Origin of the sequence: Hirschia maritima DSM 19733 (assembly GCF_000378345.1) — a bacterium.
Lineage (GTDB): Bacteria > Pseudomonadota > Alphaproteobacteria > Caulobacterales > Hyphomonadaceae > Hirschia > Hirschia maritima.
Genome location: NZ_KB899545.1, coordinates 1 through 115343, shown reverse-complemented (window position 1 = coordinate 115343; position 115343 = coordinate 1). Strand labels below are relative to the sequence as shown.

The following is a 115343-nucleotide window of genomic DNA, read 5'->3' as shown; positions in this document are numbered from 1 at the left end:
CCTCAAGGAATGATTGATGATCAAAAGGAACACACATTTCCTTTGCCATTTCAGCATTTTCTTCAATTTCAGAAAACTCATCGCCATCCATAAATTCAGAAACCGCAGCTTCATCCATCGCCGTGCGATCTGCACCGCCCACTTCCAGCGCTTCATCAGCAGTGCGTTTCTTGAAACGAAGGAACTCACCCTTTGTAAGGTCCGCCATTCCGCGGAAACGTTCACCTGATCCCTGAGGCCAGTACAATGGCGCACAATCAAGCGCTAGCTTATCTTGAATTTCATCAAGCAATTCAAATGGATCAACAGCTTCGCGGTCCAGTTTGTTGATAAAAGTCACAATAGGTATATCGCGCAGACGACAAACTTCGAACAACTTCAAAGTTTGCGGCTCAATACCCTTAGCTGCATCTAGCACCATCACAGCAGCATCCGCTGCTGTTAGTGTACGATAAGTGTCTTCAGAGAAATCTTCGTGCCCTGGCGTATCAAGCAAGTTGAAAACTAGGTTTTCATATTCGAATGTCATGACAGACGAAGCAACAGAGATACCACGATCTTGTTCAATCTTCATCCAGTCAGAAGTGGTCCGGCGACGCTCACCACGTGCAGCCACTTGCCCAGCCAAACGGATAGCCCCACCTGTAAGAAGCAAGTTCTCTGTCAACGTGGTTTTACCCGCATCTGGGTGAGAAATGATGGCAAAGGTTCTACGACGAGCGGCTTCTTGAGTGGGCGTAAGCGCCATTGGGCATGATCCTGCAAGTTTTAAAAACAAACAGCATCCCATAAAGCAATCCGCCGCAATCGACTAGATTGAAGCGGTTAAATTCCTAATTTTTAGATTTTGCACGACCGCAATCAATCTAAGCTGCACATGCCCAAACAGAATTGTTCACCAAAGCAGGTGATAATGGTTGTCGTTTTTGCAATTGAAATAGGTTAGCAATCACGGGAAGTTGCACTTCTGCCAACCGGATCTGAACTTGCTGAGCAGCCTGTGCATTTGGTGGTTTCACAAACAATGCCGCATTCGCATCAGTATATTCTGAAATCAATGCACCCAATGCCTGCAATGCACCTGGCATTGGTTTTTTGTCGTCTGGACAATGAAAAAATAGAGCCTGCCCCAAGCTTACAGCATGTGCTGTACTCAATTGCTGAAACGGAATTTCAGTTAGCTGATTTGCAGTCTCACGAAGTGTTGTCCGTGGATCTCCAATATCAATCACCTGTGAATTCATCAAAAACAACATCGGGTGTCTCATTCCTTCTAGTCTATGAGAAACTTATACATGAGTATCGTAAATATATTGTTGGAGAACGCGGCAAATTTAAGTCAAATTTGTTAGATTATATATGGGTCACGCAAAAGGGTCATTGAGGACAATCGGTTGCACCTTTTCTTCCAGAAAATGGCGCCCCTCTTTGTCTTCAATTTCTATGATCCAAATGTCTGCATCATAGGATATTCTTTTTTTCAAATATTCACTGGCTTCTTGCTCAGTCATGATGTGATTTTCAGGTCGAATATATTGAAATACAATTTCATCATCTGGGCTGAATGCTCGCCCGATAAGGGAAACATCCCCATTGGGTCGGCGGGTCTTTATAAGTACATCTCCACGCGTTTCATCACCAATTCTCTCAACAGTTGAGTAAGCGCCCGACAAATTCACCCTACGCACGAGAGCATCTACCCAGAGTTTTGTTACAATGCAGAAAGACATGTAATTTCTTCTTTTCTTTTATTGTTTTGTTGATAATTAGAACGCAGCGGAAAAACAAACCTATGTATTCGCGCAGTTGGGGAATTTGGATTTTTTGGTAATGTTGGCATTTGCACCTACTATACTTTGGCAATCTGGCACTTCTGGCAATATTCAGCTATCGCCAGAAAACATTACAAATGTTTTACTTGGTGAATTCCAAAATCAATCCTTTTCGATGCCACAAACACCTCCCACAACAGACCTAAGTATTTTATGGGTTCTTGTTACGGTATTATTGGTTTCGGGCCTATTCTTTTTCTTTAGAGAGTTAATCGCCTCAGCAAAAGAAAAACACTTTAAGTTATCAAATGATGATAAAGCGTTCTTAGCATCTATAGATAACCCTAAAACCTCTGCTCATTCACACCAAGCAGCTTAAAGAGACAAAGTCTCCGCCATAATTAGCTCTTAATTTGGCCCTTTCTTCTCCCGAAAAAATTCATTGATAGTCAATCTCTATTGCGTATAGAACAAGCTATGTTGCGCAATAAACTTCAGTTTCTCTCCCCTCTGGCCGTGTCTATAGGATTAGCTCTTACAGCTTCTTCAGCAGCTGCGCAGGTGGCCGACGCAAACACTGCCTTTATGGAGCGCGCTTCGCTTCGATCTGCTGATGAAAAATGCAAACTATTGTCCGATAAAGAGCGATTGGCTCTGGAAATGGGATATTGGCAAGCCCGCACTGCACTTCTTCGAGGCGGATTCTCGATTGATGAAGTTGAAGCCTTACATGACGAATCTCATTCCTACGCAAATTCAAAGGAATGTGATGACGAACGCCTAACCACCGCCAATGAACGTCTGAAAGATGCATTTTTAGCGTTTTCGCGGACGCCTTTCTATGAATTTCGAGGCGGAATAAGACTATGGACCGCCACAAGAACTCTAACGGATGTATGGGCCGCTTATCAGGAAGACCCCGAAACATCTGTTAGGTTTGGTCTTATTCATGTTCCACGCGCAAGAGATCCGCTTGGGTTTGCAGTTCCCGGACAAAAAAGGCCGCCAGCAAAATTGTCGACTGTAAAGAGACTTTTGATAAATCAACAACCTCCTTCGATGGCTCGTTTAATCGTGCGAGACAATGAGAAATCACCAACCCCGTGGATTGGTGGTTTGTTTGGCTCTTCTAAAGGATTATCGCCACCACCAAGGTCAATGTCTAAAAAGCTCTTGGCATCTGGACGAGAGATCGTAGACGCCCCGCCCTATGAAGACGGAAATAAAACCCAAGGGGCTCTTTTCTTGTTTGACGATCGCGCCATGAATGCCGTCAATCTGCTTGATCCACGCGAAACGATAATCGTTGAATTCATTCCCTCTGATCGAGACAAGAGTTCCAAAATCGTTAGAGCAACGTTTGAAGTTGGAGATTTTCGAGCTGCCGCAGCTTTTAGCGCAATAGCAAGAGACACAGTAAAAACAAATTAGCCTTCAAAGCTTAAATGTAGTGTTGACGGTTATCTTTCCAAATTCGTCTTCTACCATTGTGTATGATCGTATTCTGGCAATCCCAAGTCCTCACGAACGCCATCATCATGTTTCAGCATATGCATAACGGCTTCTTTTTCAGGGAGATCAGTGCGCAACCAAGAATAGCTAATGCTTCCACCGCAGACATATAGTGAATTTGGCTGCTCAAACCGGTCAGCCATTGCTTTCATCAACCGGTAAAACTCTCGTGGAGTTATCCCTTCTCCAATGATAGCGCTTTGATCTTTTAGAAGAATCAAAAGTCGAAAATCATCTTTCGGCTCGAAGGCAATTTCATATGAATCTTCATCTTCTCTACGGGACGTTGTCGTCAACTGACTATCAATGATTTCGAACATCTCATTAAAATCAAAATTTACATTTCCAGTCACATGGTTTTCTTTGTCCCAAGCTCCAACCGAGAAATGATCTCGTTCATCAAACAGGCTTGTTAGGTAATCACGGTCTGGCTGAGAAATTTCCGACATTGAGCTTTATTTGTCACCCAAACTTTTAAATAAAACCATGCTGCCAATGATGACGAGCATTCAAACAGAATGATGCCCTATTCTTGCGAATGTTTACCTTCTTCAGGGAAGAATACTGAAATAACACTTCCCTCACCAGCTTCAGAATCGAGTTGCATGTGCCCGCCATGAAGTTTTGCAAATGCGTTTGCAACCGAAAGGCCTAATCCTGTTCCCACCTTGTTAGCTTTATTTGCTGCCTCAGTTTGTACAAATGGTTTGAGAATATCTTCGAACACTTCAGGATCTATTCCTGCCCCAGTGTCTTTCACACTCAACCAAGCACCGCTTTCTTCATCTTCACGAACTGTAATCGCAATCGAACCGCCATGAGGCGTAAACTTAATAGCATTGGAAACTAGGTTTTGAGCTATCTGGCGTACAGCCCTCGGGTCCGCAAATGCCTCAACATCTTTGCTCTTACTTGAAACACTTAATTTCACTTCGGATCGTCTTGCTTGGTCGGACAGAAAACGCACCATGTCCCACATTATTTCCGTGAGTGAGACCTTTTCCGGTCGAATTTCGTAATTCCCAGATTCGATTTTTGTCAGGTCAAGCACATCATCAACAGTCAATTGAAGGGACTTACCCCCTTCATGAATCATCTGTGCATACTCTTTGTACTTTTCTGGAAGTTCACCATACAGCTCTTCCTTCATCACCTCTGAAAACCCTAAAATCGCATTCAAAGGCGTACGCAGTTCATGACTGGTCTTTGCATAATAAAGTGCGCGTTGATCCAACGTTCTTTCTAGATCTGCGTTTTTGTCCTGCTCTTGACTAAATTCTTTTCGGGCGTGTGCTAGTCTCTGCGAAGATGTTTCCAGCCGATTGACCAGAATTTCTTTTTGCTTTGATAAACGCGATATCTGATGAGAAGCCTGCTCCCGCACTCTCGCCAATGTTCCTGCAGAATTGTCAGCCAGTTGGATTTTACGCACCAATGACGCCATATATATCAATGAAACCAAAGCAAACATAGCCGGCGCAGGATTTAACAATTTGGGCTCTATGGGTAGAAATCCCATCCTCGACAACAATGCAGCAAGACAAAACCCCAAAACTGAGAACGCGCTAGCCTCAATCGCCTGTCTCTTTCTTCCAAGCGACAGCGCTGTCACGACCGGAATAAAGAACGCTACTGAAACAGCCGACACAGCTCCACCAGTTGCAGTGGCACCAATCATCACCACAACTATCCAGACGGCCATTTCCAATTCATGTGATGTTTCACCTTGCAATTTCGACGTCATAATCTGAGCAATTGCAGGCAAAGATACGATCGCGCACACAAAAGTGCTCACCAATAAGCTAGTACCGCTAATCCATAAAACCAGAAGAATAACAAGACACAACAGAATCCAAGTCGCGCGTTGCTCAGTCACTTCCGAAGGTGTCAAGACAGTGTTAACTGCATTATGTTGGATTATTTTAATCATCGTAACTAGCCTTAAACGATTATGCAGATAGAGTAAATTTGTTGCGTTAAAATATGATGATTTAAAATTGAATCATCGAAGCAGTATCACCCCACTGCTTCATCTAAATTGAAACCGAGAGGATCCCCACTCATGCGTCTTACCCGTTGGTTCCAATGCCTTACCATCGCTACTCTTTCCGCAGGGATTGCTGGTGCTCAAACTGTGCAAACCACGAAAGTTAGCCAGCCGGGCAACAATGTACAACCTACTTACGCCAGTACACAATCTGCAAGATCAGGACCATCAGCATTGGTGACATCTGCTGCAGCAACTTATGCAACCTACCAAGGTGATGTCTCTCAAGTAAGAAACAGAGCATTCTCTTCTCAAGGTGAAATCGAACAACGCCTTAATGAATTAGGTGGACACAACGCGACCAAGCTTACATCGGGATGGATGTCTTATTCGGCTCTTGTGGCCGCCCAAAACCGTGAGTTTGCAAACTCTGTTCGTGAAATTGAATCTTATTACGGTCGCGAACGGTTTCTAAATGGGCTTCGTAAATCCCCCGGTTACGCAACAACACTAAAAGGTGGTGACAAAGCACTTCAATCTGCTCTAGCTGCTGCGGAAGCTGATGCTAGATACATTTCAAGTGCGGCTTCTTTTATGGAATCACAAGAAGCACACCTGCAAAATCAATCTTGGGTTAAAGAACGCATCCGTGACGGTGCCCAGCGCGCCACCAAGCTAAAGTCCATGACATATTCAGGTCGTCCGGTTTCTTCGACTGCACGTAACATGTTCAACTCTTCAAACATCGGAAGCATCCTTGCACAAGCAGGACAATCCAATGCATGGGAACGCGCCAGAAGCATTGCAACCAACGCACCAATGTCAGCTTTTTCTTCTCTGACTCAGCGTCGTTATTCAGTGAACCCAGCACGCACAGAGACAGCTAATCACATGGCTTCACTTGCCGCTTATGAAATCATCGGTGCTTCAAACACATCTGACATCGGTTTTGTGAAAGCTATGAATGATCGACGCGCGAAAGATTGTTTTGAATTTGCTCAACAACAACTCAATCAATGTGTGGGAACCCAATCAGACCATTACGGCCTTCAGGCTTGTATGCGCAAGCACGCTGTTTCTGACATTGGTGAATGTGTTGGAGACGTTGCCCAATAAGCAATGAAACCGATTAATCGCATTAAATAGACGATTTAATTGTAGAAAATTCAAAGGCCCGCTTGCAAGTTACGCTCGCGGGCCTTTTATATGCCTCATGACAAATGCTACCCCTCTTGAAGAAGCCGCAAACGAATTGCGTGAAGATTTTGAATTCCTAACTGATTGGGAAGACAGATACGCCCACATCATAGACCTTGGAAAATCATTAGAGCCGCTCAGCGATGCCGAAATGAACGATACCAACAAGGTATTAGGTTGCGCCAGTCAGGTCTGGCTTGTCACAGAAAACAAGGAGAATGGAACTCTACATTTCAGGGGTACATCAGATGCAATTCTTGTCTCGGGCCTGATCGCCCTGCTTCTGAATATCTATTCGGGCAATACACCAAAAGACATCTTAGCGTTCGACGCCCAAGCCTTTTTCTCCAGCATTGGCGTTGATGAAGCCCTATCCCCCCAACGCTCCAACGGCTTCAAATCCATGCTCAACCGTATACGTTCGGATGCTGAAGCTGTCTAAGATTCTCGTTAAGAGATTGAGAGGCAATTTATTTCTAACCCAAAGCAGACATTCAGCTTAGGGGCGCTGTCTGTTTTTTAGTTCAGTAAATTGCGCCTGAGAAACAATACTCATGGCTCGATCCGACATAGGTCTTATGTTCTTTCTGGCAGGTAAATCTTTGGGGGTTTTTACGTTTTTAGCTAACCCCACCCAGCTCAACAGACAAATAAAATACCAACCAAGATCAATTTGTTCAGGGTATAATCCATGTTTCGCTGAGCTTGGAAACGCATGGTGATTACCATGCCAACTTTCGCCCATTGTTGGAATAGCCAACAGTGGAACATTATGTGCCTGGATTACTGCGCCATCAACTTCCCAATCACTCGGACCTCGCGTATGAGCAAAATATGATATAGCCCAATGCATTGTCGTACATGCCGCAACTCGAACAAAAACGCCCCATACTAACCAAGGCATGCCACCCGTAATGTAAAGTATTCCGGCTATTGGCAATTGTTGCAACATCCACGTTCTATCCAAAAAATTATAAAACCTGTCGTCTGAAATACCTTTTCCTGCATCAAACTTAGGTGGATTTTCTAAAACCAGTTTTCCATGGAGATAGAGTAAGCCATCTTTTAGAAAACTATGTTCATGACGGAGGAAAGAATGACAATCTGGTTGCCTTTGCGCCCAATCTCGGCTGTCATGAAGTTTGATAGTCCAAATAGGCCCCCCCATCCCGACAATCGTTCCGATGTAAACGAGAACCCGTTCTAGCCATTTGGGACAATCAAAGCTCTTATGAATAAGTCTTCTGTGAAAACCTACTGAGTGACCAGCGCACAAGGTGATCGACGTTAAAATCAAAAACATGAAAAGAGCCGATGCATTGAAGTGAATTGGAGCGAGAATTATTGCTCCCATGAATATCACTGTGTTCCAAATTGAACGCGGAGCATCCCAAACCACTTTTCCTGCAACTGGATCCGCAGTTTCCAAATTTGAAAGAGAATTTACCTTAAAAGCGCCTTGGGCTGCGTCTTGGACAGACTTTGACATTACATTACTTCTCTCAGGAAAACGGAATTAACAAAGTAATCTGCGCTCTGCTGAACTGCATATTCCTGCATAGGCGCAAAATACCAAGCTGGATCAAGTAAGCGGTCATAGGATATACTTAATGAGATTTTTGTTTGACCATTTTCTAATGGCTCAAACCCAATATCCGTTCCTTTTACTTTCAAATATTTCGACAAATAGCTTGTATTTTTTACGACTGAAGTTTTGACATGCTGACTTCCAACTTCATCAATTTTTAAGTGAAATTCCCCCTCATGAATGTTTGTGAAAAACCACTTTTTGTAGATGAATTTTAGCTTATGAATGTCCCCATCTTGAAGTGATCCAGCTTCAGTTTCTATTGGTAGTGGAAAAATAGAAAGAAACCATTGGCGTTTTTTTGGTAATTCTATTGGCTTGGCCAGATTGGATTTGAGTGTGCCTATGTCCATGTCAACAATAATTTCATGCTGAATGTAACTTTGTCGTTCAAAAGTGGTTGAGGGAGATAACCCTTCAATCGCAAGAACAGCAACGCAGATTGGAATTATGCTGGATTTGAGGGTTGTATTTCGGGATTTTCTTCTGTCCAACCAATCAGCAAATTCTTCACATAAATATCCTAGAGTCACAAAAACATAATAAATAGGGACGAAAAACAGGACACATATAAAACCTTCAAAAAGGAATGCTGAGGTCCCGAGGAAGATAATAGTTGCTATTTTTATGTGGTATAAAAAGCGGCCAAAATTACTATGACCTTCAGGGCTTGGAACAAACTGAAAAATCAAAATTGAAACCAAAAACGGGACAGCAACATACAAAAGCGCGGAGTTTCCAAAACTAGAATCAAGTAAAATTCTGATACCAATACTGCATGCTCCCATGAGGAATAGCACGTAGACCCATTTAGGTGGCTTTAAAGTAAACAACTGCTTCCCCCTCCAAACTCCAATAAGCTTTGCATCTTCCTTATATGTGTTGCAATTGTCTATATGGCCGCATTGCCTCAAGGGCCATTAATAGCCTCTCTTTACCTCCGTCCACCAGCCAACTCCATTTCATATGCTCTCGCTAAATTATCCAAAGCATTCGCTAGGGTTTTTCCGGCGTTGCGTGTGGGAAGGTCGAATTTCAATTCGATCCGGCTCAATGAATAGTGCGCCAGACAGGCTGCATCAATTAAGGCGAGCTCCTCTTTGAGGAGACAAGTTTGTAGTTGCTTAAGCCGCATCTTGGCCTGCATTCCCCTTCCATGCACACCAACTTGATGTACTCCCTTCCTGTGCGATTGCACCTGCGCAACACGATCCCAATTCATAACCTGCCCTGCTACGCTCATGCTTATTTCTACATCGGTTATATAATTTTGTGCGGCATTTATCATTCTTGCATCCAGCGGTCCTTTACCATTCACCGCTTGCGAAACGAGATATCCAAATCCGGATTTCCCAGAAGGAACATGGGAAAAACTGTTTATGTTCTCTTTGGCTTCATTAGCGATATTCACATCTGCAAAACCAGCGTCATTCCATTGATAGCTTGCCTCTTGCCTTCCCTCTAATAAAAGTCCGGCTTGTAGTATTTGCTCAAATTCATCCTCGCTGACACCAAACAAAATTTTCCATCGCCCGCTTTGATTGGAGCGCAAGCACCAATCTGCGCTCTTCTGATCGCCCTGCCGCATTAAATATACATTGGGTCTTTGCATTGCCCGCCTTATACGACGCAATCTTGGTCCGGAAATTCTCACGCTGACCAACCAATCAATGCGGCATCATTGGTGTGGGCGCAGCTCTCGCAGCATTTTCCAAAGCTTCCAGCATTTCATCAAACTTTGGGTCATCCCTCTTATCTTCAATCAAATGACAAGCGTGCGCAACGGTCGATCTATCTCGCAAAAACACATTCGCTACACGTGCTAAGCTCAGACCAAATGATACATGCGTTAAGTACATTGCCACTTGCCGGGCCAATGCGACTGTTTGTAATCCACGTGTATTTCCGAATAGTTCTTCCTGGCTCACGTCAAATACATACCCTGATAAAGACCCCGCTAAACGCGCTCTTGCAAAATCTTCTGACTGTCTAATGAATTGCATTCCAACCTCACTTTATACTTTGATAAAAGCATAATGCCCTAACCTCATCACTGTAGGATTATATTCCTTTTCAAAATGCTTTCAATCCTAATTGTGATCATTTTCTTAGCCAAATCTCATAAAAACGGCACAAAAAAAGCGATGCATAACATCGCTTTTAAAGAAATAATTCCCATTGTGTAGGATAACTAGGCGGCTCTGCCGATAGTCCTATTCATAGCATATCTAGGCGCTTCAGCTTCCAGCATTGAATGATCAATCATTCTATCGTGGCAGATTAGCTGCGTGACTTCTCCCGATCTATCCATAACCGGAAGGCGCAACCAAAAGTGAATTGTATTCTGATCCAATTCATCTGTTCCTGAAACCGGTTGTCCCGATGCGAAAGCAGTTTTAATTGCTCGAACGCCACTTTGAGAATTGGCCAGTTTAGGAAATTGAACCAATCGATGCCCTTTAGTCTCTCGACCGAGCATTTTTCTGATTTCAGATCCGGAAAGTCTAAAGAACAAGTCAGAATCAATTTTTTCTAGAACAGATATATAAGCCAACTCAGAAATAAATTGAGCTGGCTTCATTGCATCACGTGAAGCAATTTTACCATCGCTAGAATTAGCGACCCATTCATTGAGAAGCGTCATTTGCCCCGCAAGGTCAATATGCGTATCGCCCGTTATCATAAGTGCCCCATGCCCTGTTGATTCGGAATATTTATCTATATTCATCGAATATTCAGGTTTTGGCAAGTGTTAGATCCAGTAAAGATGAATCTGTTCTAGTATTAATGATTCTATATTTTGTTTCGGATCCGAATTGATCTAATTAACTTATTGTTTACTTCTTGTTTACTTTTTGGCTTGGCCTAGCCCCATACGCTTAGCCAAATCAGATCTTTGCTTTGCATAATTGGGAGCAACCATAGGATAGTCAGCGGCCAATCCCCACTTCTCACGGTACTCATCGGGAGACATGTTATAACGCGTGCGTAAATGACGTTTCAGGGACTTGAACTTCTTTCCGTCTTCAAGACAGATCAAATAATCATCATTAAGAGATTTTCGTACAGAAACAGCAGGTTTCTGATCAGCTTTCACTTCTTTGGGTGAGCGACTGTTTAGATCGTTCACTACATTGTATGTGTTTTCAATCAAGCCTGGAAGGTCGGCGACCGGTACTGGATTATTTCCAACATAGGCTGAAACTATTTCTGAAACTACACCAATAAGTGCACCTTCATTTTCAGCTGCGATCAAGATTTCATCGCTATCTTTAGTCATTTTGTACTCTTTACGTTAAGCTTGATAATTTGAAACAAGCAAATTCTACATGTCAGCGCTAATGTAAAGAGTAAGAACTGCTAAAATAATTAGTGATACTTCATTTATATCAAGAAATTAATTTAACAGCTCATCAAATAAAGACAAAACTATATTGCAGATATAATTGAAACGACAATAACTAACCCAAGAACAAGGGCAGCCCACACAGCCATTGAACCACTTGGACCACCTTTACTTAGGATGCCCTCAGGACTGAATGCATGCGTCAAATAGGTGTGCACTCGCCCACCTAACTGCTTCCAACCATTGGCCATTGCAGGCCCTGCACGGCCCCACACATCTCCCGCCCAAGTCGCAACTCCAAAGCCTAATCGACGATATGTCCAATCGAAGTCCAACACGACACCAGGTTTCTCAGCTGGATAAAGTCCAAATCGCTTCATCAACACGAATGCCAACATCGCCAACACAAGCAATTGGAATTGTGTAATCACGTGATCCCACGTCCACAAATAATGGTCGAGATAATAAAGGGCTTCTGTTTGATATGGGAGGTTCGAATAAAGCCATCTAGCGCCACCAAGGCCCGGGAAACCAACTGCAATACAAATAAAGGCTGAGAATCCCATTGCGACCAACATATTGAATGGTGCTTCTTTGGGGCGCTTACCCGAATCATGTCCGAAGAAAGCAAAGTATGGAATCTTGATTCCCGAATGCTCCAACACCCCAGCGGATGCAAACAGCAGCATGCACCATACAATCACAAACCCTTCATGCCCCACAGAAGACATGGTCATGGATTTTGCTACGAAACCGGAGAATAGTGGAAATGCCGAAATCGAAGCAGCCCCGACGAGACAAAATAGAGCCGTTAACGGCATGGTTCGCCACAGACCGCCAAGTTCAGAGGCTTGTGTCGTACCTGTTCGATGCATGACCGCCCCCATACTCATGAACAGCAAGCCTTTATACATGATGTGCGCAAAAGCATGTGCCGCAGCCCCATTGAGTGCGTAGCGACCATACTCCGTATCAAGATTTGCAACACCAATCGCACAAATCATGAAACCAACTTGGTTGTTCAGTGAATACGCCAGCACTTTGCGTAGGTCGTTTTCGACGACAGCAAAGAAAACAGGGAAGATTGTCATCACCGCCCCGATGTAAATCAGGATGTGTTCGCCCGGGAACATCCGAGCAAACATGTAGACCGCCAACTTTGTTGTGAATGCAGACAATACCACAGCACCAGTGGGCGTTGCTTTTGGATATGCATCCTGCAACCAATTGTGCAGGAATGGAAACGCCGCCTTGATACCAAAACCAAGGAAGATCAACCAAGCTCCCTCTTCTTCAAGCGAAATAGCCCGCAGAGACAGATCTCCGTGGTTTCCAAGGAAATACACAGCACCAAATAGAAGCAATACACCAGACAATATCTGGATTGCTATATAACGCATACCGGCTTTGTAAGCAGCCTTCGTTCCTGTTTGCCAAATCAGGAAGACGGAAGAAACCGCCGTCAGCTCCCAGAAGAAGAAGACAGTCATCAAATCACCACACAAAGACGCGGCGATCGCTGCCCCTGCATAGATTAATGCGCATGCATCTTGGAGCGGGTCTTTATTGTGTAATGAATAGATAGAATTGATTGTGGCTGCGATCAAAAATGCCAAAGCAAAAATGAATGACAATGAATCAACGCGATAAGTTATCGCTGTCAGATCCATGACACGCATAACACCGTGGTCAACACCAAACTCAGACAATGACACCAGCATGATTAGACCAACAATTGGTCCACCAATTGTGATTATTGCGCGCAACACTGGCACTCGAAGAAAGTATGCCAATACCCCTGCAAAGATAACTGCAAAACCTGGATTTACTTCCGTTAGAAACTCAAAGGACATTATTTGCCCTCCTTACCTGCATCAACCGAAGTCTCATCTGCATCCAGACCTTCAAGGTCACCATAATAGTTTTCATCTTTGCGAAGTAACTTCGCCAATGGCCAACCACACAACACCACAAAACCAAAAGCAAAGAACCCATACAGCCCATAAAACATGGGCATATCTGAAAACTTAATCGGCTTATATGCATGTTTCATATGCTTTGCAGCCAACACAAAATCTGCAGCAAACAATCCAATAGCAACCAGGATCAAGCCAACCAAGAACAACATTGGAGTTGCTTTGGCTTCGGTCCAACCAAACAGTAGTTTGGCAAGCGGCGTCGCGTCATCAGAACTTTTATTCTGGTTCATATCATTGCTCATGGACGGCTCCCAAATACTGGAAGAAGGAAGTCATAAAGAGTATTTATTCCGAAAAACATCACTACACACAAAACAGCTGTTATTGCAGGAGGAATAACTGCCAATGGCGGTGTCCCGCCTTCCCTTTTGTAAGCTGCTGGTTCTGGAGCCCCTTTAGGCGGCATCAACGCTAAAATTGCGATAGGAATGAGATAGATTACATTCAGGATCGAAGACGCTATCAGTGTCCACGCGACATATACTTTGTCCGCTTCCAAAGATCCAACAATCAACTGGTATTTCGCCCAGCTTCCTCCCATTGGAGGTACACCAATAATCGACAACGCCCCTACAAGGAAACACGTGAACACGATTGGCATTTTTCGGCCCAATCCACGCATCTCCGATATATTGCCTTTGCCAGTCGCAACATAGATAGCGCCCGCACACATAAACAAGGTGATTTTACCGACAGCGTGCATCGCAATCTGCAACCCTCCTCCCATCATAGCGGCACCCGAAGCAAGCATTGCTCCAACTGTCACATAGGAAAGTTGTGATACTGTAGAATATGCAAGACGCGCTTTTAGATTGTCTTTTGTCAACGCAATCAAAGACGAAACAATGATTGTAAAACATGCGACCACCAGCACAATTTCTTGACCAGGCAAACTACTCAAATAATCCGCACCAAAGATATATGTAGCAATTTTTAAGACCGCGAATACACCCGTTTTCACAACTGCCACGGCGTGAAGTAAAGCCGATACAGGGGTTGGCGCAACCATCGCATTTGGAAGCCAGAAATGGAAAGGCATAATCGCAGCCTTACCTATTCCAAACACAAACAAGAGCAGCAAAACAGAACCAACAAACAAAGACGCATGGCCGTTTAGAATACCGCCTTCAATGAAATCTGTTGTTGCGTTCGCAGCAATAAACCCGTCAGGCGTCATTCCTGTGACAACATAAGTTCCGATTATTCCAACTAGGAACAACCCCACCGATGTTCCTACCAATGTCTTCATATAGATGCGACCACCACGCAAAGCGTTTTCATCGCCCTTGTGTGTCACCAACGGGTAAGTGGAGAATGTCAGCACTTCATAAAATACAAAAAGCGTGAACAAATTGGCTGAAAATGCTGCGCCCATTGCGCCGAACAATGCGATACCAAAGCACATATAGAAACGCGTTTGATGTTGCTCTTTATTTCCGCGCATATAGCCAATGGAGTAAAGCGAATTTACGCCCCAAAGGCCGGATGCAATACATCCAAACAGAGCACCTAAAGGTTCAACTTTAAACGCTATTTCAAAGCCCGGCATTGCCTCAGCAACATTCCAGACCAAGACTTGTCCATCATTGACGCGCATAGCGATTGAAAGGGCTACAATGAACAAGCTAATCGCGCTCAGCATTGTAACAGTTTCGCGCGCGTCTGGTGCACTTCTAAAAGCCCAAACAGCAATAGAACAGAATAATGGTATTCCAAGTGCTAGTTGAATCAGGAGTTCGTTATTCATTGCACACCTCCTGCACTAGCACCTAGCACGGCTTCCGCACCTGCTTCGGCTAATCCCAACGGTAAGCTTGAGTCGAAGAAGAAATAAATGTTGAGGCCAGCAAGAACCCAAAGCGCGAATAAAATCACCATTGGTGCTTCTTTGATTTCAGGCGCTCCTTCATCCGGCTTCATCAAGTAAGCTGCCTGCAATAATCGGCCGACATAGAAAAATGCCAATATTGAAGACGTTGCAATAACGACAGCCGCCCACCACCAACCATTGATGACAACCGCATCATACAAACGCAGTTTAGATAGGAAACCGACAGTCAATGGAGTTCCCATCAATGAGAATGCAGCAACAGTAAAACCAGCTATCGTCAAAGGAGCCGTTTTGGCCGCGCCTTTGAAATCACAAACTCTCCAGACATTGGAATGCAATGCGACCGCTCCAACGGCCATGAACAATGCACCTTTCATCAAGGCGTGATTGGCAAGATGGAACATCCCCGCTGATAATCCCGCAACGGTTCCAACAGACAAGCCAAGCAACATATAGCCAACTTGCGCCACCGAAGAGTATGCCAAAACTCTTCTAACATCGAGCTGGAAGATTGCTTGGAATGAGCAAAACAGAATTGCCAAACACGCAGCAGGTGCAAGCACATAATTCATCGCTGCAACGACGAAGTCCCAGTTGGGGTCGTAGACTGTAAATATGAATCTAGCCAATGCATAAAAGGCAGCCTTAGTCGCTGTTGCAGACAAGAATACAGTTACAAAGCTAGGCGCATATGCATAGGCATTCGGCAACCATTGATGCAGCGGGAACATGGCTGCTTTGAGCCCAAGCCCAACAACGATAAAGCCAAATCCTGCTTGAACAACACGCGAGTCATCAAGTCCATTTAGCCGCTCTGCAATGTCCGCCATGTTCAGCGTACCAGTTGCCGCATAAAGGAAACCAACACCAATTACGAAGAAGCTCGCTCCAATTGTTCCCATGATGAGATAATTGAAGGCAGCAGTAAGTGCACGTCGATCACGCGTCGCGCCCAAGCCCACCAAAACATATGTCGCGATAGAAGAAATCTCTAAAAACACAAACAGGTTAAACGCATCGCCTGTCAGCGCCATTCCCATTAAACCTGCCAGACAAATCTGGAACGCTGTATAGAAAAGGGGTTGTTTTTCTGTCCTGATTTCGCGGGCTACAGCTGGCTGAGCAAACAAAGCCGACATCAGCGCCATAAAGGAAATTAGTATAACAATTAGAACATTCAGGCCATCGGCGCGGAATTCAATTCCAAGCGGCGGAGCCCATCCACCCATGTGGTAGGATATTACACCTTCCCTAGCTACATCGGACGCCAACACCAAAGACATCCACACTGTAAATGCAGAAGTGAGCAAAGCCATGCCCCAAGCAAAACGTCCATTTGGTGCAAACACAGATGCGGTCGACATCATGAATGGCGCAAGTACAAGCAGCACTGGCGCGTGAACAGCTAGCGCTTCGGGCGCTAGATGAAGGTCTGCAAACATATTCATGCTTTTTCACCTTCCATTTCACCAGCTGCAATATCTGCAGCGTTCACATCATCCATCTCAATGGTTCCATATGCTTCGCGGATGCGCACAACCAAAGCCAAACCAACAGATAATGTCGCAACACCAACAACGATTGCAGTCAGCATCAATACGTGAGGCAATGGGTTGGAGTAGATGACTTCAACTGCGCCATGCGCTGCGTCTGCTCCATGTGACGCTGTATCATGGGATAATTCTTTAGCGGAATGAGCAACATCCTGAACAGTTTCATCACCGTGATGAGTTAACTCAACTGCTGGCTCCACGACATCCGCCAGAACAGCTTCTTCACCAAGTGCATCCCCAATGTGAGAGGCATCGGCATGGCCTTCTGAAGGTTCGATGTGGTAACCGTTTTCATGAACCTCGCCATGAGATGCTACTGCTGCTTCAGGCCCATGCGCAGTTGCATGATCTCCATGTGTTGTTTCATCACCATGTTCATCGCCGTGATGACCTCCGCCGACAAAAATTGGAGCAGTTCCTCCAGCAACTTTACCAAGTGTGACGTAAAGTACGATGACTGAAGTTTGAAAGATCGAAAGACCAACAAGGCGTTTGATGAGGTTTTGGCTCTCAAACAAAATATAGAGCCCTCCCATCATCAACAAAATGATGATCCAATAATTATAATGGTCCAGTACGAATTGCATGTTTTACCAGTCCTCGTCCCGAATCTCAGGCACGCGGCCTGCAAATGCATAAAATGCTGTAATCATCACACACGCCACAGCGACAACAACGCCGACCTCAACTCCGATAATTCCAGTAATCTGTGGCCAATTATGATGACCGTGGTGCGCCCCCTCAACAGGTGGACCAAATATGTAGTCATAATCGAGGAAATCCCCTCCATTAATCATACAAATAATACCGGTCATACCGTAAATCGCGACACCAATAGCAGCACCAGCCCTCGCCCACACGGGTGGGAATGCTGTCATGGCTGCTTTTAACCCAAAAATCAGCGCATAAAGCATGACAGCCACCGCAAAGATCACCCCGGCCTGGAAACCACCTCCAGGTGAATACTCTCCGTGGAAATGCACATAAAAAGCAAAAATAGCGATCAGTGGAATAAGGAATTTAGAGACGACACGAAGAATTAAGTGGCTATCATCACTAAAGTTTTCATCCTGCTCTTCATCTTTACCGCGCCAATCAGAGGCAGCGCGAGCACGTTCACCAAATCCGATGAGCAATATCACTGCAACCCCTGCCGCAAATACCACTACAGTTTCACCAAAAGTATCAAAACCACGGTATGATGCGAGAACCGCAGTTACAATGTTTGGTGTTCCAACATCGGAAGGTGTAGCCTCGATATAGGCCTTTCCAACATGGGCATTGGCAGGTGCTTCAGCCGAACCAAACACCGGTAAATCAACCGACGCATAAACCAGAGCAGCTCCAGTCGCTAACACAACGGCGAGCGGTGCCCAACGTTTTTTAATCGGTTTTGAAGGCTTAGCTGTACGTACCGTTAGCAGCATAGCCGCAAGGAAAAGCGTTGTTGAAATTCCTGCTCCTACAGCTGCTTCCGTAAAGGACACATCAACGGCATCCATTGCTTGAAACCAAGCTGCTGACACGAGTGAATAAACACCCCCCAGCATCACGATGGCAAACAGACTACGCAATCGTATAATGGCGATTGTAATAACGCCAAGCATTGCCATCAGAACAATATTCGCAATGAGAACAGAAGGACTAAAATGAGCTTCCATCGGATTATTCCCTATCCTCTTGTGCTCTTAAGGCCTCTTGGCCTTCAATTTTGATTTTCTGCCCCGTCCATTTACCGAGGAAAGGCTCTAACCCGGCTTTCATTGCACCGTTCGCAGCAGCGTTTGAAGCTGTTGGGCTTGTGAACATAAAGAATATCCAAATGCAAAGCAGTTTGAAGGATACTAACGACCAGCCACCAATCAACATCAATCCGAACAAGACGAGTGTTGCCCCAAGTGTGTCGGTCACAGATGCTGAATGCATACGCGTGTAGAAATCTGGAAAACGAAGCACACCTATTGAACCAGCTGCAGAAAATACAGCTCCGGTCAGCGCTAATGCAGATCCTACAAATACACGTGCCGCTTCCAAGTTTTCGGGCGAGAATAAAGATGTATCAGCCATGTCCCTATTCCTCTCCTTGAGCGGAATTTTTTGAAGCAACCAATGGCACACCAAATGACCGATATCTGAAGAATTTAAGGATTGCGATAGTCCCAACGAAATTTATCATTGCATACAACAATGCAATATCCAGAAAATCTGGACGCCCAGTCACGAACCCTAAAAAACCAAGTAGAAGAACTGTTTTGGTTCCAAATGAATTGACCGCCAGGACACGGTCATAAAGCGTTGGCCCCATAATGGCGCGCGCTAGAAGAAGCGCCATCGCTGCAATAACAGCAAGGGTAGCAGCTACAAGCATGTTCTATCTCTTTCCGTCTATTGCTTTTGCGGTTCTCTGATCCATCTCATCGAACGAACCAGGGGCAACGTCTTTCGCGTAGAGCCCATGTACGATGAGCTCGTCACCTTCCATATCAATTGTCACCGTTCCGGGAGTGAGGGTTATGGAATTTGCAAAAGTTACTTTTGCTAAATCAGATTTACATGTGGTCTTTACACGCGTCATTGCAGGTTCAATGTCAGGGGTTGCTTTCAGAGCAGCCCGAACAACAACCATATTTGCCTTGATGACTTCTCCACCTAGCCAAAACCAATAACCGATAGCACGCGGCATTCGCATATAGGGCGACGCTTCAACATCGAGAATTTTCAATCGATGGCAAAACCATAGAACGAAGATAATAGATCCAATTCCCATATGCAGAATTGGAAACTCCAAATGGCCGGAAAGTCCAAACCAAAAGAGTGAAACCCCGAGGGTTAAGCCCAGAAAATACGCCATCAGACCCGTTTTTTTATCTAGGGGATGCAGTTAGATTCCATGAAAGAATCTACAGCCCCATACTTTAGTATTATGAATTAGTTACCCAGAATAAGGTAATTTGACCAGTCCTGATTGCTCAAAACCTGCTAGAGGTGCAATTACCGACCGAAAACAAGACGTCCAGCGCGGGCCGCTTGACCAAAATGCTCAGCGCCATGTTCTAGGTCTAGAGTATTTTCATCTAGCATTTCTGGTGAAAAGGCTGAACTCAACGACCAGTTCCAATATCTCAAAACAGTTTGAGCCTTCGCTACTGCGAGAATTTCGTATGTTTCTAAGACATACTCAAAGTGCTCAACAGGTGCGTCTTTACGGCTGATCGGACGTCCAAGAGCAGCCCATAGAGCCTTAAAATATTGACGCTTTAACCCGACTGCCTTTGCCAGCACCGCTATACCTTCACCGCTAGGGTCAGCAAAGATCTTTTGACCTGTTAGAGGTTTTATTCCGCACAAATAAGAGATTTCATCTATGGCCTCTGGGCTGTGGCCATTCTTAAGCATTTGCGCAATAGCGTCTTCAAGATTTTCATATTGACTACGTTCGATTGCTGATCGATTTCTCTGCCGTCGCTCAATTACCTGGAGAGCTTTGCGAACGATAGGATCTTTCCAATCTTCTTTTGCAGCTTCAGAGAATATATCTGAGCACATATCAATCAAAACTTCGCGTTCTGCAGAAAACCTCTGCAGAATCATTCGCCGTGTTTGTTTATCAGACCACCAAAACAGCACCAGCGCGTGTGCTGGTCTCAATTCTTGACGTCGTAACAATAGAGTACTCAATCGTTCGATGTTGCGACTAAGAGTTACCAAGCGATCAATAGCTAATTCAGAGATTACAGCACGATCATTCATTAACAAACGTGCAATTGCTTCTGTGTCACGACTTTGAGAAATAGCGTCACTCAAACACGAACCAACATCTTTACGCCCAGCGATAGCTTTACGGTGATGAGCGGCTCCGGACACAACTATTGTCACGAGGTCAGATTGATCAAACGCCTCTGAATTTTCAAGCAATTCACTTGAAACAGAAGCAACGTCCTGCCCCAAAAACCTAAGAACGCGTGTCGGAGCTTGAGACATATTCATCAATCGCTTCGCACAAACTGCCCGCTCTTTCTCGTTGGCGTCGATAAGCATTTCCAACAAAAGATCACCTGCAATTGCTCTATCTTGAGCACTGGATGCAGAATCCGGAAGTGCAACAACATCCGTCAGCCGACGCAACAACATGCGTCGAGATTTGTAATCCTCTTGGGGTTCTACTTCGTGGTTTAGGCCATCGGCCATAGCATGCCTCGCGATTCTTGATCGCGATATTGTACTTCAATCCGTTAATCAAAAGTCATCAATTTAAAGAAAATCAAAGTTTTTGCCTTCGAACATACAGCCTGTAACGACGCTAATTAAAAGTACGGCGGCGTTTTTTGCCTGGATGAATAAACATCAATAGCCCTGCCGCCGTTGTCATTGCAATCATCAGATAAAACTGACTGGCACCATCTGTTTCCTCTCCTCCGATAGCCAGAGGGATCTCTTGACCAAGAAATGATGTAGCGTACGCACCAACCAATACACCCGCAATAACAAAGGTAAGAAACGCACCAAAGCGCCGCGTAAAAGGCAAAAACAGCATCAATGCTGCAAATGCTTCAAGCATTCCATAGACATAACGTCCTGTTGGCTCAAACAAAGCAAGACCAGTCGTGTCAGCCAAAATTGAGAAGACCACGTTCGCTTTTTCAGGATCTCCAAACAATTTTGCATCCGCGGAGAACGCGAGCACAATGATAAGGCCAATAGCCAACAACCATCCCAGAAATGATCTCACACCGCGCATTGCATTTAACCTCTTCAGCCACTCGTTTTGAGGTAATACCCTCCAGACCATAACACAATGAAAATGTGATAGCGGTGTGACGAATATTGTTGAAAATGGGAGTATCTAGAATATTTCTTTCAAAAACAATATGGTCAATAAAATCAATTCTAAATTACATTTTCCATATCTTTTTAAAAACAAAGCTGACTTTGCCTGCCGCACTCCCTCTTGTTCAATGCTCAATTAATAGGTCTATATTGAAAGTTCTTATGCTTTTTGGTTAGTAATTGCCAATCCATCTACATCGCCCCTACGTCACATTAATTTAAAACGTCACTTGAATATCCCCTAGATAATGTCGTAGTGCTGACTGTACAGTTGGAACATTTTACAACCACAAGTATGCACATTTTCGGGAGTGACTTTTAAATGGAACTACAATTCTCTGAACTCCATGAAAAAGTTGGGCAAGAAATTGGAACGTCCAATTGGCTTGAAATCACCCAAGATAGAATCAATAGATTCGCAGATGCCACGGGGGACCACCAGTGGATCCACGTCGATGTAGAACGTGCAAATCGTGAAATAGGTGGAACAATAGCCCACGGATATCTCATCCTTTCCCTGCTTCCCGTTTTTTTTAATGAATGCCTGACCATCAATGGAATGTCTCGCATTGTAAATTTCGGAAGCGACAGGGTAAGGCTAAAAAACCCGGTCAAGGTAGGAGCACGCATCAGGCTGGTTCAATTTTGTGAATCCGTTAAAAGTAGTGCTGGCGGTAAGATTGTGAAGATCAAAAACACAATAGAAATTGAAGGTGAAAAGCGCCCCGCCCTCATCGCTGAAACCTTACAAATAGTGTATGGTGATGAATTAGTCGGAAAAGAAAACACAGCCGCAGTATAAGGCCAGTAAAATGACAAACGACAATTCTCAGGAAGAAAATAAAATCAAAAACGCACTGACGCCCGAACAATACAAAATTGCTCGGGAAGAAGGCACAGAACGCGCATTCACAAGCCCTCTAAATAATGAAAAACGTAATGGTGAATACCATTGCGTAGTCTGTGATACGGTTTTGTGGTCATCAACACACAAATATGATTCAGGGTCTGGTTGGCCAAGCTTCTACCAACCTGCATTCGATGATGTGATCAGTACAGAACAAGATTTTAAACTAGCTATGCCACGTGTCGAAGTAAAATGCGCAAAGTGTGGTTCCCACATGGGTCATGTTTTTGAGGATGGCCCGCCACCTACAGGCCTAAGATATTGCATCAACGGAAGTGTCTTGAAGTTTGTTCCAGAAGAATAGCTAGAATTTCATACTTCAATTCAATCATCGTATACATCAATCTATAAAAATGCACCAATATCAGCGCGCAATATGAGGAGCATAAATATCTATTTGATAGATGTGAAATTTGCCTCTTTACTTATCACGTAATTGTTTCAATCTTTCCGTTAATCAATAAATCTCAGGGGAAGACTTCATGATACGGACACTTCTGGCCGCAACATCAATATTTGCGTTGGCCAACTGCGCTAACTTAAACTCGTCAGTGCCAACAGAGGCTGAAACGAAACCTCAAGAGGCAATGACTGACACATCCAGCCCAAAGAGAACCATGGTAGACACCTCAAACTGGCCCACGCCACCTATCGCAAACCGCATTGACAAAATTACCGAACAAGTAGGCCGCACGCGCACAGACCCGTACGCTTGGATACGCGACGATAACTGGCAAGAAGTCATGCAAAAACCAGAGGTTTTACAGCAAGACATTCGCGATTATCTAGAAGCGGAAAATGCATTTACCAGAACAGTACTAGAAGAGCCAACTACTGACCTACAAAAAGAGATTTTTGAAGAGATGAAGGGCCGTATCAAAGAAGATGATTCTTCTGTGCCGATGATTGATGGCGAATGGGCTTATTACCGCAAGTTCCGCGAAGGTGGAGAATACCCAGTCTATGCGCGAAAGCCCGCCCAAACTGCTTTCGACAAAGACAGCGATGCAGAAGAAATCATCCTGTTGGATGGTGACGCGATGGGCGACGGTCTGGAATATTTTGACTTTGGACAAGTCTCACACAGCCCAGATCATTCAAAAATTGCTTATACCGTTGATGACAAAGGGTCTGAATTCTACACACTGCGGGTCAAGGACCTGAAGACAGGCGAAGAACTTGAAACCGTTATTGAGAACACATACGGCTCATTCACCTGGGCAGCAGATTCTAATTCTCTCTATTACGTTACTCGAAATGAGAACAACCGCCCTGAAAAAGTTCTCTACCGGGAACTGGGTTCAAGCGAAGATCAGCTTGTCTTCCACGAGAAAGATTCTGGTTATTTCCTTGGTGTTCAGCGCAGTCAGTCAGACAAGTTTATCTTCGTTCGTACGGGAAATCACACGACAAGCGAATATCATTATATCGAGACTGACAGTGATGACCCAACAACACTCCACACAATTGCCCCTCGCGAACAAGACGTGGAATATGAAATCACCGATTTTGATGGAAAATTTTTCATCAAAACAAATGCCGATGGTGCAGTTGATTTCAAAATCATGTCCGCCCCGTACGCCTCAACAAGCCGCGAAGAATGGGTAGACGTTGTTCCACACGAACCGGGCACTTTAATCAATAGTGTAAGCGCGTTGAAAGACTGGCTGGTGGTTGAAGAACGAAAGAATGCACTACCTCGTCTATCAATCACTTCCCGTCAAACAGGCGAAACGCATGAAGTGGCATTTGATGAACAGGCCTATGACATCTCGGCCAGCACAGGATATGAGTATGACACAGACACTATCCGTCTCTATTATGCTTCTCCAACAACGCCTGATCAAACACATGATTACAACCTGACCACTCGCGAAAAAACACTACTTAAAACGCGTGAGATTCCATCAGGACATAATCCTGCAGATTACATTGTTGATCGAGTGATGGCTCCAGGCCACGACGGCGTTGAAATCCCTGTGACTGTCCTACGCCATAAAGATACGCCTATGGATGGATCCGCACCAACCCTACTTTATGGATATGGGTCGTATGGGATTACCATTCCAGCAGATTTCCGTTCAGGTCGGTTGTCTCTTGTCGACCGAGGCTTTGTATATGCGATTGCGCATATTCGAGGGTCACAAGCAAAAGGGTATCAATGGTATCTGGATGGAAAACTCGAAAAGAAAACCAACACTTTTAAGGACTACATTTCAGCAGGAAAATACCTGATCGACCAAGAGTACACATCTGAAGGTCAAATTGTAGGAATGGGTGGATCAGCTGGTGGATTGCTCATGGGTGCAGTTTCCAACATGGATCCTGACATCTTTGCTGGAATAGTCGCTGCCGTTCCGTTTGTAGACGTAATAAACACTATGTCAGATACAGAACTTCCATTGACACCTCCTGAGTGGCCAGAATGGGGAAACCCACTCAAAAGTGCTGAGGACTATGACACAATTCTCGCCTATTCTCCATATGACAATATTGCTGACAAGCCCTACCCACCAATGCTAATTACTGGCGGACTAACTGACCCGCGCGTAACATACTGGGAGCCGGCTAAATGGGCGGCAATATTGCGTCACGAAGCTTCTGAAGCAGGCCCATATTTCCTACGTATTAATATGGGAGCTGGACACGGAGGTGCTTCAGGTCGCTTTGAAGGATTGAAAGAAACTGCAATCGAATATGCATTCGCATTAGCGACAGTCGGTAAAACAGACGTTTTAGATCTGACGACTGACTAAAATCGACTAAAGAACCACTACTACTTAGAGCTTCCAATTTAAGCAGTAGTGATTTGATTTATATCAGCAAATCATGGCTGGTATCGTTAGTAGCGGTATCAGCCTTTTTTGTATCTGGCGTTATCAAACCAATTTCTAGAACAGTTGATCTCATAGACACGTTCAGCCGAACCAACTTTGTTTGCTCGTTGCCGTTGCCGTTGCCGTTGCCGAACGGCGATCCTTTCAGAAGCCAAACCAAGTCAAGCACAAAAAAAGCCGGCAAGTACACAACTCACCGGCTCATTCTTGTTTTAAGCTGTTCTAAACGACTTAAGCGTCGTCGTTAGAACTTTCTTCTTCGTTAGAAGCTTCTTCAGTTGAAGGCGCTTCTAGCTTGTTGCCATCAGCATCTTCACCAAGTTTAGCAGCAGCTTCAACAATTCTTGCATCAATTGTGGTACATTCTTCAGCAGGCTCGCCACCAAGAACTTTCGTTAGCTCACATGCCTTCTTGATGTTTTTCAATTCTTCAAGAGCAACACGAAGATCAAACTCTGCTAGAGCGCGCTTTGTTTCATCTTCAGAATTCATGAATGATAACCAACCGCTACCACCACGGTCACCAAGTTTCGCAGCTTCACGGAAAGCTTGACGCGCACCAGAACGGTCCTCAGCTTTGTGTTTGATCTGACCGATCAACACCCATCCAAATCCAGGCTCCTTCATTCCACCTTTATCGAGTGCAATGCGAAGGTTTTCTTCTGCTTCTTTGTGCTTACCCATCTCAAAGTAAGAACGACCAAGACGCTCATATGACTTACCACTATTAGTCATTCTAGCAAGCTTTTGAATAACAGGAATCGCGCGTTCATATTCACGAGAAACTTGGTACAAGTTCGCAAGCGTATCCAGCTTCTCAGCTGTTTCTTTGATACGCCCTGCATTCATCTCTTTTTCCATCACCTTCGCAGCTTCATAAGGTGAGTTAAATGCATTGTAGAAGTTCACAACACGCATAACTTCGCTTTCCTTATCAAGGAAGCCAGCAAGGTACATTGCTTTAACAACTTCAAATGCTTTGTGGTCATTCTCATCTTCATAGTAGAGAGAAGACATCACTTCGTAGTATTTTTTATCCGCAGGAAAACGCGGAATAACAGTATCCATCAAGAAACTAGCAAGTTTAGATTTTTGGCCAGTTTCATTGTAAAGATATACCGCAAAATCAATCGCCTGCTTAGACGGATTTTTATCCTTCTGAAGCATCAACTCAAGATACTTAATTGCTTTGTTGTTATCACCCAATTGCTGATACAACGTCGCCATTTGCATGTATTGCTGACCGGTAGGTACAGCGCCAGATGCGATCCATTCTTCCAGTTTGGCAGCAGCATTTCTGTTGTCATCAGTTTGGAGATATAGCTGAGCAATGTTGTAGAGTGTCTCAGTCCTGTCTTTTCCAGCAAAAGTAGGAAGAGCTTCTTCAAGATCAACAATCGCAGCTTTATAATCACCAGCTTTTACGTTTATACCAGCCGATAGTCGAATAACAGCTGCACGTTCATAGCAGTTCAGCTCCATTCCTTTAAGCTTACTGATCAATTGACGCGCTTGCTCCAATTGACCCTCGGCCAAATAGGCATTCTCGGCATCAAGATAAGTTTGACCAGCTTTCGCAGTAAACTGAACTTCCTCACACGTCGCTGCTTGAGCTAACGCAGAAGGAGCTGTGAAAGCCATAGCCAACGCCACAGCGGCTCCGCATGTCAGGTTTTTCAAACGCATCGTTTTCCTCCAAACGATGGATGTAACATTCTACATCCTATAACTTTTACTCAAAGCGCCCTATTTCGATACCTTGCCGAATGAACGCGCCGTGGCTTGTTTCTCTCAAACAACATACCGACGCTGAACCAGCGCTGTTAAGTTGCTTATTTTACCAGTGATTGATTTCAACTGATATTCAGTTCTATGTGATCGCTTAGTCCTCACTATTTGAAGGGGATACCATCCATAAAACCACTTGTACTTTTAAGATAAGACAGATTCTTGACCAGAATATGCCGAACCCTTGCGTGAAAATTTGTAATATAAACTCTCACTCAATCTAAAATTTAGCGATGTGCGCAAACCTCGTTAGAACTTTGCGCACATCAATTAAATTACTCTTCCATACGAAGTTCGAAAGGATATACCACGCCTCTACGGCCAACGGCTTTACCTTTGACGATCTTAGGTGCGAACTCAGTCGCGGCCACAGCTCTAGTTGCAGCTCTTTCATATTGAGCTACATTACATGTGGCTTCCACATTGTATGGTTTACCTTGCGGATCCACATCTAGTGACACCTCACACTCAGCAGACTTACCAACACGTTGCATCGCGCGAATTAGCGCACTTGTGTTAGGTGGACGTACTGGCTGAGCATCACGGTCACTTACAGAAACAGCACCAATATTGATACCTGTCACACGCTCAAACTTAATTTCAGTTGGAGCAGACCCTTGGATGTTTGCTTTCGGCAAATCAATGTTTTGCTTAGTTGCAGCCATCTTAGGCGGCGGAGGTGGTTTGTTCGCTTTGTTCAGCTTTTTAGGAGCCTTACGACTTGAGCGAACTTCATCAACAGTTGCTTTTTCTGCAAAAATGTTACGCAAGCTACGTTGGTCAGCTTTTACACACTTCCCTGTTGCCGGGCTCATAACTGCTCCCGGTGGACAGATTTCCTTGATTCGGATCAGGTTTTCCATCAGCATAAATAATGCCACTGAAAGAACTGCCGCAGCAGGAATACCAACACCAAATCTGACGATTGGATTAGAAAACATCTTATCCTCTCCTTTCTTATTCGGTTTCAGTTGAAATGTTGATGCTCTTCACACCAGCATTGACCATAATGCCTTGCAATTCAAGCAAAACACCTGTGGTGCTCTGACCATCAACTTGGATCATCGCCTCACCGACCGGGTTATCCTCAACCATTTCTTGCATGGTAGCATAAACTTCCCGCATTTTCACGGCTTTTCTGTTGATCCAGATCTCATCTTCAGAGGTCAATGCAACCATGATTGGATCTTTAATGGGAACAACCTTTTCAAGATCAACTTTTTCAACGGTCGCACCAGGTGTTTTCACAAATGTTGCAGTTACGATAAAGAAGATCAAAAGGATGAACACAACATCCAACATTGGCGTCAAGTCAACTTCTGCATCTTCTTCTGGCGCTATACGACTTTCTCTAGACATTAGATACTCCTCCTATTCCTGCACCGAACCAACAAACGCAACGTTGGCGATGTTTGCGAGTCTCGCTTCATCAACAACTTTTAGCGCGTATAGGTTCTTAGCCTCAGGGTGCACTTGAACAACAACACTGATATCAGGGAATTCAGCCTTTTTACGTTCAATGTTCGCCCGTACGGCGGAGATGTCTGTAATACGACCATCTACCTGAATGAAATTACTTTCATCTACATAGATGCTTACGGCCTTCGCTTTTGGCGGAGGTGGTCCATCACTTGGAGGTGGTGGGGTTAAGTCCATCCCTCTTTCGTTCAAGAATGTCGACGTCACAATGAAGAAGATGAGTAGAATAAACACAACGTCCAACATTGGTGTCATGTCGACTTCAGCCTCATCAATAGGCTTTTTACGTCTACGCATCTTTGTGAATCTCCATCTGGTCCTCGACCTTAGCAACTTCACGGCGGACCTTTTGGTCAAGACCCATAGTGAAGAGCAAGCCGGAGATTGAAATCACCATACCAGCCATAGTTGGAATTGTCGCACGCGACACACCAGCTGACATAGCACGAGCATCAGATGAACCAGTGATCGCCATCAAATCAAAAACATTGACCATACCAGTCACTGTTCCCAATAGACCAAGCATAGGAGCTAGTGCCACGACTGCTTTAAGCAGAATAACATTAGCTTGTGCTTGTTGGCGAACCTCAGAAACAATCTTGTCTCTTACCCAGTGCGCATATTTAGAAGTGTGATCCTTACGGTCGTCCCATTTATCAAGCGCGCTTGCTACAACGTCTTTATGTGAAAGACGGAAATAGAAGAAACGTTCAAGGATGAGGGCCCACATTACGAAAGCCGCCGCCATGATTATGAAAAGAACCGGTCCACCTCTGTCCAAGAAGCCGTTCAGGCTATCCGGAAAAAATGGCATTTTTGCCTCCCTTTTCTACAAAAGGGGTAGAACCCGGGGTTAGTCCCCGGGGACCGCCCTTAACTATGCGCCTTTTTGCTCGGCACGCTCTGCAACCATTCCAGCAGCTTGCTCTTCGAGCACTTGCTGAACACTTCTTGCCTTTGCAGACACGAATGCGTGAAGCAGAATTAGAGGGATAGCAGCTACAAGACCTTCAACTGTCGTCACAAGTGCTTGAGAGATACCGTCAGCCATTGTTTTCGGGTCACCAGTACCAACCAGAGTAATCTGAGTAAATGTACGGATCATACCAACAACTGTACCCAAAAGACCCATCATCGGAGACACAGCAGCAAGAACTTTAATCAAGTTCACCAAGCTGTCGATCTTAGGTGTTTCTTTAAGGATAGCTTCGTCAAGACGTAGCTCAAGAGCTTCAACATCATCATTGCGAGCATCTTCATAAGCTTGGAAGATACGAGCCAATGGGTTTGAAGAACCAGCTTGTTTTGTTTGAGCTGTTTTCTTAACTGCGGCACCAATCATTGTAAGTGTAACTAGCTTGTAGATACCAATGACCAAACCAACAGCAAGAAGGCTAAGAACAACGTACCCAGGAAGACCACCCTGCTTAATACGGTCGCCTAGTTTTGGCATGTTAGCCAATAGACCAAGCAAGTCACCTTGTGATGGGTCAACTGGAGCAGAAAGAACTGCACCTTCAGCACCTTTACGAAGACCTTGAGCACCTGACATTAGAGCGCCAGCTGGTTGAGTAGCGAAAGCAATGAACTTACCGCCATCTAGGTCTAGGAATTTTGGTGAAGCTTCATCAGTGAATGCTGTGAAAGGACCAACACGGAAAACATCGATTGCTTCGTTGTTGTTTTCATTAGCAACTACTGCTTTGAAAGACTTTACTTCCCCTTGACCAACGATTTCTTGAAGCATTGCGCGCCATAGAAGATCTAGTTGTTGACGAGTTGGAAGTGTACGAGCCTGAGAGATTTGTGATAGTGCATCAGCACGACCAGTGTACTCTTGAGAGATGATTGAACGACGCAATAGCGGGTCGATTTCACCAGCAGCTGTACGGAATTGACCAAGAAGCTCAGAGAAGTCCCCTGCTTTTTCTTGTAGTTCACCTTGAAGACCTACAAGAACTTCTTCGTTAGCAGCAAATTGATTTGCTAAAGCTTGTCCAGCAGCTTCTTCAGCACGAACTTCAGAGCGAGCCGCAGCCAATTGAGAAGCTTGTTGGTCACGCGCACTCTTGAATTCATTTAGACGACGAGTGTTTTCAGCGTTCAACTCAGTTGAGTCTTTTCTGATCGCAGCAACAACATCGCTCAATGTTTGAGCAGCAGCTACACCAGTAGTCGAAGTCATAAGAACAGCCGCAGCGGCCATTGCTTTGATTGAAAAATTAATCGGTTTCATATCAGTAATTCTCACTTTCGACGTTACTGAGCAGACAATTTGACGACCGGAGCCATCATGATTGACGGTGTTGCAACTTTGTCAGCGATGCGAATTCCTTTAAGGATTTCAGACTTATAGCTTGCAGGTAGATCTACCCACTGCTTTGAATCGCGATCCCAACGGCCTAACTGCTTACGGTCTTTAGTAACGTAAACAAGTGCAACACGTCCGTAACGGAAAACATCCACAGTTTTAACAGAACCATCTGCTAGAGTGATGTCGTCCTGATATGTCGCGATCGTGCGGCCATATTCCATTTCGCTTTGGAAAGCTTGAATAATTAGACGGTAGCGCTCTGCTGGTGATACATCACCGCGGCTCATAACTTCGTCTAGTTTTTCATAACGGTCAGCACGAACATCGATTTTACCGTCATCTGTAGGGTCTTTGAATGGAAGGTCAGCAGCATAGAAAGTTTTGATCGCTGCGATCATGTCCATCATCATCGGCACCATTTGTGCCTTGATCTCTTCAACACGGCCCAATTGCTCTTGCAAACTAGCTAGTTCGTTTTCTTGAGACGCAACAACGCGCTCTTGCTGACGTGTATAAAGTGCAGCAGCGTCTTTTTGTTGTAAAAGCGTACGGAACTCACGAACCATGTCAGAACGCTCATCATCCAATTGATTGATGCGTTCTTGTGTTTGCTCTGCTTTACGTGTCGCTTGCTCACCAACGCGAATAGCGCCAGCCAAATCTGCTTGTGCAAAAGCCGGTACGGCAACAGACGTCATTACAGACGCTAGGAATGCTGCTTTCACCGGTTTAATAAACCGTTTCATGTCTTGCCTCTCAACTCCCCGACCCGGCTCTGCGTTATGCTCACCGTTCGAAAACTTAACTCTATTTCATTGGGTCGCTCAGTACTTCCCAACATCGTTGAACGCGAATGCCTGCTGTGTGCAAACCGCTCAAAGAATTTCAACAATAGTTTCCGATGATATCAAATGAATTGACACCTGAACCATCGCAACCGGAGCACATCATAATTTTCGTGCGCTCTTCTAGTTCTCCCTCTACAATTATCCCTAAGGACAACTGCATACCGAATTCGTCCATATGCGACAATATTCGCCGCAAGGCAACTGAACGCTAACAACAAGTAAACAATCCAATCAACATATCTTTCACATGCTTAACTGCTATTTTACCACAAAAAGAAATTAGTAGTGTCGTTTTGCGTACATTTAGACACCATATTGCTTATCAAACTTATCTATTTGAAAGGTGTCTTTGCATTTTTATGAAAATTTTCCTGTTAAAAAAATTACAGTATTTTTCATCTGGACAAAAGTAGCGCGAGTAAACTTTATAAAAATATGATTCTCGAGATTAGATATACAGGCTTTTGATTGGATGGTTAGATTGTAGATTCAATCTACTCAATATGTCTATTTACCCTCATTGAACATCAAGTTAAAAAACGAACTCAGTTGAGACTAACTAGAACAATATACTTCAATCTTACATATTGTTAATTAATTATACTCCGCATACGGACATTTATAGAAATACTTTTCCAACTACACACCGCATACTGAAGATTACATTATCTTGCCTTACCGTGCCACTAAACCACCATAAACACTAATGCAAATTTAGGCATGCCTGCTTTTCTCACTCACACATCCGTTCGCTCCACAATATGCCGGAATTAGCGTCATTTTGCGGCATACATGAGTTATCAAATGAGATGGAGTTATAACTTTAATGCCATTGGAAAATTGCGCAAATCATAGAATTACGTTCGCAATTCCAACTCCACATCCGAAAATGGGAGTGTTGAATATTTTTCGGCAAACAATCGATGCTCGATAGCTTCAATCATTTCAATATATTTTTATGAAATTTCCCTGGCTGGGGCACCAGGATTCGAACCTGGGAATGCCGCTACCAAAAAGCGGTGCCTTACCACTTGGCGATGCCCCAACGAGGGAGCGATGTAGGTAACGAACCTTAATATGGATTGCAATAGTTTTTTTGCAGAAAAACAAAAAAATCTTACTCCTTGAGATTATCAGTCTTCTCTAGAAAGACACCTCGCTTTGAAACAAACCGGTAAAACCACCTGAATTCATACAAAACCTCTGTCAAAATGCAGTTTACTCCTGTGACGCTGCAAGAAAACTAAGTTGCCCTCTTTCAATTTTGTCGAGTCGGGCCTATATTTATCGATTATCGCTATATTTGATCTTTTTGAGCATTTTTGCACTTAGATAACATGGGTCAGCTTGGTTTAGTTTAGAACTGGATACTTATGAAAACTCTTCTTTTATCATTCGCAGGTGGGCTCCTGGCATTAATCCTGTTTTTTGTGATCGTACCCATCGCCCTTCTAAGTATTATAAGTGGTGGCTCATCGAATGAAGGTCCATCAGGCCCAATCGTCTTACAAATCGACATGCGATATGAATACCCAGATCAAAAACCAACAGATGGTCTGGCATCACTGTTCGACCAGACAAGCTTCACAGACATTATAACAAAGCTTGATCGTGCTGCTTATGACGATGATGTTAAGGGTGTGATGTTGCGCGCAAGCGAAATGGGATTTGGTTCAGCTCGAGCAGAAGAGATTCGTTCTGCAATTATGAAGCTACAAGACAATGGAAAATTTATCATTGCCCATTCTCAAGGCTTTTTCGTTGGCGGACCTTCAGCTTATCGAGCAATCTCAGCTAGTGATGAAATATGGCTGCAAGCAGGATCCGATTTATCGGTGCCAGGCTTTTCGCTGGAAACTCTTTTCCTAAAAGGCCTATTTGATAAATTGGGTGTAACCGCAGAAATCGAAGCATTCCACGAATATAAAAATGCTCCCAACGTCTATAAAGAAACTGACTTTACTGAATCTCACGCCAAAGCGATGCGCGAACTTGCCGAAGGGCTTTGGAGTATAAGTCTAGTAGATATAGCCACTGACAGAGCAGACAAACTGGCCGACGACGCTGTTTTACGTCAAATTTTGGAAAACAGCCCCTATTCTGCTGAGAAAGCTTTGGAATTAGGTCTAATTGATAAATTAGGCTGGCCAGAAGATGCAGCACGCCATGCTACTGCGCTCGGTGATGATGCAGAGCTCATAGACATATCCTCTTATTCTCCAGCGCCTCTTGGAAACAACGCTCCACAAATAGCACTGATTGGTGGTGAAGGCCCAATTATGCCAGGCTCATCGGGTGGAGATGTGTTCAATCCAAACGCTGAAACTCTAATTGCCTCTGACACAGTTGCTGCACAAATTTACGATGCAGGCGAAAATGATGACATTGAAGCCATTGTATTCCGTGTAGACAGCCCAGGAGGTTCACCTTCTGCTTCCGATCAAATATGGAACGCTATAAAACACGTGCAAACAACGTACGATAAACCAGTCGTTGTCTCTATGGGGTCAGTTGCTGCATCCGGTGGATACTACATCGCAATGGCCGCAGATGAGATTTATGCAAGCCGCGCAACAATTACCGGATCTATTGGTGTCTTTGGAGGAAAGTTCGCTGTTGCTGATGGTATGAGAAAAATCGGCGTAAACCCATCTAGAATTGATGTCGGTGGTCCCCACGCTTCCGTATACACCTCAACAGAAACACTGACAGACGAACAACGAACTGTAATGAGAGAAAGCCTTGCTCGTACTTATGACCGCTTCACATACCTTGCAGCTGAAGACAGAGGTATGACTCAATCAGAATTACATGAAGTTGCCAAAGGACGTGTCTGGACTGGAGTTGATGCGCAGAAACATGGCCTAGTGGATGAACTTGGCGGGTTAATGGCTGCTGTAGAAGGTGCAAAAGCCTTGGCCGACATTGATGCAGACACACAAGTTTCACTTGTTTCTATGGTACCTCAACAATCACCAGCAGAAGCAATTGGAAGTATGCTGGGTGCCTCCGCTCAGAGCATGCACACTATCAATCAATTCTCTAAAGTGATTGGAGATGAACGCGTCAACGCTATGCTTCTTCAAATGCAAGCAATGGAAGCGAGTCCAAACCAAATGGCTCTCCCCCCTATAAAAGAATACTGATAAAAGCCCTGCAACACTTTGCACCTTTGAAGCCGATACCGATGTTAGCGTATCGGCTTCATTGTATCCACGAAAAAGCAAATACATCTCATTTCCTCAGAATATAACTTTGACTATCGCTAAGTTTATTTTATGTGAGCGAGATAAAGGGTGCAGAATCCTATGAAATTACTATAATTACGTTCAACACAATCAATGGAAGAGGCTTAAAATGGCAGATATCCGTAAAGTGACAGATTCGTTTGCTGTAGCTCCACAAATCGACGTTGATGATTTCGCCTCGATTAAAGAAGAAGGCTTCACAAACATTGTAAATAATCGTCCAGACGATGAAACTTTTGGTCAAATGCCAAGCGCAACAGCTAAAGTAAAGTCTGGTGAATTTGGAATGGAGTACACGGCTATTCCAATTTCAGGTCCAAATGATTTCATGAAGTCCATGAAAGCCTTGAACGACGCAATTGCTTCTGCGGAAGGTCCGGTCCTTGCATATTGCCGATCAGGAACTCGTTCGATCTCGTTATGGTCATTGGCACAAGTTAAATCAGGAGCAGAAACTCCTGAATCTGCAATGGAAAAAGCTCAGGCTGCAGGATATGATTTATCTCACATGGAACCAATGATGAGACAGTTAGCGGGCTCAAAATAACGAGATAAATGTGGTGACATATAAGTTTCACTTGGCTTGATCAGAATTCTGCCTCATTCCCAAGTTCAACAGTATACGGCATTCTTGCGTGACATTCGCCAGAAAATGGGTGAAAACACGCAAACTGCCTTGATACGGTAATAATATTGGTTGGTTGCGTATGAAGAAAACTATTTGGACATCGGACTTTATCGTAGAAGGTCCCAATTCAGTCCTCGTCAAAAAAACTGGGCACAGAATCCGTCTAGACCTTCATCTGCTCCATGATATCTTTACGTGGTTCACATTCTTCTTTTTTGCGCAAGCTTGGCGAATTCAACGTGCCCTTTCTGGACACAAGCGCCCCAAAATAGCGTTCGCACCTGATCAACCACGTCCATGGTATTTGATATGGCCTGTCCTGCATGTTGCAGGGGCTCGTATCGTAAAAAACACAGAAGAGGCAGACATTGTCATGCAATTTGACGATTCTACTGAATCTTCTACACCCACCGCTCTCAATCACACTGAGGATGCAAAGACTGTCAATTTTGAATGCACAGATATCTCCAAATCAAGAGTAGCAGAAGCTTTCGAAAAAGCTGCCGGATACGGACTAGGTGTAGATCCTGAGACCTACACAGGCATGATTGTCGACAAATCCGAAATCAATGCCGCTCATGATGGACGCATCATTGCTGGACCACTCCCTAGAGAAGAAGGTCGCGCTTACCAAAAACTAGTCGACAATGAAATTCCTGGCGGATTGGTCGAGGACTTAAGAACTTGCACAGTTGGTGGTGAACCGGCGGTTGTATTCATAAAACGACGCCCTATTTCCAAGCGTTTTCTCAATGAAAACACCGAAGTATTCATAAAAAATGCTCAAGAAGTGTTCTCATCAGATGAACTTGATGTGATCCGGGCATTTACAAAGGAAATCAATCTTGACTGGGGCGGTGTAGATGTGTTGCGTGATGCAAAGGATGGTCGCATTTACATCGTTGATGCGAACAAGACCGACATGGGCCCGCCAGTTGCTTTGCCATTAGGCCAGAAGCTACGCGCGACCCGACGTCTTGCTCGTGCATTTGCCGAACAATTTGCGCCATAAAGGATATCCTTAACGATTTAGGGTATCTAGAGAGACAGATTTAGACGGTGGATAAGACACATGGCCAGTATACCTTTCGTAAGCGAAATTGAATTCGACTATGAGGAAGTGGCGCACGTTTCTCCATTAATACAACGCGTTATAGCCAATAATCCGGGCGCTTTTACATACACAGGTACAGGCGTTTACATTATTGGTGATAAAGAATGCGCGATTCTAGACCCCGGCCCGCTCACAGAAACGCACTTTGATGCACTTAAAAAAGTTCTTGAAGGCCGAACTCTCAAATATGTGTTTGTCACTCACTCTCACATGGACCACTCCCCTTTAGCACACCCTTTGGCTGAATGGGCCGGATGTGAAGTCTATGCAGGTGGACCAGCGATCCCAACCGAATCAGATGTCCGCCTAGAAGCCGGAGATGATTTGTCTTTCCAGCCTCATCACACAATCGTTGATGGTCAGACATTTTCAGGTGATGGCTGGACCATTGAAGCGGTGGCAACTCCTGGACACACAAGCAATCATTTCTGTTTTGTATTAAAAGAAGAAAATGCCCTCTTTTCTGGCGACCATATTATGGGCTGGTCTACAACGGTAATTTCCCCGCCAGATGGCAATATGGGTGATTACTTCAACAGTCTCGAAAAAATTCGCGCGCGGGACTACTCAACAATTTGGCCAACGCATGGCCCCCCTGTCACAGATACAAAGCCATTTGTGGAAGCTTATATTTCACACCGCCGCAAACGTGAAGAAGCAATCATAGCGCGCCTTGATGCCGGTGACACCACAATCCCTCAAATGGTCAAAACAATCTATAAAGATGTAGACAAACGCCTTCATCCTGCTGCTTGCCATTCAGTTCTAGCACATATGATCCATCTCGTGGAAACAGAGCGAGCTATTGCTTCTTCGCAAGTACATAATCTTAAAACAGAGTATCGCTCGGCAAGCGTTTCAGTTTAAGCATTCTTCATAAAACAAAAAAGGCTGCCTCCGTTATTTTGGAAGCAGCCTTTTTCTTTTCTCGATGAATTTTCCGCTACGCTGCGGATTTCATTTTCAGATTTAGATCATCAACAAATCTTTTGAGACGGCTAGCGTTTGCTCCCATGTCAGATAACCCAACGCGGCTAACAGACCTTGCATTAATGCGCGAGCCAACATCACCTTGTTTTTCAACACGGATGACAATGTCATCTACAAAGCCATACCATGGTGAAGTGAAAGTCGCGTGAATCAATCCTGTCGCGTTATCAATTGACTGAACTTCCCATCCGCTTTTACCGGCAACCTCAACGACAGCTTCAATTGCAACTTCAGGACTTACATCAAATAATTGTGGTTTTAAATTATACTCGCCATATGCTTCAGCTTGCAGTTCACTAACCTTTTTCCCAACAGAATTTGGCCAGCGTCCTGCTGCTCTTTCAGACACAACAGGCTCGTCCACAACGGGATTCCAACCATTTTCAGCGCGTTCATCAAGCAAAGCTTGAGGAAATTGAATTGGTCTTTCCCAATCGGTTTGAACATCATGAATAGGTGGAAGGCCTGTTACCTGCTCACCTATGCCTTTTAGATGCCCCAGCATAAATACTGGAACAAGTAGAGCGATTACGACCAGAATGGCTCCACGTCGCGGCGCTTTTAAAAGCTGAATAATTAGCGCAACAACACCAATTACAATCCCGATCAACAAAAGAACCGGTCCCCATTGAAATGACATCTTCAATAGGCCCGTTCCAATAGACCAGAACTTATACTTCACCCCTATTGCAGCAATGACAAACCAAACCGGACAGAAAATTGCAGCTCCGATTGCGATTTTCATTGATAGAGATTGTAGCTTGCTCAGCGGTTCGCGCGGCGGCGGCGGAGGGTTTGAACCCAACACCGTTACTTTCTCTTGCGCAGATGCATTCCCATCCGCTTGCGATGGTGTTTCAGACATTTACCCCTCCTAGATTCCATTTTAAGGGCTTTCTATCACTAGAAAGCCCTAATGGCGACTATCCCGCGTCAGGCAGTTCAAAGTCTTTAAATGTCTCGCGTAGAGCAAGTTTATTGATTTTGCCTGTAGCCCCTAAAGGAATGTCATCGACAAAAGCAATATCATCAGGTGTCCACCATTTAGCGATCTTGCCTTCAAAGAAAGTATAGATCTCTTCTTTCGAGACTTCCTCAGCTTTCTTCACAATGAGTAATGGGCGTTCATCCCATTTCGGGTGGGCAATACCAATAGCAGCTGCCATAGCCACTTTCGGGTGTGAAGCCGCAATATTCTCTAGTTCGATTGATGAAATCCACTCTCCACCCGATTTGATCACATCCTTAGAACGGTCAGTGATGTGCATTTGCCCATACTCATCAATGTTTCCAACATCACCAGTATCGAAGAAATCACGGTCATCAAGAATATCTTTGTCAATTTTGACATAAGCCTTCGCGACGGCGGGCCCTCTTACCATAAGATGTCCAGTCGACTTTCCATCGCGAGGAAGGCTTTTTCCATCAGGCCCAACAACATCTAATTCAACTCCAAAAGGAGGACGTCCCTGCTTCAATTTATGGAACATCTTCTCTTCATCGGGTAACCCTTGCAATGGAACAGGTAGTTTCGAAACAGATCCAAGCGGGCTGGTTTCAGTCATTCCCCAAGCCGGGAAGACTTCAACGTCATAATCTTCTTCAAATGCTCGAAGTAACCCTTCAGGTGTGGCCGCTCCACCAATAGCTACTGCATTTAGGTGTGGTAGCTTTTTATCTTCTTTACGGAGATATTCCAATAACATCTGCCACACAGTTGGTACCGCAGCAGAGACAGTCACTTTTTCTGAATCCAACAACTCGTAGATGGCTTCCCCATCCATGCGCGCACCCGGCATCACTAATTTCGCTCCACTGGCAGGGCCAGAGAATGCTAGCCCCCACGCATTGGCGTGGAACATCGGCACGACTGGAAGCACAACGTCTTTATCACTAATTCCAAGCGCACCAGACTGCATTGAAAGTAGAGTCATCAAGAAGTTTGAACGGTGAGAGTATAATACGCCTTTAGGGTTTCCAGTGGTTCCTGAAGTGTAACACAATCCACAAGCCGTGTTTTCCTCAAAGTCCCCCCATTTTACGCTCTGTCCACTACATCCGGAAATGAAGCTTTCGTATGATTTGAGGTTAGGAATCTTTGTGTCTGCAGGAATGACACTGTCATCACCGTAAACGACAAACAGTTTCACATTGGGCAAATGCGGCGCAATGCCTTCAATGATAGGCATAAAGGTGGTGTCGAAGAAGATCGCACGGTCTTCCCCATGATTGGCAATCCAAGCTATCTGCTCAGGGAAAAGACGTGGGTTCAAAGTATGCAAAACCATACCCAATCCCATTGCACCATACCAAGTTTCGATGTGCATCTCGCTGTTCCAAGCGAGCGTTCCGACTACTTCGCCTGGTTTAATGCCGTTTGCCAACAAAGCTTCAGATACGCGACGCGAATCTGCGTGAACTTCTGCGTAGGTTTTGCGAACAATTGGTCCAGCAACTGAGCGCGTTACAATTTCTTGATAAGGGTAAACTGCCAGTGCGTGATCTAGGACTTTGTCAATTGTCATCGACCAATCCTGCATCAACCCTTTAGGTAAATCCTGCATGGTGTATTTCCTCTCCCAATAGAGTATTACATTTTTTTATTTTTTGTATTAAACGACATAAATTCAGGGAAAAAAAGTCGGTACGTTACGTCAACTTCAAGAAATAAAGGCAATAATATGCGTCTTCTTCCACTGCTCTTGGGAGCAACTGCCATATTCGCAGCTTCTTGCTCGAATTCTGTTGACGAAAACCTCAACAATAACAGTACTGAAGATAATAATTCACAAACTTCTACCGTTTCGCAAAACTCGCTACAAAACAAATTTAATTGTATCCGAGAAAATGGTGGGCTAGCTGCTGCGCACCGAGGAGGCCCTCGTCGAGGGTATCCAGAAAACGCATTGGAAACTCTACAAGCCTCATACGACAATGGTGCACGCGTTTTTGAAATCGACGTGGCCGAGTCAAAAGACGGTGTATTGTTTCTTTTGCACGACACGAGTTTAGATCGCACAACTGAAGCAGAAGGCGTCGCGCGCGAATTGGATTGGAAGGAATTGAAGAAGGTCCGTCTAAAAGCAAACGGAGAAATCACCAGCTTCACCATCCCTTCCCTTAAAGACACTCTAAAATGGGCAAAAGCAAACAACGCCATTCTCGAATTGGATAAAAAACGTTCCAGCAAGTTCGAAGCGATTATATCTGAAATTCGCAAGGCAGATGCCGAAGACAATGTCGTACTGATCACTTACACGTATGATCAGGCTGCTGAAGTTGCTCGCCTAGCCCCCGACATGATGATGACGGCCTCCGTCTCCGACCCTTCTGATGTTAAAACACTAGAAGGAAAAGGTGTGAAACGGGCCAATTTAATCGCGTGGACGGGTACTGACACGTTAAATCCCGGATTGTGGTCAGATCTCAATGAGCTAGGTATTGAAGTTGCATTTGGAACTTTAGGTCGCCGCGGCCAACGTTTCGACGATACTTTTTGGGAAGACAGAGATGGTTCGGAATATGACGAGCTTATAGAAAATGGTGTGACTTTAATTGCGACCGATTATTCAGATCGGGTTAGTAAGCACTTAAAAGTTGATGACATCGCAATTGAGAAATGCAACCTTTAACAACATGTTACACTATTCTACGACCGGCACAAAGAAATCCAACACAGGCATAGTATTCCTTCACGGAGGCGGCTTCAGTGGCTGGATGTGGGAAAACGTTATCGGGCATTTGTCCGATTATTACTGTTTGGCTGTCACGCTTCCTGGGCATGGGCTCAGCGCTGATCAAAAGTGGGTATCGTTAGACGATACCGCCGCCCAAGTATGTGAAATCATCGACAATGAATTAGAGGGAATGGATGTACACATTGTTGGCCTTTCCCTTGGCGGCCACGTTGCGCTTCATTTATTGTCCAACCGTCCCGATCTCGCCAAAACAGCGACACTAAGCTGCGTGATGTATGATCCATTGCCAAATCCTGACATGTATAAATACCTCACGCGTTTCATTTTGAAATTCAGAAAATTTCCGATTTTCCAGAGATTTATTGCTTACAAATTTGGGATGGTTGGGGAGAAAGTCCGCCGATACCTTCAAGAAGCTCGTAAGGTTGATAAAGAATCTATCAAAGCATCTACAGCTGAACTCGCTGAATTGAAATTGCCGGACAACTTGAATTCGGTATCTAGCCAGATCCTCTTAATCGCTGGAGAAACCGAGCGATCATTTACTCTGGATGCGCTTCCCAAATACAAATCTCTGTTTACTAAAGCACGAACGGCGCTTGTTCCGGGCTATGGATATGGTTGGTCGGGCAAACGCCCTGGCCTATTCGCTAAAGCAATTCGTGCACAAATCAGCAACCAACCTCTTCCCGAAGAAATGAAAGAACAGGTTTAACCCCCCGTCGACACTGGAGTTAATGCAATGGAAATTCTCAAGTTTGATTCAGATGTTTCAGCTGATGAAAGATTGAGAGTAGCATTAGCTCAAATCTCACCTGTCTTTCTCAATCGAGAAGCGACAATTGCCAAAGTCGTTGAAACAATATCTGCAGCTGCCGATAAGGGAAGTGATCTCTGTGTATTCGGCGAAGCACTTATACCCGGTTACCCATTTTGGGTGGAAAACACCGAAGGTGCCAAATTTGAGAGCCCTGTTCAACAAGAATGGTATGCAGAATACCTTGAACAAGGTGTAGATATAGAACGTGGTGATTTAGATCCAATTTGTAAAATCGCCAAGGAGCATTCTATCGCTGTATATGTCGGCATTATGGAACGTCCAATGGATCGCGGCGGTCACACATTATATGCCAGCATCGTTTACATCGACAAACACGGTCAGATAGGCTCTGTGCACCGCAAACTCCAACCGACATATGAAGAACGCCTTGTATGGGGTATGGGAGATGGTCACGGCCTTCGAACACATCCGCTAGGAAAGTTCACTGCTGGAGGCCTAAACTGTTGGGAAAACTGGCTCCCTCTTGCGCGCGCTTCCCTCTATGGCCAAGGAGAAGACTTACACGTGGCGATATGGCCCGGCGGAATTCACAACACAGAAAAACTCACGCCAGTCTTGGCCTTAGAAGGCCGATCTTATGTTCTCTCTGTCAGCGGAATTATAAAACCTGAAGAAATCGATGTTGAGTTGCCAGATGTTGAAAAGCTCAATGCTATTGAAAAACCGTTTCTCGCAAATGGAGGCACGTGCATTGCCTCCCCAAACGGGGAATGGCTCGTGGAACCCATAACTAATAAAGAGTGCCTAATTATTGCTGACCTTGATCATTCCAACGTTAGAAAAGCCAGACACTCACTCGATGTTGCGGGACATTACTCCAGACCAGATGTTTTAGAGCTCAATGTAAATCGTAAGCGTCTTTCCACCGTGAACATCAAAGAAGAATAGGATTTTTAAGGGTATAATCGCCCTGTTTGCCAACCACCTCCGTCTGCACGCTCAAATACCAATCTATCGTGCAGACGGAATGGCCTGTCTCGCCAAAACTCAATGTGTTCAGGTGCTATTCGGTATCCCGTCCAGTGCGGCGGTCTAGGTGTTTTTCCGATGGCATACTTGGCTGCATATTTTGCAATATTTTTTTCCAACTCAAAACGTCCATCCATGCGGGATGATTGATCAGAGGCCCATGCACCTATCTGACTGTCTTTCGCGCGGGAAGCAAAATATGCGTCGGCTTCAGCATCAGTCACTTGCGTGACGCTACCTCGCACACGCACCTGTCTTCGGAGTGACTTCCAGTGAAAACATATTGCAGCTTTCATATTGCTTGCTACCTGAGTTCCTTTTGCGCTGGTAGCATTCGTGTAGAAAACAAAGCCCTCTTCATCAAAGTCTTTAAGCAATACCATCCGAACGTCAGGCAATCCGTCTTCGTCAACTGTCGCTAATGACATAGCATTAGGATCGTTGATTTCTTTTTCTTTGGCGTCAGCTAGCCACTTAGCAAACATCTCGAATGGCTCTTCGGTCGCAAACCAATGCGCATCGTCCTCAAGCGGCTTTCCAGCGGCTTTCGCCTTTGCATAGACTTCTGCGTACTCCTCGTCCTGATAATCTGGACTTGGTGGGATGAGCTTAGATTTATCTGACATATGCATTCTCCATCAATGTTCATTTGGTGTGATTTTGAACAGATGGCAAGTTATCGTAACGACGCATTCCCGTTCTTTATATAGAATTTCCTCTGCGGGCATTGCGGTTTTCTACGGCCAATGATTAAATGATATATCTTTTAAACTTCGAGTGATAGCATGCAAAAAATCAATACATCCCGGAAAGCGTTTTTAGCTTTGCTTCCATTTATGGCTATAACTGGACTGGTTGCTTGCACAAATTCGAAAACCGATCCGCAAATAATCGATGGAATCCTAGTCAAAAATGTAACGGCTATTGATGTCAAAAATGGTTCACGTCCCAATGTCGACATTGCGATAAACGACGGCAAGATAACGCTTGTAAACGAAGCAAACAAAACGCCCACCACATACAGCCAGACAATTGATGGATCGGGAAAATTCATGATCCCCGGTCTGTGGGACGCACATGTGCACCTCACCTACATTCCTGAGCTGGATCACAACACCTTTTACCCACTATCATTAGCCTATGGTGTAACATCTCTAAGAGATACAGGCGGGCACATTGATAAACTAACTGAGGCGCGCAAGGCAGCTCAATCTGCAACAGCTCCTAGTCTCTATATATCAGGCCCGCTGATTGATGGCGCAAATAGAATTTACGATGGCAGCACCCCTCAAAGGCCAGATTTATCTGTTGGCGCAGGAAGCATTGAAGAAGCAGAACGCATAGTAGACGAGCTAGCCTCACAAAATGTGGACTTTCTAAAAGCATATGAGATGCTCAAGCCTGAAGTTTTTAAAGCAGTAACAACTCGTGCTGAAAAGCACGGGTTAAAGGTAGCAGCGCACACTCCGCTAAGCATGACCACTTATGAAGCGATCACTGCTGGTGCAAACGACATGCAGCATTTTCGAAATATTGAATTCGACTGCGCAAGCAACGCAGCTCAAATTCATAAAACCAAATTGAACCTTCTGGACGATAATGATGCCCCCACTCCTGGACATTTGAGAACCTTAATCCACAACAAGATGAGATCGGAAGCACTAGCTCATCAAGATGAAAGCGCGTGTGCAAACGTTATAAGCGCTTTGGCAGATGCTGAAGTTTTTCAAACTCCAACACTGGGCATTAGTCGATTTCTCACCCGCAAACTTTTTGCTGATCCAGAATATAGAGCATCATTTTCTCTACTTCCACTTTCAATTGGAGAAGCATGGAAACAACGCTCAGCCCAATATGTAAATGTCAGAGCATCTCCAACGGCACAGAAGTTTGACCAATGGATTATGGAGACTATCCCGAAGATGCACAAAGCAGGCGTCCCCCTAATGGCCGGCACTGATGCCCCAATTGGTTTCCTAACGCCGGGAGCAAGTTTGCATGAGGAACTTAAAGAATTTGTGGCAGCAGGCCTTTCACCTCTCGAAGCGATTGGCACAGCGACCTATACGCCAGCAAAATTCATGAAGTTAGAAAAAGAAGTCGGCCTAATTGAAGAAGGCATGCGGGCTGATCTCGTTTTGCTTTCTCAAAACCCATTGGAAAACATAGACAATATCGCGTCCATAGATGCTGTTATCATAAAAGGTAATTTGTTAGATCGGGCGGTGTTGGATGAAAAGCTAAACGCCCCTTCTCAATTTGAGTAAAGCAAACTTAATTTGGCGTGGACCACAGGATTGCCGACTGGCTTATGCGACCTAAGATAAAAGCTGCTACAGACAGATCAACTATTCTATAGATATTCCACCCAGCACTAGAAACACATGAATTTCTATCATAGCGTTTGTAGAAGCTTTGTTCTTTCGAGGAGAGAAAAATGTCTGACGCTAAGAAGCCATCTGCATATCGAGCTTTCATTTCTTATTCTCAAAAAGATAAAACGTTTGCAAAACGCCTGCATAAGGCATTGGAAAACTTCAAACTTCCCAATGGCAATAAGTTTGGACGAGTGTTTCGTGATGACGATGAGCTTGGTGGTGCCGCTAGCCTGAGTGATGCACTCGAAGGAGCTATCAACTCGAGTGAGGACCTTATAGTTATTGCCAGCCCCAATGCTGTTCAATCCAAATGGGTAAATCAGGAAGTCATTCAGTATAAGAAACTGGCAGATCCCAAGAAACAAGTTTTTGCCGTTATCATCGATGGCACCCCGCACGCAGCTGTGCCCGAAGAGGAATGCTTGGTTCCAGCATTGAAGTATTCCGTTACCCCTGAGGGAGAAGTCACCCAAATACCAGATGAACCACTGGCACCAGATGCAAGAAAGGATTCATTTCCCAAGCTAGTCACGCGTATCGTTGCAGGTATTGAAAATGTTCCTTTTGATACACTTTGGCAGCGTCAAAAGCGCCAAAGACGAAACCGTATTCTTGCTTCATGTGCTGTCATTGCCGCTATTTCTCTTCCAATTCTTGGGTGGGGAATTTTTACAAATATGGAATTAGGAAAAACGAACTCGCAATTGGCAAGACTTGATCCTGAAACTCAACAATCAAACTTTTTAGACGGTTATTATGCCAAACTGCTAGCGGACCAGAAGGAATACAATACACCAGATGAATTTTTGTTGAAACGCGAAGACTATGACAATGCTATTAGTATTTTGGCTTCCCCCGATCTCAATGATGATGGCTTTTTAGATTTCTTCATCAAGCTAGAACACATAGAATATTGTGGTTCAGCGGGATGCCGCCATGACCTTGTTCTTGCAAAGCCTGATGGGTACGAAAAAATCTACAGCTCGGTCGGCGGTGACTTGCAAATCCTAAACACTCGGCAAAACAAAATGCGTGATTTCGCGGTAGGGTTTGGAAGCTTGCACGATGGCACATCTGTCTACGACATGTTTCGATTTAGAGATGATGGATATCGCCACAAAGCAACTGCTGTCTGCTCGGGTGCAATAACCTATTGCGGTCTAAACTCCATATTCACCAAAGAACCAGAGGGGGAGGTCTTAGATATGGTTTTCTATACGGATAGTCCGCACTTCAATGTCTTTGTTGGACGCGAAGAAATAGATTCTGGCGGACAAGTGTACACAAGCATCGACGGGGCCAAAAACTCTTCAGACAGTGACATCACTACGGACACGTATGATTCTGTCATTGGAACAGATGCAACTGGACAGTTCAGCCTCGTACATATTTGGAAAGGAACATATGGTGTTAGGCGCAATTCAAAAATAGAAGCTCCCAACATTCAATAACCGCAAGAAGATTGCAAAAGCTGTGAGAATTCGCATCACAACAGCAAGAAAAGCTTCCAATTTCCTTCAAAATGCGCTTTGAACTTGTTCTATGTCACATAATTCATTCGGTCATCTTTTTCGCGTCACCACTTGGGGTGAAAGTCACGGTCCTGCTCTTGGATGTGTTGTTGATGGTTGCCCTGCGGGCATTCCTATCACAGCCGATGAGATCCAACATTGGCTCGACTTACGTAAGCCTGGCACGAGTAAATTAGTAACGCAGCGCAAAGAGCCTGATGCTGTCAAAATTTTGTCCGGCGTGTTTGAAGATGATAGAACTAATGGTCCAATCACGACAGGTACCCCTATTTCATTGATGATCGAAAACACCGATCAACGCTCAAAAGATTATGGCGATATTAGAGATAAATATCGTCCTGGGCATGCTGATTATGCATATGATGCCAAATATGGAATTCGAGATTATCGCGGTGGTGGAAGATCTTCTGCTCGCGAGACAGCAGCACGTGTAGCTGCTGGTGCTATCGCACGCAAAGTGTTGGGAGATAGCGTCCAAATCCGAGGTGCTCTAGTGCAGATCGGTGACAAGAAAATCGATCGCTCCAATTGGGATTGGAACGAAACATCTAAAAATCCACTATGGTGTCCGAATGCAGACACTGCAGCAGAGTGGTCTGAATACCTTGATGGAATAAGAAAAGCCGGCTCTTCCGTCGGTGCAGTTATTGAGGTCGTGGCCTCTGGTGTTCCAGCTGGTTGGGGAGCCCCTATTTATTCAAAACTCGATTCAGATCTACTCATGGCAATGGGAACAATCAACGCCGTCAAAGGTGTGGAAATTGGAGCAGGATTTGATTCTGCTGCCCTCACCGGCGAAACCAATGCAGACCAAATGCGTATGGGTGAAGATGGTCCTGAATTTCTAACCAACAATAATGGTGGTGTTCTGGGCGGCATTTCTACTGGCCAAGATGTTGTTGTGCGAATGGCACTAAAACCCACATCTTCAATTCTGACTGAACGCAAATCAATCGATAAGAACGGAAATGAAGTGGATATCCGCACCAAGGGACGCCACGACCCATGTGTCGCCATTCGAGGTGTGCCTGTTGCTGAAGCTATGATGGCATGCGTTTTGGCTGATCACAAATTACGGCACCGGGGGCAGATGGGCGGTATGTAATATGGAGATGCGGGAGTTTTCGACAGCTTATCGAGCTGACCTGATGTGGCCCTATATTGGTATTCCTCTTATTTTAGGAGGAATTCTAGGCTTAGCAGGTGTCTATCTTGATAGACTGATATTCACACTCTCTTCTTCAATATTCACCGGATTTGCCATTTGGCATTGGCCATTTCTAAACTCACGACGTATTGTCCTGAGACTTACAGATGAAGGCACTGATATTGACGGTATTGGGCATTTGCCATGGGACACGATCAACACCGTGGAATTGATTGAGAAACGTCGAAAAAACCAGACACCTTCTGCCCGCGCTACTCTTCGGATCAATCTAAACTCGCCATTGGTTGAATGCGCCAAACCATTTGCACCAATGTTCCGTCCCAAATGGCAACGTAAACTTGCTAAACAAGTAAAGCCCGATACGCTCCATATCGAAGCTGGATGGCTATTAGACGAACAAATCGAAATAGCGAATGCTTTTGCTTGGTTTATCAAAAACAAGAAATAACGATCAATAACACCCGCGTTTCATCTCTCGTTCATCTGGCATGAACGAAAGTCAAATTGCTGGAAGATGGGGACAATGCAGGCTTCCTTCTTTTATTGCATAACCGAATCCATTTTCAGTAGTTTGCAGTAAAGGAAGGAGAAATTTTCCGCGTTAAGGCGAGATTTCATGTATTTGCAACTCTATTGCACTGTGTAATTTGAGTTGCACTAAGTAAACTACTTAGCTGCACATTAGAAAAAAACCACCCTTCATTGAAGTGCTAACGAATACTGCTTATAGATTAACACAGTTTTTAATAAATTAGATGACGTGCCTGCGTTTTTGGTGTCTAAAGTAATCAACCAAGTTGATGCGATGAAAACACATATTGTCACAATCAACGATAACTATTGCTGGAAAATACCGGCTGACAATCTATAAGCCCGTCCCCCCAACCCAGGGCTTATAGGCCCGGAGTGCTACATTGACGCAAGTTGATGTGGCACTACGGTGCCGCTACACTTTACCAACACGAACTGCAGATCTATTTAAGGTGTCCATCCCTGCTTAATTGGCTTAGCATGGATTAAATATTCGCGGTTGCCATCCCCTCCCTTTATCGGACTAGGGCAAGACTTCTCCACTCGCCATCCAGCACCTTCCAACCATTCATCAAATTTGTCTCGGGCCTTAGCAATGGCTCCTTGATTGGATACGATTCCGCCTTTGCCAATATTGTCTTTTCCGACCTCAAACTGGGGCTTAAAAAGCACAATCAGATCCGCTCGATCTGCTGCAAGTTTCAGAGCAGGTTTAAGCAGCTTACTCAAGCTAATAAAGCTGACATCGCAAACGATAACATCCGGAGACGTATGAATTAGACGGGCATCAAGCTTGCGCGCATCTACGCCTTCATAAGACACGATGCGGTCTTCTTTGTGCAGGCTCTGGTGCAATTGATCTCGTCCTACATCAACAGCAAAAATCTTATTTGCCCCCGCGCGCAACGCAACATCTGTAAAACCACCAGTAGACGCCCCGACATCCAACACTGTTTTACCTTCAAATGCGACGTTAAACACCTTTATAGCATGCGCTAACTTCATGCCGCCGCGCGACACATATGGGTGCTCTTTTTCGGCAAGAATATCTTGAGCTGAAGATACTTTTGTTGAGGCCTTTTTGCAGACCTCTCCATCAACAGTCACTTTACCCGCTTTAATTGCTGCCTGCCCCTGCGCGCGCGTATCCATCAACCCACGCGCGACTAAGGCTAAATCCAGCCTTTGCAATTCCACCTCAACTTGATCAGCAGCGTTCTTTTTTGTCATTGTTTTTCTACTTTTCAAAAATCACAGCAAAATTGTTTGCAGGCATGTCATGAACTCTAAGGAGTCTCAGGCCGTTTTCTTCAGCAACTGGAACAACATCCTGTTCCAGGTCCCTTACACCCCAGCTTTCGTTTCGACTTTTAAGGCTTTCATCAAACGCTATATTGGATTCTGAAACGTGCGCCCCATCTCGTCTGAATGGTCCGTATAAAAACAACTTCCCCCCCTCAGTCAAATACCGACTAGCTCCCGCCATTAGCCCTTGTGCAACCTTCCAAGGCGATATGTGAATGACGTTACAGCATAATATTCCATCGACTTGCCCATTGACTCCCCAGTCAGTTTTCGATGCGTCAATAGAATGAAAACCTTCAAATTGATCTTCTAGCTTTTCATGCTTTATCCAAGCGAGTGTGCTGACTTTAGCATCTTCGGATACATCGCTGCCAATCCACCTCATATTAGGGAAATTGCCTAGAATATGGACGCAATGCTGACCTGAACCGGAACCGATTTCGAGCACTCTTGCATTTGCGGACATTTCGCTAGAAAACACGTCTCGAACAATGTCCCGATTGCGCTCAGTTGAAGGCGAGTACAACCTACCATCTGAACCAACGTCGCGTATGAAGGGACTGGAATCTTTTTCGTTTTTGATCATTCTTATCCTTCCCAACGATGCAGGTGAAATTCTGGTATGACTTCCAAGATCCAAATTGTAAATGCAACAGAAGCACACTTGCAGGGCATTCTTGATATATTCAATTACGCCGTCAAAGAAACATTCGCCGTGTGGACCGAACGAGAAGACACCATGAATGATAGACGCGCATGGATGCACAATCTCCACGCCAATAATTATGCATGCATAGTTGCATTAGATATACAAAATAAAGTGCTGGGGTATGGAGCGTACGGTCCTTTTCGCAATAAATCAGGTTACGATATTAGCGTTGAACACTCAGTTTATGTGTCGCCAACTGCACAGGGCCAAGGTATCGGCAATGTGATTATGAAAGAACTCATCCAGCGAGCCATAAATGATTCTAGATTAGAACGTATGATTGCCGCCATAGATGCAGGTAATCCAGCATCTATAAAACTCCATGAAAAATTTGGTTTTGAAACTCAAGGTCTGCTGAAGGGAGTCGCAAAAAAATGGAATGAAGATCGAGACCTACAGCTCATGATCAAGGATATCAAAAGTCGATCAAACTAGGCTTTAGAAGCACCGCCCATAACCAATTTCAGTTTTGCAGTATCACCACGCCCTAGCGCTGAGATTGCTTGCGTTGCTATTGCATTAGCCGATAGATTAGCTTCCTCATACATAGCCTCTGGTTTTCCTTGGTCTTGAAAAACATCTGGCAATGTCATTGGACGAATTCGCAGTCCACTGTCCAAAGCACCGCATTTAGCAAGATGCTCTAACACAAAAGAACCAAACCCACCGCGTGCGCCCTCTTCCACGGTAATCAGCACTTCATGCTCTTTGGCCAAGCGCTCAATCAAATCCGCATCCAATGGTTTTGCAAACCGAGCGTCAGCAACCGTTGTAGACAAGCCTTGAGCACCCAACATGTCAGCTGCTTGCATACACTCCGGTAAACGTGCACCAAGACATAAAATAGCTACAGTTGTACCTTCTTTGACGATCCGTCCTTTACCAATTTCCAGTGGCTCTGCACGATCCCATAGATCTATACCCACACCCTCACCGCGTGGGAATCGGAACGCACTTGGACGATCATCAATCACATGCGCTGTAGCCACCATGCGCTGAAGTTCAGCTTCATCAGAGGCTGCCATAAGCACAAAATCAGGCAATGCACCGAGGTATCCAATATCAAATGAGCCCGCATGCGTGGCACCATCAGCACCCACCAATCCTGCTCGGTCAATTGCAAATCGCACTGGTAATTTCTGAATGGCTACATCGTGCACAACACTGTCATAGGCGCGTTGTAGGAATGTGGAATAAATCGCACAAAATGGCTTCATACCATCTGCTGCCATACCTGCAGCAAATGTTACGCCGTGCTGTTCCGCGATGCCAACATCAAACATTCGCTCTGGAAATGCATCGCCAAACTTATCCATGCCCGTCCCTGATGGCATGGCTGCAGTAATTCCTACAATGCGATCATCGTCTTTTGCCAAACGTATAAGCTCATTTGCAAACACATTTGTATAACTTGGCGCATTTGGTTTTGACTTAGCTTGCTCACCTGTAATCACGTTGAAACGCGACACACCGTGATATTTGTCAGCTGAATTTTCGGCAGGTTCAAACCCTTTGCCTTTTTCGGTCACAACATGAACCAACACAGGCCCATTCTGCATATCGCGTACATTTTCCAACACTGGGATCAGTGTGTCTAAATCATGTCCATCAATCGGACCGACATAATAAAAACCAAGCGCATCAAACATGGCTCCACCTAGCGCAAAATCACGCGCATAGTGCTCAGCCTTTTTTGCTGGTTTTTCTAGTCCAACCGTTTTCGCAACCATCTTCCCAGCTTTACGAAGCTGGCGATAGCCTTTGGATGAAACAGTCTTGGATAAATAATGGCTCAATGCCCCTACAGGTGGCGCAATCGACATGTCGTTATCATTCAAAATAACAATCATGCGCTTGTGAAGCCCCCCCATATGGTTCATGGCCTCATACGCCATGCCCGCCGTCATCGAACCATCACCGATCACACAGACAACATTACGGTCTTCATCTTTCAGGTCGCGCGCAGTGGCAAATCCAGCACCTGCTGAAATAGAAGTCCCTGCATGGGCTGCACCGAACGGGTCGTACTCACTCTCAGATCGCTTCGTAAACCCGGATAAACCTCCACCTTGACGCAATGTAGGCATTTCATCGCGGCGGCCTGTCAATATTTTGTGCGGATAGCATTGATGCCCGACATCCCAAACGAGCTTGTCATTGGGCGTATCAAACACATTATGAATTGCGACTGTTAATTCAACAACACCGAGCGCTGAGCCTAAATGCCCACCCGTTTTTGAAACGACATCAATAGTTTCTGTACGGAGATCACCCGCAATTTTTTGTAAGTCTTCAATGGACTTATCTTTAAGGTCTGCTGGTGACGTAATCGCATCCAGATGTGTTGTTTTCTTATTCATTATTTAATTACAGACTATACAAAGTTGTCGTCTTAATGACGACGATCTAACACAAAATCCACTGTTTGTATTAAAGTACTGGCCCGACTTCCAAATACTGACAAGTGTTGTTTTGCTTGATCGGCTAGCATTTCTACACGCGAAATCGCACTCTCTTCACCCAAAAGTGAGACGAAATTTTGTTTACCCGCGTCTTTGTCTTTAGAAACAGCCTTACCTACGACAGCCTCTTCTCCCTGCACATCCAATAAATCATCTTTGATCTGGTATGCCAGTCCCAAATCAGTCGTAAAGCCAGCAAGAGCCTGATGCTCATTTTCACTTGCTCCACCAATAATAGCGCCAAATTCTGCGGCACACGAAATCAAAGCACCTGTCTTCATTCGTTGCATACGTGCTAAAATATTCAATGCGTCATCTTCGTCGAAGGATGGAGCCATATCTATCATTTGTCCGCCCACCATTCCGCGAGCACCAGACGATAAAGCTAATATCTCTATCAATTTACAACGCACATTTGCATCGCCATGTGTTTCAGTATTGGCAAGAATTTCAAATGCGAGCGTTTGTAGCGCATCCCCTGCTAACACCGCAGTTGCTTCATCAAAAGCTTTGTGAACTGTCGGCTGACCACGGCGCAAATCATCATCATCCATGCTCGGTAAATCATCATGCACGAGAGAATAAGCATGCACTGCTTCTAGCGCACTCGCTGCACGCAAAAGCGATTTTTCGGGTGCATCAAACATCCGACCAACTTCAATCACAATAAATGGACGCAAACGTTTTCCGCCTGCCAATGCACCATGTCGCATTGCTCGCATCAATTGGGCCTCAGGCCCCACAGCTGGCGCGATCATTTTATCCAAGGCGACAGTGACCTTGTCTGCACATTCAGCAAGTTTTAGCTCAAAGCTAATGTCTGATTCGGAATTTTCGCTCATGAAACTTCGCTTGGCTCAATTCCTGCCGCAGATGCGCCATCTGAACCAACAACGATTTTCTCTACCTTTGTTTCCGCTGCTTTTAGCTTTTTCTCGCAGTGCGCTTTCAATGCTTCACCACGCTCATAGATCAATATGGAGTCTTCCAGTGCAACATCACCACTTTCCAGTTTTTGAACAATACGCTCTAGCTCAGCTAGTGCATCTTCAAAGTTCATTTTTGGAATATCTTTATTCGATGAAGCCGCTGCCATTATGGTCCTCCAGAAACAATACTGTTTTGAACATACGATTCAGCTCGTTATCAAACAAGCGTTGAATCTGTTTATTTAACTATGTTTTTCATAAATTCGGAAAGACCAGTAGCTATCACCACCATCATAGGTGCATTTCCAGCCTTTACGTTTTAATTCAGGGCGCATCATCCGATTAAACCAACCATGGGCAGCCAACACAGAATCATGTCCACTTTCGGCCTGAGCGATCAACACATCCGAGGCCTCATCGGCGCGAATACGCGCTTCTTTTTGACTTTCCTGACCTCCGGAAAAACCAAAACACCATGAAACTCTAGAAATTACATTCCAGCGTTTAGGTAAAAACCGCCAAAAATCTGGCCAATTTGGTGGTGGAAGTGGTGCCTCAATGAAAATTGCATTTTGCCGTACTTCACGCCCCTGCGAAATCGCTTGAGCAGTTTGTATGGCTCTTGGGCGAATGCTTGTATTGATGAATGGTGCTGAACCCGTCTCTTCCAACAATCGTTTTGATGGCCCTTGGCCATTGTCTTTCAAAGATGCCTCCTCATAGGAAGCCCACCATGCAAGGTATTGAGTCGCCGTAAGGCGTGGCCCTAGTTCTCGATCTTTATCAGGACGCCCATGACGACCAATAATGATTCTGCCTACCTTGGACACTTGTGTATTAGCGCGAGAAACTGGCGGAATTGTTGTTTCGCTATGATCAGTTTTTTGCGACACGAAAAATACAATCCCTCAAAAAAAGCTGGTTGCGACAACTCTGAATTACCACAATACCTTGAGGGTTTACTCATCTCTTCTGAAGTGAGCAAGTCCGTCTTTCAAATGAGACCGATAATATTCATGTTAAAACACAAAAATTCGCACATTTAAAAGATTTATATCCGTGAGCGGATGATTTTAAAGCTACTTTTTGAAGGCTTGAATTATGCCCTGCCTACGGCCAGCCATAGTTTGTTCTACGGATAATATCACGTCCAAACGACGACGTAATTTTCCAGCAAAATTCGATACTGGCCCCAAAGGTGCGGCTTCAATATGATTCCAAATCTCGCCACCCAACCCACGCACAGCTCCTGTTAACCCAGTCGCAGACAACACGCCCTGGCTCACAGGTCTTTGATAACTTGCATAATATTTTTTATAATGTTCTGCACCAATCCCAAGATCGGCTGTCTTCACGCCTGCTTTACTTGCCTCTTCGAGCAATCTTGTTTGAAGCAACATCCCCGGAGAATACGAGTGGTACTCAATGTTGTAACCGGATACCCACCCATGGAGAAGATCTCCTGACCTCACTCCAAACTCAGCGGCCATCAAATTTCCATCACAGCGAAGTGTCGTGAGAACACCTGCAAAATTTTCACTCTGAGCAGAAAAACATTTTTTCAGCATATCGCGCGACCATTGGGGGCCCAGGACATCATGCAGACCTGTCCTTACAAACTGCTCTCGCTTCCAATCAATAAGTGTATTCAACGCTTCTTCAGAAGGCTCGTGAAATTGAATTTCAAGTTTTCCGGCTTCTTTTTCAGCCTGTCTCCACAGTCGGCGAGACTTTTTAAAATGCTTTGGAAATTCTGAACGACGAGATTCTAAGTAGTCGGCATACCCAATAGATAAATCCGCAACAAATGCTCGCGTCTTGTTTCTGACACTCATGCCAAAGCTGAGCAACTCCGGATCAACTTTAGCGATATCAATCTCTTCATCAGTGTTGGCATCAATTGCATCACCGGTAATTGGAAAACCTGAAAAGCTATAAACTGAAACTTTTGCATAGGAGAGCATATCACTCGCGATATGTGCAAACCCCTGTTTCAATATTGGACCGTTATAATCGGTGAACGGTGCCCCAATTGGTCTAGCCAACCGTAACCCAACACCAGATGATTGGAATGGGAAAACACCAACTAAACCAGCTTTATCATCTTCTGCGAGAATGACACTGATATCGTTTCGCGCCTGCCCAACGATTTGACAATAATCTGGCTGAAAATAAGGACTTACATATCGTCCATCAACAGAAATGAGATCACGCCAAGATGCTATTTCACCTTCACTTAAATTCTCAGGACTTACAATTTTATACTTCATCGAAAAGACCATTGAAAAGCAAATTGATACACATTCGGCGCGACTAACTCATTCTTATGCGAATTTCACACCAAAACTCTAAATCAATTTTGCTTTTTACAACCCTTTCCATACTCGAGAGGTCGGGCATTTCGATTCCGGTGCTTTTTTACATCCTGACAGAGTGAAGAAAACAGTTTCCCCTCGTCCCATCAAATGATCCATTGGCACAAATCCGACAGTCTCTGGCGTACTTCCCACGCGAAAGCGACGCCCCCCCCATCCTGTTGGATCATTATTGTATAATTCCAGATGCCCTCTTGGCGCTCGAGAATCTTCTGAATTGTCACGATTGTCACCCATCATGAAAACATGATCTTCAGGCACAACAAATACCGGCGTGTCATCATAAGATTGAGCACCCGCAAATTTATGCGTGAGATATGTTACGCCATTTGGTAATGTCTCACGATACTCCGTTGCATTTTCAGGAACCGCTCGGCCATGAGGCGTGTAACGGAAACGACGAACGACCTCGCGTTCAACAGGCTCCCCATTCAAATGCAAATGGCCATCTACCATTTGCACGCGATCACCCGGCAATCCGATCAATCGCTTAATCATCACCTTATTGTCGTTGGGATGCCTAAATACGACAACATCCCCTCTCTCTGGTGTGGAAGCCATCATGCGCTGATCAGGTTTAGACTTATCTTCCTTTGTAAACCATGTTCCAATGCCAAAAGCTGGGGAATATCGACTATACCCATAAGCGTATTTGGAAACAGCCACACGATCTCCAACCTGCAGATTAGGGACCATGCTTTCAGAAGGAATAGAACGAAGCTCAAACACAAATGAAGTCAGCAATAGCCAAATAGGCAAAAAGATGGCGACAGTCATACCAGTTTCTTTGGCTTCATGGATCCACCAATCAAGACCTGTCAGTTTTTCTTCTGAATCTTTATCATCAACGCGTCCGCTCTCATTGCCAGTTTCAAGTGTCATTTCAAACTTTCCGCGTTATTAAATTGCTTCATTCACACCAAATCACAAAATGACTTGATCTGTCGTCATCGCCGTTTTTGCTTCAACGGACAACACTATTTATGCGGAAAAATGGTATTGAAATGGCGCAATCACGCAAAAAAGTAGAATTTTTGCTGAAAAAGCAGCAGTTTCATATCATTCTCTCATGAGCAATCAAAATTAGGTGATTGCTTCATAGATCCAAACACCATCCTTCAATTCTCGAGAAATACGACCACGAGCATAAAGATAATTGAGATGAGCAACTGCTTCCCCGGTTGCTGTAAAGTAATCTCCTTGACCAATTTTGCGGAAGAACAAAGTACCAAAAACATCCACTGCGCTTGCTGGTTCTTTTAAACGTTGCCACAACCGCTCCAACTGCCTTTGATGCCCATCTATCAAGCCCTTCAATCTTGGATGCGCTCCTTTGAAAGGTTTGTTGTGCGCGGGCAAAACCAGCACATCTTTAGGTACTTCCTCCATCAACTTGGCACAACTGTCCAACCAGTCAGACAATGGGTCTGCTTCAGGCTCAGTCGGATAGACAGACACATTTGAAGATATTCGCGGAAGAAGTTGATCACCGGAGATCAACACATTTCGTTCTTCACAATACAGACAAGCGTGTTCGGGGCTGTGCCCTGTCCCGACGATGACACGCCACTCCCTGCCACCAATTTCCAATCGGTCATTATCTTGCAATCGACGAAATGATTCAGGCATTGCCCAAACCATCTTTCCAAAAAAACCAAATCTATTGCGATAATGATCTAGCATTTCCGAAGTCCAACCAGACTTGGCGAAAAAATCTACGCCTTCTGGCGGTGCCGGTTTTCCTGTGTCCCCGATAAGCATGCGACACATAATGTACTCGCTGCGCGTCATCCACAGGTCGCAATCATACTTGCGAGTAATCCAACCTGCTAAACCAATATGATCGGGATGAAGATGCGTTCCAATAACCTTGGTTATCGGTTTTCCTTTGAGATGATTCTCAAACACAGTTTCCCAATATGAACGTGTTTCGTCCATATTCATCGCTGTATCGACCAACGCCCAACCGTCTTCTTCTTCGATCAGCCAAAGATTAATCCAATCCAATCCTTTAATCGGAAGAGGCATGGCCACCCACAAAATCCCTGGAGCAACTTCTATGACTTCCCCTGGTTCAGGCTTTTCTTCAAACGGATATTCTAACTTAATACGGCCTGTTTTACCGAAAAATTCCTGTTTACGAGCTTCATCAGCTGCTTGATCAACATCACTCGCCGGCTCATCTTGCTTTGTCTTTTTCATGTCCGGTGTTCCCTCAAGGCCTATTCGCTTTTTTATCAAATCTAATAGAGTAAAAACGCTTTTGGAAATGGTGCCGCAAAATAAATCAACGTCACCTTTAAGTACTAAACCCCCGTCATGTCGGACAGAACACGCGAAAACAGTTCAATAAAACTCTGACCAATCAGCGGAGAATAAGTCACACTGTCATTGCCGACAGGTTTGTTCGAGTTAATACCCGTAACGACTATGCCGTCCATGGTTTTTGTTAACCAAGGCCCACCTGATGAGCCTTCTGTTAGTCTATTTTCGGTTTCCAAAACACCAAGCCCTGCCGACTTCACATTTCCAGTAGAAGCATAAAGATCATTCCCATCGAATGCGAATCCCACCGTAGGTTTTTGAGGGTAGCCCAAACTAAAGGTTGCAGACGGTTTATCCGGATTGGAAATACGCACACCTAATACCCCTGTTTGAGAAGCAATTGGTCTGTCCAAAACGATGAATGCAAAATCATACGGGCTGGTTGAAACGCCTTCTTGAGGTTCTACCCATTGTTCCAAAACATAGCCGCGGACACCAACCCATTGCTCACCTTTAATTCCTGCGCGATAACCAGGTTCAAATATTGTCCAATCAGCGAGTTCGTTTTTATTTCTCGAATACACGCAATGACCTGCCGTTGCGACTACTCGTTCGGAAACAACCCAGGCCGTACATTGACGAACAACTCCCTGAATACTGTAGCTTAGCCGTCCAATAGCCGTAAAAGGATACTGAGACTGATTTCCAATGACCTCGGTTACCTCTCCAGTCCAATCAACTTCATTTAGACGCTTTTCAACATGAGGAGCCGGCACACCGTGTATTTCAGGCCGTCCGAAAAATCGCTGACTATTTGGCGGTGAAGCCAACATAATTTGGCCAGACACTGAAAAAGCATCAAGTTCCTGATCCAATGCCTGAACGTCGTCAGCTAATTCCCGTGTTGAGACAGATGGACCATATTTCTTGTCAGGCATTTGAGAAGGAAGCGGCGCCTGCCCAACAATATCTTCAGCAGACCTGCTGTATCCTGCAGGCGACACCATTTCAAAAACAACAGCGTCAAAATTTGATGCATCTTCCATCTAAACAACATTCCACTCAGAGCTTAGCATTTCACGAGTTTCCATAACGATTCTCCAGACGAGCTATCGCTAGACAACCAACTCCATTCCAATTTCATGAATACATCATTAGAATCATCTTGTTGGATTGAGATTTTTGCTTGGCCAGCCGCCAATTTTCCTGCTTTATCTAACGCATGATACAGCATGCAGTCATCTGAAACTAACACTTGCCCAAATTCTATATTTGGTCCGCTGTAAATTGCGGAACATATTTCGAGGTTCGGACTAAAACTCATAATTGTTTTTTCGGCAGCATGGCCTGAACTATTCTCAATTAGTTCAAAAACACATCCCGATAATACCAACTTCATGCTGCAAAACCTCTTTTTTCAGCAAAATAACCATCAGAAATATACAAAATCATCCTGAACAAGGACATAACGCCTCTTCCTGTTTTGCACCTGATGGGCCATAACCTCTCCCAGAATTTAAAAGAATATGCCCCAAGAAAGTGTCTTCTCCATGGTCGACAAGTCAAAATTACCTTCGCGTCACGTTACAATTGGCCCAAAGAAAGCGCCTCAACGCTCATACTATTACGCTATGGGCCTCGGGACTAAGGAAATTGAACAACCATTTGTTGGTGTTGCTGCTGCATGGAATGAGGCTGCCCCTTGTAACATCGCCCTTCTACGCCAAGCACACGCTGTGTCTGAAGGTGTGAAGAAAGCAAATGGAACTCCCCGTGAATTTTGTACCATCACAGTAACTGACGGTATCGCAATGGGTACCGAAGGCATGCGCTCTTCGCTTGTATCCCGCGACACAATCGCTGACTCTGTTGAGCTGACAATGCGCGGACATTTCTACGATGCACTTGTTGGTATTGCCGGGTGTGACAAATCTCTGCCTGGTATGATGATGGCTATGTTACGTCTAAACGTACCTTCAGCTTTCCTTTATGGGGGCTCTATCCTTCCAGGCCGCTTTGAAGACAAAGATGTAACCGTATTAGACGTTTTTGAAGCTGTTGGGTCTTTTGCCGTTGGTGCAAACGACATGGACGAAACGAAGCTAAACAAACTAGAGAAAGTTGCTTGTCCAGGAGCTGGTGCATGTGGTGGTCAGTTCACCGCAAACACAATGGCGTGTGTGTCTGAAGCCATTGGGCTAGCCCTACCTCTATCTTCCGCCCTACCTGCTCCATATGAGAACCGCGATCAATACGCAGTCGCCACTGGTGAAGCCGTAATGGACCTCATTGAGCGCAATTTGCGTCCACGTGATATTTGTACTCTTGAAGCCTTTGAGAACGCTGCAGCGGTTGTTGCTGCAACAGGTGGTTCAACCAATGCTGGTCTTCACCTTCCTGCCATGGCGAATGAAGCTGGCATTGATTTCCCACTTGAACGCGTGGCCGAGATCTTCAAAAAGACGCCTTACCTAGCCGACCTGAAACCAGGTGGCCGTTATGTGGCCAAGGACATGGGCGAAGCTGGCGGAATGCCAATGCTGATGCGGACAATGCTAGATGGTGGATATTTGCACGGTGATTGTATCACTGTGACGGGTAAAACTTTGGCGGAAAACATCGAGAATGTGAAATTCGATGACACTCAAAAAGTTATCTACCCAGTGACGAACCCAATCACACCAACTGGTGGTGTTGTTGGTCTAAAAGGATCAATGGCTCCGGATGGCGCGATCGTGAAAGTGGCTGGCCTTGCCCACCAACAATTTAGTGGCCCTGCCCGTGTATTTGATTCAGAAGATGATTGTTTTGAAGCAGTTCGCGACAAGACATATAAAGAAGGCGAAGTGCTGGTTATCCGCTATGAAGGTCCTAAAGGCGGCCCAGGCATGCGTGAAATGCTTGCCACAACAGCTGCACTCTACGGCCAAGGCATGGGCGACAAAGTTGCATTGATCACAGATGGCCGCTTCTCAGGTGCCACACGTGGTTTCTGTATCGGACACGTGACACCAGAAGCTTATGATGGCGGCCCGATTGGTTTGGTGAAAGATGGCGACATCATCTCTATCGATGCTGAAAAAGGCACAATCGAACTCGAAGTGGATGACGCTGAACTAGCCAAACGCAAGGCAGACTTCAAACCACGCGAAAACAATTACGCCACGGGTGCGCTCTACAAATACACAAAAACAGTAGGCCCTGCTCACCTAGGCGCTTGTACCCACCCAGGCGCAAAAGAAGAAAAACACGTCTACGCTGATTTGTAGACATTACCCGGATTTGCAATCCGCTGCGTAATTTAGAAATAAGAAAGCCCGCAAGAGAAATCTGGCGGGCTTTTTTGTCTTTAGCCAAACAAAACACTTTCCAAAACATTAACGCGATGCAATAACTCACTTAAGGTTGTAACAACCTTATGGCGGGGGAACAAATGCAATCTGAAGACTTAAAAAGCCAATTTGGCTCTAATGGCTTGGCATTAATGGATGCCTCAGAGAAAGTCGTAGAAGAAGAAAGTAATTCCAAACAATCTGAAACAGTACTTCTCTCTTTGTTTTGGGTTCTTATGGGAAGTTCTTGTTGTTGGTGGTTCTCTTCATCCCCACTCCACAGCGACAGTAAAGAAGAGTTGCTAACCTTCGGTTTGACAATCACAATGTTTGGTTTTACTCCAGCATGTGTCTACTTCTATAACCACGCTATGGAACATCGTCGCATCGATGCTTTTTGCAAACCAATTGTAAATAAAGAATCAGTGCCGGGTGGACTGATATTCGCATCAATTATCATCCTAGCTACAGTGATTTACATCGCAGGAAACTTACAAAAAGGATATGTTGCGAATAATGGTGTTTCATTCACCCTAAAAGATGATGAAGGGTTTCTTGTTCTTGCAGTGATAGCTTTTGCTTTTGCACTCCTGATATTTTTGCCAAGAATTGCCGCCTCGCTTCATTGGTCATTCGTTTCAAAGTTTTTTCGGCATGTTTTCAGCAAAAAAACACCTTTTGGCTTCCTGCTATCCACCTTCGGCAGTGCTCTAAGTATTATTGATGCTTTCTTTGTTTATGTTGTGGCACCGACTGTAGGCGTCACGATGAATTCAACATTTGGCAGGTATTTCACAATAACATCTTACCTAATACCACTGGCAGTTCTATCGTGGTATCTACCTGCACCGTTTGGCTTACTTCCAATTGTACTTGGCTTTATCATTTCCACCGCTGTGGCTCGAAGGTGGTCTTGGGTGGAAGCGGACCGAGAAATAAAACTTCGCAATCCCAAGGCCGATGAATCCAAACTCAGTATAGGTGTTGAACAAGATCTGCGGGATGAGGCCCTTTTGGCACTGTTATCCCTTATTGTGATGCTACCGTTAGCTATGCGCCAAGCGCATCTTACGACTCTCGCTTTTTCTCCAGATGTTCACCTTTTCAGCCTACAGAACAATGGATTGATAACTGCAGAGCAAACTAGCTTTATCCAGTGGTTAGCTTTTTTTGGCACCGAATTGGCCAAGGCGATTCCTTTTGTAGATTGGGCTGATATTTACAAAGTGGATTCTAATCCAACCATTCAATCTGTCGGGCCTTATTCCTTCCACGTAGTATTTATAGCTAGAGCAATCGTAGACATCGTATTTTTGGGAGCTTTGACACAAGCTATAACCAGTTCGTTCAAACTAAATGAACATAAAAGGCTGTTTTTTAATGAGGAAATATTCGTTCTGGATCCCTTCATCGAACGAGTTGAGCTTTCCAAACTTGCATTCAAAAAAAATGGGGAATGGAAAATAGATGAAGAACGCATCAAAAAATTTCTTCACTATGATCGGATTGCTCTTTCAGTTCTTAAGCTAAACAAAAACACCCCTCAAGCAGCAAGAGAAGCTGTAAAAAGAATAATACAAATCAATTCACTAAATGAAACTGACCCACAAGAATTGTTTAGCGAAGCAATCAACACAAAATATAAGCTGGCTCCCCCTTCTGTGATTGCTCAAATGTATATTGAAGGCAAAGAGAACGAACCTTTTATTGAGCGAAGTATCCAGCAGGCTCTAGAAAAATTGAATTTTAAAACCGGATACTCCGATGTGCGTAGTTGGATAATAGAAGATTATTTACAAGACTACGACTATCCAGAAAGCAGCTCTAAAATTAGCATTTTATGTGAAAGGCTAGTTGGACCAAACCGAGAGAGCATCAAAGAAAACCGAAAAAAAATATTATCCTATTTAGAAACCAAAATGAACAATAAAGACCATTTTGAAAAAATCGAGCGTGCTATCATCAATAGCTGTCAATCGGATCCCGCCAATATAATTAAACGACAAGCAAAACGGATTTTGCGTGGTTCCGCAAAAAATGTAATTGATCACAGCAATGTAGAAAGTTAATTTTCAGTTTTTGACAACCATAGACAAAGCACCACATCTACGGCACTCTTCTTTAGGTTCTAGGGGAAGAAATCATGAAAAAGTCACGGTTAAGCTTACTAAGTGCGTCGATAAGTGTGTTTGCGGTATCATCTTGTGCATACTTGTTTCCAGATCAATACGGTTCGGAAAAACCACTTGCTGAAGAGCCGGTAGAAGAGGCTTTCATTGATCCTGTTATATTGGCCCAAAGCCAATGCGGTGCACCTCCCCTGACTGCAAAGTCAATTGCAAAAAAAGCAATCGCAAAAACGCCTGTGTTCGAATTTGCAGCGCCGTTTGCTTTGCCCGACGACATCATTAAAAACTTCCATTACCCAATTTCTTCGGAGGATGAAGAGGCTCAACGTTGGTTTGATATTGGCATGACCCACATGGTCAATTTCAATCATGATGAAGCCATTGCCTCATTCCGTGAAGCACAAAAACATGATCCAGACTGCGCCATGTGTTATTGGGGAGAAGGCTTATCTTTTGGTAGCAATATCAATGCGCCCTATAATTCTTCACGAGGGGCTGCTGGCCTCTCCGCCGCACAAAAAGCAACTGAATTATCCAATTCCGCTAGCGAACATGAAGCGGCCCTCATCAACGCTTTGGCAACCCGCTATTATGATGGCGGTGAAGGCGAAGTGTTAGAAGCTGCTGAAGCTTACGCTATCGCGATGGATGAAGTCACACTTTCCTATCCTGATGACAAATTCATACTTTCTCTTGCCGCCGAAGCTAATCTAGACACTCAACCTTGGAATTATTGGGAGGCTGATGGACGTGAACCTAGAGGACGGACAGCTCGTACTATTGAAATATTAGAGCATGCGCTGGAAATTGACCCTGAATTTGCGCCATCCATCCACCTCTACATTCACGCAACTGAAGCTTCGGTGGATCCATTCCGCGCCGAAAGCTATGCGGATCGACTTGCCGCTCAGTCTCTGGGAGTTGGGCACCTAGTCCACATGCCATCGCACATTTATCTGCGTTTAGGTGATTGGAAAAAATCACACAAAGCCAATGTAGAAGCCATCGCGGCTGATGAGGCGTACATTAGTCAAAGCGAAAACGCGACATCCTATTCCTACACCTATTATCCACACAATGTGCATTTCCTAGTCGCAAATGCTCAAATGGGCGGAGATGGTGAAACAGCCCTTCAAATGGCTGAAAAGCTCAAAAAAGTAGCGCAATTAGACCCTAGTTCAATGAACCCTTTTGGCGAGCATGTGGCCGCAGCTCCCGTTTTGACGGAAATTCAATTTGGAAGCCACGAAAATATACTAGACATGCCCGCTCCTCCAGAAGCACACCTCTATGTACGTACAGCATGGAGATATGCACGTGGCCTAACATTAGCTCGGCAAGGACAAATTTCTGAAGCGAAAATAGAATTATCAGCTCTCAGTGCTCTGGAAAACCATTCTGGATTGGAGGAATATGAACCTTATGGCGTGCCTCTACCGGGCATTGTCAAAGTCGCCAAACTAACTCTTGAAGGCCACATTGCCGGTGCAGAAGAAAACCTTACTCAAGCGATAAAGCTTTTGGACGCAGCTGCAGACGCTCAAGACCAGCTTTCATACATGGAACCTGCTTGGTGGTATAACCACACACGGCAAACACTGGGAGCCTACCTTATCAAAGACGGACAGAATGAACGCGCTGAACGTGAATTTTATCGTACGCTTTTAAACACTCCCAACAACGCTTATGCGCTATTTGGTTTAGCTGAAGCCTACAAGGCGCAGGGAGATGAAGCATCTGAAAAATACGCGCGGCACTTGTTTAACAAAGCTTGGATCGGCGAAGAAGGACAATCTCCAAACTTATCGGATCTGTAGTGCTGGTAATTTATCCAGCACACCTACACACGATAAACCGCAAGTTTTGCGCCAAAACCTATAAACACCACGCCGGTGACGCCTTTTAGCCAACGCTGAAAGCTTCCATGACGGGCAAATTTGGTCAGGTTTGAAAACAAGAACACCATCGCGCCAAACCAAATTGCGTTAATCATGGAGTGCAAGAAAACCAAGAAGAATGAAGTCAGAACAGTCGTTTCACCTGGAGTGATAAATTGCGGAAAAGCCGCCAAATAGAACATTGAAACTTTGGGGTTGAGTGCATTCGTCAAAAAGCCTTCTAACAGGGCATTTTGTAGAGTCCGTTTGTGCCTTGCAGGTAAGATTTCTGGCGTATCCTGAATTCCCTTATAAGCTACATTTAGAGCTTTTAGGCCTAACCAGATCAAATATGCCGCCCCAACATATTTGACAATTGTAAAGGCCAGTGCGGACTTATAAAGCAGCACAGAAATTCCCATTATGGCCAAAAGGCCGTGTACGTAAAATGCAGCGATAAATCCTGCCACATTGGCAAATCCTGCCATCCGCCCAGAAGTTGGGACCGTTTTCGCTATGAGCATGCCATTTGGCCCTGGGGACATCACCAAAAGCGAAGCTACGAATACAAAAGACAAAACATCAGCCCATGCCATATTATAAGATCCTCTACGTCACTAATGAATGTGAATGCTAGAGTTTATAGGAGAGAAAAACTATTCTTAGCATTATTTTTTCTAACAAGAGTTATTAGCGCAAAATCTTGTATTGAATGTTGTTTTGGACGATGGGCAGATGTTTTGCCTCTTACCCACTTTCACGCTAAGCAACCAAGATGACTCATTCAAATGTTTCGCAAGATAGGCCTGTTGCCGGGCTAGCAATACGGTTGTTCGCGATTGCCGTACTCTCCTCTATGTTTGCTTTAGTGAAATATGTGGGTGAACAAGGTGTCCATGTCATAGAGATTCTGTTTTACCGCTATCTCTTTGGTGCGGTGCTGACCGGTGGCTGGACTATCTATCGGCAAGGCTTCGATGGGTTTCATACCAAACGATTTGGCGGCCATGCGTTGCGGGCAGCCTTTGGAATTGTCGCGATGGGTATGAATTTCTGGGCTGTCATTATTTTACAGATGGCCGAAGCTGCAACAATCGGCTTCACCGTTCCCCTCATTGCAACGGTTTTCTCCGTTATATTTCTATCTGAATTTGTCGGTATACGTCGCTGGGCAGCAGTTAGCATTGGTTTTCTAGGCATTTTAATTGCCATTCAGCCTTGGCAAACCAGCATGCCATTGTTCGGCGCATGTGTCGCGCTGGCGGGTGCCACATTTGGTGCCGTCACCATGATCATTATCCGCCGTTTAGGCACGACGGAGACTTCTACTTCCATCGTATTTTATTATACTATTCTGGCGGTACCAATCGTTGGAATTGGCATGTTTTGGGTCGCTCAGCCTCATTCTTGGGACATTATCGGTCTGTTGTTATTAATTGGTTTTCTGGGAACTATCGGGCAATTGGGATTATCGGAATCTCTCAGATTGGCCAATGTAGCAGTTGTGATGCCAATGGATTATTCAAACCTGATATTTGCGACAGCTATCGGGTTTGTTTTCTGGCAACAATTGCCGCAAGCTTCTTTGTGGCTTGGCGCACCACTTATCATCGGATCAGGTATATACATCGCTTTAAGAGAACGAAAGCTGGCCAAGACGAAAACATTGTCCCAAGATAAAGGTGAAGCAAAAAATGCGAGTTAGAAATGAGCTCTTCATCAGGTCCAAATCCGAATTATCAGATCACTCTATATAGAGAAGAGAAGAATCCATTCTGGAGTGAAACGATATCGTTTGATGACAAAGGACGACTGACTGTAAATCGTGGAAATATTGACGATGATTGGTATTTGCATGTCTCAAAGGGTGAAGTTCCAGCGCTCAAAAGAGTGTTAGATAAAACATGTAAACCACGGGCAAATACTGGCGATATTCAACGCGATATTCTTGATATGTTGTCGAGGCAGTTTGGTGAATCCCCCAACGCCTTTAAAGACATCGAAGAGTTTCTGATTGATCGAGGCATTAAGTTTGAAACATTCACTTGGTTTGGAGGGAATTAGTCATCATTTCGAATGAATGACACTGCTCTTTCCAGCAGCAACCACAATTTGCACCCCATAAAACGACGCCTCAAAACCCTAAAAATTGATCGGAATTTATTTACCTTTATCTACTACAGATTAACCAACCGACTATTTTAACAACTATAAAATGCATCAGGTTGGCTCATATGGGATCTCGTTTATCTAACTTAAAAAGTAAGTTCGCTATTCTGTTCATTGGGGTTGTCGTGTTTAGTGCAGCGTCATTTGGAGAATCCAAATCTGCAAAAGATGATTATCGCAGACCGTTAGATATCCCATTCCCAGAGCACGCCCCCTATTCTCCGCAGACAGCTGTATTGGGCAAGATGCTGTTTTTTGATCCGCGTTTGTCGGGAAGCAATAATATCAATTGCACAACATGTCACAATCCATCTTTTGGTTTTGAAGTCCCTCAAGAACGACCTTTAGGGGCTGCAAATGTTCCCATCAAAAGACACAGCCCCACTGTCTTAAATAGTGCTTGGGGGAAATCCTTCTTCTGGGATGGACGAGCAAAAGACCTCGAGGAACAAGCTGAAGGCCCAATAACCGCTCCTGAAGAAATGAATGGTGATTTTCACGAAATTTCATTCGATTTGAGTCAAAGCAAAGAATACAATTATTGGTTCAAAAAACTGTTCCCGGAAGAAGGCATAAGTCAGAAAACTATTCTAAAAGCCCTCGCCACATATGAACGCACTTTAGTTTCTGGATGGGCACCATTTGATCGATGGGTTGATGGCGATAAAACGGCCATAACCGACGCGGCAAAACGCGGGTTTGAATTATTCATCGGGAAAGCTAAATGCGCAAACTGTCATACCGGATGGAACTTTACCGATAATCAATTTCACGACATAGGAATTCCCGGAGACGATTTAGGACGCGGCAGTTTAGAGCCTAACAATTTACACGCTCAACACGCGTTTAAAACACCAAGTTTAAGAAACTTAACCCACCGCGCTCCCTACATGCATGACGGTTCTGTTCCCACTTTGATGGAGGTTATTTTTTCATATGAATCACCATTTGAAAGAAGAGAAAGTCTTTCACCAAAAATGGAGCCAATCACACTTTCACATGAAGATCGTCTGGACTTAATCGAATTTCTTGAATCTCTCACTGCTGAAACAACAGAAATTCAAATGCCGATTCTACCAGAGTAACGGTGAGGAAGTAACTTAATGAATTTTTCTATTAAAAACCAAGTTTTCATACCTCTTTTAGGCAGTCTATTTTTAGGTGTCATACTTTGTGGCGGTGTTTTTTATCAAGCTGTGAATAGTCAAAATTCAGCCCAAGAACTGGTTCAAAAGATTACACGAGTTGAATCATATACACAGGAAATGCAGGCAGAGTTCACGTCAGCCAATGACCTCGTGCGAACTGTCTTGGCCATGTCCCAATTCATTGAACAAGAGGAAATCACCCAAAATTTCAACGAAACTTCGACCGCTCTTGCTGCAGCTATAGAAGGACTTCAAGCCAATAGCCTGTCTTCTGAAATGCAGGAAATGGGCTCTGAACTCATGTCCAGCTATCAAGAATGGCACACAATTACGTCAGTCATTCTTGGCGTCCAGCCTTCTTCACAAATACCCACTCACGAAAAAATCGAGCGAAGCAATCAAACACTAAGGCAACTTATTTTGGATATTTCGCAGACCTCAAAAATCAACGTAAATGAGAGCATTGTTTTATCTGGTCAAAAAACTCAACAATCGCTATTCATTGTTTTGGGAATAGCCCTAGTCATAGCCTTGGTGGGAGCTATTGGAGCTCATTTCTTGGCAGCGAATATCAGCCGCCCACTCGTTTCCCTTGTGAAAAATGCCGAAAAGCTTGCCGCAGGCGATACTGATACAACATTCAGTGAACAAAGTCGTTCCGATGAAATTGGAGCTGTGGCTAGAGCAATTAGCGGTTTTAGAGACGGCGTATTAGAGCGTGCGCAATTGGAAGAAAAAGCAAACGCAGAAAAGAAAAAACAAGCGCTAAGACAAACAAGAGTCGAAAAATTAATTGAGAATTTCAGCCAAACATCCTCTTCAAACCTAAATGCTTTTGAAGACCGCCTGAACAAGATGCGCGATGAAGCTCAAGGATTGACAAAACTCGCTACGGCATCACATCAAAAAGCTCAAACTGCCAATGATGCATCCGTAGAAACAGCAACAGATGTGCAATTAGTGTCTCACTCTTCTGATGCTGTAGCGAATTCAATCGATGATATCTCGCAAAAACTATCGCAGACTAATGATGTAATTACCCAAGCGAATAAGGAATCCAATACAGCGAATGATAAGGTTGCCACCCTATCCGAAGCTGCCGAAAAGATCGGAGATGTAATTTCCCTTATCAAAGATGTGACCGAGCAAACTAACCTTTTAGCTTTGAATGCAACAATCGAGGCTGCTCGTGCTGGAGAGGCTGGAAAAGGGTTTGCCGTAGTCGCTGGGGAAGTGAAAGCACTTGCGAGTCAAACAACAAAAGCAGCAGAGGATATTTCTCTGCAAATCACACAAGTTCAAACTTCTACGCAAAGCGTGACATCCGCCATTAGCCAGATTACAGGCACAATGCAAGATGTCTCACAATATGCAGAAACAATCACTCAATCAGTCGAAATTCAAAAAACCTCAACAAGCGATATACAGGACCGAGTCCGCCGTGCTTCGGAACAAACTCAAACCGTGAATTCAAATATTGAATCCGTAACCGACGCGATTAAAAGCACAAATCAAGTCGCTATTGCTGTTGAAGATATTACACAGAGCACATCCGAAGACCTTCAAAAGTTGAAGCAATCCATTGAAGCATTCCTTAACGATGTGAGTGCCGCGTGATCGAAGTTAACAGGGCTTGACCTTACGGAAAATTAATATCAACCTGTGTTTGCAACAAAGAAACTAATAACAGTTTCTGATATATGGGGAGAATATCATGTCCGCAGCAATTCTACATCAAAAAACACTATTGTCGCTTTCCGATACACCGACTCATCGACCCGCAAAAGAGATTTCAAAATCAGCCCTCGCCTTTGGTTTAGCAGGAGCTGTCACGCTCAGCCTCTTCATGACGATGGAGTATCTTATTCGAATAGATGCAGTTGAGATTATTGAAGAAAAAACTGGTGGCATAAGAGATATCCACCCGGAAGCTCCCAAAGTTGATGAGCCAAGGACAGAAAGATCTCCAATTGAGCGCATAGAAACGGCTATTCCACCAGCTAAGCCAATCATCAACGATCAGAAAACCTCTGCACCGGAACTTCCAACTCCCAAGATTGATCCCACCGCACCCGAATTGAGTATCGGTGACTTTATCATCCCCACATCTATGCATTCTGGTCCAACGGTGGCGATGGCGATACGCCAGCCTATCCCAACCTATCCAAAATCAGCACTTCGTCAGGGCCTATCTGGAAGCTGTATGGTCGCTTTCTCTCTCACTCAACAAGGTCAACCATTTAATATTACGGCAGATTGTAGCGATCCTGCTTTTGCAAAATCCGCTGAGCGAGCAGTCGGCAAAGCTGCATTCTCTCCCGCTAAAGACGCCAATGGATTGCCCATTATCTCACACAATATGGTTTTCCCCCTCGAATACAAAATGAACTAAACTCTCTCTCAAATCTCTACGAACTATCAGCCCTTCTTTTCAAGAAGGGTTTCTTTTTATTCGCTTTCCATTTTTTTGAAGGGGCTGGGCAAGCTCTCAAACTCTGATACTCTCAACATAAGTTCAGTTCGATTGTTATAGTGAGGAAGTTATGGACCAGATGATTAATTCAGAAAGTCTACTGGCAATACACGAACTCATCGGACAACATCGAGAATTCATTTCAAACACTTGGCAATTTTTTGTCAGCGTCCACATAGCGATCTTTGGTCTACTTTTCATGATCAATCCGGATCGCGTTAATATCGCCTCGCGCTTTGTTTTATTCAGCGCGTATGGCGGGTTTATGTATCTGAATTACAATGCACAATTAGACAATTATAGATATGCTCTTGAACTTCTCACGCTAGCAAGAGAATTGGAAGAAGGATTGGGTAAGACCCAATCTATAATAACCAATGTATTTAATCGCCCAGGCTGGGTGTTGGAATATCTAATCTACATATTCGGCATATCCACAAGTGTCGGTGGCGCATTGATTCTTATACCCAATCGCCCCCGCAAAAGAGACACAAGCTTAGACAAAGAATTGTTTGAAGATTGATACCAATATTGCACAAGCGGCAGGATCATCACCATTGAAACTCATTTTATTGACTAGCTTGGCTATGCTTGCCTTTGCCGCAAATTCAGTGATTGGACGCATCGCGCTGACCGAAAATGCATCAGGAAGCGCCTTCATTGACCCTGGAAACTATACACTTATTAGAATTGTTTCTGGCGCAACTATTTTATGTGCTCTGACGGGTCTAAAGCATGGTCTCTCTAAACAAGCACTCAATGGCAGCCATCCAATCTCGGCTTTGTTCTTATTGGGGTATGCTGCTGCTTTCTCCTATTCATACGTGTCAATCGATACCGGTATGGGTGCGCTTATTCTCTTCGCCTGCGTCCAACTATCCATGTTTGCCTGGGCCATATTCAAACAAGAAAAACCGCATTATTGGGAGTATTCAGGTTCCATCATCGCATTACTTGCATTGTCTTGGTTAGTGTCCCCCGGGCTTACTGCACCGCCATTGATACCCGCCATGCTGATGGTAATTTCAGGAATCGCTTGGGCTGGTTACACAATAAGAGGGCAAAAATCCCCAGATCCACTTTCAACAAGTGCTGGAAACTTCTTGATAGCTAGCCCAATTGCTCTGCTATTTTTAAACCCGACCAATATAACTCATTATGGTATTTTATTGGCGGTTTTGTCGGGAGCACTCACTTCTGGGTTAGGCTATGCTCTTTGGTATTCTGTACTGCCAAACCTTTCCACCACACGCGCGGCAATTTCACAACTTTCAGTTCCTATTCTTGCGGGTATTGGTGGCAGCTTCATTTTAGCTGAAGAGTGGAGCGCGAGGTTTTCAATTTCATCGCTATTCATACTGGGGGGCATTGGTCTCGCTATTTTCGGAAAGCAAGCAAGAAATTAAGTTCAAAAGAATACCTCTCTTAAAGTGAAAGCCTATTGTAAAATAACTCTTTTCTGATTTGCTACTTAGAAGTGAGAATCGAGTAAGGAGTCACTCCATGCAAGAGAGCACACAACGCGTCATTGATATGATAAGGCGCGCGCGCCCCAAATTCACCAATGAAGATCTACAGGATATTTATGAAGAGCTGACAGATTTGTCTCCTTCAGAATTTATCGAAACTCTGCAAACTCCTAAGAAAATCAAACTCGGCTCCCCAGAAGACCCCAATTTTATTGCTTTTATGGAAGCTCGCAACAAACTCTCAATGGTCAAGACATCCGAATATGTTCAGATGTTACTTAAAGCCTTAGATAAACGAGGCCTGCTTGGGTCGTATCAGCTAAATACAAGCCAAACGAGTTCTGTTGCCAAATTCTATGAAGGGCTCACACGCAGGTTGAACTCTGAAACAATTGTCACGGTAGCATTAGACATGGCTGCAGGGCGTATTTAACGCCCTGCTCACCCCATATTAAGGACAAGGGTTAGGTTGCACTTGATGGATCGCATTCACGCAATCTTCCATCACCTCACTCCATTCAAGATCAAACGCATCGATACAAATTTTCAGTTGTTCCATTGTTGTTGATCCAATGATGGTTGATCCCATATATGGACGCGTATCACAAAAACGAATGGCCAATTGTGTTGGGTCTACTTCCAATTCGAGCGCCAAATCGAGATAAGCATTCAAAGCTTTTTCCGCGATAGGTCCTTCATATCTTTGCAATCGATTGAAAAGCTGTTTGCGTGACCCAATCGGCAAAGCACCATCCCTGTACTTTCCTGTCAAAACACCTTGTGCCAAAGGAGAATATGCTAGCAATGAAACGTCTTCATAACGACAGACTTCTTCCAAAGCTGTTTCAAATTCTCTGTTCAGGAGATTAAATGCGTTCTGTATTGAAGCAACACGAGAAGTGCCGCCCTTTTCGGAAGCCTGTAAGAACTTCATCACGCCGTATGGAGATTCATTGGAAAGCCCTAGGTGACGAATGTTACCTTTTTGGACATGTTCTTCTAATGCATTGAGTTGCGCGTCAAATGTCTCTCTCTCAGCTTGCCAATCGCTCTCTGACATTTTCTCACCGAAGATCGCCGCTTTTCTGTCAGGCCAATGAAGTTGATACAAATCAATGTAATCAGTTTGTAGGCGTTGAAGACTTTGCTCAACTGCTTGGTCAATCTGTTCTTTAACGATGCGGGTTAAGACTGGTTTTTCACCACGCATCCAGTTAATCACGCTCGATCGACCCGTGATTTTTGACGCAAGAACCACCTTGTCACGATTACCGTTTTTCTTGAACCAACTCCCGATCACTTGTTCAGTGTTTCCATAAGTCTCAGCCATTGGCGGAATGGAATATAGCTCAGCAGTATCAAAGAAGTTGATCCCTCGCTCTAAAGCATAATCCATCTGAGCATGGCCTTCTTGCTCAGTATTTTGTTGGCCATAAGTCATCGTGCCCAAACAACACACAGATACATCAATATCTGTGCGTCCTAGTTTTCTCATACGCATTGTCATGGCCTAATCCCCTCCAAGGAAGCTTTTTAATTCTAAATAAATGTAGATAGCTGCCAATGATCAGTATTCAAGTAAAATCAATCACATTATTGTGATTGAGAATGCCTCGCAAATGCTGGACTAGACACCCATATGATTTCATACTCGAAAACAAAAATTGGAAAATTCTTATGAAGAAATTATCTGTTCTGGGCGCGCTAACTAGCGCATCAATTTTTTCTATTGCTGCATTCACACCCATCAGTGCTGTTGCTGAAGAAAAATCTGCATCACTCGCGGAAACAGTCGCAACTCAACTAGCAGAAACAACTGCCGGACAATACGATGTCGAAAAAACACACGCTTTTCTGTTCTGGGAATTAAGCCATGGTGGCCTATCCACATACACAGCTAAATTCACTGACTGGGATGCTAGCATTGATTTCAACCCTGAAAACCCTGCTGCTTCAACCGTTACTGCTTCGATCAACCCTGCCTCTGTTCAGACAGACCACCCGACAAAACCGGATGAATGGCACACAGAATTAGCGAACGATTTTTTCAAAGTCGGTGAATTCCCAGCAATTACTTTCAAGTCCACTTCCGTAAAAACGAATGGACCAAACACGGGTGTTGTCACTGGAGATTTAACATTCCTGGGAGTGACCAAATCTATAGATCTTGATGTAAAATATAATGGGGTAGCCAATAAGCCTTGGTTAGGCGATTTGGACATCATTGGCTTTGACGCATCTACAACAATTACCCGCTCTGAATTTGGCCTTGAAAACGCCCTTCAGTATGGCATTGGCGATGAGGTTACAATTCGTATTTCAGCTGAGTTTTTACAGGTAGAAAAAGAAAGTGCTGCTGAGTAAGCCTGCAGTCACAAACAATTCATCCAATTTGCTCCGCATGGTTATTGCTATTGCGGGGCATTTTGTTCTCTAATCAACTTTGACAATGGGGAAATTAGCCTGATGCGACAAGGTTCTGACATGTCGGTTTTTCGCAAAACAAGTATAATCTTGGCTTCAATTGCTATGTTCGGAGTATCCGCGTGTGTTTCCCCTGCAAAGCAATCAATTGCAGAGGTAGAAGCCGGTAATTACACATTGGATAAATCGCATGCTTCGCTTGTTTTTTCAGTCAAACATATGGGCCTAGCTTGGTATACCATGCGGTTTGATGAATTTGACGCGACAATCAATTTCGACAGCGAAAATCCAGAAAATTCTAGTGTTTCCGCCGTCGTAAACCCTAAGTCCATTAGCGCAAACCACCCAGATCAGGGCAAGGAGTGGGATGAAGAACTCGCAAATGATGATCGTTTCTTAGCAGCAAATACATTTCCAGACATCACATTCAATTCTTCCAGTGTTTCGGTGACTGGTGATAATACCGGCTATATTACTGGCGACCTTTCCCTATTAGGTGTCACCAAGCCAATAAGTTTGGAAGTCACATTTAATGGTTCAAACTCTGTACCATGGGCACCGGGAAAAACGATAATTGGCTTTTCAGCCAAAGGCTCATTCAACCGATCAGATTTCGGCATGGATGTATACATACCCAACACTGTCAGTGATGAAGTGCGTTTTCAAATTGAAGCCGAATTTGGTGAGAATTAAAAAATCTTGTAAAATCAATTTGGTTCAAAACTATTGGTTCATTTGGAGTCCTCAATGCAGCTATTGAAACATCGATATTCCGCCGTCGCCATAGCACTTCACTGGGTTATTGCACTTGCAATTATCGGTATGATTGGTCTGGGCTGGTATATGGGTGATTTGCCAAGTAGCGCTCCCAATAAAGGCAGCTTGTACCAACTTCATAAATCAATCGGGATCGCTATTCTTATACTAACAATAGCGCGCATATTGTGGCGAATGTTAAATAAGCCACCTGAAGAAATTCCTATGGAACACACTCAAGCAATAATTGCCAAAGCGGTGCACATTGCATTTTATGCCTTGATGATTCTCATGCCATTGACCGGATGGGTTTTGGTATCAGCTTCACTTAAAGGCATCCCCACCGTTATTTTTGACACATTTAACTGGCCTCATATGCCCTTCTTGGCTTCGCTAACGAACGAAACAAAAGAGGCAATTCATCCCTTTTTAGAAAACGCTCACAGCAAGTTGGCATGGGTGGCTATCGTATTACTGGCCCTACACATAGCTGGCGCATTGAAACACCAATTTATGGATAAAGATGATCTAATGGCACGCATGATACCTGGACTGTTCGGTGAAACAGATGGCGTAAGGCAACCTTCAAAGGGCGGTGTGATAGCTTTTGGAGGCGCTGCTCTCTTCTTCGCAGGGATTGTCGGTCTTGGAATGATTATGACACCCGCTGCCGCTAAGCCCGCTTCACCTCCCCCTACCTCTGAAACTGCTAATTTAGTTCCTGTTGAGAAAACAGAGATCGCTCCGAATTGGACGATTGATAAAGAAAACAGTAAAATCGAATTCTCGTTCACCTATGATGACAAGCAGCACAATCTGTTCTTTGAAAAGTGGGACGCTAAAATTGAGTATAATGATGATGCAAAAGATGAAGCACGCATTGAAGTTGTAGTTGAACCTGCAAGCGCCAAAACTGGCGATAAATATGGTGACCTTTATTTAAATAGTGCCGTCTTTTTCGAAACAAAAAAGCATCCTACAGCGACTTTCTCAGCCGACGGCGTATTCATCACCGAAGATGGGCTCGAATTAACTGCCGTGCTAAACTTGAAGGGGAATGACTACCCTGTGCGAATGCCATTCACTTTATCATTTGACGCTGACAAAGCTGAAATGAAATCCAGTTTCATTTTAGACCGTGTCGCACTGGATCTCGGAACCTCAGACCCTGCAGCAAATAAATCGACATCTCAAAATGTAGATATCAAAGTGCATGTTGTTGCCACAAAGATAAACTAGATTTAAAGCGTGACGCATCCCATATGTGAAGTTGCGTCACGCTAAAAAAGACCCCGATACTCAATGTCAGATAAAATCCAAACCCCAAGCCATGACACCATGGAAATGGCCGCACAGATCATTCGTGATGGAGGCATTGTCGCCATTCCAACGGAGACGGTTTACGGTCTGGCCGCTGACGCCACAAATGGAGAAGCTGTCGCTAGAATTTACGCTGCGAAAGGTCGTCCTAGCTTCAATCCTCTAATTTCACATGTCCCCAACCTGAAGATGGCGAAAACACTTGCCCGTTTTAATGATGTGGCATTGAAGATGGCTGAAAAGTTTTGGCCTGGCCCGCTTACTTTGGTTCTACCAAAATCAGAAGATTGCCCTGTAAGTGACCTCGTCACAGCGGGACTGGACACAATAGCAATTAGAATTCCAAACCACCCTATAGCTCGCGGTCTGATAGAAACTGCACAACGCCCACTTGCGGCTCCATCGGCCAATCCTTCAGAGGCTTTGTCTCCCACAACAGCGCAACACGTGAGCGATGCTTTGTCTGGCAATGTTGATCTTATTTTAGATGGTGGCGCTTGCCTTCGCGGCGTTGAATCGACTGTCGTATCTTTGGCAGATAAACGCCCTGCTCTCCTGCGCCCCGGTGCTCTGGCACGCGAGGAAATAGAGACAATTACAGGTCCCCTCGATGCGCCATCAGAAAAGATTGCCAGCCCTGGTATGATGCGACGTCATTATGCACCAAATGCAAAATTGCGTTTGAATGCCAAAAAACCTGAAGGCAACGAAGCCTACCTTGGCTTTGGCCCGACCACTCAAAAAGTGGCCGCCAATTTATCAACGTCAGGTGATCTTATAGAAGCCGCCGCAAATCTATTTGCAATGTTGCGCATACTTGATTTGCAATATGGCAATATTGCGGTGGCTCCCATCCCGAAAGAAGGATTGGGTGAAGCAATCAACGACCGCCTTAAACGCGCCGCCGTATAGCCCTTCAGTAGGCTGAAGATAGTCTTTAATTCGCCTTTTTCGCCAATAAGGATTAACCTTACCAAATACACTTGACGTAAGCGCCCAAGCATTGAATGTGCGCATTATAGCAAGTTGAGCTAAACTGGTATTGGAGTGGGCTGATGCGGACGTTTTCTTTTCTCTTGGCGATTATTGCCATTGTTTGTGGTGGAGCTTGGTATTGGCTCTCTCAGCAAGGCTCGCCTGCAGCCAGATCGGCTGAAGCACCAGCTATGCCGGCTGCTGTTGAAGAAGCAGCAATTGAGGCTCCCCCTGCTCCCGAACCAATTGTCATAGAAGACGAATTGATAGATGCAGATGGAAATATCGACTTTGAGGCCTTAAACGATTTAGCACCTGCTGCAGGGGGAATCGTTCAACCAGCTCAAGTTGGTACTAACAGCTTCTCAGATGGTGAACCCATTATTGCAACCAGAACCGTTGAAGCGGCAGCTCCAAGTGAACTGGATAATTTCAAATCTCGCCCGATAGCATACAACCGCCCCCCCGAAATATTGGCATTGGGAAAACCTGTTGATGTATCTCTTATTATCGATGCAACAAGCGAAGCCAATCCCGCAGCTGGACTAGAAGGTTTTGAAGGTGAAGTTGTCAAACGTGATGTTGTTTTATCTGATGAAGTTGCAGCACAGCTAACTGGGGCAGCTTTTGACATTGAGCTAATGTCTGTCTCTCGTCAGATCCTCTCTTCACGCGCTCAAAACCGCTGGCAATGGCGCGTCACCCCAATTGAAGAAGGTGAGCACATGCTGATCCTTGAGATTTTTGGATACGCGCAAGGCTCAAATGCAGCAGAACCGCTGGACGCCTATCGTGACCGCATTTCAGTGGAAGTAAAACAGCTAGACAAAATCGTGACGTTAGCCAAAAACTATGAACCAGTTATCGGAGCTATAGGTGGTATTGCAGGTGTATTCTCAGCGTTGTTTGCTTTCATACGCTTCACAACGAACCGCCGTAAAAAGAAGAGAGCCTAAGCGCCTCTTCTATTTTCCTTTTGGTTCAGGTTGGGGACGCGTGAACACCCACTTGTCTTTGGCCGATAGCGCCGGATCAAATGTGTAACCTTCGGAATTAAAACCTTTGAGATCCTCAACCTGCGTCAAACGATTGTCGATAATGTAACGCGCCATCAACCCGCGTGCTTTCTTTGCAAAAAAACCGAGAGTACGTGCTTTGCCATCTTTTATGTCTTTAAAATCACAACTTACGATCGGCGCTTTTAGGGCTTTTTTATCAACTGATTTGAAATATTCATTTGATGCTAAATTCACGACCACTTCATCGCCATCATTTTTGTCAAGATCCGCATTCAATTGCTTGGAGATTTTATCTCCCCAAAATTCATACAAGCTTGATCCGCGACGTGTTTTCAACTTGATCCCCATTTCAAGGCGATAGGGCTGCATCGCATCTAAGGGGCGCAACAAACCATAAAACCCTGATAATATTCGGAGTGTCCCTTGCGACCATTCCAATGCCTCTTGATCAAGAGACTCAGCATCCAGCCCAATATAAACATCTCCATTAAAAGCTAATGCAGCTTGTTTTTCAGCTTCTGAATTTCCTTCGGGAATAAATGCTTGAAATCTATCATAATTCAAATTCGCGAGATCCTCGGAAATCCCCATTAACTCTCGCAATTTTATACGAGAAAGACCACGAGTAGACTTTGAAAGAATCCGCGTTTCATCCGCTAGCAATCTATCCGTAACCGGCAATTGCAAAGGTGCAGCTTCATAATTTAGAGATTTGGCAGGTGATAACAGCACAAGCATTGATTTGCCCTCAATCGAATCCGACTCAATTAGATAGTTTCTAATTTACTATCTAGTATCACCGCACCGTGCTCGCAATCTCATTACACCAAAACATTCAAAAGAGACTGCAGGACACATCTAAAAGACATGCCCTGCACCGCTATGTTAAAATCGTAACGCAGCACCAAACAGCAATTGTTTAGAATCAATTTTTCCTAGATCTTTTTTCAAAATCTCTCCACGTAATGAAAGAGAATCTGAAACGGCGAACTCAACGCCCCCTCCAAATAATACTCCGCCTTTTCGTTTACTATTGCTTGCGACATCAGAGTTAGAAGGTGTGGTCAGCGATGTTTTAACTGAAGCATTAGCGTACCCCACTCGTCCATAAATTAACGCATTATCTGTTACCAATATGCCAGCTCGCAACGATGCATCTATGGCTAATTTGGGATCGGCTCTGTAGGAATATTCGTCATTAGACCATGTCACTGTTGGACCCGCAGTCGCTAATCCCAATTCTCCGCCAACAACAAAATTATCTCCGGCCAACGTGTCATACCCAACAAAGCCTCGGAACTCTTTGCCGTTCTTTTTAACTGTACCCGTATCCACGCCTGAAATTGGATTTTTGGCTTGGTTTTTAGCTAGACCAACATTTCCCCCAATGGAAAAACCATTAAACGGACTATCCGCGTGCGCTGTGGCAGGAATACTAAGAAGTGCAATGACGGTTGTAAGAGTAGACCATCTAGACATTGAAAATTCTCCAATTCATCGATCAATAGCGATCGAGGTCGGAGATAAATTGTTTATATGGATCAAACTCATGTATTTGATCGACTTTCTATGAAGACGAGTTTTCTTCATAAATTTTGATGTCGAACAGCGCACTCACTGCACACAGGAAAGTCAGAACCATATTCTCGTTCCACTCAACGCTTTCGCAGCAAAACCTCCACAAAAACTCCACGCTATGAACCTTCAATCTTCTCAACTTTAATTGTTTAGAAAATTGAACGTATGAGAGATTTTTTAGCCTCCCTCCCCCCTCCAATAAAAGCACTTGCTTTCTTTGGCTGCCTTTCAGTTCTTACTTCATGTGCAACACCACAAAAGCAAGCAGAACTAACTCCTGAATTACGCCCTTTTGAAGGTTACTGGCGCTTACATGATGAAATCGGAACAATTCAAATTTCAACTTGCGAAAAAGACAATCAAAAAATATGCGGCCAGCTAATTCAATTTCAGGGAAAGACAAATGACCGAGATTTTTCCAATCCAGACTTTTGGGCATGGGGACAGAAAGTTTGCGGCAGTCAAATATTGCACGACTTACAATACAATCAGCGTTCAAAAACGCTTACTGGATTTGTTTACATTCGAGAAAAAGGAAAGGTCTTTAATATTGAAGCGTGGCCAAGACACACAGGTCGCCTCGAAGTTCTAATCTATGAAGGGACTAGTATAAACGAAAGCGTCGACATCGCTATAAACGCCGCCCTCGGCAATCTTCCGGACATGTTGAGTAGTGCTGACTACCTTTTCCGTCTAACTGCAGGAAAAGAAATTACCGGTGAATTGGCTCATTGGAAAAAAGTTATCTCTCCATTGGACAGATGTGACACACCACAAAGAGAAAAATGGAAAATAAACAAATGAAACAGATTTTCTCAATCTGCATATTATTGTGCACATTTTCATTTCAAAGCATTGCTCAGGAACAAGACAGTGTGATGGGGTTTTGGCTTACTGATGACGAATCCTTGATTATTGAAATCACAGAATGCGAGGCCGGTAGTCCTAATGTTTGTGGATTTATTCGTGACTTCTACAAACAAAGTGCAGAATACCAAATATTGCTTCAGAATGCAGATATCTTATGCGGAATTCCTTTGATTTCCAATTTATCCAGAAACGAAGAAAAATCGCGCTGGGATGATGGTCAAATCTTTGATTTAGAAACAGAAACTATGTACGGCGCAATTCTAAAAATCACAGATGGCAATCTAATTGTTAGAGCTTATGACAAATATGAATTCATGGGCCTCAATTATACTTGGAAAAGAACATCTCCCACCGACGAAAGTTGCGTTCAGTCTAATGAATAGAAAGCTTTGAACCAACAAACCAATTGCTAAAGGTGCTAAACCAGTTCAAAACCCATTCCATTCAGTAATCAGAGTGGACTATTAAGCGCAATATTATGGCTTGGACCAAAACATATGAAGGTGATGAACCACAACGCATCAATAAATGGTTAGGCCAGTCTGGTGTCTGTTCACGCCGTGAAGCCGAAGGTTTGGTTGAGCAAGGGTTGATATCAATTGATGGAACGACCGTCACCGAGCCGGGGCGTAAAATAGAAAAAGGCGAAACTCTTACTCTAGCTGACGCAGCAACTGACAAACTCTCCAGCGCGTTATCTATCGTCTTAAACAAACCTATTGATTATGTCTCTGCTCACCCCAATAACGGAGAAATTCCAGCTGTTAGATTGCTAACTCCAGCAAACCTTGCAGGACGTTGTGAAAACCTCCCCAACAGAGATTCCAGGCTTGCGCCTGTAGGTCGCCTCGATAAGGATTCTCGAGGCCTGCTTATTTTGACTGAAGATGGTGTGCTGACAAAAGCTGTCATTGGCCCTGATGCGGAAAGTGAAAAAGAATACCTCGTCACAGTGAATGGCAAAATCACACCCGATAAGATTAGCAAACTGTGCCATGGCCTTCGCATGGATGGACGCGCACTTAAGCCCGCCAAAGTCACACATGAAGGCGGTCAACTTTTACGTTTTATTTTGATCGAGGGCCGAAATCGTCAAATCCGGCGCATGGCTGAATTAGTTCAATTGCATGTCGTGGATCTGTTTCGCATTCGTATTGGGCATGTACACATCGAAAATCTTCCAGAAGGCAAGTGGAGGCCCCTATCCTCCAGAGAACGCGATGGTTTGATTGATAAATCAAAAGCTGACACCAAGCCTAAACCAGATCCACAAATACAAAATGAAACCACCCCTTCGACAAAAAGAGCACCGTCGCTTGAACAACGCAAGCAACAGCTCCGCAAGCAAGGCTCAGGTAAAAACAAGCAAGATCAGGGGCGCAATGCTGCTGGATATTCCAAGCATAATCGAAAAGCTAAATCGCGCCCCAAATACCCAGGTTCTAAATAACTAGAACAGACCTCGTTTAAGCAATTCCTTTGGACCCGATTTATCTTCTAATCGCATATTTGCGATAGGTGAGCCCTCTCCCTCTTTGTTTTCAAATTCAACAAACAATTCAAACGCAGGCATCAGGTTCTCATGTTTTTTGCCGTTCGGATCAAAGATCTTCCATTCCAAACACCATAGGTCAGATATTGGTGATAATTCAAAACTCTCATCAGGCTTAACTTCTTGATCAATAGCAGATGGGTTAACCCACAATGTACGCGCACTAATAGAACCTGGCTCGACTATAAAAGGTTTGATCCACACAGTACTTCGTCCGTCAGCTGTGTACTCTTGAACACGAATACGCTCTGCGTCCTTTTCTGCTTCACATTTCTCTGGGTTTGACGATTTAACGGCGTGTATATCGGAAACAACAAGTGAGCGCGTACCACGATTAGATAGCACCATATCTGTGTCGGTGAAGAACCTATAATTTACGCTCTTGGAATCACTGTTTGAACCGTATCCTCGACTGACTTGACCTGTCACTTTGGCCACTGCTGCAGTCAATGTGTATCTGGAATCGAAAAATGTCAGATATGTCGTAAAACTGGACAACACCATCGCGGCAAGTGCCAATACCGAACTAGAAATATTACGCATTTTATCCCTCTACCCTGTTTCCCTTAGCTTTATCTCTAAGCAGTTTTCTCAATTGTTTTGCAAACTTCCGCACCTGGTTTTCACCACTCAACCCTATGCGTGATATTTTTGATGGCTTCTTATCAGTTCCGAAAATTATCAAAGACCCCTCTTCATTATCCTCGGGTAACTCGTAGCCATGTTCATGAAAAGTGTCCCGCACTCCATGCCATTCCGATATTGGGTCATAACCGTCCTCAATCGATCCACGATCATTGGGCGGATCTACTACGATTGTTTTTTCAAGGGCTCCAGAAGTAAGTAAATGTTCAACCTCCCAACATGTTCCAGGTCGGGGAGAAGGCAAGAGGACAATCATTTCTGCATTATCCATCAACAGTTTGATTGCGTCTTGCCACACATTATCATCCACTCGAATTCGGCCTGCTCCCATGTGCTCTAGCGGCTTTCCCAGCGCAATTAATTTGCCCAATGGACGAAGCGCTTTTTCAATTTCTTCCTCAAACTCCACTCGATCAGACGCAAGCATCAACGGTCCATTTCCAATGGAGCTGGCGCCCACCCTTAGGAGTTTTGATTTTTCAGCGGCTATTTTTCCTGTAGACACAAATGGACGCAAATACAGAATAAATGGGACCAAATTTTCATCCCGCGCTCCCCTTAGAGACTGAAAAATCTCTTCGGCGTCCAGATCTCGTTTTCTCTGCTCATACCATCCCTCAAGGTCAAAAAGTATTTGAGCAATCAATACTGACGCGACAAGGGCTGTCACGAATACAAATAGCGCTAGTGCCGGTGGCAACTGTGGGCGGCTGGCCGCAAACACTGCGATAAATGTTCCCATCAACAGGGTAAATATCAACGCCACCATACTGAGGCGTCGACCAGAATCTGTTCCGTTTTGCGATTCTACCCTTTCAACAAATTCTTTTATCTTCATATGCATGCCTTGCTATGCTCGCCCCACAACATGATTAACACTAGCAAAAGCATTTCATGGAGAATACGCTTTTTTTACATTTTTCTATTTTTAACTCTAAAGTATTTTAAATTTTCACCTTCCCATGAATTCAATAAAATAAATTCGAGTTTCCACTCAATTATTTACTTGCCACCTGCGTTTAGTAACCGTAATTTTCATTCATGCTAAAATCATTTCTTGAACGCCTTAAAGGCGATGCGTCCGCCGAAAAACCAGAATATTTGAATGAAAGCGACGCGCGAACCGCGGTCGCTGCTTTACTCGTTCACGCAGCTCATGTTGATCACGATTATACCTCAGTAGAACGTGACCTCATTTCCTCCATTCTTGGGCACATATACAAATTGCGCAGCGATGAAGCAGCAACATTGCGCGAAGAAGGCGAACAAGCTGAAACAGAGTGCGCTGACACTTTTCGTTTTACTCACCTCATCAAAACAAGTCTTCCCGAAGCAGACAGGCTTGTTGTGCTTGAGGGGCTGTGGAGCGTCATATTATCTGACGAAACACGCGATCCCAATGAAGATGCGCTTGTAAGAAAACTAGTTGAGATGATGGGACTGGAGCCAATTGCATCTGCTCACGCTAGACAACGCGTAGAAGCTGCAATGAATCAGTAAGGAATACAAACATGAAGATGCGGATATTGATATGTGGAATAACAGCACTGTCTGCGCTTCATGCATGTACTTCAACAGACAAAAAATTAGAGAAGTTTTATGGCAAACCCATTCAATATATAATGTTGGAACGCGGTGAACCGGATCAAGTCATCAACATGCCGCATAATGGCAAAGCATTCCAATGGGATCAGAAACCGAAAAATGTAGCATCCAAAGTTATTGGTGATCGAATTATTGGTGTCGATATGTCTGATGAATGTCGATACACAGTATTCACCGAATGGGATGAACTACAGGATGCCTTTATTATTTATGATCATGAAGACGTGAAGTTCGGTTGTTGAGAAGTATAAAAACGAATTTATTTCTGCTTTTTCAAATTTCTAGCATTCTCAAATTTATCAAGAATTTCCTGGTTCGCGCCGGGACCTGCGATGGCACGCACATCATTAGGCTCAATGGGTTCGCCGCTCTCTGAAACGAGTGACATTGTGGTCAATTGCCTTCCGGTATTTCTCTCCGTCAATAATACCGCTTCATTTCCGTCCCCGCTTATATACTCATTTCCCCACAACAAAATGGCAAACAACGGAGTTCTTAAAGCTGCCCCTTTGGGCGTAAGGTGATAGGAATATCTCGTACCATTTTCACCCACATTTTTTTTCTCAAATATCCCCTGTTCAACCAAGGTCGAAAGGCGATTGCTGAGTAAGTTTTTCGCGATTCCAATATTTCGCTGAAACTCACTAAATCGAGAAACGCCGTAAAAAGCTTCGCGAATAATCAACCACGTCCAATTATCTCCAAAGATATTGAGTGCTTGAGCTATAGCACAAGGTTGATTATGTGTTTGCGTCATTCATGCCTCCAGCAATCTACTATTCTTAGTATATAATGGTTGCAAACAAAAACCAAACAAGTATATTGGTTTCATTATTAAACCAAAAAAAATACTGATGCTGAATCACATTGTGCACGGAGACATAATGAATTCGCACTCCAAATTTGCATAAGATTGCGGAGCAAAGAACATTTCTTTGTTTCCGCATAGAAGCAGGCTCGTACACCTTAGCCCAATCTCTGATGTACGAGCCTGCCTCTTAAAATATGCTATTAGAGGGACAAGGACAGGAAACGCTCATGACAGTTCAAGTTGATTTTATTTTCGATATTACTAGTCCGAACGTATTTCTGGCACACAAGATAGTGCCAGAAATTGAAGACCGTACAGGTGTCAATTTCAACTATGTACCGGTTTTGCTGGGTGGCATTTTTAAAGCTACGAACAACCAACCGCCTATGATGACGATGGGCAATGTCACAGGTAGGTTTGACTATGAACGTATTGAGTTTGCTCGCTTTCTAAAAAAACACAACATAACAAACTTTAAAATGAACTCAGCCTTTCCTGTGCACAGTGTTCTTATGCAACGTTGCGCAATTGCAGCCAAAGAAAGAGGTGAACTTCGTCCATACCTTGATGCAGCTTTGGATGCGACATGGACACAAGACAAAAACCTAAAAACAGCAGAAGCAATTGAAGAAATCTTAAACGCGGCAGGCCTAAACAGCGCCGAAATTCTTGAAGCGGCTCAATCTGACGAAATCAAAGGTGCGTTGATGAACAACACATCAGAAGCTGTTAAAAGAGGATGTTTTGGCGCCCCCACATTCTATGTCGGTAAAGAAATGTTTTTTGGTAAAAATACTCTCCGAGAAATCGAAGAAGAAATCATTGCACAAAAAAACGCTTAGCTGATCAACACAAAACTGTCAGCATTAAACCCAACATGTTTGTTTCTGAAAGTTTCAACTATCCAAGTCTGACCTGACTAGCTACACACAACTAGATTGATAACGTTGTGAGTTAGATTCCGATGACAGATACGCTGCTTCTCGCTTTCATTTTTCTATGTGCGGGTGTTATTGCCGTTCCGATAGCATCCCGCCTCGGTCTTGGTTCTGTCCTTGGTTATTTGATTGCTGGAATTGTCATCAGCCCAATTCTCTCTTTGCTAGATGTCGACATTGTTTCCATTCAGCACTTTGCGGAATTTGGTGTTGTAATGATGCTTTTTCTTGTTGGGCTAGAGTTGGAACCTAAAGTTCTTTGGCAAATGCGTGCCAGGTTATCGGGATTGGGTGGTGGACAAGTAGTTCTCACCACCATCGCAGTAACAGCAATCAGCATGGGCTTGGGTTTAAATTGGAAATTTTCACTCGCTATTGGTTTGGTTTTAGCACTCTCCTCTACAGCCATTGTACTTCAAACTTTAAATGAAAAAGGCTTGATGAAAAGTGATGGCGGGCAAGCCAGTTTCTCCGTGCTTTTGTTTCAAGATATAGCCGTTATACCAATGCTGGCGCTATTGCCACTGTTGGCAATGCCTGACCTCGTGGATTCAGTTGGTCATGGCATCCAATCAGCCGAAATTCACGGTGAAGCTGGACACCATGATACGCATGCTTCTGAAAACAATCACGGAAAAGACGATCATCACGATGACCACACAAGCCTTAGCCTAGTCGAAGGGTTAAACGGTTGGCAAACTGCTCTCGTTACGATTGGAGCCGTGGCAGCCATTATAATTGGAGGTAATTTTCTAACGCGCCCTCTATTTCGTTTCGTTTCAGGGGCACGCTTGCGAGAATTGTTCACTGCAACTGCTTTGATGATCGTTATCGGTATAGCTGTCTTGATGATGCTGGTTGGGCTTTCACCTGCCTTAGGGACTTTTCTGGCAGGAGTGGTGTTGGCCAACAGTGAGTATCGCCATGAGTTGGAGTCCGATATCGAACCATTTAAAGGCCTGTTGCTGGGAATATTTTTCATCACCGTCGGAGCTGGTATCAACTTTACACTGCTCTCAGAAAACTTCTTGCCAATTCTTGGATTAACACTTGGCCTGATTGCCTTAAAAGCCACTATCATAATGATACTAGCTTATGTCTTTAAAATTCGTGGCGGCCAAAAATGGCTCTTTGCATTAGGATTGGCACAAGCAGGTGAATTTGGTTTTGTATTGCTATCATTTGTTGTCAGCAACAACATTTTGCCTCCGTCCATTGCAGATCAACTGATGTTGGTCGTTGCATTGTCAATGCTGTTAACACCGGCCCTATTTATAGTTTACGACAAACTCATTGCCCCTCGATTTGCTCAATCTCAAGCTAAAGAGCAAGATAATATAGAAACCTCTAGCCCTATCATTATTGCTGGGCGCGGACGCGTTGGTGGAATTGTTGATCGCATGCTTCAAGCTGCAGGCTATAATTCAACCGTGATTGACTACAATTCCGGCCACTTAGACATATTGCGTACGTTTGGGATCAAACATGCCTATTTTGGCGATGCAACCCGCCCAGACCTTTTACATGCAGCAGGAATTGAGGAAGCAAAATTACTTATCGTAAATATCGATAATAAAGACCAGATCAATCAACTCGTAGAATATGCGGTATCCAACTACCCAAAATTACATGTCATCGCACGTGCAGTTGACCGCGATCATGTTTATGAGTTGTACAGCCTCGGTTGCCGAGACATCATTCGAGAAACTTATGACAGCTCATTGCGCATTGGGCGCTCAGCTTTAGAAGCTCTGGGGCACTCCCGCGAAACTGCAGAAGAACTTAAAGACCACTTCAACAAGTGGAATGGCGAATCCATGCTGGAAATCGCACAAGTCTACGATATCAATGTGCCTTCATATGAAAATCAGGAATTGATCGATAAAATCCATGAAATTCAACGTACGAAAATTCCCAAACTAAAAGAAGAAATGGCTTCAATAAAGACAAAGAACTCTACCCACCAAAAATAGAATTCAATCGGGCTTTTCTATAAAATTTTGTCCAGACTCATTTTTGAACAAATGATCAGTCTTCAAGGAGTGATGTATTTGGATAATCCAACCTGTTTACGTAAGTCCGGCCAAGAGGGAGCAACTGGACTCCCCATATTATAAACCCACGGCCACTCCCCTGGGTGGTCTTGGAGGGCGTCAATATGTGCCGCTGCCAATTTGTATTGCCCAGCACGATACAAAGCACACCCTAAATTATTGTGAGCGAACCATATTGCTGCTTCATCTTTTTGCGAGGACTTATTCGCTATCATTTCGTCATTGAATTTTTGATTTGCCTGCACAATTTTTTCAACGACCTGACTTTGTGTGAAGTAAAAATCAGTTTTTAGATCTTTTTCTTCATCCTCTTCTCTAAATACCTCCCAAAGCCAATTCTCTATCTGGGCACGTGCAATCAATGACAATCTTGAGGGATGGATTTCTTTTTGTCTTTCTACAGCAGCGACGTACCCATACATTGTTTCAAGATCACCGTGCCATTTGGGGCTGAGCGCCTGCATAGCAAAACACAAGCCTTCCATGGGCGGGTCTTTCAACTGTAACAATTTCCGTGCTGATGGCTCAATCTCAACTGAATAATCATCACCCAATCCGGTTGCGGCACGTATAAAATAAGAATACGCAACCGAATTTTCTGGCTGAAGCTCAATTGATTGCAAAAGGTTGTTATACGCTTTGACCAAATTATTGAAGAAAGGCTCCCATCTTTCATCGTCAACTTCGTTTCCACGACCAAACCCTCGATGCCTCCAAGCCCACATAACTTGAACAGCACCCAATATTGTATACGCAAACGGTGTATCGGGAAATTTTCCTACAATAACATCAAGTTCGCTATTGTTCCCTATAGACTGAAGAAGCGAAAATTGGCTATTGTTAGAGAGATTCGCGAGTAAATCAGATAATTTACTCCACTCTCCCTTGTTCCAATATAGGAGTGCTTCATCCAACTTGGGATGCCAATCTATGGGCTTTAACTCAGGTCGCTTTCCACGATTAAAAAGACCAAACATGTCTCCCCCCCAAAAAAAATAACTATATCTCTGACAAAACCTTGCCCGGGTTCATTCGGTAATCAGGATCTAACGCCTTTTTGATTGCACGAAGCATATCCAACTCAACATCAGAAACACGCTCAGCCAATTCATCTCTTTTCATTGTTCCGATACCATGCTCAGCAGAAATAGAGCCATTCATTTCACACACAAGATCATGAATTGCTTCAGTTAGTTCTGAACCAAAATTCTCGCCAAACTGAACATCATTCATTCCCTCAGGTGGAGCAACATTATAGTGCATATTACCATCCCCAACATGACCAAAAGAAATGATATTTGCCTGAGGCGCAATTTTATAAACTCTTTCATTTGCGCGTTCGATAAACTCGGGAAGCAAAGAAACTGGCACCGACACATCATGTTTTACTGCTTTGCCGAAAGCCTTTTCAGCTAATGGCAAAGTTTCTCTAACTTTCCAGATTTCAAAGGCTTGAGCTTCACTTTCCGCTAAAACACCGTCAGTGACCAATTCTGCTTCCATAGATTTTTCAAGCAGAGTTTCCATGACCTCTCTTGCCCCCTCTTCACGAGGGAAAGAGATCTCCATTAGAATATACCACGGCGATTTAGCATCAGGGTGCGGATTCCTCGCATCAGGAATTTGTTCCATTACAAAGTCCACACCAATTTTTGGCATCAGTTCAAAACTGGACACAGCACCACCTGTTTCAGCTTTCGCCATAGCAAGAAGTTCAACTGCTTTTGCAGGGCTTTCGACACACAGCCAAGATACCATCTTAACTGCGGGTGCAGGCAACATTTTCAATGTCGCTGCCGTGATGACCCCCAAAGTACCTTCTGCACCGATAAATAGTTGTTTCAAATCATACGCAGTATTGTCTTTACGAAGAGCGGTTAATCCATCCCAAACACGCCCGTCCGGCATGACAACTTCCAGCCCCAACACAAGATCTCGCATCATACCGTATTTGACCACAGCCACACCACCAGCATTGGTTGAAATTAACCCACCGATTTGTGCTTCACCTTCAGCTCCCAATGATAATGGAAATAAACGCCCTTCTTTTGCGACCAGCTCTTGTAACTCCGCGAGGATTATACCTGCCTCTACAGTTACAGAATCATTGAGCGGATCGACGTTTCTAACACCACGGAGTCTTTTGGTACTGAGCAAAACCTCTCCGTCAGGAAGCCCTCCCATCACAAGCCCGGTATTCCCCCCCTGAGGTGTTACAGATACGCCATATTCAGAACACAGCGCCATAAATTGAGAAACTTGCTCAACATTTGCTGGACGCGCAACAAACGGAGCATCGCCTTTCATTCTTCCACGCCAATCCGAAAGATAACTATCCATATCCGCAATATCATCAATAAACCCTGCTGGGCCTAGGATCTCTTTTGCGCGTTGTAAAAATTTTGATGTAATATTGTTTTGTGACACTGTTTAACTCATAGGCGTGTTTGCAGAAGGACAAGTACTTACATTACGTTGAATACTTGTAGTCGTAAAAACGCCTTCTACGCCACCCCAAAAAGTATAGCCATCACCATTTCTGCTAACCCGAAAACAACTTGTATGGCTGTAAGCATCCGTTTCATATAAAAAACAGGCTTTACCATCCTCGCGAACTTCCAGTTTCCCAACCATTTCCAGTCCGCTAAAACTATAGACGGTCAGACCATTTGGCTGAATGCACTCACTCCACTGCTCCTTGGTCTGTGCAGTTTCCCCTTCCATCCATACACCAAAGAGTTCTGCTCGCGCTTCATCAGCGGACAAAATCGTTGATCCATTTTTAGAGATGCTTTGTGCATAAGAGGACACCCCGACGCTAAGCATGAATCCCACAATAGCCAAACACAACAATGGTTTTAGAGAAAATTTGTTCATTAATTTACTACGCCGCTACAAACCTTGGCTGATCTACCATGACATACGTGAAGGTCAAATTAGTTATCAATAGCCTCATCTGTTGGAAATCTTCTTAGTCAGAGATAGTATATTTCTCGCAGACAACATAATGCTACCATTTTCTATGGTAAGAATGTATCTGCGACTTATTTATGGCGAATAGCAATGAAGTGTTTCAACAATTCACACATTAAAACAGCATTTGTGATGCTTGTGTTCATTGCGAGCTCAGCTAGCGCATTTGCGCAACAAGGATCAGCGGACGCCAACCTCACATTGAGAAGAGATCTAGCTGGAATCTTGGGTGAAGTGCATTACATCCGTACTCTCTGTAATGGTAACAAAGACCAATATTGGCGAAATTATATGAGAGATTTTCTAAAGCATGAAGCATCCTCAAAACAACGAAAATCTCTTTTTACAAAAGCTTTCAATCAAGGTTACAAACACAGACGCAACCACCTAAGTCGTTGTGATCTAAACGCTGCTCAATTGGAAATGTCTCTCGCATCAAAAGGCCGAAAGATCGCTGAAGCAATTGCCGTTCAATACATGAACTAAAGCAAACTAAGTTTTAAGATATACCATTTTGATTGTGCAGTTTTACTGGTGTTTACTAAAAATATGAAACAATACTAGGGACATCCCTAGTGGATATACTTGACGAAATCCCACAACTACATATGCTAAGAAAAGTTAACACGTGACGTAGAGTTGTTTTATATAATTTTACGAAACGAAAAATAGAGCTTGCAGTGTTAACTTTGTACGAATAACGCGTATCCGAAAATAGTGGAAGGATTTTAAAGCAACGTAAGTGGCACAGGATAGCTCATATTCTAAAGACAACTATGCTCAAGACCGTTCTAATAAAGAACAGGTAAACTTCCTCTTGCGATATCTTTTCAAAAAATCTCGCATTGTTCCAAGCTCTTCTAAAGACCACTCAAAAATTACCGATGCATACTTCGTCCTATTGTTGGCTTTGTCTTCAATCTTTAGCGCGATAATTGCTTTCAATTTTGAGAATGTTCCTCTCTCTTGTAAGCAGGTAATGGCTTTCAGCGCATTAGTGAATTCCGCTTGTGCTTTGTCATTAATTCGTTGGCCCACCGCCGCTTGGCCAGCCCCGATAGCCATTCTGATAACTTTATATTCTATTGCGGAAACAGCATTTCATTGTGCTGGTCAGATCACCTACTCAGCTTCTTTTCTATTCCCAATATTGCTGACGATTGTGATGGCTAACTCGAAATTGAGACTGTTTATGGGGCTGATTTCGACGGTGATCACTTTCATTGTGATTTCTATTTGTGTGACTGGATATTGGGGTACTCCAACAACACTCCCCCCTAAAGACTATGCTTATCTGAGTTTTCTCATTCTTTGCATCAATCTCGTACATGTCGGCGCAATCACGTTGACGTTCAAAACAAGTCAGAAAATTCAGAATAATCTGCTGGCCTCACAGAAAGAAAAACTCATCAATGTAAGTCAGGAAAGACGCAATTTTCTTGCAATGGCCAGTCACGAACTAAGAACACCAATGAATGCAATAATTGGTTCTATCGAAATATTGGAATCTTCAGCAGACTCCAAATCCAAAACTGGCATGATGGACATGATACGCGATGCAGCGAGAGAACTATCCAATCAATTGGATGATCTTCTTGACATGTCAAACATTGAAAACAATCAACTTAAACTTTCACCTACGCCTACAAGCATTTTGGAACTAGTTCAGCGGTCCATTTTATTATGGAAAGGTCATGCTGATGATAAGGAGCTGTATATTAGTCTAAACCATGATGAACAGTGCAGTGCTGATATCATGATTGACCCAGCGCGCACACAACAAATCATCAACAACCTTTTATCCAACGCTATTCAATCAACTGCCAAAGGTGGAGTTATAATAGATGTGAGATGTTCTTCTCCGTCAGCGGGAAACAAAGCTCTTGTAAGATTGCTTGTGTCTGATTCTAGCCCGGGCATAAAATCGGAATTGCGGCAGAAACTATTTGCACCAGATAATAAAACTCCATCCATCGAATTTTCATCCCTAAAGCGCTTTGGGCTCCATGTTTCTCGTCTAATAGCTCAAAAAATGAATGGAGACATTGAACTTCTAGAACGCCCTGCTCCCGGTGCACATTTCCTTTTTACATTTGAGGCACCATTTGCGGAACCAATCGAAAACAACGAGAAACAACTGATTACCGCAGGAAAACGCAGAGTATTATGTGTCGATGACCATCCTGCAAATTTGAGAATATTGAATGTCCTACTTTCCGAGCAAGGATTCAACGTCGATGTCGCAATGAATGGTGAGCAAGCGATAAAACTTTGCAGCTCACACCGCTCATATGACGCAATCCTTGTAGATATTATGATGCCGGGAATTAGTGGTGTTGAAACGACTAAAATCATCAGGAAACTAGATTCCGACAATGCAGATATCCCGATCCTCGCCGTTACAGCAAACGTAGCTCCAGAACAAATAGAACAATACTATAAAGCTGGAATATGCGGCGTTGTTTCAAAGCCCATTGAAACGCGAAACCTGATGGCCGCGTTAAGCACTGTTCTTATTCGTTTTGAGAAAAAGAACCAACGAAAGAAACAGAATACTCCCCAATCAATCGCCAATGCAGAAAGCTGACCCAGTAACCTGCTACAATCTAGGGGGGATGTATTGGAACAGGCACTGGATCTGCTGTGCCACAGCGTTCTGGGGATAACGGCACAGCAAGGAGATATCGCCGCAACGTAAAACACGCCAAGACAATTCCCGTATTACAAATGTAGTATCACATTAAGGCAATTCAAGGACATCAAGCCAAGGGCTGAATATCTACACGATCACAATTGCGTGTTTGAATTATTTTCATCCATTCAAGGCAAAACAATCTGGCGTTCTCACACAATACATCCTAAATGCAGCATATGAGCAATCCTATCCATCTCGATAACCGTGTTGTCCTCTGTGTAGACGGAGCCGACTCGGCCACTTTCCTAAATGGTCTTCTCACAAACACTATTGTTGATCTAAAAAATGATCAGCTCGGTTATGGAGCTCTCCTAACACCGCAAGGCAAAATAATTTGCGATATCATCTTGCAGAGAACGGAAACTGGCTTTCTCCTTGATGTTCCAATTCAAGCGGATGAAGCGCTGCTTAAACGCCTAAAAATGTTCAAATTAAAAGCAAATGTCGAAATATCTCTTCGTGATGACCTAGCCGTGTATGCCTTTGTAAATGATGGCTTAAGTGACCCTCGCCATCCCAATATGCCTAAAAGGATGATTTCCGAAAAAGGGCTATACGAAGACACTTCATGCAAAACTTATCATGTAGAACGAACAAAACTTGGCATAGCTGAACAAGGCAAAGATTTTGGCGAAAATGAAGTTTTTCCAGCTGACGTCAATATGGATATAAATGATGGCATAGATTTCAAAAAAGGTTGTTTCATTGGCCAAGAAGTCGTTTCTCGTATGAAAAGAAGAGGAACCGCGAGAAGGCGTACCCTCTCCTTTCATTTTCCTAATGGCGCTCCGCAGGCTGGAACCCCACTTGAAATTGAAGGAAAAACAATAGGCGAAGTCAGCTCTTCGACGTCAGATTATGCACTTGCGAAATTGAGAATTGACCGCCTTGCAAAAGCTCAATCTACGGGAAAACCTGAGATTACAGCAAATGGTAAAAAAGCTGAATTAATTTCACCTAATTGGCTTGCAGAACAGATGGAAGCTGTGACATCTTCCTGATAAACAAATCAGGAACATCCCCATGTCGAAATCTAATGCGGAAAATGAAATTTACTGTGGCTGGGCACCGCTCGATGATGCGCTATATCGAGACTATCATGATACGGAATGGGGTGTTCCAGAATATGATAGCCGTGCTTTATGGGAGAAATTCCAATTAGATGGTCATCAGGCTGGGTTATCTTGGATCACTATCTTACGCAAACGCGACACCATGCGAGAAGAATTTGACGGATTTGATCCCGAAAAAATTGCGCTTTGGGATGACAAGCGGGTCGAAAAGGCTTTGCAAAATCCGGGTATTATACGCAGCCCTAAGAAAATAGCCGCAACTATCGGAAATGCGCAAATCTATCTGGACATGTTGGCGAAAGGAGAAACTTTCGCTGATTATCTATGGAACTTTGTCGATGGCAAACCAATCATCAACAATTGGCAAAGCTGGCGAGATGCTCCCGCAAAAACGCCACTTTCTGAAGCTATCTCAAAAGATATGAAAAAACGTGGCTTTAAATTTTGTGGACCTGTCATTGTCTACGCTGCAATGCAAGCAGTTGGAATGGTCAATGATCATGAGATAAATTGCCCTCGCCATAAGGAAGTTCAGGAATTTTATCGATGAAAAAGCTCTTTTGTTCAGTTGCACTTTGCTTCTCATTATCTGCTTGTGTCTCCACAACAGATCAACCACCACCCAACGCCACATCAACTGTTGAAAGCTTGGGCGACCGCAATGAGCACATAAATTGCGGCGCAATTCCCGATGAAAGTCAGCGTTACGCAAATTCTAATTGTGGTGAGCCCCTACCAAGCGCCCCAAAAGATAAAAAGGATCAATGGGAAGACAAGAAAAAAGAGCTAGATCAAAGCTAACAACCTTTCAAAGTCCCCTCATCGAAGGCAGTCATATGCAAAAAATCACACTCCCAAAGCACGCTGCCATTGGCATTTTTGTTCTCAGCCTATCTGGGTGCGCATCTGCAGATAAGCAATCAATGCAAAATAAAAACGATGCAGCTATCGCTAAATGCTTTAAAACTTATGACAATTGGCCCAGCAGAAGACTTGAATGCATAAACAAGATTAGAGGAATTGAAGATCCTCAAGACATTCCAGCCAATAAAGAAGAAAGTGCTCCAAGCTAGCTAAAATGAAAACGGAGATGATATTGCTATCATCTCCGCTCTTCATCACCCTATCCGCCTTAAGCGGGAGTTTTTCTATTCTTGTGACTCATCGCCGAGAATATCACCCCAAAGGGCATCGGGACTTGTCTTGTAGACTTCAAAAAGCGCAGTCAAAACTGCTCCTCCTAAAATCACCCACAATACAGCAGGTTGCTGAATTGCTTCCACCATCATTTGTATCATTTTTGTCTCTCTCTAACGGAGCCAGATCAATATGACACAAGGGCCTTAAGAAACTCTGAGTCGAATCAGGAATATGGTAAACAACCAAGGTTTTTCTGGTAACTTTCAGAGCTAAATTGACAGTTTTTGGATTTTTTCTCAAATTTTTTGCGAGATTTTTATGACAACACGACCTTCATTGGTAACTATGACCAAACCTACAGTTTCTAAAAACGGAGCCGAACTAGGTTTGAAAAAAGATCTTGCTTCTTCAACAAAGAAACAATCAAAAGCGCCGGCTCGCGCCTGGCAAAGGATGCTTTCTGGTCGCAGGCTTGATCTACTAAACCCTTCACCGCTTGATATCGAAATTGAAGATATCGCTCATGGCCTCGCGCGAGTTGCTCGTTGGAATGGTCAAACAATTGGTGATCACGCGTTCTCTGTCGCTCAACACAGTGTCATTGTCGAAGGTGTTTGCAGCGCATTATCTCCCAACATGCCCGTGGAAGAGAAACTCATCGCACTCTTGCACGATGCTCCAGAGTACGTGATTGGTGACATGATATCTCCATTCAAAGCGATTTTAGGCCAAAGCTATAAAGAGATTGAAACAAGGCTCGAGCATGCAATCCATATGCGCTTTGGCCTGCCTGCTGCTATCCCTTCAAAATTGAAGAAAGCTATAAAGAAAGCAGACCTCATTTGCGCATATTATGAAGCCATAGATTTAGCCGGCTTTGATGAAGCAGAAGCAAAGAAACTCTTTGTTGAGCCGCCTGAAGGGATGCTAGCAGACGTTACTCCACTGCCCATTCCTCAAGCGCAAACTCTATTCCTTGATCGTTTCAACGTCCTATTGCAAGAATTAGATCAGAAGAATCAAGAACGCTAATTCTCTCGTTTCAATTCACAAGGTGTTTGCAAACCCGTGTCCAACTCACAACCAATTATGGTCGGTCTTTCAGCCGTTGTTGTAGCAGCGGATGCACTTTCTCCATTTGCACTGGTGACTCGTCTTAGAGAAGGAAGGTCTGGATTACCTTTTGGAGCATTCGATCCTGCAAACCACCGCACCATGGAGCAAGGTCTTAGAGACTGGGTCCATACGCAAACTGGTTTTGAACCAGGTTACGTTGAGCAACTCTACACTTTTGCCGATCACGGCCGTGAACTCCCTAAAGCAGACATGGCCAACGCTCCCGACAATGCGCGCATCATATCTGTTGGATATTTGGGGCTCACCCCACAAAGAACAGAAATTGATGGTGCTTTCGATGCCGTCTGGCGCGATTGGTATAGGTTTTTCCCTTGGGAAGACCACCGCAATGGGCCTCCCCTTGTCATCGAAGAGGAAATCAAACCCGCCCTATATGAGTGGGCTGATGATAATCTCAATCGCAGAGAACGCGTAAAACTCGCTTTTGGTTTTGAGGATGCGCTTTGGATCGAAGAACGCGTTCTGGAGCGATACGAATTGCTTTACGAAGCTGGTTTGGCGGCTGAATCAGTAAGAGACGGCACTAGCTGCAATTCCGCCCCGGTTTCAGGGCAATCTATGATTTCTGACCACCGACGTATTCTTGCAACCGCGATCTCCCGTTTACGCGGAAAAATAAAATATCGGCCTGTTATCTTTGAGCTAACTTCCGATAAATTCACCCTCTTTGAACTTCAGCAAACCGTTGAGTCTCTACTTGGAAGAACCTTACACAAACAAAACTTCAGACGCTCAATAGAAAAATCAGAACTCGTAGAAGGCCTTGGTGAATACGAAACCACAACTGGTGGCCGCCCTGCCGAGTTCTTTCGATGTCGCCGAGAAACCCTTCGTAAAACAATCGCATCAGGCATCGCCACACCACACAAAAAGCGAGATATCTAACTGCTACAAAATCATAGCTCTCGCTTTTACAGCGAGAGCTATTTTGCTTAATTGCAATTTATTCAGGTGTTATGGGCGGGATCAATGAAGTCACCCCCCACGCCATATGGTCACCTGTTGAAGTCAACGGGCGAGGCGGCCCTGCATCTCCAAACTCTTCGCCAAAGTAGAATTCCATTGCGTCGGTCAAATTGTATGGCCAACCATCCCCCTCACCATAAAATGTAGGATTGTTGACTTCATCTGTATTATAAGGCCAAGATCGGTTGGTATTGTAGTTATACAATTTACGCACAGCTTCCACCAATCGAGGACGCACGCAATCCCCAGGATAGAAGCAATGGTCTACCAGGTTTTGACCAGTTTCATTGTAAATCAAATGGATTGTTCCCATTAATGGCGACAATGAAAAATTCGTGTACCACAATCCTCTTTCACCGGTATCTTTCCGCGTATACTCAATGTTATGCCGACCAAGTGTAGCGGCATGACCTGAAATTTGATGCGTGATAGTGCTTGGGATAATGCTAATAATCTCTCCCAAGTCTCGTTCCAAATAGACTAATGCATTTGACTTTCCAAACATCCCCCAGTTCTTTCTGTTATTTCCACTGTGGACGTTATTATACTGCCCCTGTATCTCATTATCAGTAGAGGGAATATAATAGTTGGAAACCCAGTCCGCAAAGGCACTTCGATCGGAAGCATACCAACCATTATAATCTTTTAAGATATTGGCTGCCATTAGCAATCCCACACCTTTTACGCACATTACAAGATGTGCTTGATTATTAGTTGCTCCCCTATTTTCCTGAGCCCATTCGTTCATAACTGAAACTGCTCGACTTGCGTAAGCGTTATCTCCCGTCATCAACCAATAAACTGCTGAAAAATATGCTGTATTCCCACTATTATCAACAAGCTCTGACTGCTGTCTAGACAGCTCCGGATTGTCATAGAAGGGTTCGATATTCAACTCTTGAGGAATGCTTCCATTTCCATTTGCTAACCATTTGGAATAAGAATCATCTGCCACACTTTTTACTTCAGCAAGAGCAGCCTGTCCCGCAGACGTAGAAAGATTTGCAAGAGCCTGCTGCACTTCGGCGGCCGAATGGATGCCATAATTTTGTCCACTCGGTGGCGGCGGCGGAGGTGGCGGCGGCGGAGGTGGCGGCGGCGGAGGTGGCGGCGGCGGAGGTGGTGGCGGAGGTGGTGGTGGCTGACCACCAGACCAACCATCTGACAGCACAACCTCATCCATGAAGTAAGTGAGACCGCTCGCACCATTTGCTTTGATACCCACTGCGCGGAAACTAGATATATTCAAAGCTCCCAAATCGATCTCTATCTGGTGCCATTGATCCGCTGCAAGATCAACTAATCCTGAAATAGTATTTCCATTGGCACGCCAATGAGATTGATTATTACTGCCCAATAATATGGTCGAATATGCAGCTCCATGGCTCAAAGATATTTGACCATTTCCATTTACTGGCTTGTAAAGCCAAAAGCTCATATAACGTTGATCTGTATTAACCTCACGAACAAAAGCTAAACCTTTAGTATTCCAAGAGGGAAGCACCATCTTAATTGATGAAACACTCCCATTGTATGTTGGGTCACCATTCGCAGATACTGTTGAATTATTCCAATAACCCGCATTACCCATAGGTGTATCATTGAACAAAACTGTTGTTGAGCCAGGCAATGGAGGTGGAGGAATAATAGGCTCAGGTGTGTCACTCTCAATTAATTGAATATTGTCAATAATCGCCCCCCTACCATCTTGAGATTGCGAAGACAATTCTTGAATTGTTAGCTCATCTTGAGCTCCTGTGCCGGTCACAGAGAATGTATATGTTACCCAATTGGAAGTCGGAACGAACTCCCCGACTTTTGCATTATTCCACAATATCTCGACACTCTGGGAAGACGAATCTGTTCCAGGCCTTAAACGAGCATCTAAGCTAATAGTGTATGATGCATCATTGTTAGTTTGAACATTTTGATACAAACCATCTCTATTGCTTAAAACATCCAACTCAATATTTTGGCTACCATCTGTTGGCTCAATTCCGGCCATGGCGTGATCCCATAACTCAATTTGACCACCAGATATCGCTGACCAACCAGTCAATGAAGTTACCGGGTCCCATTCTCCATACCCAATATCATCATATTCAAATGAGCCATTGTACAACAGGTTATCACTGGATGGCGGTGGCGGTGGTGGAGCCGGTTGCCCACCTGACCAATCATCCGATAACACTACTTCATCCATGAAATAGCTTAGCCCACTTGTTCCATTTGCTTTCACACCAATTGCTCGAAAACTGGATATATTTAGTGCCTCTAAATCAACTTCTATTTGATGCCATTGATTTGCTGCAAGATCGGCCAAGCCTGAAACAGTACTGCCATTCGCACGCCAGTGAGGCTGATTATCGCTACCTAACAATATGGTTGTGTAGTTAGAGCCATGACTAAGAGATATATGACCATTGCCATTTGTAGGTTTGTAGAGCCAAAAGCTGAGAATTCGTTGATCTGTATTAACATCCCGAACAAAAGCTAAACCTTTAGTATCCCAAGAAGGAAGCACCATTTTAATTGATGAAACACTCCCATTGTATGTTGGGTCACCACTCGCAGATACTGTTGAATTATTCCAATACCCTGCATTACCCATAGGTGTGTCATTAAACAATATTGCATCAGCAGATGCAGAACTTAATAAAGTGGAGCCTGCAACTAAAGAAAAAACAGCTGAAGCTCGAAGAAAATTACAAAAAATAGGACTGATATTCATCGCCCCCCCCCCAAATAAAAATTAAACCTATACAGATATTAACTATAGATCTTGCAACAAGCAATCCCCAGCCCTCCCCCTTTTCCCTTGCTTTTTAAGATGAAATTGTATAAGGACTTATGCTCAAATTGGGTAAAAGCCCCAGAATTATCCGGATACTGCCTCCTAAATATATATGGCACATCTTGAAAAATGCTGATGCACACCCATATAATACTCATATTGAGTAAAAGGTTCCATTAAGTCATGACACACCGTCATCATCTATGGAGCCCTTCAGAATAAAGGGGCTGGAAATGGCACGTATTATTGATGCAGGAAATGTTTGTGAGCTTCCAAATTTGGATGCCCGCCAAGCCAACCCGTCTGAAGCGCGCGGTTTGATGTATAATGATGAAGTAAAAGAAGCAGTAGATCACTTATATGATGATGTGAAAGATTTCATCACACCGATGGAATGGCCTACATTAGCTCCCCTCATCCACGCTATAAACAAGTTAAAAAAAGAAAGAAATGCTGTCGTTCTTGCACATAATTATATGACAGCGGATATTTTCAATTTAGTGGGCGACTTTCGTGGCGATAGTCTCCAGCTTGCCCGTGAAGCAGCAGAAGTAGATGCAGATGTAATCGTTCAAGGCGGTGTGCATTTCATGGCAGAGACATCAAAAATTCTAGCACCTGAGAAGACAGTGCTAATTCCTGACCTCCGCGCTGGATGTTCTCTAGCCTCGTCAATCACCGCTGAAGATATTCGTTTGATAAAGGCGAAGTACCCTGGCGTGCCTGTTGTGACTTATGTGAACACCTCAGCTGCCGTGAAAGCTGAAACTGACATTTGCTGTACTTCATCTAATGCTGTTCAAGTTGTTGAACAGGCAGCAAAAGATTGGAACACTGACACTGTAATTCTTATGCCGGACCAATATTTGGCAAAGAATGTGGCAGCAAACACCGACATCAAAGTCATTACATGGGCTGGTGCATGTGAGGTACATGAGCTGTTCACTGGTCAAGATGTGAAAGATCTCCGTGAAGCACACCCAGGCGTAGTAGTTCTTGCTCATCCTGAATGTCCACCAGATGTGCTAACTGAAGCAGACTATGCAGGATCAACATCTGGTCTTGCGAACTATGTTAAAACCAATTCTCCAAACAAAGTCTTGTTGCTTACCGAATGCTCAATGAGCGACAATGTAGCAGCAGAAAATCCAGATGTAGAATTTGTGAAGCCGTGTAATTTATGCCCACACATGAAACGCATCACGGTCGAAAACATTTATGATTGTCTCGTCAACATGGAGCACGAGGTAGAGATCGAAGAAGATGTGCGCATTCGCGCAAAATCCGCAATCAATGCAATGTTGGCTCTTCCTAAAATGGAAACACCACCGGACTTCAAAACAGGATTGGTTCCAGTAGAAATTGTAGTTGAATCACGCGAAGTAGCAATCGAACCTGCCGAATAATTACAGCTCTATTCTTTCAGCAGCGGCAGAAACATGATCTCATCATAGTGCCGCCGCTTTTATAAAGCAGGCTTAACGATAGATGTTGTAATGCGTTTTATTCAAGAGTGTGAAGTCATGACAAATCAGTCATCAAAATTCAGTGTCACTAAGGCAATCGGAACTTGGGCTCTGCTAGGTGGGTTGAGCCTTTCAATGGTCTCTTTCGCAGATGATGCCGTCAATACAAATGCGAACATTGCTGGTTCTTGGGTGTTTGAAACAGGTCGTTACAATGGCAATCGTTGCCACCTCACCGGCAGAATGACGATTCAACCCACAGACAATTCCAACCAATTTACTTGCGAATTCACCACCTTTGAGCGCTGTCCTGGGCAATATGGTGAAGTTGAACAAGTGTGCTCTATTATGGTGGAAGGCAATGAAGCAGCTTTTGTGTCCAAAATAGAGCGTATCGCAAAACAAACACCGCGCCCATACGGATACGCTCCTGATGATTGGCGTCTAAAAATTCAATCCAACAACGAAATGACCGGCACTTTAGAAAGCGCAAGTCGCGCCTACGTCCTGTTCCGACGTGATTCAGCGCCGACCTCATAGATATTCATGACTTCACACACATCTACCAATTCACAATCCATTTCCTCAGAAGTTGACATTCTTATTGTTGGCGCGGGTTTAGCAGGATTATTCCTAGCTCTAAAACTTGCCCCTCGAAAATGTACTGTGATCTCTCCTGCTCCTTTGGGAACAGCGGCGTCATCTGCATGGGCACAAGGTGGACTGGCTGCCGCACTTCACCCTGCAGACAGCGTTGCTCTACACGCAAAGGATACTGTCGCTGCCGGCGGACACTTGGTAGAACCTGTAGTGGCTAGTCTGATCGCGTCTCATGGCCCAGAACGTGTGAGAGATTTATTGGAGCTTGGTGTTCCATTCGATCGTACTGAGAATGGTGCCCTCGCCCTCTCTCTTGAAGCAGCACATTCTCATCCGCGCGTTGCCCGTGTCGCTGGTGATCTCGCGGGTGCTGCGATAATGGAAGCGTTGGTGAACGCAGCTCGCGCCGCTGAACACATCACTTTAGTTGAAGGCGTAAAAGCCATTTCTCTATTGCAAGATCAGCACGGTCGAATTGGCGGTATAGTTGCTCAAAACATCGAGGACGAAACAACCTTTCGAATGCCCGCAAAGGAAACTGTGCTTTGTGCAGGCGGATCGGGCGGCTTGTTTCAAGTCACCACTAATCCCCGTTCTTCACGGGGAGATGCAATTGCCATGGCCTACGAATGCGGCGCCCTGATTGCTGACCCAGAGTTTGTACAATTCCACCCAACCGCGATCGATGTTGACCGCGATCCTGCACCATTAGCTACCGAAGCATTGCGCGGCGAAGGCGCTGTTTTACGCGATGCTAAAGGGCGGCGTTTCATGTATGATTACAATGAAGCTGGAGAATTAGCCCCTCGTGACGAAGTAGCTCGTGCCATTCATGCAGAGCGTATTGCTGGCCGCGGTGCTTTTCTAGATACGATTGAAGCAGTTGGAGATGAGTTCCCGCACCATTTCCCGACTGTTTTTGCCGCTTGTGAGGCTGCTGGCATTGATCCTCGCCGCGACCACATTCCCGTGGCACCAGCTGCGCACTATCATATGGGCGGCGTTGTTTCCGATATTTGGGGCCGCACAACCTTGGACGGGTTGTCTGTCTGCGGCGAGAGCTCCTCCACCGGCGCACATGGGGCAAATCGTTTGGCCTCCAACTCCTTGCTGGAAGCCGTTGTATTTGCTGATCGCATAGCAACCCGACTTCGCGAAGAAAAATTACACTCCACTAGCGGCCTGTTGTTTGGTGAACCACCGATTGATCTGTCCCCTGCCGATCTATCTGAATTAAGGGTCTTAATGGCCAATCATGCAGGTGTTTCGCGCAATGAAGAAGGCCTAACTCTTCTCTGCAATTGGATTGAAACCAAAGAAGATATACGCGGCGGTGCCCGCGCACTAACGGTTAGCCGAATGATCGCTCGAGCAGCGCTTGAACGGAAAGAAAGTCGCGGCGGACACTATCGGACAGACTATCCTCAAGAAGACATTCCTGCTCGTACTTATGTGAGCAAAAACGACGATCTAAAACCTATTATTACGCGTGTTGAGATGGACTCGACAGCTGATGCCAAATCAGCCTAGCGCCAACTTATCGTACATTACACAAGGCCCGCATCAATGAGCACTCTGCCAATCCCACCACTTCCAGATGTGATTATCGAACCTTTGGTGCGCCTTGCACTCAGCGAAGATTTAGGCCGCGCTGGCGACATAACCACTGATGTGACTATTCCTGCTGACACCCAAATGGTAGCAACCGTGAATGCACGCGAACCCGGAATCGCTGCTGGCTATGACGCTGCAAGATTAGCAGCCAGAATTGTTGATCCCAATCTGGAATGGGAACCTCTCCACAATGAAGGCACCCCGTTTGAAGAAGGTGCTGAGCTCATCCGCTTAAGAGGTTTGGCACGTTCCATTTTGACAGCCGAACGCATGATTTTGAACTTTATCGGCCCTCTATCAGGTGTCGCGACGCTGACTGGAAAATTTGTTACAGAAGTAAAGCACACAAAAGCGCGTATAGTTTGTACTCGCAAAACCACACCAGGCTTTCGTGCTTTGGAAAAGCGCGCCGTGAGATTGGGGGGCGGTGTTAACCATCGCCTTGGTTTAGATGATGCCATTCTCATCAAAGACAATCACATCGCTGCAGCTGGCAGCATTCAAGCGGTTTTAGAACGCGCAAAAGCCTCTGTAGGCCACCTTTGTTCTATTGAAATTGAAGTTGATACACTGGATCAATTACAAGAAGCACTTCCGTTTAAGCCCACGGCTGTATTGCTCGATAACATGAAGCCAACGATGCTGGCAGAAGCTGTTTCGATGATTGGTGGCTCTTGTAAAGCTGAAGCTTCAGGAGGCGTAAACCTGAAAACAGTGAAAGCTATCGCTGAAAGTGGTGTTGATTTTATATCTGTGGGAGCTCTCACCCACTCTGCGGTCAATCTGGACGTTGGATTAGATTACAACGGATAATTTTTCTTTTTTAAAACACTTAGATTGATTTTCTATCAGCAGCACGATCTTATTAATCTTGCCTACTGCTTGGATCATAGAAACTGATGCAAGTTTGGAGTTGAAGATGAGCTTTCAGTTGCAACAGTTATAAATGGCTAGACAAATTTAAACCTGTCTAGTTTTCCCTTTACTTAAATAAAACGAAGTATTTTTGAACACCTCACCTATTACTAGAAAAACAATTAACTAAAAGCACAAATAATACTATTATTACATTAAATTTAGTGCGCTACACTATAAACAAAATACCAATTAACATAATTTACTCTTTCTTTCTTATGATTTCCATTGTAACTATCTCACCCTAAATTGAATATTAACACTTGCTTAACACTTCTGGTATGCCTGCTCATAGGTAAAGGCAATTTTGAAATTAAGCGTCGTGGTTTGGGTTGGGGCATGTCAGAAATTGTAACAAATGACATAATTAATTATGCTGGAACAAAGTCGGATTTTTCCAAAAAATCCAGCTTTCTTGGTTCGATTACACGAATGCGTTTTCAGCTTCTGTCTGGAATGCTCATCGCAATTATTGCTCCTGCAATAGCACGAGGACAACTCGAGCGATTTGTTGATCAACTGGCAAGTTACGACAATTCCATAATCGGAACTACTCTAGCTTTTCTCCTAAGTTTTTTCTTTTTTCAAAAGATCACTTCTTTTCCTGGAATTAGACAAACACAATACATTCTTCCGGCTTTTGCAGCAGGCTATCTGATTGTTATTGTTTTATTCTTTTTCTTACGACTTGAATACAGCCGCTACCAGTTTCTAGCTAGCTTCTCCATGACATCCGCATGGTTTTTCTTTCTTTTCATAGTTTCGCGCAGTTCAAACAAGATTAAGCTAGCTGTCATTCCCGGCGGACAAGTTGGACTTATAGAAGATATTAAATTTGTTGAGCTAACCCATTTAAAGTCTCCAAACGACAGCGTAAAAAATATTCCAATTGTGGTGGATATGAACAATGCTCTCTCTCCAGAATGGGAGAAATTCATAACGGAACGCTCTTTAGCAGGGCAATCTGTCTATCACGTCAAGCAAGTGACTGAATCTCTATCCGGCCGAGCGCGTGTAGATAAAATGTCAGAAAACAAGTTTGGATCTCTTACACCAACAACGGTGTATGCTCCTGCCAAATTCTACATCGATTGGCTGGGAGCTGTAACTGCTTTTGTTTTCTTGCTACCTCTACTCACTGCAGTTGCTATTGCAATCCGGCTAGAAAGCAAAGGCCCAGCGATATTCAAGCAACAACGCATGGGTTTCAGAGGAAAGCCATTCACTATATACAAATTTAGGTCAATGCGGGTTCAAGATCCCAATACAATCGATCGCAATAGTGAAATGACACAAAGTGATGACGATCGTATCACGCGCGTAGGCCGCTTTATAAGAAAAAACCGTATAGATGAACTACCTCAGATTTTAAACATTTTACGAGGTGAGATGAGTTGGATTGGACCGCGCCCAGAAGCGCTTAAGCTTTCGCAATGGTATGACGAAAAACTCCCTTATTATCAATTCAGACACTTTGTCCGTCCTGGGATCACCGGTTGGGCACAAGTAAATCAGGGACATGTCACTAGCTTAGAAGATGCAGAAGTTAAATTACAATACGACTTTTTTTATGTTAGAAATCTGTCTCTATGGTTAGATATCCTAGTGTTTCTAAAAACCACGCAAGTTGTCCTTACTGGAAATGGTGCCAAGTAGTTAGCCCCAAGATTACTATCTTTATTTTCGCGCTCGTAAATCGAAAGCTATTGTAGGAATTCAAATAGATAGACCTTCCTATGTTAACACGCTTATTCAACTCAAGATTTATTAGAGACGCTCAAAAGCTCGTTTCCGGCGCGGTGATAGCGCAATTAATCGCACTACTGATCTCCCCTGTTTTAACGAGACTTTTCACCCCGCAAGATTTCGGCGTATTTTCATTACTGCTTTCTGCCATTGCAATTACGACTGTATTTTCTTCGCTTAGACTTGATCTAGTAATCCCTAAAGTTGAATCACGCCTCAAAGCTATCAACATGTTCCAAGGCATTGTTATTTTATCAATCTTTGTAGCTGTAATTGCATTGATTATTATTGCGCTGTTCAAGACCCAAATAAGCAACACAACCGAAACACTCAAACACGCAGAATCGACCCTATTTGTTTTTCCGCTTCTAATTATTGCAAATGGTATATTTCTTGGAATTCGGGCCTATTCCATCAGGGAGGGCCGATTTGATAAATTAGGCAAAGCACAAATTCTCAAAGCTTGCGCAATGGCAGTTTTTTGGCTGGCTATTGGCTTTGTTATTCACCAATCTCCTCCTGGATTGATACTGGCTGGCGGTCATGCGCTCGGGCAATTTCTGTTCTTATTTTACCTGCTCTGCTATACTAGCCCAGCTGAATCCAAACGTTTGTCTCACTTCGAAAAATCAAAAATCAGCGCTGCAATTCAATCTGAACAATCGCTAATTTCATCGGTTGCAGCTTCACAACTAATTTCAGCAATACACCAAAGATTGCCGATGATATGCATTGCAATTCTCTTTGATCCAGTATTTGCGGGATACTATGCTCTTGCAGAGCGCGTCGTGACCTCACCTGCTCAAATGGCTTGCCTGGCAATTGCGGATGTATTTCGCCAACGCGCCGCAAAAATGCACAATTCACAACAGAGCTTTGTCTCACTCCAAACTAAAACCATAATGCTAGCAGCTGGATTGGCCATTCCAGTATTTTCTGCAGCAGTTATTATAGTTCCTCAAAATATTGGCTTCTTATTTGGTTCAGAATGGCAAGCAGCGACATCCACAATCGCAATCGTTCTCGTTAGTTCAGGTTGCGCATTCGTTTCAGAGACAATTTCAGGAACGGCTGTAATCCTCAATGCAAAAAAATACATTTTAGCGTGGCATACCTTTAGACTTCTCTCAATCAGCAGTGTTTGCCTTTATGCATTTATCACTAACGCTGGATACGAAACATTCATAATCCTCATCGCCATATGCAAAATTCTGGCATATGTAATAGATGCTATAGCAATGACGCGGATATCCCGATCGCACTCATACGCTGCGAAAGAAATATAAAATCGCAATGAACACATCTTCACCAAACACAAAAGCTGACCGTCTTCTCGCTGCGATGGATGAATTAAAATCCCCCCCTCCAAGCGAGAAAAAAACATTTTCTTTGACCATCCTAATTTCCTTTTTGAGTTTTGTGGCGCTTTATCCTGTATTTTTTGTTTATCATTCGGGGATAAACGCATTAGGTATCAATAGCTTTCTCGGCGGTTTCTACGGGCCAATAGCTGCGCTCACTAGCATTTTATCTATACTATTCTTGTTTCCGGCAAAGCACTTGAAAAAAGCTCGTTCAGCTTGGATTGTATACACATTTTATGCTTACATCTTTTTAGCAATTTTAGTGATTGTTTATAATCAATTGATTTCTGTCGATTATTATATCGAACAGGCTGTTAAACAAGCAGTATATGGCCTCATTTTATTGTATGCCAATTTTACAATCGGTTGTCACATGATGTCAGATGATACATCAAATGAATCAAATCGATTGAAACTGCTTTGGTTGTTGCTAGGATTAATTACCCTAATTACCTGCGCCAACTTATATATGACTGGTGAAGCAATAATTGCCCCCATTAATGGAGACAATGAAGCCCGCAGAGTAACATATCAAGGCTACAGTAGATCAGTCTTAATGACTTCACTATTTATACTTGCAACTTTAAACAAAAAAGTCCCGATTTTAATTCTGGGAACCCTGACGACAGTTTTGTTGTTTGCAATAGGTGCTAGAGCTGAATTTGTAACATTCGCGTTCGTATTTTTTGCTTACTTTGTTTTTCTAGATGTCAAAATATGGATAACAGCAGGTATTCTTTTAAGCTTTCTCTGTATTGTAACTTTTTGGGAAGAAATACTTAATTATCTAATATTGTCTTACCCTAATTTCAGAGTCCTTACTCTGTTAGAGTTAAATGAAAATTCCTCATATTTACTTCGCGAAGCAATGAATAAATTTGCAATAAAACAAATTTTAGAAAACCCAATTTGGGGGCAATTTGGAGGTCACTTTGAATTTGGAGAGCACGCACCCGTTTGGTATCATGGAGATTACACCTCATCTGGATCTTATGCTCATAATGCTTTGTCCGTTTGGGTAAACTATGGCATTATCAACTTCACACTCTTTATCGTGCTGTCGGTCGGCTCAATAATAACCTCTGCTCACGGTGTGTTCATAAAAAAATACAATTCTACCATTTGGAAACTAGCCTTCTTAATGTCTACCTCTTCATTTATTTTGGTAGCAACGACAAAAGCGGGGGTATTTTTTCCTCAAATTGGACTCGCTTGGGGACTCGTCGTTTGTGCCTTAAATTCTTCCTCCCCCAAAGCCAAAAAACCGATACCTTAATTTTATCAGATTTTGCAACGGCTCTAATGTGAGGATGGATTATTTTCATTTACTTTAATATCAAACTTAGCCTACCACAATGAATTTCATAACTTTTTGGCTATAAAAACAAGTAAACATAACTTCACTCTATGCCTTGCAACTAGCTCACCCTACTTCATATCTGATTTTATAACTGTCTGTAAAAACACGCCCAATTCTTTACCCAAAGCTCCATAAGTATAGTTCTCTGAAACAGCAACTACTCCTAGCCTCCCCATTTCTTTAAGCTTTTCATTTCCCATTTCCGAGAATTCAATCAACTGTTGGGCAACACCTTCGATAGATACTTCAGCTGATATTGTAACTCCACTCCCGACGTCAGTTATAGGATCATTTCGAGCTGAAGAAATACAAAAGACAGGCCGTCCTGACGCCATATACTCATAAATCTTATTCGCGCCAATGCCATACTTATATAAATTAGAAGAAGGTACAGCTAGAATAAGGGCATCAGCCTTCTGTAACATCGGACGCACTTCGTCTTGCTGAATAGAATCTTCAAATAGAACGAATTCTTCCAAATTGAGTTTTTTGACTTTTTGCTTCAACTCCGCCTTTAACGGACCATCTCCGACAAGGCGCAAAGACAAAGTTTTCTTTTGTTCTAAATTTTCTAGTTTAACATGATTGAATGCATCAATTATCTTATCCAAGTCATTGGAAATTCCATGACTACCTGCATACACAAACACAAATTCTTTTTTTATTTCGGTACTACCGGATTGCGATTGCAACAAATTTTGACTGTCGTAGGCAACACCATTAGGAATATAAATGAAAGGCCCCTGCCTAGGGTAGCCAAGTTCCACAATTCTTTCATTCGCAAATGGCAAATTAGAAACGGCCCCAGCAGCATTTTTATATAAATGCTTTTCCATCAATCTCATGAACCGAATAGCTGGATGAAGCTCTGAATATTTACCCAAATGTATAATAGTATCAGGATGAAGATCTCTAATTTCGAAAACGAACGGGCACCTCATTCGTTTAGCAGCACTTAAAGCAGCTCTTGCCGAAAAAAGAGATGGGCTACTTGCTAAAACAAAATCAGGTAAATTCTCTTTCTGAACTTTAATGAACCTACTAACATATCTATTTAGATAGTATGGAAAAGAACAAAAATTAACCACTCTTTTCCAGTTATTTTTTTGATATGAAGTAGATCTCAAGAAAACACATTCTACTCCATCAACATTTTGAGAGACGGCATATTCTTCTGAAATATCAACTCTAAATTCTTTTGCTTTGTGGTTGAACGCTGAGGCAATTATTTTAACTTCCCAACCCTGTGCGATCAAACTTTTCGCTAATTCAAAATGTCGGCTATACCCATACTCATATGGTGTTCCTGCATCCTGATGAACAATCCATAACCGCATTTTCCCTCCTCCTCTTCCAACGCCTCAAACAAAACGCTCAAACATCGCTTTCTACAAATTCTTATAAATTTTCAGCAATGTTTCCTCTTCATTGCTCCAGTTGTATTTATTAGCAACCGCCCGTTTACCATTCTCCCCCAATTTTTGCGCATATTCTGGATCTGAAATGAGTTTACTTATAGCATCGGCTATTTGCTTTTCATTTGAAGGATCAACGCACAAGCCGCATTCATTACCTTCTACGACCTCTCGCCATAAGGGAAAGTCAGAAGCGATAACCGCCAATCCTGCACTCATATACTCATATAATTTAACCGGCTGTGCATCATAATGGTTCGGAGTTTTCAACAACGTCACTGCTCCTACCATTGATTTACGAAATAGCTCTTTCACTTCCTCGCGGCTCATACGGCCTAAGAAATTTATATTTTTAATTTTTTTCTGACTGACTAGAATTTTTAATTCATCTTCATAAGCGGGTCCCGCAATAGGGCCACCTATTTCAAAAGAAACCGCTTTAGGTAACCATGATTTAGATGAAACTAATTCCGAAATACCGCGAACCTTAGTGACACCACCAATATAACAAACCGTTTGTCCTTTCTTGGCCCAATCAAAATCATCGTCTACCAATTCATCCATGATTGGGAAATTTGAGACTGCCTCACTGGCAACACCTAACTTCCGAAAATGTTCTGCTATGGAGGGGGTCGCCGCAACGACAAAGTCAAGTTTTGTTACTGCATTACTTTCATAAGCTTTGTAGACTGATGAAACCACCCCTCTGAACAATTTAGGAATGTATGATTTGGCCATGATCTGCTTTGACACATTTTCATGTGAGTCAAATACTACCAACTTTCCCATTCGTTTGGCTTTTACACCTGCAGGAATAAGCTCTGGATCATGAAAATGAAGAATATCAGGAGCTAGCTCAAGACTTGCCTCTAATACCTTTTTAGTAGTTGTCCGGCGACGTTCAAACCTATTTTTTGGCTTACCAACATCGACTATTTCTACACCTTCCTTTTTCTCATTTCCCAAGCCATCCGCAACAACAAGCGAAACCTTATAACCAGCTCGAGCTAACGACTGACATTCTTTGACAAATATCCTCGAATCATATCTCGGATGCACCGATGTCATATGTACAATATTCATATTTAACTTAAGTTGATCACGCATTGAAATCAGCTCACCCAGACCTAAATACTTTTAAAATTTGCGCTATTACACTTTAACAATTTTAGTGCCGAATTCTTCGAACAATTCATCCGTGGCATTGCGCGTATCGACGACGAGTTCGACATTTTCACACAGCGCCCTGTAATCCACATTTGAGTGTTTTGTGGCAATAAGCACTGCATCATAGGATTTTAGATTCTCTGGTGAAATTTCGACAGATTTCATCCCTGCAAATTCAGGATGCTCACGCGTTTGCGGCACAACTGGAATGTAAGGATCGTGAAAATCCACATTCGCTCCATATTCCTTGAGTATATTGATCAGCTCAAGTGATGGACTCTCGCGCATGTCATCAATATCTGCTTTGTAGGCCAATCCACACAACAATACATTTGCGCCATTGAGCGCCTTCTTACAACGTGTCGATAGCTCTTCCAGCAAACGACGCACAACATGCTTAGGCATGCGCGTGTTTATTTCACCAGCTAGATTGATGAAGCGGGTCGAAGAACCAAACTCTTTCGCCTTCCAGCTTAGATAGAATGGGTCAATACGAATACAGTGACCACCTACTCCTGGGCCTGGGTAAAAGGCTTGGAAACCAAATGGTTTTGTCTTGGCTGCATCAATAACTTCCCAAACATCGATATCCATGTGATCGAAAATGATTTTCAACTCATTGACCATCGCGATATTGACCCATCGATAGATGTTCTCAACAAGCTTTGTGGCTTCGGCTGTCTTCGTGTTAGATACGAGAACCGTCTGAACGATAATATCATATAGCGCTTTGGCAATTTGGCGCTCAGCTTCGCTATCCGCACCAACGACTTTAGGAATGGTCGATGTCTCAAAATCAGGGTTACCCGGGTCTTCTCGCTCTGGCGAATACGCCATAGCAAAATCTTCACCCGCTTTAAGACCGCT

115 protein-coding genes and 1 tRNA gene (1 of these 116 running past the window's edge) are annotated in these 115343 nt (G+C 44.0%); 57 read left to right on the top strand and 59 right to left on the bottom strand.

The genetic code is table 11. The annotated features are described in order from the left end of the window. The 3 genes from F551_RS0105885 to F551_RS0105875 all read right to left on the bottom strand — a co-directional run. Window positions 1-748, bottom strand: the 5' end (the start) of a protein-coding gene (locus F551_RS0105885) for a peptide chain release factor 3 (protein WP_018996567.1). Its footprint begins 860 nt before the window's first position; 748 of the gene's 1608 nt are visible here — the first part of the coding sequence; the start codon lies at window positions 746-748; its stop codon lies beyond the left edge, outside the window. Between the two features lie 118 nt (window positions 749-866). Further along, on the bottom strand, window positions 867-1256 hold the full coding sequence (locus tag F551_RS0105880) for a hypothetical protein (protein ID WP_018996566.1): 390 nt from the start codon (window positions 1254-1256) through the stop codon (window positions 867-869). Between the two features lie 108 nt (window positions 1257-1364). After that, window positions 1365-1730: a DUF1491 family protein gene (locus F551_RS0105875; protein ID WP_018996565.1), complete on the bottom strand. Its 366-nt coding sequence runs from the start codon at window positions 1728-1730 to the stop codon at window positions 1365-1367. A gap of 100 nt (window positions 1731-1830) precedes the next feature. Between F551_RS0105875 and F551_RS0105870 the strand changes: the two genes are divergently transcribed. Both F551_RS0105870 and F551_RS0105865 read left to right on the top strand, forming a co-directional pair. Beyond that, window positions 1831-2151, top strand: coding sequence for a hypothetical protein (locus F551_RS0105870; protein WP_018996564.1), 321 nt, complete (start codon window positions 1831-1833; stop codon window positions 2149-2151). Between the two features lie 98 nt (window positions 2152-2249). After that, window positions 2250-3203: a hypothetical protein gene (locus tag F551_RS0105865; RefSeq protein WP_018996563.1), complete on the top strand. Its 954-nt coding sequence runs from the start codon at window positions 2250-2252 to the stop codon at window positions 3201-3203. A 50-nt stretch (window positions 3204-3253) separates the two neighbouring features. Here F551_RS0105865 and F551_RS0105860 read toward each other — a convergent pair whose 3' ends face one another. Both F551_RS0105860 and F551_RS0105855 read right to left on the bottom strand, forming a co-directional pair. Further along, complete coding sequence (locus F551_RS0105860) at window positions 3254-3733, bottom strand: hypothetical protein (RefSeq protein WP_018996562.1); 480 nt, start codon at window positions 3731-3733, stop codon at window positions 3254-3256. Between the two features lie 77 nt (window positions 3734-3810). Continuing rightward, window positions 3811-5214, bottom strand: coding sequence for a sensor histidine kinase (locus F551_RS0105855; protein WP_018996561.1), 1404 nt, complete (start codon window positions 5212-5214; stop codon window positions 3811-3813). 132 nt (window positions 5215-5346) lie between these two features. Between F551_RS0105855 and F551_RS0105850 the strand changes: the two genes are divergently transcribed. Both F551_RS0105850 and F551_RS0105845 read left to right on the top strand, forming a co-directional pair. Continuing rightward, on the top strand, window positions 5347-6387 hold the full coding sequence (locus F551_RS0105850; protein ID WP_018996560.1) for a hypothetical protein: 1041 nt from the start codon (window positions 5347-5349) through the stop codon (window positions 6385-6387). Between the two features lie 97 nt (window positions 6388-6484). Beyond that, window positions 6485-6910 (top strand): SufE family protein, encoded by a 426-nt coding sequence (locus F551_RS0105845; protein WP_018996559.1) that lies wholly within the window; start codon window positions 6485-6487, stop codon window positions 6908-6910. Window positions 6911-6967: 57 nt separating this feature from the next. Here F551_RS0105845 and F551_RS0105840 read toward each other — a convergent pair whose 3' ends face one another. The 17 genes from F551_RS0105840 to F551_RS0105755 form a co-directional block, all read right to left on the bottom strand. After that, window positions 6968-7957 carry an acyl-CoA desaturase gene (locus F551_RS0105840; protein ID WP_018996558.1) on the bottom strand — a complete coding sequence of 330 codons (990 nt, stop codon included), beginning with the start codon at window positions 7955-7957 and terminating at the stop codon, window positions 6968-6970. Further along, window positions 7957-8748, bottom strand: coding sequence for a hypothetical protein (locus F551_RS0105835; RefSeq protein WP_155825815.1), 792 nt, complete (start codon window positions 8746-8748; stop codon window positions 7957-7959). Before F551_RS0105835 ends, F551_RS0105840 begins: the two co-directional genes overlap by 1 nt. A gap of 242 nt (window positions 8749-8990) precedes the next feature. Next, a complete protein-coding gene (locus F551_RS0105830) occupies window positions 8991-9668 on the bottom strand; it encodes a DUF6456 domain-containing protein (RefSeq protein WP_018996556.1) in 678 nt (225 codons plus the stop codon). Window positions 9669-9723: 55 nt separating this feature from the next. After that, on the bottom strand, window positions 9724-10059 hold the full coding sequence (locus F551_RS0105825; protein ID WP_018996555.1) for a helix-turn-helix domain-containing protein: 336 nt from the start codon (window positions 10057-10059) through the stop codon (window positions 9724-9726). A gap of 188 nt (window positions 10060-10247) precedes the next feature. Then, window positions 10248-10784: a PAS domain-containing protein gene (locus tag F551_RS0105815; protein ID WP_233355217.1), complete on the bottom strand. Its 537-nt coding sequence runs from the start codon at window positions 10782-10784 to the stop codon at window positions 10248-10250. 120 nt (window positions 10785-10904) lie between these two features. After that, the gene (locus tag F551_RS0105810; protein ID WP_018996552.1) at window positions 10905-11336 is read right to left on the bottom strand and encodes a MucR family transcriptional regulator; all 432 of its coding nucleotides are present in this window, start codon (window positions 11334-11336) and stop codon (window positions 10905-10907) included. Between the two features lie 149 nt (window positions 11337-11485). Continuing rightward, the gene (locus F551_RS0105805) at window positions 11486-13255 is read right to left on the bottom strand and encodes a Na(+)/H(+) antiporter subunit D (RefSeq protein ID WP_018996551.1); all 1770 of its coding nucleotides are present in this window, start codon (window positions 13253-13255) and stop codon (window positions 11486-11488) included. Then, window positions 13255-13623, bottom strand: a complete 369-nt coding sequence (locus tag F551_RS0105800; protein WP_018996550.1) for a hypothetical protein — start codon at window positions 13621-13623, stop codon at window positions 13255-13257. The genes F551_RS0105805 and F551_RS0105800 overlap by 1 nt, the downstream gene beginning before the upstream one ends. Next, window positions 13620-15128: a monovalent cation/H+ antiporter subunit D family protein gene (locus F551_RS0105795; protein ID WP_018996549.1), complete on the bottom strand. Its 1509-nt coding sequence runs from the start codon at window positions 15126-15128 to the stop codon at window positions 13620-13622. Before F551_RS0105795 ends, F551_RS0105800 begins: the two co-directional genes overlap by 4 nt. Further along, entirely contained in the window at window positions 15125-16660 is a 1536-nt protein-coding gene (locus tag F551_RS0105790; RefSeq protein ID WP_018996548.1) for a monovalent cation/H+ antiporter subunit D family protein, read from the bottom strand. Before F551_RS0105790 ends, F551_RS0105795 begins: the two co-directional genes overlap by 4 nt. Further along, window positions 16657-17352 carry a cation:proton antiporter subunit C gene (locus F551_RS16325; protein ID WP_018996547.1) on the bottom strand — a complete coding sequence of 232 codons (696 nt, stop codon included), beginning with the start codon at window positions 17350-17352 and terminating at the stop codon, window positions 16657-16659. Before F551_RS16325 ends, F551_RS0105790 begins: the two co-directional genes overlap by 4 nt. A gap of 3 nt (window positions 17353-17355) precedes the next feature. Then, complete coding sequence (locus tag F551_RS0105780; protein ID WP_018996546.1) at window positions 17356-18426, bottom strand: DUF4040 domain-containing protein; 1071 nt, start codon at window positions 18424-18426, stop codon at window positions 17356-17358. 4 nt (window positions 18427-18430) lie between these two features. Beyond that, the gene (mnhG, locus tag F551_RS0105775; protein WP_018996545.1) at window positions 18431-18832 is read right to left on the bottom strand and encodes a monovalent cation/H(+) antiporter subunit G; all 402 of its coding nucleotides are present in this window, start codon (window positions 18830-18832) and stop codon (window positions 18431-18433) included. 4 nt (window positions 18833-18836) lie between these two features. Further along, entirely contained in the window at window positions 18837-19133 is a 297-nt protein-coding gene (locus F551_RS0105770) for a monovalent cation/H+ antiporter complex subunit F (RefSeq protein ID WP_018996544.1), read from the bottom strand. Between the two features lie 3 nt (window positions 19134-19136). Then, entirely contained in the window at window positions 19137-19616 is a 480-nt protein-coding gene (locus F551_RS0105765; RefSeq protein WP_026296678.1) for a Na+/H+ antiporter subunit E, read from the bottom strand. 140 nt (window positions 19617-19756) lie between these two features. Beyond that, entirely contained in the window at window positions 19757-20953 is a 1197-nt protein-coding gene (locus F551_RS16320) for a DUF2336 domain-containing protein (protein WP_018996542.1), read from the bottom strand. 112 nt (window positions 20954-21065) lie between these two features. Further along, entirely contained in the window at window positions 21066-21503 is a 438-nt protein-coding gene (locus F551_RS0105755) for a hypothetical protein (RefSeq protein ID WP_018996541.1), read from the bottom strand. A 411-nt stretch (window positions 21504-21914) separates the two neighbouring features. Here F551_RS0105755 and F551_RS0105750 point away from each other — a divergent pair, with 411 nt between their 5' ends. The 3 genes from F551_RS0105750 to F551_RS0105740 all read left to right on the top strand — a co-directional run bounded on the left by F551_RS0105750 (window position 21915) and on the right by F551_RS0105740 (window position 25255). Further along, window positions 21915-22394, top strand: a complete 480-nt coding sequence (locus tag F551_RS0105750; RefSeq protein WP_018996540.1) for a MaoC family dehydratase — start codon at window positions 21915-21917, stop codon at window positions 22392-22394. Between the two features lie 10 nt (window positions 22395-22404). Further along, window positions 22405-22803 (top strand): peptide-methionine (R)-S-oxide reductase MsrB, encoded by a 399-nt coding sequence (msrB, locus tag F551_RS0105745; RefSeq protein ID WP_018996539.1) that lies wholly within the window; start codon window positions 22405-22407, stop codon window positions 22801-22803. 178 nt (window positions 22804-22981) lie between these two features. Further along, window positions 22982-25255: a S9 family peptidase gene (locus F551_RS0105740; RefSeq protein WP_018996538.1), complete on the top strand. Its 2274-nt coding sequence runs from the start codon at window positions 22982-22984 to the stop codon at window positions 25253-25255. Between the two features lie 312 nt (window positions 25256-25567). Here the strand turns inward: F551_RS0105740 and F551_RS0105730 are convergent, their stop codons facing one another. The 8 genes from F551_RS0105730 to F551_RS0105690 form a co-directional block, all read right to left on the bottom strand. Then, complete coding sequence (locus F551_RS0105730) at window positions 25568-27022, bottom strand: tetratricopeptide repeat protein (RefSeq protein ID WP_018996536.1); 1455 nt, start codon at window positions 27020-27022, stop codon at window positions 25568-25570. A 377-nt stretch (window positions 27023-27399) separates the two neighbouring features. Beyond that, window positions 27400-28065 (bottom strand): hypothetical protein, encoded by a 666-nt coding sequence (locus F551_RS0105725; RefSeq protein WP_018996535.1) that lies wholly within the window; start codon window positions 28063-28065, stop codon window positions 27400-27402. A 16-nt stretch (window positions 28066-28081) separates the two neighbouring features. Next, entirely contained in the window at window positions 28082-28483 is a 402-nt protein-coding gene (locus tag F551_RS0105720) for an ExbD/TolR family protein (protein ID WP_018996534.1), read from the bottom strand. A 12-nt stretch (window positions 28484-28495) separates the two neighbouring features. Then, window positions 28496-28900, bottom strand: a complete 405-nt coding sequence (locus F551_RS0105715) for an ExbD/TolR family protein (protein ID WP_018996533.1) — start codon at window positions 28898-28900, stop codon at window positions 28496-28498. Continuing rightward, window positions 28893-29417 (bottom strand): MotA/TolQ/ExbB proton channel family protein, encoded by a 525-nt coding sequence (locus F551_RS0105710; RefSeq protein WP_018996532.1) that lies wholly within the window; start codon window positions 29415-29417, stop codon window positions 28893-28895. The genes F551_RS0105715 and F551_RS0105710 overlap by 8 nt, the downstream gene beginning before the upstream one ends. A gap of 63 nt (window positions 29418-29480) precedes the next feature. Continuing rightward, window positions 29481-30839, bottom strand: a complete 1359-nt coding sequence (locus F551_RS0105705; RefSeq protein ID WP_018996531.1) for a MotA/TolQ/ExbB proton channel family protein — start codon at window positions 30837-30839, stop codon at window positions 29481-29483. Between the two features lie 23 nt (window positions 30840-30862). Further along, complete coding sequence (locus F551_RS0105700) at window positions 30863-31663, bottom strand: DUF3450 domain-containing protein (protein WP_018996530.1); 801 nt, start codon at window positions 31661-31663, stop codon at window positions 30863-30865. Window positions 31664-32735: 1072 nt separating this feature from the next. Next, window positions 32736-32810, bottom strand: a tRNA-Gln gene (locus tag F551_RS0105690). Window positions 32811-33138: 328 nt separating this feature from the next. Here F551_RS0105690 and sppA point away from each other — a divergent pair. The 4 genes from sppA to F551_RS0105670 all read left to right on the top strand — a co-directional run bounded on the left by sppA (window position 33139) and on the right by F551_RS0105670 (window position 37622). Continuing rightward, window positions 33139-34911, top strand: coding sequence for a signal peptide peptidase SppA (gene sppA / locus F551_RS0105685; RefSeq protein ID WP_018996529.1), 1773 nt, complete (start codon window positions 33139-33141; stop codon window positions 34909-34911). Window positions 34912-35122: 211 nt separating this feature from the next. Beyond that, a complete protein-coding gene (locus F551_RS0105680) occupies window positions 35123-35560 on the top strand; it encodes a TIGR01244 family sulfur transferase (RefSeq protein ID WP_018996528.1) in 438 nt (145 codons plus the stop codon). Between the two features lie 160 nt (window positions 35561-35720). Then, window positions 35721-36653 carry a hypothetical protein gene (locus tag F551_RS0105675; RefSeq protein WP_018996527.1) on the top strand — a complete coding sequence of 311 codons (933 nt, stop codon included), beginning with the start codon at window positions 35721-35723 and terminating at the stop codon, window positions 36651-36653. A 60-nt stretch (window positions 36654-36713) separates the two neighbouring features. Further along, a complete protein-coding gene (locus F551_RS0105670) occupies window positions 36714-37622 on the top strand; it encodes an MBL fold metallo-hydrolase (RefSeq protein WP_018996526.1) in 909 nt (302 codons plus the stop codon). Window positions 37623-37698: 76 nt separating this feature from the next. Here F551_RS0105670 and F551_RS0105665 read toward each other — a convergent pair whose 3' ends face one another. Together F551_RS0105665 and F551_RS0105660 are read right to left on the bottom strand one after the other, a co-directional pair. Then, a complete protein-coding gene (locus F551_RS0105665; RefSeq protein WP_018996525.1) occupies window positions 37699-38610 on the bottom strand; it encodes a DUF1499 domain-containing protein in 912 nt (303 codons plus the stop codon). Window positions 38611-38668: 58 nt separating this feature from the next. Next, entirely contained in the window at window positions 38669-40309 is a 1641-nt protein-coding gene (locus F551_RS0105660; protein WP_018996524.1) for a long-chain-fatty-acid--CoA ligase, read from the bottom strand. 117 nt (window positions 40310-40426) lie between these two features. On the opposite strand from F551_RS0105660, the gene F551_RS0105655 reads away from it, so the two are divergent. The 3 genes from F551_RS0105655 to F551_RS0105645 are packed head-to-tail and all read left to right on the top strand — an operon-like array spanning window position 40427 to window position 43172. After that, entirely contained in the window at window positions 40427-41377 is a 951-nt protein-coding gene (locus F551_RS0105655) for a glycerophosphodiester phosphodiesterase family protein (RefSeq protein WP_018996523.1), read from the top strand. 4 nt (window positions 41378-41381) lie between these two features. Next, a complete protein-coding gene (locus tag F551_RS0105650) occupies window positions 41382-42158 on the top strand; it encodes an alpha/beta fold hydrolase (protein ID WP_018996522.1) in 777 nt (258 codons plus the stop codon). A 27-nt stretch (window positions 42159-42185) separates the two neighbouring features. After that, a complete protein-coding gene (locus F551_RS0105645; RefSeq protein ID WP_018996521.1) occupies window positions 42186-43172 on the top strand; it encodes a carbon-nitrogen hydrolase family protein in 987 nt (328 codons plus the stop codon). Between the two features lie 5 nt (window positions 43173-43177). Here F551_RS0105645 and pdxH read toward each other — a convergent pair whose 3' ends face one another. Next, a complete protein-coding gene (gene pdxH, locus F551_RS0105640) occupies window positions 43178-43879 on the bottom strand; it encodes a pyridoxamine 5'-phosphate oxidase (RefSeq protein ID WP_018996520.1) in 702 nt (233 codons plus the stop codon). A gap of 159 nt (window positions 43880-44038) precedes the next feature. Here pdxH and F551_RS0105635 point away from each other — a divergent pair, with 159 nt between their 5' ends. The 4 genes from F551_RS0105635 (at window position 44039) to F551_RS0105620 (ending at window position 48779) form a co-directional block, all read left to right on the top strand. Next, window positions 44039-45520, top strand: a complete 1482-nt coding sequence (locus F551_RS0105635; protein ID WP_018996519.1) for an amidohydrolase family protein — start codon at window positions 44039-44041, stop codon at window positions 45518-45520. A 170-nt stretch (window positions 45521-45690) separates the two neighbouring features. After that, window positions 45691-47082 (top strand): toll/interleukin-1 receptor domain-containing protein, encoded by a 1392-nt coding sequence (locus F551_RS0105630; RefSeq protein ID WP_018996518.1) that lies wholly within the window; start codon window positions 45691-45693, stop codon window positions 47080-47082. A 91-nt stretch (window positions 47083-47173) separates the two neighbouring features. Next, entirely contained in the window at window positions 47174-48268 is a 1095-nt protein-coding gene (gene aroC, locus F551_RS0105625) for a chorismate synthase (protein WP_018996517.1), read from the top strand. A gap of 7 nt (window positions 48269-48275) precedes the next feature. Further along, window positions 48276-48779, top strand: coding sequence for a hypothetical protein (locus F551_RS0105620; RefSeq protein ID WP_233355216.1), 504 nt, complete (start codon window positions 48276-48278; stop codon window positions 48777-48779). 530 nt (window positions 48780-49309) lie between these two features. Here F551_RS0105620 and F551_RS0105615 read toward each other — a convergent pair. Together F551_RS0105615 and F551_RS0105610 are read right to left on the bottom strand one after the other, a co-directional pair. Next, a complete protein-coding gene (locus tag F551_RS0105615) occupies window positions 49310-50092 on the bottom strand; it encodes a TlyA family RNA methyltransferase (RefSeq protein ID WP_018996515.1) in 783 nt (260 codons plus the stop codon). Between the two features lie 7 nt (window positions 50093-50099). After that, a complete protein-coding gene (locus tag F551_RS0105610) occupies window positions 50100-50753 on the bottom strand; it encodes a DUF938 domain-containing protein (RefSeq protein ID WP_018996514.1) in 654 nt (217 codons plus the stop codon). Window positions 50754-50789: 36 nt separating this feature from the next. Here F551_RS0105610 and F551_RS0105605 point away from each other — a divergent pair, with 36 nt between their 5' ends. After that, a complete protein-coding gene (locus F551_RS0105605) occupies window positions 50790-51311 on the top strand; it encodes a GNAT family N-acetyltransferase (RefSeq protein ID WP_018996513.1) in 522 nt (173 codons plus the stop codon). On the opposite strand, the gene dxs is transcribed toward F551_RS0105605, so the two are convergent. The 9 genes from dxs to F551_RS0105560 all read right to left on the bottom strand — a co-directional run bounded on the left by dxs (window position 51308) and on the right by F551_RS0105560 (window position 60306). After that, on the bottom strand, window positions 51308-53236 hold the full coding sequence (dxs, locus tag F551_RS0105600; RefSeq protein WP_018996512.1) for a 1-deoxy-D-xylulose-5-phosphate synthase: 1929 nt from the start codon (window positions 53234-53236) through the stop codon (window positions 51308-51310). The two genes, F551_RS0105605 and dxs, sit on opposite strands and share 4 nt — an antisense overlap. A 32-nt stretch (window positions 53237-53268) precedes the next feature. Then, window positions 53269-54180 (bottom strand): polyprenyl synthetase family protein, encoded by a 912-nt coding sequence (locus F551_RS0105595; protein ID WP_018996511.1) that lies wholly within the window; start codon window positions 54178-54180, stop codon window positions 53269-53271. Beyond that, window positions 54177-54434: an exodeoxyribonuclease VII small subunit gene (locus F551_RS0105590; RefSeq protein WP_018996510.1), complete on the bottom strand. Its 258-nt coding sequence runs from the start codon at window positions 54432-54434 to the stop codon at window positions 54177-54179. The genes F551_RS0105595 and F551_RS0105590 overlap by 4 nt, the downstream gene beginning before the upstream one ends. A gap of 75 nt (window positions 54435-54509) precedes the next feature. After that, complete coding sequence (locus F551_RS0105585; protein WP_018996509.1) at window positions 54510-55160, bottom strand: histidine phosphatase family protein; 651 nt, start codon at window positions 55158-55160, stop codon at window positions 54510-54512. A gap of 186 nt (window positions 55161-55346) precedes the next feature. Next, window positions 55347-56537 (bottom strand): GNAT family N-acetyltransferase, encoded by a 1191-nt coding sequence (locus F551_RS0105580; protein WP_018996508.1) that lies wholly within the window; start codon window positions 56535-56537, stop codon window positions 55347-55349. 96 nt (window positions 56538-56633) lie between these two features. Beyond that, complete coding sequence (lepB, locus tag F551_RS0105575) at window positions 56634-57524, bottom strand: signal peptidase I (RefSeq protein WP_018996507.1); 891 nt, start codon at window positions 57522-57524, stop codon at window positions 56634-56636. 201 nt (window positions 57525-57725) lie between these two features. Next, window positions 57726-58844, bottom strand: a complete 1119-nt coding sequence (locus tag F551_RS0105570) for an MBL fold metallo-hydrolase (RefSeq protein ID WP_018996506.1) — start codon at window positions 58842-58844, stop codon at window positions 57726-57728. 104 nt (window positions 58845-58948) lie between these two features. Beyond that, window positions 58949-59953, bottom strand: coding sequence for a trypsin-like serine peptidase (locus F551_RS0105565; RefSeq protein ID WP_018996505.1), 1005 nt, complete (start codon window positions 59951-59953; stop codon window positions 58949-58951). A gap of 23 nt (window positions 59954-59976) precedes the next feature. Beyond that, the gene (locus F551_RS0105560) at window positions 59977-60306 is read right to left on the bottom strand and encodes a hypothetical protein (protein ID WP_018996504.1); all 330 of its coding nucleotides are present in this window, start codon (window positions 60304-60306) and stop codon (window positions 59977-59979) included. Window positions 60307-60457: 151 nt separating this feature from the next. On the opposite strand from F551_RS0105560, the gene ilvD reads away from it, so the two are divergent. The 3 genes from ilvD to F551_RS0105545 all read left to right on the top strand — a co-directional run bounded on the left by ilvD (window position 60458) and on the right by F551_RS0105545 (window position 66185). Continuing rightward, entirely contained in the window at window positions 60458-62176 is a 1719-nt protein-coding gene (gene ilvD, locus F551_RS0105555; RefSeq protein ID WP_018996503.1) for a dihydroxy-acid dehydratase, read from the top strand. A 164-nt stretch (window positions 62177-62340) separates the two neighbouring features. Then, window positions 62341-64308, top strand: a complete 1968-nt coding sequence (locus tag F551_RS0105550) for a hypothetical protein (RefSeq protein ID WP_155825813.1) — start codon at window positions 62341-62343, stop codon at window positions 64306-64308. Between the two features lie 74 nt (window positions 64309-64382). Then, window positions 64383-66185, top strand: coding sequence for a tetratricopeptide repeat protein (locus tag F551_RS0105545; protein WP_018996501.1), 1803 nt, complete (start codon window positions 64383-64385; stop codon window positions 66183-66185). A 23-nt stretch (window positions 66186-66208) separates the two neighbouring features. On the opposite strand, the gene F551_RS0105540 is transcribed toward F551_RS0105545, so the two are convergent. Beyond that, window positions 66209-66841 carry a LysE family translocator gene (locus tag F551_RS0105540; protein WP_018996500.1) on the bottom strand — a complete coding sequence of 211 codons (633 nt, stop codon included), beginning with the start codon at window positions 66839-66841 and terminating at the stop codon, window positions 66209-66211. A 179-nt stretch (window positions 66842-67020) separates the two neighbouring features. Between F551_RS0105540 and F551_RS0105535 the strand changes: the two genes are divergently transcribed. From F551_RS0105535 to F551_RS0105500, 8 genes are all read left to right on the top strand, one after another. Next, window positions 67021-67950, top strand: coding sequence for a DMT family transporter (locus F551_RS0105535; protein ID WP_018996499.1), 930 nt, complete (start codon window positions 67021-67023; stop codon window positions 67948-67950). A 2-nt stretch (window positions 67951-67952) separates the two neighbouring features. After that, window positions 67953-68309 (top strand): hypothetical protein, encoded by a 357-nt coding sequence (locus F551_RS0105530; RefSeq protein WP_018996498.1) that lies wholly within the window; start codon window positions 67953-67955, stop codon window positions 68307-68309. A 170-nt stretch (window positions 68310-68479) separates the two neighbouring features. After that, window positions 68480-69499, top strand: a complete 1020-nt coding sequence (locus F551_RS0105525) for a cytochrome-c peroxidase (RefSeq protein ID WP_018996497.1) — start codon at window positions 68480-68482, stop codon at window positions 69497-69499. 18 nt (window positions 69500-69517) lie between these two features. After that, window positions 69518-71179, top strand: a complete 1662-nt coding sequence (locus tag F551_RS16315) for a methyl-accepting chemotaxis protein (RefSeq protein WP_018996496.1) — start codon at window positions 69518-69520, stop codon at window positions 71177-71179. A gap of 97 nt (window positions 71180-71276) precedes the next feature. Then, the gene (locus F551_RS17100) at window positions 71277-71954 is read left to right on the top strand and encodes an energy transducer TonB (RefSeq protein WP_018996495.1); all 678 of its coding nucleotides are present in this window, start codon (window positions 71277-71279) and stop codon (window positions 71952-71954) included. A gap of 151 nt (window positions 71955-72105) precedes the next feature. Then, on the top strand, window positions 72106-72558 hold the full coding sequence (locus F551_RS0105510; protein ID WP_018996494.1) for a hypothetical protein: 453 nt from the start codon (window positions 72106-72108) through the stop codon (window positions 72556-72558). 34 nt (window positions 72559-72592) lie between these two features. Next, complete coding sequence (locus tag F551_RS0105505) at window positions 72593-73441, top strand: DMT family transporter (protein ID WP_026296672.1); 849 nt, start codon at window positions 72593-72595, stop codon at window positions 73439-73441. A gap of 97 nt (window positions 73442-73538) precedes the next feature. Next, on the top strand, window positions 73539-73937 hold the full coding sequence (locus F551_RS0105500) for a hypothetical protein (protein WP_018996492.1): 399 nt from the start codon (window positions 73539-73541) through the stop codon (window positions 73935-73937). A gap of 18 nt (window positions 73938-73955) precedes the next feature. Here F551_RS0105500 and F551_RS0105495 read toward each other — a convergent pair whose 3' ends face one another. Continuing rightward, window positions 73956-75005: an aldo/keto reductase gene (locus F551_RS0105495; protein ID WP_026296671.1), complete on the bottom strand. Its 1050-nt coding sequence runs from the start codon at window positions 75003-75005 to the stop codon at window positions 73956-73958. A 176-nt stretch (window positions 75006-75181) separates the two neighbouring features. Between F551_RS0105495 and F551_RS0105490 the strand changes: the two genes are divergently transcribed. From F551_RS0105490 to F551_RS0105470, 5 genes are all read left to right on the top strand, one after another. Further along, a complete protein-coding gene (locus F551_RS0105490) occupies window positions 75182-75868 on the top strand; it encodes a YceI family protein (protein WP_018996490.1) in 687 nt (228 codons plus the stop codon). A gap of 102 nt (window positions 75869-75970) precedes the next feature. Then, window positions 75971-76621 (top strand): YceI family protein, encoded by a 651-nt coding sequence (locus F551_RS0105485; RefSeq protein WP_018996489.1) that lies wholly within the window; start codon window positions 75971-75973, stop codon window positions 76619-76621. A gap of 54 nt (window positions 76622-76675) precedes the next feature. Continuing rightward, window positions 76676-77923: a cytochrome b/b6 domain-containing protein gene (locus F551_RS0105480; RefSeq protein ID WP_018996488.1), complete on the top strand. Its 1248-nt coding sequence runs from the start codon at window positions 76676-76678 to the stop codon at window positions 77921-77923. Window positions 77924-77986: 63 nt separating this feature from the next. Then, window positions 77987-78916 (top strand): L-threonylcarbamoyladenylate synthase, encoded by a 930-nt coding sequence (locus F551_RS0105475; protein ID WP_018996487.1) that lies wholly within the window; start codon window positions 77987-77989, stop codon window positions 78914-78916. Between the two features lie 143 nt (window positions 78917-79059). Then, window positions 79060-79935, top strand: a complete 876-nt coding sequence (locus tag F551_RS0105470) for a hypothetical protein (RefSeq protein WP_018996486.1) — start codon at window positions 79060-79062, stop codon at window positions 79933-79935. Between the two features lie 9 nt (window positions 79936-79944). Here F551_RS0105470 and yaaA read toward each other — a convergent pair whose 3' ends face one another. Beyond that, window positions 79945-80736 carry a peroxide stress protein YaaA gene (gene yaaA / locus F551_RS0105465; protein ID WP_018996485.1) on the bottom strand — a complete coding sequence of 264 codons (792 nt, stop codon included), beginning with the start codon at window positions 80734-80736 and terminating at the stop codon, window positions 79945-79947. 147 nt (window positions 80737-80883) lie between these two features. Then, window positions 80884-81477 carry an outer membrane protein gene (locus F551_RS0105460; protein ID WP_018996484.1) on the bottom strand — a complete coding sequence of 198 codons (594 nt, stop codon included), beginning with the start codon at window positions 81475-81477 and terminating at the stop codon, window positions 80884-80886. Between the two features lie 264 nt (window positions 81478-81741). Here F551_RS0105460 and F551_RS0105455 point away from each other — a divergent pair, with 264 nt between their 5' ends. From F551_RS0105455 to F551_RS0105445, 3 genes are all read left to right on the top strand, one after another. Beyond that, entirely contained in the window at window positions 81742-82380 is a 639-nt protein-coding gene (locus F551_RS0105455) for a DUF2147 domain-containing protein (protein ID WP_018996483.1), read from the top strand. Continuing rightward, window positions 82377-82829: a DUF2147 domain-containing protein gene (locus F551_RS0105450; RefSeq protein WP_018996482.1), complete on the top strand. Its 453-nt coding sequence runs from the start codon at window positions 82377-82379 to the stop codon at window positions 82827-82829. Before F551_RS0105455 ends, F551_RS0105450 begins: the two co-directional genes overlap by 4 nt. A 95-nt stretch (window positions 82830-82924) precedes the next feature. Next, window positions 82925-83896, top strand: coding sequence for a pseudouridine synthase (locus F551_RS0105445; protein ID WP_018996481.1), 972 nt, complete (start codon window positions 82925-82927; stop codon window positions 83894-83896). Here the strand turns inward: F551_RS0105445 and F551_RS0105440 are convergent, their stop codons facing one another. Together F551_RS0105440 and F551_RS0105435 are read right to left on the bottom strand one after the other, a co-directional pair. Then, window positions 83897-84541: a hypothetical protein gene (locus F551_RS0105440; protein ID WP_018996480.1), complete on the bottom strand. Its 645-nt coding sequence runs from the start codon at window positions 84539-84541 to the stop codon at window positions 83897-83899. It abuts the gene before it with no gap. Between the two features lies 1 nt (window position 84542). Further along, window positions 84543-85487, bottom strand: a complete 945-nt coding sequence (locus tag F551_RS0105435) for a hypothetical protein (RefSeq protein ID WP_233355215.1) — start codon at window positions 85485-85487, stop codon at window positions 84543-84545. A 197-nt stretch (window positions 85488-85684) separates the two neighbouring features. Between F551_RS0105435 and F551_RS0105430 the strand changes: the two genes are divergently transcribed. Continuing rightward, window positions 85685-86143, top strand: a complete 459-nt coding sequence (locus tag F551_RS0105430; protein WP_018996478.1) for a tellurite resistance TerB family protein — start codon at window positions 85685-85687, stop codon at window positions 86141-86143. An 11-nt stretch (window positions 86144-86154) separates the two neighbouring features. After that, the gene (locus F551_RS0105425) at window positions 86155-86490 is read left to right on the top strand and encodes a hypothetical protein (protein WP_018996477.1); all 336 of its coding nucleotides are present in this window, start codon (window positions 86155-86157) and stop codon (window positions 86488-86490) included. Window positions 86491-86507: 17 nt separating this feature from the next. On the opposite strand, the gene F551_RS0105420 is transcribed toward F551_RS0105425, so the two are convergent. Then, window positions 86508-87005, bottom strand: coding sequence for a winged helix-turn-helix transcriptional regulator (locus F551_RS0105420; protein WP_018996476.1), 498 nt, complete (start codon window positions 87003-87005; stop codon window positions 86508-86510). A gap of 281 nt (window positions 87006-87286) precedes the next feature. Here F551_RS0105420 and F551_RS0105415 point away from each other — a divergent pair, with 281 nt between their 5' ends. Together F551_RS0105415 and F551_RS0105410 are read left to right on the top strand one after the other, a co-directional pair. Then, the gene (locus tag F551_RS0105415; protein WP_026296670.1) at window positions 87287-87901 is read left to right on the top strand and encodes a 2-hydroxychromene-2-carboxylate isomerase; all 615 of its coding nucleotides are present in this window, start codon (window positions 87287-87289) and stop codon (window positions 87899-87901) included. 122 nt (window positions 87902-88023) lie between these two features. Beyond that, complete coding sequence (locus F551_RS0105410; RefSeq protein ID WP_018996474.1) at window positions 88024-89970, top strand: cation:proton antiporter domain-containing protein; 1947 nt, start codon at window positions 88024-88026, stop codon at window positions 89968-89970. Between the two features lie 62 nt (window positions 89971-90032). Here F551_RS0105410 and F551_RS0105405 read toward each other — a convergent pair whose 3' ends face one another. The 3 genes from F551_RS0105405 to F551_RS0105395 are packed head-to-tail and all read right to left on the bottom strand — an operon-like array spanning window position 90033 to window position 92928. Then, complete coding sequence (locus F551_RS0105405) at window positions 90033-91028, bottom strand: hypothetical protein (protein ID WP_018996473.1); 996 nt, start codon at window positions 91026-91028, stop codon at window positions 90033-90035. A 22-nt stretch (window positions 91029-91050) separates the two neighbouring features. After that, window positions 91051-92478 carry an FAD-binding oxidoreductase gene (locus tag F551_RS0105400; protein ID WP_018996472.1) on the bottom strand — a complete coding sequence of 476 codons (1428 nt, stop codon included), beginning with the start codon at window positions 92476-92478 and terminating at the stop codon, window positions 91051-91053. A gap of 3 nt (window positions 92479-92481) precedes the next feature. Then, complete coding sequence (locus F551_RS0105395; protein WP_018996471.1) at window positions 92482-92928, bottom strand: hypothetical protein; 447 nt, start codon at window positions 92926-92928, stop codon at window positions 92482-92484. A gap of 186 nt (window positions 92929-93114) precedes the next feature. Between F551_RS0105395 and F551_RS0105390 the strand changes: the two genes are divergently transcribed. The 6 genes from F551_RS0105390 (at window position 93115) to F551_RS0105365 (ending at window position 97865) form a co-directional block, all read left to right on the top strand. After that, window positions 93115-93510 (top strand): TIGR02301 family protein, encoded by a 396-nt coding sequence (locus tag F551_RS0105390; protein ID WP_018996470.1) that lies wholly within the window; start codon window positions 93115-93117, stop codon window positions 93508-93510. Between the two features lie 256 nt (window positions 93511-93766). Then, window positions 93767-95611: a response regulator gene (locus F551_RS0105385; protein ID WP_018996469.1), complete on the top strand. Its 1845-nt coding sequence runs from the start codon at window positions 93767-93769 to the stop codon at window positions 95609-95611. Window positions 95612-95895: 284 nt separating this feature from the next. Next, the gene (gene ygfZ / locus F551_RS0105380; RefSeq protein WP_018996468.1) at window positions 95896-96720 is read left to right on the top strand and encodes a CAF17-like 4Fe-4S cluster assembly/insertion protein YgfZ; all 825 of its coding nucleotides are present in this window, start codon (window positions 95896-95898) and stop codon (window positions 96718-96720) included. 22 nt (window positions 96721-96742) lie between these two features. Continuing rightward, window positions 96743-97342 carry a DNA-3-methyladenine glycosylase I gene (locus F551_RS0105375; RefSeq protein ID WP_018996467.1) on the top strand — a complete coding sequence of 200 codons (600 nt, stop codon included), beginning with the start codon at window positions 96743-96745 and terminating at the stop codon, window positions 97340-97342. After that, window positions 97339-97593, top strand: coding sequence for a hypothetical protein (locus tag F551_RS0105370; RefSeq protein ID WP_018996466.1), 255 nt, complete (start codon window positions 97339-97341; stop codon window positions 97591-97593). The genes F551_RS0105375 and F551_RS0105370 overlap by 4 nt, the downstream gene beginning before the upstream one ends. 35 nt (window positions 97594-97628) lie before the next feature. Further along, the gene (locus tag F551_RS0105365) at window positions 97629-97865 is read left to right on the top strand and encodes a hypothetical protein (protein WP_018996465.1); all 237 of its coding nucleotides are present in this window, start codon (window positions 97629-97631) and stop codon (window positions 97863-97865) included. Window positions 97866-97940: 75 nt separating this feature from the next. Here the strand turns inward: F551_RS0105365 and F551_RS17430 are convergent, their stop codons facing one another. Next, window positions 97941-98090 carry a hypothetical protein gene (locus F551_RS17430; protein WP_018996464.1) on the bottom strand — a complete coding sequence of 50 codons (150 nt, stop codon included), beginning with the start codon at window positions 98088-98090 and terminating at the stop codon, window positions 97941-97943. A gap of 160 nt (window positions 98091-98250) precedes the next feature. Here F551_RS17430 and F551_RS0105355 point away from each other — a divergent pair, with 160 nt between their 5' ends. Continuing rightward, window positions 98251-98964: a YfbR-like 5'-deoxynucleotidase gene (locus F551_RS0105355; protein ID WP_018996463.1), complete on the top strand. Its 714-nt coding sequence runs from the start codon at window positions 98251-98253 to the stop codon at window positions 98962-98964. A gap of 57 nt (window positions 98965-99021) precedes the next feature. After that, window positions 99022-99954, top strand: coding sequence for an NUDIX hydrolase (locus F551_RS0105350; RefSeq protein WP_018996462.1), 933 nt, complete (start codon window positions 99022-99024; stop codon window positions 99952-99954). A gap of 58 nt (window positions 99955-100012) precedes the next feature. Here the strand turns inward: F551_RS0105350 and F551_RS17095 are convergent, their stop codons facing one another. Beyond that, complete coding sequence (locus F551_RS17095; protein ID WP_018996461.1) at window positions 100013-102766, bottom strand: alginate lyase family protein; 2754 nt, start codon at window positions 102764-102766, stop codon at window positions 100013-100015. Window positions 102767-103062: 296 nt separating this feature from the next. On the opposite strand from F551_RS17095, the gene nadA reads away from it, so the two are divergent. The 7 genes from nadA (at window position 103063) to F551_RS0105310 (ending at window position 111810) form a co-directional block, all read left to right on the top strand. Beyond that, window positions 103063-104235, top strand: coding sequence for a quinolinate synthase NadA (nadA, locus tag F551_RS0105340; protein WP_018996460.1), 1173 nt, complete (start codon window positions 103063-103065; stop codon window positions 104233-104235). 117 nt (window positions 104236-104352) lie between these two features. Next, the gene (locus tag F551_RS0105335) at window positions 104353-104835 is read left to right on the top strand and encodes a hypothetical protein (RefSeq protein ID WP_018996459.1); all 483 of its coding nucleotides are present in this window, start codon (window positions 104353-104355) and stop codon (window positions 104833-104835) included. A 6-nt stretch (window positions 104836-104841) separates the two neighbouring features. Further along, window positions 104842-106425, top strand: a complete 1584-nt coding sequence (locus F551_RS0105330) for an L-aspartate oxidase (protein WP_018996458.1) — start codon at window positions 104842-104844, stop codon at window positions 106423-106425. A gap of 36 nt (window positions 106426-106461) precedes the next feature. Next, entirely contained in the window at window positions 106462-107322 is an 861-nt protein-coding gene (nadC, locus tag F551_RS0105325) for a carboxylating nicotinate-nucleotide diphosphorylase (RefSeq protein WP_018996457.1), read from the top strand. A gap of 441 nt (window positions 107323-107763) precedes the next feature. Further along, the gene (locus F551_RS0105320; protein WP_018996456.1) at window positions 107764-109080 is read left to right on the top strand and encodes a sugar transferase; all 1317 of its coding nucleotides are present in this window, start codon (window positions 107764-107766) and stop codon (window positions 109078-109080) included. Window positions 109081-109160: 80 nt separating this feature from the next. Further along, window positions 109161-110456, top strand: coding sequence for a lipopolysaccharide biosynthesis protein (locus F551_RS0105315; protein ID WP_018996455.1), 1296 nt, complete (start codon window positions 109161-109163; stop codon window positions 110454-110456). 7 nt (window positions 110457-110463) lie between these two features. After that, window positions 110464-111810 carry an O-antigen ligase family protein gene (locus F551_RS0105310; protein ID WP_018996454.1) on the top strand — a complete coding sequence of 449 codons (1347 nt, stop codon included), beginning with the start codon at window positions 110464-110466 and terminating at the stop codon, window positions 111808-111810. A 152-nt stretch (window positions 111811-111962) separates the two neighbouring features. Here F551_RS0105310 and F551_RS0105305 read toward each other — a convergent pair whose 3' ends face one another. The 3 genes from F551_RS0105305 to F551_RS16300 all read right to left on the bottom strand — a co-directional run. Further along, window positions 111963-113231 carry a glycosyltransferase family 4 protein gene (locus tag F551_RS0105305; protein WP_018996453.1) on the bottom strand — a complete coding sequence of 423 codons (1269 nt, stop codon included), beginning with the start codon at window positions 113229-113231 and terminating at the stop codon, window positions 111963-111965. Between the two features lie 51 nt (window positions 113232-113282). Then, a complete protein-coding gene (locus F551_RS0105300; protein WP_018996452.1) occupies window positions 113283-114416 on the bottom strand; it encodes a glycosyltransferase family 4 protein in 1134 nt (377 codons plus the stop codon). Window positions 114417-114461: 45 nt separating this feature from the next. Then, the coding region (locus F551_RS16300; protein ID WP_018996451.1) for a nucleotide sugar dehydrogenase at window positions 114462-115343 on the bottom strand (882 nt) is incomplete at its 5' end.

Bases quoted from the DNA above. Each gene is read 5' to 3' on its own strand.
- F551_RS0105880 (WP_018996566.1), bottom strand. From the start codon at position 1,256: ATGTTGTTTTTGATGAATTCACAGGTGATTGATATTGGAGATCCACGG.
- F551_RS0105875 (WP_018996565.1), bottom strand. From the start codon at position 1,730: ATGTCTTTCTGCATTGTAACAAAACTCTGGGTAGATGCTCTCGTGCGT.
- F551_RS0105870 (WP_018996564.1), top strand. From the start codon at position 1,831: ATGTTGGCATTTGCACCTACTATACTTTGGCAATCTGGCACTTCTGGC.
- F551_RS0105865 (WP_018996563.1), top strand. From the start codon at position 2,250: ATGTTGCGCAATAAACTTCAGTTTCTCTCCCCTCTGGCCGTGTCTATA.
- F551_RS0105860 (WP_018996562.1), bottom strand. From the start codon at position 3,733: ATGTCGGAAATTTCTCAGCCAGACCGTGATTACCTAACAAGCCTGTTT.
- F551_RS0105855 (WP_018996561.1), bottom strand. From the start codon at position 5,214: ATGATTAAAATAATCCAACATAATGCAGTTAACACTGTCTTGACACCT.
- F551_RS0105850 (WP_018996560.1), top strand. From the start codon at position 5,347: ATGCGTCTTACCCGTTGGTTCCAATGCCTTACCATCGCTACTCTTTCC.
- F551_RS0105845 (WP_018996559.1), top strand. From the start codon at position 6,485: ATGACAAATGCTACCCCTCTTGAAGAAGCCGCAAACGAATTGCGTGAA.
- F551_RS0105840 (WP_018996558.1), bottom strand. From the start codon at position 7,957: ATGTCAAAGTCTGTCCAAGACGCAGCCCAAGGCGCTTTTAAGGTAAAT.
- F551_RS0105830 (WP_018996556.1), bottom strand. From the start codon at position 9,668: ATGCAAAGACCCAATGTATATTTAATGCGGCAGGGCGATCAGAAGAGC.
- F551_RS0105825 (WP_018996555.1), bottom strand. From the start codon at position 10,059: ATGCAATTCATTAGACAGTCAGAAGATTTTGCAAGAGCGCGTTTAGCG.
- F551_RS0105815 (WP_233355217.1), bottom strand. From the start codon at position 10,784: ATGAATATAGATAAATATTCCGAATCAACAGGGCATGGGGCACTTATG.
- F551_RS0105810 (WP_018996552.1), bottom strand. From the start codon at position 11,336: ATGACTAAAGATAGCGATGAAATCTTGATCGCAGCTGAAAATGAAGGT.
- F551_RS0105805 (WP_018996551.1), bottom strand. From the start codon at position 13,255: ATGTCCTTTGAGTTTCTAACGGAAGTAAATCCAGGTTTTGCAGTTATC.
- F551_RS0105800 (WP_018996550.1), bottom strand. From the start codon at position 13,623: ATGAGCAATGATATGAACCAGAATAAAAGTTCTGATGACGCGACGCCG.
- F551_RS0105795 (WP_018996549.1), bottom strand. From the start codon at position 15,128: ATGAATAACGAACTCCTGATTCAACTAGCACTTGGAATACCATTATTC.
- F551_RS0105790 (WP_018996548.1), bottom strand. From the start codon at position 16,660: ATGAATATGTTTGCAGACCTTCATCTAGCGCCCGAAGCGCTAGCTGTT.
- F551_RS16325 (WP_018996547.1), bottom strand. From the start codon at position 17,352: ATGCAATTCGTACTGGACCATTATAATTATTGGATCATCATTTTGTTG.
- F551_RS0105780 (WP_018996546.1), bottom strand. From the start codon at position 18,426: ATGGAAGCTCATTTTAGTCCTTCTGTTCTCATTGCGAATATTGTTCTG.
- mnhG (WP_018996545.1), bottom strand. From the start codon at position 18,832: ATGGCTGATACATCTTTATTCTCGCCCGAAAACTTGGAAGCGGCACGT.
- F551_RS0105770 (WP_018996544.1), bottom strand. From the start codon at position 19,133: ATGCTTGTAGCTGCTACCCTTGCTGTTATTGCAGCGATGGCGCTTCTT.
- F551_RS0105765 (WP_026296678.1), bottom strand. From the start codon at position 19,616: ATGGCGTATTTTCTGGGCTTAACCCTCGGGGTTTCACTCTTTTGGTTT.
- F551_RS16320 (WP_018996542.1), bottom strand. From the start codon at position 20,953: ATGGCCGATGGCCTAAACCACGAAGTAGAACCCCAAGAGGATTACAAA.
- F551_RS0105755 (WP_018996541.1), bottom strand. From the start codon at position 21,503: ATGCGCGGTGTGAGATCATTTCTGGGATGGTTGTTGGCTATTGGCCTT.
- F551_RS0105750 (WP_018996540.1), top strand. From the start codon at position 21,915: ATGGAACTACAATTCTCTGAACTCCATGAAAAAGTTGGGCAAGAAATT.
- msrB (WP_018996539.1), top strand. From the start codon at position 22,405: ATGACAAACGACAATTCTCAGGAAGAAAATAAAATCAAAAACGCACTG.
- F551_RS0105740 (WP_018996538.1), top strand. From the start codon at position 22,982: ATGATACGGACACTTCTGGCCGCAACATCAATATTTGCGTTGGCCAAC.
- F551_RS0105730 (WP_018996536.1), bottom strand. From the start codon at position 27,022: ATGCGTTTGAAAAACCTGACATGCGGAGCCGCTGTGGCGTTGGCTATG.
- F551_RS0105725 (WP_018996535.1), bottom strand. From the start codon at position 28,065: ATGTTTTCTAATCCAATCGTCAGATTTGGTGTTGGTATTCCTGCTGCG.
- F551_RS0105720 (WP_018996534.1), bottom strand. From the start codon at position 28,483: ATGTCTAGAGAAAGTCGTATAGCGCCAGAAGAAGATGCAGAAGTTGAC.
- F551_RS0105715 (WP_018996533.1), bottom strand. From the start codon at position 28,900: ATGCGTAGACGTAAAAAGCCTATTGATGAGGCTGAAGTCGACATGACA.
- F551_RS0105710 (WP_018996532.1), bottom strand. From the start codon at position 29,417: ATGCCATTTTTTCCGGATAGCCTGAACGGCTTCTTGGACAGAGGTGGA.
- F551_RS0105705 (WP_018996531.1), bottom strand. From the start codon at position 30,839: ATGAAACCGATTAATTTTTCAATCAAAGCAATGGCCGCTGCGGCTGTT.
- F551_RS0105700 (WP_018996530.1), bottom strand. From the start codon at position 31,663: ATGAAACGGTTTATTAAACCGGTGAAAGCAGCATTCCTAGCGTCTGTA.
- sppA (WP_018996529.1), top strand. From the start codon at position 33,139: ATGAAAACTCTTCTTTTATCATTCGCAGGTGGGCTCCTGGCATTAATC.
- F551_RS0105680 (WP_018996528.1), top strand. From the start codon at position 35,123: ATGGCAGATATCCGTAAAGTGACAGATTCGTTTGCTGTAGCTCCACAA.
- F551_RS0105675 (WP_018996527.1), top strand. From the start codon at position 35,721: ATGAAGAAAACTATTTGGACATCGGACTTTATCGTAGAAGGTCCCAAT.
- F551_RS0105670 (WP_018996526.1), top strand. From the start codon at position 36,714: ATGGCCAGTATACCTTTCGTAAGCGAAATTGAATTCGACTATGAGGAA.
- F551_RS0105665 (WP_018996525.1), bottom strand. From the start codon at position 38,610: ATGTCTGAAACACCATCGCAAGCGGATGGGAATGCATCTGCGCAAGAG.
- F551_RS0105660 (WP_018996524.1), bottom strand. From the start codon at position 40,309: ATGCAGGATTTACCTAAAGGGTTGATGCAGGATTGGTCGATGACAATT.
- F551_RS0105655 (WP_018996523.1), top strand. From the start codon at position 40,427: ATGCGTCTTCTTCCACTGCTCTTGGGAGCAACTGCCATATTCGCAGCT.
- F551_RS0105650 (WP_018996522.1), top strand. From the start codon at position 41,382: ATGTTACACTATTCTACGACCGGCACAAAGAAATCCAACACAGGCATA.
- F551_RS0105645 (WP_018996521.1), top strand. From the start codon at position 42,186: ATGGAAATTCTCAAGTTTGATTCAGATGTTTCAGCTGATGAAAGATTG.
- pdxH (WP_018996520.1), bottom strand. From the start codon at position 43,879: ATGTCAGATAAATCTAAGCTCATCCCACCAAGTCCAGATTATCAGGAC.
- F551_RS0105635 (WP_018996519.1), top strand. From the start codon at position 44,039: ATGCAAAAAATCAATACATCCCGGAAAGCGTTTTTAGCTTTGCTTCCA.
- F551_RS0105630 (WP_018996518.1), top strand. From the start codon at position 45,691: ATGTCTGACGCTAAGAAGCCATCTGCATATCGAGCTTTCATTTCTTAT.
- aroC (WP_018996517.1), top strand. From the start codon at position 47,174: ATGTCACATAATTCATTCGGTCATCTTTTTCGCGTCACCACTTGGGGT.
- F551_RS0105620 (WP_233355216.1), top strand. From the start codon at position 48,276: ATGCGGGAGTTTTCGACAGCTTATCGAGCTGACCTGATGTGGCCCTAT.
- F551_RS0105615 (WP_018996515.1), bottom strand. From the start codon at position 50,092: ATGACAAAAAAGAACGCTGCTGATCAAGTTGAGGTGGAATTGCAAAGG.
- F551_RS0105610 (WP_018996514.1), bottom strand. From the start codon at position 50,753: ATGATCAAAAACGAAAAAGATTCCAGTCCCTTCATACGCGACGTTGGT.
- F551_RS0105605 (WP_018996513.1), top strand. From the start codon at position 50,790: ATGACTTCCAAGATCCAAATTGTAAATGCAACAGAAGCACACTTGCAG.
- dxs (WP_018996512.1), bottom strand. From the start codon at position 53,236: ATGAATAAGAAAACAACACATCTGGATGCGATTACGTCACCAGCAGAC.
- F551_RS0105595 (WP_018996511.1), bottom strand. From the start codon at position 54,180: ATGAGCGAAAATTCCGAATCAGACATTAGCTTTGAGCTAAAACTTGCT.
- F551_RS0105590 (WP_018996510.1), bottom strand. From the start codon at position 54,434: ATGGCAGCGGCTTCATCGAATAAAGATATTCCAAAAATGAACTTTGAA.
- F551_RS0105580 (WP_018996508.1), bottom strand. From the start codon at position 56,537: ATGAAGTATAAAATTGTAAGTCCTGAGAATTTAAGTGAAGGTGAAATA.
- lepB (WP_018996507.1), bottom strand. From the start codon at position 57,524: ATGACACTTGAAACTGGCAATGAGAGCGGACGCGTTGATGATAAAGAT.
- F551_RS0105570 (WP_018996506.1), bottom strand. From the start codon at position 58,844: ATGAAAAAGACAAAGCAAGATGAGCCGGCGAGTGATGTTGATCAAGCA.
- F551_RS0105565 (WP_018996505.1), bottom strand. From the start codon at position 59,953: ATGGAAGATGCATCAAATTTTGACGCTGTTGTTTTTGAAATGGTGTCG.
- F551_RS0105560 (WP_018996504.1), bottom strand. From the start codon at position 60,306: ATGAAGTTGGTATTATCGGGATGTGTTTTTGAACTAATTGAGAATAGT.
- ilvD (WP_018996503.1), top strand. From the start codon at position 60,458: ATGGTCGACAAGTCAAAATTACCTTCGCGTCACGTTACAATTGGCCCA.
- F551_RS0105550 (WP_155825813.1), top strand. From the start codon at position 62,341: ATGCAATCTGAAGACTTAAAAAGCCAATTTGGCTCTAATGGCTTGGCA.
- F551_RS0105545 (WP_018996501.1), top strand. From the start codon at position 64,383: ATGAAAAAGTCACGGTTAAGCTTACTAAGTGCGTCGATAAGTGTGTTT.
- F551_RS0105540 (WP_018996500.1), bottom strand. From the start codon at position 66,841: ATGGCATGGGCTGATGTTTTGTCTTTTGTATTCGTAGCTTCGCTTTTG.
- F551_RS0105535 (WP_018996499.1), top strand. From the start codon at position 67,021: ATGACTCATTCAAATGTTTCGCAAGATAGGCCTGTTGCCGGGCTAGCA.
- F551_RS0105530 (WP_018996498.1), top strand. From the start codon at position 67,953: ATGAGCTCTTCATCAGGTCCAAATCCGAATTATCAGATCACTCTATAT.
- F551_RS0105525 (WP_018996497.1), top strand. From the start codon at position 68,480: ATGGGATCTCGTTTATCTAACTTAAAAAGTAAGTTCGCTATTCTGTTC.
- F551_RS16315 (WP_018996496.1), top strand. From the start codon at position 69,518: ATGAATTTTTCTATTAAAAACCAAGTTTTCATACCTCTTTTAGGCAGT.
- F551_RS17100 (WP_018996495.1), top strand. From the start codon at position 71,277: ATGTCCGCAGCAATTCTACATCAAAAAACACTATTGTCGCTTTCCGAT.
- F551_RS0105510 (WP_018996494.1), top strand. From the start codon at position 72,106: ATGGACCAGATGATTAATTCAGAAAGTCTACTGGCAATACACGAACTC.
- F551_RS0105500 (WP_018996492.1), top strand. From the start codon at position 73,539: ATGCAAGAGAGCACACAACGCGTCATTGATATGATAAGGCGCGCGCGC.
- F551_RS0105495 (WP_026296671.1), bottom strand. From the start codon at position 75,005: ATGCGTATGAGAAAACTAGGACGCACAGATATTGATGTATCTGTGTGT.
- F551_RS0105490 (WP_018996490.1), top strand. From the start codon at position 75,182: ATGAAGAAATTATCTGTTCTGGGCGCGCTAACTAGCGCATCAATTTTT.
- F551_RS0105485 (WP_018996489.1), top strand. From the start codon at position 75,971: ATGCGACAAGGTTCTGACATGTCGGTTTTTCGCAAAACAAGTATAATC.
- F551_RS0105480 (WP_018996488.1), top strand. From the start codon at position 76,676: ATGCAGCTATTGAAACATCGATATTCCGCCGTCGCCATAGCACTTCAC.
- F551_RS0105475 (WP_018996487.1), top strand. From the start codon at position 77,987: ATGTCAGATAAAATCCAAACCCCAAGCCATGACACCATGGAAATGGCC.
- F551_RS0105470 (WP_018996486.1), top strand. From the start codon at position 79,060: ATGCGGACGTTTTCTTTTCTCTTGGCGATTATTGCCATTGTTTGTGGT.
- yaaA (WP_018996485.1), bottom strand. From the start codon at position 80,736: ATGCTTGTGCTGTTATCACCTGCCAAATCTCTAAATTATGAAGCTGCA.
- F551_RS0105460 (WP_018996484.1), bottom strand. From the start codon at position 81,477: ATGTCTAGATGGTCTACTCTTACAACCGTCATTGCACTTCTTAGTATT.
- F551_RS0105455 (WP_018996483.1), top strand. From the start codon at position 81,742: ATGAGAGATTTTTTAGCCTCCCTCCCCCCTCCAATAAAAGCACTTGCT.
- F551_RS0105450 (WP_018996482.1), top strand. From the start codon at position 82,377: ATGAAACAGATTTTCTCAATCTGCATATTATTGTGCACATTTTCATTT.
- F551_RS0105445 (WP_018996481.1), top strand. From the start codon at position 82,925: ATGGCTTGGACCAAAACATATGAAGGTGATGAACCACAACGCATCAAT.
- F551_RS0105440 (WP_018996480.1), bottom strand. From the start codon at position 84,541: ATGCGTAATATTTCTAGTTCGGTATTGGCACTTGCCGCGATGGTGTTG.
- F551_RS0105435 (WP_233355215.1), bottom strand. From the start codon at position 85,487: ATGCATATGAAGATAAAAGAATTTGTTGAAAGGGTAGAATCGCAAAAC.
- F551_RS0105430 (WP_018996478.1), top strand. From the start codon at position 85,685: ATGCTAAAATCATTTCTTGAACGCCTTAAAGGCGATGCGTCCGCCGAA.
- F551_RS0105425 (WP_018996477.1), top strand. From the start codon at position 86,155: ATGAAGATGCGGATATTGATATGTGGAATAACAGCACTGTCTGCGCTT.
- F551_RS0105420 (WP_018996476.1), bottom strand. From the start codon at position 87,005: ATGACGCAAACACATAATCAACCTTGTGCTATAGCTCAAGCACTCAAT.
- F551_RS0105415 (WP_026296670.1), top strand. From the start codon at position 87,287: ATGACAGTTCAAGTTGATTTTATTTTCGATATTACTAGTCCGAACGTA.
- F551_RS0105410 (WP_018996474.1), top strand. From the start codon at position 88,024: ATGACAGATACGCTGCTTCTCGCTTTCATTTTTCTATGTGCGGGTGTT.
- F551_RS0105405 (WP_018996473.1), bottom strand. From the start codon at position 91,028: ATGTTTGGTCTTTTTAATCGTGGAAAGCGACCTGAGTTAAAGCCCATA.
- F551_RS0105395 (WP_018996471.1), bottom strand. From the start codon at position 92,928: ATGAACAAATTTTCTCTAAAACCATTGTTGTGTTTGGCTATTGTGGGA.
- F551_RS0105390 (WP_018996470.1), top strand. From the start codon at position 93,115: ATGAAGTGTTTCAACAATTCACACATTAAAACAGCATTTGTGATGCTT.
- ygfZ (WP_018996468.1), top strand. From the start codon at position 95,896: ATGAGCAATCCTATCCATCTCGATAACCGTGTTGTCCTCTGTGTAGAC.
- F551_RS0105375 (WP_018996467.1), top strand. From the start codon at position 96,743: ATGTCGAAATCTAATGCGGAAAATGAAATTTACTGTGGCTGGGCACCG.
- F551_RS0105370 (WP_018996466.1), top strand. From the start codon at position 97,339: ATGAAAAAGCTCTTTTGTTCAGTTGCACTTTGCTTCTCATTATCTGCT.
- F551_RS0105365 (WP_018996465.1), top strand. From the start codon at position 97,629: ATGCAAAAAATCACACTCCCAAAGCACGCTGCCATTGGCATTTTTGTT.
- F551_RS17430 (WP_018996464.1), bottom strand. From the start codon at position 98,090: ATGATACAAATGATGGTGGAAGCAATTCAGCAACCTGCTGTATTGTGG.
- F551_RS0105355 (WP_018996463.1), top strand. From the start codon at position 98,251: ATGACAACACGACCTTCATTGGTAACTATGACCAAACCTACAGTTTCT.
- F551_RS0105350 (WP_018996462.1), top strand. From the start codon at position 99,022: ATGGTCGGTCTTTCAGCCGTTGTTGTAGCAGCGGATGCACTTTCTCCA.
- F551_RS17095 (WP_018996461.1), bottom strand. From the start codon at position 102,766: ATGAATATCAGTCCTATTTTTTGTAATTTTCTTCGAGCTTCAGCTGTT.
- nadA (WP_018996460.1), top strand. From the start codon at position 103,063: ATGGCACGTATTATTGATGCAGGAAATGTTTGTGAGCTTCCAAATTTG.
- F551_RS0105335 (WP_018996459.1), top strand. From the start codon at position 104,353: ATGACAAATCAGTCATCAAAATTCAGTGTCACTAAGGCAATCGGAACT.
- F551_RS0105330 (WP_018996458.1), top strand. From the start codon at position 104,842: ATGACTTCACACACATCTACCAATTCACAATCCATTTCCTCAGAAGTT.
- nadC (WP_018996457.1), top strand. From the start codon at position 106,462: ATGAGCACTCTGCCAATCCCACCACTTCCAGATGTGATTATCGAACCT.
- F551_RS0105320 (WP_018996456.1), top strand. From the start codon at position 107,764: ATGTCAGAAATTGTAACAAATGACATAATTAATTATGCTGGAACAAAG.
- F551_RS0105315 (WP_018996455.1), top strand. From the start codon at position 109,161: ATGTTAACACGCTTATTCAACTCAAGATTTATTAGAGACGCTCAAAAG.
- F551_RS0105310 (WP_018996454.1), top strand. From the start codon at position 110,464: ATGAACACATCTTCACCAAACACAAAAGCTGACCGTCTTCTCGCTGCG.
- F551_RS0105305 (WP_018996453.1), bottom strand. From the start codon at position 113,231: ATGCGGTTATGGATTGTTCATCAGGATGCAGGAACACCATATGAGTAT.
- F551_RS0105300 (WP_018996452.1), bottom strand. From the start codon at position 114,416: ATGCGTGATCAACTTAAGTTAAATATGAATATTGTACATATGACATCG.